This is a genomic window from Granulicella sp. S156 (assembly GCF_009766105.1).
Classification (GTDB): domain Bacteria; phylum Acidobacteriota; class Terriglobia; order Terriglobales; family Acidobacteriaceae; genus Granulicella.
Genome location: NZ_LMUH01000026.1, coordinates 298,721 through 414,063 on the forward strand (window position 1 = coordinate 298,721; position 115,343 = coordinate 414,063).

Genomic DNA, 115,343 nt, shown 5'->3' on the forward strand with positions numbered 1-115,343 from the left:
AGAACTCGTAGAGGGAACCGGCACATCAACAGACTCCGAGGCGTAGTTGCGAGTACTAGCCATTAGACGATGCCGGTCATGAGCAAGTTCCTTCTGCTTCTTGTGACTATTCCGCCCGCCCTCTGATAGGTAACTAAATCAACACAAATGGAACGTAGAGACTCAAACACAAAATGGAGCGCAGAAGCTAAATGGAGCGTAGAGGCGCAAACGGCCTCGAGTACAAGCCTCGAAGGGGCGGCATATCTCGCTTGCACGATATGCCGCCCCTTCTCTTTTGCCGTTTTCCGGGTAATTACTTTGCCCCTTGTTGCGCCATCGCTTTGATCGATTCCCCAAAGGGTGCGCGCAACACGCCGCGTTCGGTGATGATGGCCGCGATGTACTTCGCTGGCGTTACGTCAAAGGCCGGGTTCTCGATGCCCACCCCATCCGGGGTCATCTGCTTGCCGTTGGAGTGCGTTACCTCGCGTGCGTCGCGCTGTTCGATGGGAATATCATCGCCGTGCGCCGTCGCGAGATCGATGGTGTTGAAAGGGGCGGCAACATAGAACGGAATGCCATGCTCCTTGGCGAGGATTGAGACGCCGTATGTGCCGATCTTGTTGGCGGTATCGCCGTTTGCTGCGATGCGGTCCGCCCCGACGATGACTGCCTGGACGCGGCCTTTGCCCATGAGGTACGCGCTCATGTTGTCGCATAAAACCGTGGTGGGGATGTTGTCCTTCATCAACTCCCACGCGGTGAGACGGGCGCCTTGCAGGAACGGGCGAGTCTCATCGGCGAGCACGTCGATCTTGTGTCCGGCCTCGATGGCGCCGCGGATAACACCCAGCGCCGTTCCATAGCCGCAGGTTGCGAGCGCGCCGGCGTTGCAGTGCGTCAATACGGTGCCCTCTTTCGGCAGAAGCGCGGCTCCATACGCTCCCATCTGCTTGCAGGCGGCGATATCTTCGTCGTACAGGCGTTGGCTCAGCGCGACAACAGCGGCTTTGATCTCCGGGATGGGGGTGTTCTTCGCGGCGAGTGCGTTGTAGAGATCGCGAACCTGCGCGATGCCCCAGAAGAGATTGACTGCCGTGGGGCGGGTCTTTGCGAGCGTCTCGCAGATGACGGCGACCTCTTCATTCAGCGCCGTCAGCGTCGTCGCGGTGCTGCGGTCGATTCCGATGGCGACGCCCATGGCGGCGGAGACGCCGATGGCCGGTGCGCCGCGCACGATCATGTCGCGGATCACGGTGGCGACTTGCTTGTAGTCAGTGGCGAGAACGTAGGTCTCTTCGAGGGGAAGCTTGGTCTGGTCTAGGAAGTTGACGCCTTCAGGCGTCCATTCGAGGGTAGGAATCATGTCAATTCCAGTTTATCGCGGACAGGGCAGCAGGGAAGAATGTGTCAGAACTTATGCATCTTCGGGGCTGGCTCGATGCCGCTTTGAGGTTCTTGCGCAAGCCCTATGAGTATGCAATCACAACTCTGCCGGGACGGCATAGAGGTCGTCAGGCTGGCCGTAGTTACTGAATTGCCCGCTGGCTCGTCTTGGATTTTATAAAGGAAAAGAAGCGGTGCTGGCAGTCGGAACAGCGGTAAGGCTTGAACATAAAGAGTAGATGTTCGATGGGCTTCCTATGGGAGCGCACCGCCGACCTTGATCCGCAACGGGGGCACTTTCGCAAAACACTCATGCGTGGCACCTCAAACTTGATGTACGGGATTGCTAGCCACAGTATAGGCCCTCGTGCGAGGCCTGTAATTGACGGGGCTATGAATTTAGCCGTTCGAGGTGGCGATAGCCCCCGCTGGCGAAGAAAGCCACAGCAAATACGGTCAGATTGTAGGTGGCGTGCATCAGTGTCGAGCAGGCCACAGAGTGCGTCCGAATGCGCACGTACGAAAGCACAAGGCTGACGAGGTAGAGCACTCCGACGAAACCCCAGGCGTGTGAAAGCTGTCCGGCGTGCAGCAAGGCAAAGGGGAGGCTGGAGAAGATAGCTGCGAAGATGACCGCAGAGCGTGAGTGCCCTGCGCTGTTCTGCCAGCGCTGCAGACCGGCGGGTGTCCGCTCTAATGCCAGCCAGTCATAGGCCGTAGCGAGTGCAGGCAGTAGAAATCCGCGAAAGGCGATCTCTTCCGTCAGTGGCGCGATCAAGACGCCAAAGATAGTAATGAGCCATGCGCCATGGGGAGTGCGCATCAACGTGTCGATGGCGTTATCCGGTGGGGTGGGCAGGAAGCGCTCGCTGAACTGAGCCGCAAAACTCAAAGCAATGGCGCCGGGCACAACCCAGAACCAGCGCCGATGCGCCGCGAGCACGTTCCACTGAATACCCTGAAGAAATGAACGTGCCCAAAGCCGAGGGAACAGCCATACTGCGATAAGCAGCCCAAAGATGTAACCCAGCGCCTGCGCGAAGAGGTCCAGCCCCGGATGCTCTTTGGCTGCCTGAACGGTCGTGATGTGGGCGGCAGAGCCGACCAGCGCTGCAAAAAAAGATATCGAAATGAAGAGCAGCAGGAAGAATAGAAGGGTATGGCCGAGGTGCGGAATCCGCTTCGCTGGCCCGTGGTCTTTTGCCGGGTCGGTGTCGTGCTGGATATCGAGGGCTTCGTTATGTACCGGATCGAGAATGGGAGAGTTGCTCATGGAAGACGGTGATTCTTGAATAGTACGTAGGCCGTGATACGGATGTTCAATCTAGAGAAAATTCTCTAAGCTTTGGCTTTTACTGCCTTCTTTACAACTGCCTTCTTCGTAGGTGTCGTCTTTGCAGAAAGCTTTTTCTGCGCAGCGGATTCCGGTTTTGTCTTCGAAGCAGTTGGTACGCCGGTCTTCTTCTCTGGCGCGATCCACTTCGGCTTTGGCGGTTTCTTCTCCAGATCGGGAAGTTCGATGGGCGGCAGATGCTTGCTGGCGGCCATCGTTCCTGCGCTCTCATAGTAGCGCGCTAGAAACTGTCCGGTGTAGGAGAGTGGCTCGCGAGCCACCATCTCCGGCGGCCCCTGGGCGACGATGCGGCCGCCACCCTCGCCGCCTTCGGGCCCCATGTCGATCAGGTAGTCGGCGTTGCGGATGATGTCGAGATTGTGCTCGATAATCATGACCGTATTGCCGAGGTCGGTGAGTCGATGCAGCACTTCCAGCAAACGTCGTACATCGTCGAAGTGCAGGCCCGTCGTGGGTTCGTCGAGCAGGTAAAGCGTGCGTCCGGTCTGACGCTTGCTGAGTTCGCGGGCGAGCTTCATGCGTTGAGCCTCGCCGCCGGAGAGCGTCGTCGCGGATTGCCCGAGATGGATGTACCCGAGGCCGACGTCGACCAGCGTCTGCAGCTTCTGGTTGACCGCTGGAATATCTTTGAGCACCGGTACGGCATCCTCAATAGGAAGGTCGAGGATGTCGGCGATGGAGTAGCCGTTGAACTTTACCGCGAGTGTCTCCTGGTTGTAACGGCGGCCGTTGCAGACCTCGCACAGCACATAGACATCGGGCAGGAAGTTCATCTCGATGCGGCGCTGGCCTTCGCCCTGGCAGGCTTCGCAACGTCCGCCCTGTACGTTGAAGCTGAAGCGTCCGGGTTTGTAACCACGTTCGCGAGACTCTGGCAGCATCGCGAAGAGGTCGCGGATGGCGGAGAAGACACCGGTGTAGGTGGCGGGATTCGAGCGCGGCGTACGGCCGATGGGCGACTGGTCGATCTGGATGACTTTGTCGAGTTGGGCCGCTCCATGGATGGCCTTGTGCTCGCCGGGTTCCTCGCGTGAACCGTAAAGTTCTTTCGCGAGCGAGCGATACAGGATGTCGTTGACCAGCGTGCTCTTACCCGAGCCGCTAACGCCGGTGATGACCGTCATGATGCCGAGCGGGAAGTGCGCGGTGACATTCTGCAGGTTGTGGGCGCGCGCATCCTGCACCGAAAGCCAGTTGCCGTTGATGGGACGCGGGGCCTTGTCGGGGGTAGGGCGGGTGACGATGTCGATCTTGCCGGAGAGATACTGGCCAGTGACCGAGTTTGGGTTTGCCATGATCTCGGCGGGCGTGCCGGAGGCCATGACAATGCCTCCGTTCTTGCCCGCGCCAGGGCCGAGATCGAGGATGTAGTCCGCCTTGCGCATGGTGTCTTCGTCGTGCTCGACGACAAGAACGGTATTTCCTATGTCGCGAAGGTTTTCCAGCGCCGCAATAAGGCGCTGGTTGTCGCGCTGGTGCAGGCCGATAGAGGGCTCGTCCAGCACGTAGAGCACGCCGCGAAGCCGCGAGCCGATCTGTGTCGCGAGGCGGATGCGTTGGCCTTCACCGCCGGAGAGTGTTGCCGCGGAACGATTCAGCGAGAGATAGCCCAGGCCGACGGCGTTGAGAAACTCCAGCCGCTCGATGATCTCGCGCTGCAAGCGGTCGGCGATGAGACGGTCGCGTCCGATGAACTGCATGGATCGCGCGCCCAGCAGAGCTCGTTCGAGCGAGAGCGAGGTGAAGTCCGCAATCGAAGCGTCACGGCGCGCGTTGGAGCTTTCGATAGGCTCGGTTTCATCCTTCGCGGAAGGCGGATGCGCGGCAGCGTCGGCTAGCGGGATAGTAACCGCGAGTGATTCCGGCCGGAGGCGCTTGCCGTGGCAGCGCGGGCACTCTGTAGCGGACATGAACTGCATCATGTACTCGCGATAGCCCTCGGACTTGGTGTCTTCGAGGGTGTCGCGAAGCCAGTTGAAGATGCCGTGGAAACCGGTACGCCCTACCTCGTTGCGAGGAGGGCCGTAGAGCAGCAGATCCTGGTGCTCCTTGCTCAGGTCTGAAAATGGCTGCTTCAGATTGATCTTGTACTTATCCGCAGCGAGCTTAATGAGCTTGAGCAGATATTGCGAGGCTGAGCCAGGGCCCATGGCTCCATCGAGCAGAGGCTTCGACCAGTCGGTGATGGTTTTGGCGGGGTCGAAGTCGTAGATCGAACCCAGTCCGTGGCACTCCGGGCAAGCGCCATAGGTGGAGTTGAAGGAGAAACTGCGCGGCTCAAGCTTGGGTACATTGATGCCGCAGTCGGGGCAGGCCATCGACGAAGAGAAGAGCGTCTCGTTGTACTCGCCACCCGGCGTTTGCAAGCCGATGAGCACCAGGCCATTCGCCAGCTGGAGCGCCGTGCTGACGGCGGCGGCGAGGCGACGGGTATCGAAAGTGGTCTGGCTGTTTTTATCGAGGTCTAGCTGTTTTTCTTTGTCGGCGAGGGGCTTCAGGATGATGCGGTCGACGATAGCCTCGACGGTATGGTTTTTGCGCTTTTCGAGCCGCATGCCCTCTTCGACTTCGGTGATTTCGCCGTCGATGCGAACCCGATAACCCTTCTTGTCCAGTGCCTCAAGCTCTTCGCGGAACTCACCCTTGCGTCCGCGCACCACCGGAGCGAGGATCGTAATGCGCTCGCCCGGCGAATCCGCGCGGTTGCGCTCCACGATCTGCGCGACGATCTGGTCCGCCGACTGCCTCGAGATCGGGCGATGGCAGTTGGGGCAGTGCGGTTGGCCGACCGAGGCGTACAGCAGCCGCAGGTAGTCGTAGATCTCGGTGATGGTGCCGACCGTGGAGCGCGGTGAGCGTGAGGTTGTCTTTTGTTCGATCGAAATAGCCGGCGAAAGGCCGTCGATGGAGTCGACGTCCGGGCGCTCCATCTGGTCGAGAAACTGGCGCGCGTAGGCTGAGAGCGTCTCGACGTAGCGGCGCTGGCCCTCGGCGTAGATGGTGTCGAAGGCCAGCGAGCTTTTGCCAGAACCGGACAGACCGGTCACGACCGTGAGCGTATTGCGCGGAATGGAGACGGAGACGTCCCGCAGGTTGTGTTGCCGGGCGCCGCGAACGTTGATATGCGTGAGGCTCATGGGAGATCAAATGCCGAATACGGCCAAAACTTTAGGATACAAGGTTCGGGCAGGAAAAGATTTTCAGCGTTGCAGGGGCATGTGTTCCCTGATGGTCAACAGAAACGCTAATTTTTCATCGTCGTAGGACAAAAGTTGCATCAGAATGGTTTGTGGCGGAAAAAATCCGCACTGGGCCATTCTGGTTGATTTGGTTTCGATACGCTTTTGGAGGCGGGTGTTATGGGTTCCCTGATGTTGGTGTGTGCGGTATTGGCGTCATTGGCGCTGGGGGTGCTCCTGGCGTATGGCATCTGCCAGGTGATGTTTCGTGTCTTCCGCGTCCATGCTGTAGCGGCAGCCAAGGAGCGTGTTTCGAACTCCCCGGTAAGGGTTGCAGTCGAAGGCTAAGCCACGCCCTGTAAGTAGTAAAGTGTGTCGTCAATCCCTTATTTAATCTGTGATGGAAGGCCGAGCTTCTTAAAGCTCAGCTTTATTGTGGTTGTGCATGTCTGCGCGCGATATTCGCTCTACGTGCGCGTTCAGCGACCGCGCGGTGACAAAGCAAATGGGTTGATCGCCAGCGGATTTATGTCTTTTGCACCCCATCTAGAACAACAGTCTATTGTGGAACTGCTGCTGGGGTAGTCGACGTCCCGCTCTGTTTCTGCTGTTGCAACTGTTGCAGTTGCTGATAGATCTGCTCCGGTGTCTTAGGCGCGCTTGTCGTACTACCCGCGGGCGGTGGGTTGGGGGCATCGACGATGCCGGAGGTGGGCGGCGTGGTCGATGGAGTTGGAACGGAATCCGTTGAAACAGAGTCCGTGACGGGTAGTGTCGCCGCAGTCGGCGAGGTGTTTGTAGCGCTGCCGTTCACATTATTCAGTGGCTGAGAAATGCTTTGGGGATTGCTACCCGGTTGCGCGTCTTGAGGTTGCGACGAGGCCTGAGTCGCTCCCGGTCTACCAAACCGTGATGGAAAATCGCCACGCTGCCGTGGTCCGGGGAAACCATCATGGTTCTCGCGCACTTCGGAGCCGTCGTCGAAGCCAGGAGCGTTCGGGTTTGGCGGGGTGGGACCGCCATTGCGGGGGGTAAGAATCAGCTCTGCCGGCGCGCTGTCAGCGGATTCGCGCAACAGCATGTTGCTTCCTGTTCCATCGAGCAGCGTTGCCAGAATGGTGGATGGCTCTGCGGGACCGTAGTTGCCGAAGACACGTTCATCGGTCACACCGCCGGTAATCTTCATTCCCGTGAGATTCCCAATCGCGCGAAGAATCTGGTTCAGGCTGGAGTTGTCCGCACGCACGTCAAGCAGGCCTGCAGCGTAGGTCACCGTCGCCCGATGAGCAGGCGTGCTGGGAGCGGATGGGGCCCCGACGGCTGCGATCGGCGCTGGTTGCGCATTGGGCGTAGGCAATGAGGTGGGTGAGGTCGCTGGGAGGGTGGAGGCGTGTGGGTCCACCGCCATCTGCGCGCTCATGCCGCCTGTGGCAAAACCGATGGCGGCCAACGCAAGCGTTGCCATCGGCCAAATCCGCGAGTTGGAAATTGCTGTCATCTTTATGTTGGGACGTGCGGCCTTGCAGGAAGGTAGCCTTGCAGATCAAGAATACGCTGAGAGATCATTCGTTTGACAGCAGACTAGGAACATAAGCAAGGTTGGGCGACTGAGCGATTGGACTTGGGACGGCCACCTTCGTATGCTGTGCGGGGAGCGCCATTCAGACGATGGCGTTGCGAGGTCGATTTGAAACGGATCGGAAACAGCATCGGAACCTTTGTTGGGTTGGATAGGAAGCGCGCGCTGCCGGTTGCGATTGCACTCGCCTTGCTGCCGGTCGTCGCAGTACCAGTTTGCGCCCAAACCTGCACTACTCAGGCGGCGCTACAACCCTCATTGCGCGACACGCTTGCAGGCGCCGCGCAGACGTTGGGGTCGGCGGTCAAGGCGGGCGATACGGCTTCCCTCAAGGCGGCGACCATCGCGGAGGTTGCCAACAACTTCGCACCAACGGAGTACCTCGTCCGGACAACGAGTGCGAAGCTTATTGGCGACACCCTGAGCGTGACTCAGATCTATGCGCTCGATGCGACTGCGCGCAAGTCAGGTGATACGAGCGACGCTGACTTCAGTTGCCCGCTAAAAGGGACCACCTCCGAAACCGATTTCTCCATCGCCGCCCTGCCGCCCGGACGTTACGCGTTTGCGATGGTCGAAGCTGCTGGCGGTGAGCGTCCCTGGTTGTTGTCGTTTCTGTTACAAGATGCGGGAGGGTGGAAGATGGCAGGGTTTTATCCTCATCCGCGTTCCGCTGCTGGACACGACGGCCTCTGGTACTGGGCCGCCGCGCGCGACCACGTAAAGGCGAAGCAGCCTTGGCTGGCCTGGCTGTATTTCAGTCAGGCGGACGAGCTTCTGCGTCCAGCGAGCTTTGTCACCAGTACTCAGCTGGATAGACTGCGTTCAGAACAGCGAACCGCCGCTCCTTCTGAATTCGCCGAATTTGCCGATGGTCCCAGCTCGCGCACACCGCTTGTTGTGAAAACAGCAGATGGTGCCGAACTCCGCTTCACCTCGATTGGCAGCGAGAGTGCCACTGACGATAAGAGTCTTCACCTGGTGCTGCACTATGCGGCGGACACTAGCGCCAATGGCGAGGTTCTCCGCGTTCGCAGTGAGTCCGCCGTCAAGAGCCTGATCGACGCGCATCCGGAACTACGACAGGGATACAGCGCTGTGCTTGTCTTCGGAGATATTCCGCAGCAGAATCCCTCTATTCTCTCTCTGGACATGGACAAGATCCCCTAAGCTGTAAGGGGGAATCGATTCGAAGGTACAGATTAGTGAAAGATCAAGATTCAATTGCATTTGGAGACGATGATGCCAAAAACACAGAAGTCGCTGGCCCAGGCAATCCGCGACCGGCGAGCTACCCCAAGTTTCGATGGCGAGCCGATCCCTGCCAGTGATCTGCGGCAGATTCTGGATGCAGGGCTGCACGCGCCCAGCGGGTACAACATGCAGCCGTGGCGTTTTATCGTGGTGCAGCACCCGGAACAGCGCAAGCGGCTGCGCGCCGCAAGCTATAACCAGGCGAAGGTTGAAGAGGCATCGGCGGTCATCGTTGCCTGTGGTGACCGCGATAGCTGGCGCAAGGATCTGGATGAGATGCTGCGTATGGGCCGTGCCGCAGGGATGCCGGAGAGCTATGCCGCGCAGGCTGCGACCAGCGTTCCCGCATTTATGTCGAGCTTTAGTGACGACCAGATGCGGGGCTGGCTGAACAAGCAGGTCATGATGGCTTTTACATCGATGCTGCTGATGGCCGAAGTGATGGGTTACGATACCGCGCCGATGGAAGGTTTTGAGCAGGCCAAAGTCTGTGAGACATTGAGGTTACCTATGAGCTACTGGGTTGTCGGACTACTGGCTATTGGACACCTCCGGGGAACGGATAAGTATGACGGCGGACGCTTCGATATGTCGCATACGGTCTTCGGCGAAGAGTACGGCAAGCCTCTCAAATAACAGCCCCCTAGTACAGTGAATAGCAGAACATTGGTTGTGAAACGAGGATCTGCGATGAGAACGCTGTTGCGTCTGCTGCTGGTGGTGATTGTGGTCGGCTTACTGGGCGGTCTCGCCTTTTACGAGCGGCCTCTCTGGGTTCTACGTCAGACCACGCATCTGAAGCTGTTTTTGGCACACGTCCACAGCAACTACGTCATGACTCCCGAGGGTCGTGTGCATTATTACGAGGCGGAGCCGGCAATCTCGGGTGGCGGAATTCCATTGGTGCTGGTGCACGGCCTTGGCGACAGTTCGGAGAGCTGGGCGCCGATGCTTATACGGCTCAAAAAAGCCGGTTTCCACGTGTATGCACCGGATCTCCTCGGCTATGGGCGGTCACCGAAGCCCGCCGATAGCGATTACTCCATTGCAACGCAGTCGAAGTTCGTTGCGGATTTCATCCAATCGCTCGGTTTACAGAAGACTGATATTGGCGGATGGTCGATGGGCGGCTGGGTTGTGCTGAAGGTTGCACTAGATCACCCGGAGACCGTGGACCGTGTGGTCCTGTACGACAGCGCAGGACTGTCTTATCAGCCGCAGGACATCGCAACGCTCTTTCATCCAGCCGATGGAGCCGCACTGCAGCGGCTCGCCGATCTACTGGAACCTCATGGAGGGACGGTGCCCCGGTTCGTAAGGCGGGATGCATTGAGAACCTTTGCGGCGAATCAGTGGGTTGTCGACCGCGGTATGCAATCCATGCTGTCCGGTAAAGATGTGCTGGATACGCGTCTCAATACGCTTAGCCAACCGCTGCTGATTGTGTGGGGTAGCGACGATGAGCTGTTGCCGTTGTCGGTGGGACGGAAGTTCCACGATCTCGATCCACGATCCGAACTGGATATCGTGGAGGGTTGCGGACATCTGGCTCCCAAGACGTGCCCCGCTAAAGTGGCATCGGCCACAGCGGATTTCCTGAAGTCTGATCCTGCTCCCTCAGGTGGCACGCGCACGCTCGCCCACATGCACTGATTCAGGGAGTTGCTGCAGCCTCGGGATTCCACTGGAACGCGCCGGGCTGCGGCAATCCCATATGCTGCAGCACCCGGTGAACGTAGTTGCGCGCGATGTCCTCGACTGTCTGGGGATGGTTGTAGAACGCGGGAATCACTGGAAAGATTGTGGCTCCAGCTTCGGTTGCCGCAGCCATATTGCGGATATGGATGAGGTTCAGCGGCGTTTCCCGTACGCACAGCACCAGCGGACGCCGTTCTTTCAGGCAGACATCGGCAGCGCGTTCGATCAGGTTGCCAGCCAGGCCATGGGCGATGCCGGCAAGTGTTCCCATGGAGCAGGGGAGAACGATCATTCCATTGCTGGGATAGGAGCCGCTGGCGATCGGTGCGCCAATGTCTTCGTGCGCGAGCTGTACGATCTTCGCGGAGCTTCGGCCAAGGAGCTTTTCTGCCAGAGTGTTGCGTCCGTTGATGCCGGACTCCTCTGCCAGCACGCGCAGAGCACTGGAGGAGATGACCAGATGGACGCGTGTCACGCGTTCGTCTGCATCTAATGCGTGGAGCATCTCACGCGCGAAGAGGGAACCGCTTGCTCCGGTAATCGCCAGCGTCAGATTTCGGTTGCCTGGGTTTGCAAAAAGCATCGAAGTTGATTATCGCTCAAAGATTCGGCGCCTTTGTGCGCGACATTTTCCGGGAAGACGACGTTTAATGGAATAAGTAGTGGTGCGCTCCAGCAAAAACGGGGTGTTTCCGGAGTTATACGTGTACGGTAGCTACGCTCAGGGGGACATCGATGAGAGCACAGGAAAGGCATTGGCGGCAGTCAGACGCCAGGGCATTTGGCCCAATGAGCGGCTGTGGCCAAATTGTAGCCTCAGTGTGTCTCCTTTTGCTTCTGAGCGTGTCCGCGAGGGCCTCGGTTGCGGTCCTGGTGGAGCAGCCCTATGGAGGGCTGTCCAGAATCAACCCGGCCGGTCATTCTGCTGTCTATCTGGATCATGTGTGCGCTGAGTCTCCCGTGAAACTGCGGGCCTGCCGTGAGGGCGAAGTGGGTGTGGTTATTAGCCGCTACGATGGCATCGACAAATACGATTGGCTCGCCATGCCTCTAGTCACTTACCTGTACGCAGTGGATTCTCCCGACCAGATTCCCGAAACGATGGACCGTGCAGGGGAGATTCAGATACGGGATAGGTATCGCCGCGCACATCTCGAAGAGATTGCGCCCGACCTCCCTGATGGGAAAGCTCCTTCAGGGAACTGGTATGAGTTGGTGGGGTCGGCATATGACCGCACTATCTATGGCTTCAGTGTGAAGACAACTCCTGACCAGGACGCGGAGTTGATTGCAGTATTCAATGACCGCAAAAATGTCGAGCGCTACAACGGAGCGTTTATCAACTGCGCTGACTTTGCTCGCGTAACGATCAATCGCTTCTATCCCCACGCGATTCGCCGCAATTTTATTGGTGACTTCGGCATTACATCCCCGAAGTCGGTGGCGCGTGGGCTGGCGCACTATGCCGCGAAACATCCGGAGGCTGGTCTTCAGGTGTTTGTGATTCCGCAGGTGAAGGGGGAGCTTCCGCGAAGCCATCCCATCGAAGGCGTGTCCGAGAGCCTGTTGAAGAAGTACGGTCTGCCGCTGGTAGTGCTTTCGCCAACGACAACGGCGGCGATCCTTGTCGCCTATATCAGTCATGATCGTTTCGCCATGCCGAAGGATGCGCCCCAGCTGGACCTGCATGAGGCCGAGATTAAGAGCGTACAGGTCCCCACGCCGATCGCGCCTTCTGGAAGGGTCCCATTACCGCCAGCAAATGTGTCCGCTACGACTCCGTCGGGTGGTGTTCCAGAGTAGCGGCGGCTGACTGCGGCTAAAGTGCGAAAGCAATGATGGTAGGCCCGCGAAGACCAGTTCTTTGTTCGGCTTCAGCGATTAGTTTCTCCTCCAGCGGACGCCATCTTTGATCCATTTCGGAGCGGAGAACTTCGCTTTCGGGCGCGCCTACGAAACATAGTTCACAGACTCCGAGCCCGTTGTCCTCATTGCGTACGGGAGGGCCGAAGGTTCGACACTGCACCGGGCGGGAGGCATAGAGGTCGCAGGTTCCCGTGACGGGGTCGAGCACAGGGCAGGGCTCGTCATTGGCGAAGTCGTCAAAGGCGTCCTCGTGATGCGGCTGGGTGAAGAGGAGACCGGTAGCGGGGTCTCCGGGGAAGTCACGGCTGAGTCTCTCCCGCGCTGCCGCAGCGCGCATTCGTATGCGATCGGCTGTGACCGTATCGGCGGCTGCCAGTCCCGCCCGCAGGGCTTCGGCGTCTAGCTGTGAGATGGGGAAGACGCCAACGCAGCACTGATGACAACCGGGCTTACAGGCGAGCCATGCGCCGGAGCGGGCTGTGGTGTCGGCGAGAGCCGCGTCGAGGATAGGGAAAAGTTCGTGAATGAGTGGCTGCCCCTTCTTCATGGCTGGATTTCGCTGGTACGTCTAGCTGGAAGAACCCAGCGATTCCAGACGATCAGCCCTATGCAAGGTGCGACGAACGCTGTTAGTTCGCTAAAGATGCGAATCTCGACGACGACGCCGACGACCAACATCGCCAGCCCCCATAGCGGCAGCAGAATGGCAACGGAGCGCGCGAGCGCGTGGTCGCTGATCCAGTGATATCTGTGAATCAAGAGCGGCAGGGTAAAGCCAAAGAGCCCGAGAAGCAGGGGCCACTGGAATGGGTTCAGCAGCGATTTGAGATTGTGCACAAGCTGGAAGTCGAAGAAGCCGCTGTGATGCCCCGGATCGAGAGGATTATGCAGGAAGAGATGGTGTAGCCAGAGACGGAGAGCGAACCACGCAATGGCTTGGAGCGCGACATGAGGAGCGATGCGGCGTAGCGCAGCGGAGCGCGACTCGCCGGGTTCTGTACGGAACCAGGTGTAGAGCACGAGAAAGATCGTGACGAAGCAAAAAGTCTCGCGGTTGAGCGTGCCGACGATAAAGATCGGCAGCAGCAGCCAGTAGCGGCGCGTGAAAACCAGCCAGACGCCGAGGCTGAAGAGCGCTAGAGAGGGCACGTCGTACGGCAGAGAGTAGGCCAGGCCATAGACGGCGACCAGGTTGAAGTACGCCATATAGATGGTCAGAAGGGAAGCCCATGAGGCAAACCTGCGGTCGCCTGTGATGTGAAGAAGACTGGCTCGTGCGGCGAGAATGGCGACGAACATCGCGAGGAAGGTCGCGATTAGAAGGACGACGGCATAGGGGTTGTGAAACTCCTTGGGCAGCGGAGACGAGAGTCGCAGCAGCAGCGGAGCGAGATGGCTGTTGCCTGCCGTACCGCCGAGTAGCCATGCCATCAGGGCTCGGGTCTGGTAGGGCAGCCGCTCGCCTCCGTGGGAGTAGAGCGTCAGGTTCAGAAACTGCGGGCTCCTCCAGAGGTAGAGCACGGTGAAGTGCCCGCAGGCCAGCAAAACAAATGCCAGCCAGCCCAGGCGAGCCCTGGAGCTGGGCGCGGAAGAGGAGGAGAGCGCGTCCATGCCGCCATCGTCTCATGATGCGGTATCGCAAGGAAGCGAAGATGTCGTTCTTAGAGGTGCAGACTGTTGGGAAGTGCAGTAAATCGTTGCGATTGGCGGGAGGGTTTGTCCTTTACTTTAGCGCTATCGTGCGAATATCGGACGTTTAAAGTGTGAAATCTCTAAGGAAGTGAGTGGTTTATGGGCGCGGGTGGTGTTTGCCTAAGGCTTCTGCGATGGGCGATACTAGCGGGGCCGCTACAAGGAAATATTTCCCAACGACGGACAATTTCGTACGGAAGGTAACACCCATTCATGCCAACACCCGGCACCGCCAGCCCCCAAGCGGCGGATATTACACCTGCCAAAGGAAAATTAGGAATCATGATCCCCGGAATGGGAGCGGTTGCGACCACTCTCATCGCCGGCGTGGAAGCGGTTCGACGGGGTTTTGCCAAGCCCATTGGATCGATGTCGCAGATGGGCACCATCCGTCTGGGCAAGCGAACGGACGACAACACCCCGCTCATTAAAGACTGGGCCCCTATCGCGGACCTGAATGACATTGTCTTTACGGGCTGGGATATCTTCGGCGGCAATCTGTATGACGCTGCCAAGACAGCCAATGTGCTGGATCGCGACCAGCTCGAGAGCATGCGGCCTTTCCTCGAGTCCATCGAGCCGATGCCTGCGGTGTTCGATCAGCGCTGGGTAAAGCGCCTCAGTCCGAAGTTCCAGAAGGTCGGCAAGAACAAGTGCGACCTCGCGAACCAGATTCGCAACGACATCGCGGAGTTCAAGTCGAAGACCGACCGCCAGGTGATGATCTGGTGCGGGTCTACCGAAATCTACATCGAGCCCAAGCCTGTGCACATGACGCTTGAAGCCTTCGAGAAGGGCCTCGTCGAGGACGATCCAGATATCGCGCCGTCGATGCTCTATGCGTGGGCTTGCCTGAAGGAGGGTATTCCCTTCGCGAACGGCGCTCCCAATCTCACGGTCGACATTCCTGCCCTGCAGGAGCTGTCGAAGAAGATGAACGCGCCCATCTGCGGCAAGGACTTCAAGACCGGCCAGACATTTATCAAGACGGTGCTTGCACCGGCCTTCAAGACGCGTCAGCTTGGCGTCAGCGGCTGGTACTCGACCAACATCCTCGGCAACCGCGATGGCGAGGTTCTCGACGATCCGGACAACTTCAAGACCAAGGAAGTCTCCAAGCTCGGAGTTCTCGAGCACATCTTCCAGCCGGAGAAGAACCCTGACCTCTATGGCGATATCTTCCACAAGGTTCGCATCAACTATTACCCGCCACGTGGTGATAACAAAGAGGGTTGGGACAATATCGATATCTTCGGATGGCTTGGCTATCCGATGCAGATCAAGGTGGATTTCCTCTGCCGTGACTCGATCCTTGCCGCTCCGCTGGCGCTCGATCTTTGCCTCTTCATGGATCTCGCGTCCCGCACCCCGGCGCTGCGTGGACTGGGCATTCAGGAGTGGTTGAGCTTCTACTTCAAGGATCCGGATACTGCGCCGGGTGTTTATCCTGAGCATGATTTGTTCATCCAGTCCATGAAGTTAAAGAACACGCTGCGGCACATCATGGGTGAGGATCTTATTACGCATCTTGGGTTGGAGTACTACGGGGAGTAGTGCAGCTGCCAGAACCACGAAGGCCCTGCGTTGATTTACGCAGGGCCTTTTTTGCTGGTGTAAGAGGGCTGGGGTGGTGCTGGCGAAAAACGGGAGACAGCAGGTTCGCTCGCTGCGCTCGGAATGACAACCAGAAAAGCAAAGGCAAAGGCAGAAGCAGATTCCCTGCGGGAATGACAAGCCAGAAAGGCAAGCGCAAAAGCTTATGGGCTCACGAGTGGCTTACCTAGTCCTGGATCAGGTTGGTGATCTCTGGCCACAGAGCCTTTACGCCTGCTTCGGACTTTGAGGACACGGGGAGGATGCGATCGACACCGTGTGCCTTTTTCAGTGCGGTGAGCGATTTGGTTAGCTGATTGCCGCCCAGTCGGTCGGACTTTGTGGCGACTACCAGGTAGGGGCGCTGCATCTGCTGCAGGGCGGTGATCAGCATGGTGTCGCTTTCCTGCGGAGGGATGTTGGAGTCGACGAGGCAGATGCAGAGAGAGAGCTGTTCGCGCTCGTTCAGGTAGGGTTCGATGAACGTGGGCCATTCCGCGGAGATCGACTTCGAGATCTTGGCGTAGCCGTAGCCGGGCAGGTCGGCGAAGATGAGCGAGGGGCGGGCGGCGGACTTCTGGGGGGTGCCCTCGTGCAGGGCGAAGAAGTTGATCGCGCGCGTGCGGCCGGGGGTGGAGGAGACCTTCGCTTCTTTGGAGCCGAGCAGCTTGTTGATGAGCGATGACTTGCCGACGTTGGAGCGGCCGAGGAAGGCGACCTCAGGGGCGTCGCCGGTGCGGGTGCTGTCGGGGAAGTGGTCGGGGCTCATCGCGGAGAGAAGGAACTTCGGAACGAAATACATAGGTTTGAGCTTACCTGTTTTAGGGGTTGTTTCGCAGGTTGGGGGACCGTGGTTGGTCTGTGCAGGCATTATCGCGGGTACCAGCAAAATACAGGGGTCTTGACGCGAAGCGCGACACTAACCTTTTTGCCCCGCTTGTCAAAAACTGCAGGTCTCTCCACTATGGCGCAAACAGCGCGCGTTCGGTCGAGATGACAGGGTATAGGGGAACTGGCCAGCGGAGCACCTTCCGGCTGGAAGGACGCATCTATGGAGGTGCAGTGCAGATATCATGTGCTACATTCATCAAACGGTTTATCGCCCTAACTTTAAATAAGATGAGGACAAATGGAACGCACATTGTTGCCGGGAAAGCCCTATCCGCTGGGCGCGACGTCCAGCGCTCAGGGAACGAATTTTGCTCTGTACTCGGAGAATGCTACCGCGGTAAAGGTCTGCTTCTTCGATGAGTCCGGCAAACAGGTTGACTGTATTGGTCTAAAGGAGCGAACTGCTTTCGTCTGGCATGGTTTGGTTCGCCACATCAAGCCTGGGCAGCGGTATGGCTTTCGCGTCGATGGACCCTGGGAGCCGGAGAAGGGGCTGCGCTTCAATTCCTCCAAACTGCTGGTCGACCCCTATGCCAAGGCGATTGCGGGCGAGGTTGACTGGAAGGCGTCGATCTTTCCTTACGACGTAGCGTCTGGCGACGATCTGAAGAAGTGCGATCAGGACAGCGCGAAGGGCGTGCCGAAGAGCATCGTGATCGAGAGCACCTTCGACTGGGGGGATGACGCTCCTCCCGAGACGCCGATTGCCGACTCAATCATCTACGAGATGCACGTCCGGGGTTTTTCCAAGCTCAATCCCGATATCCCAGAGAACCTGCGGGGCACCTTTGCGGGGTTGGTGCATGACTCGAGCATTGCCTATCTGAAGAAGCTGGGGATTACTGCGGTCGAGCTGCTGCCCGTCCATCACTTCATCGATGAAGGGCACCTGGTCGATAAAGGGTTGCGAGATTACTGGGGCTACAACACGCTGGGTTACTTTGCCCCGATGTCGCGCTACAGCTCCAGCGGCGACGATGGAGAGCAGGTCATCGAGTTCAAGCAGATGGTGAAGCGGCTGCACCAGGAGGGCATCGAAGTCATTCTCGATGTGGTCTACAACCACACCTGCGAGGGTAACGAGAAGGGACCGATGCTCTCGTTGAAGGGCGTCGACAACACGACGTACTACCGCACGATGCAGGACAATCCGCGCTTTTACATGGACTATACCGGCACGGGCAACACGCTCAACGCCTACCACCCGCAGGTGCTGAAGCTGATCATGGACAGCCTGCGCTACTGGGTGACGGAGATGCACGTCGACGGCTTCCGCTTCGATCTTGCGTCCACTCTGGCGCGCGAGCTGCACGATGTGAACAAGCTGGGCGCGTTCTTCGATACGATCCACCAGGATCCGACGCTGGCCGATGTGAAGCTGATCGCCGAGCCGTGGGACGTTGGCGACGGCGGCTACCAGGTGGGCAACTTCCCGGTGTTGTGGGGCGAGTGGAACGGGAAGTATCGCGACACGGTACGGCGATTCTGGAAGGGCGACAGCGGGCAGCTATCCGAGTTCGCGTATCGGCTTACGGGTTCCAGCGATCTTTACCAAGGAGACGGACGTACGCCGGCGGCGTCGATCAACTTCATTACGGCGCACGATGGCTTCACGCTGTGCGATCTGGTCAGCTACAACGGGAAGCACAACGAAGCCAACGACGATGACAATAAAGACGGCGCGGATAATAACGACAGTTGGAACATGGGAGTAGAAGGGCCTACCGACGATGAGGCGATCAACAATCTTCGCGAGCGGCAGACACGAAATTTCCTGACGACCCTGATGTTCAGCCAGGGTGTGCCAATGATTGCGGGGGGCGATGAGTTTTCGCGCTCGCAGCGGGGTAATAACAACTGCTACTGCCAGGACAATGAACTGACGTGGTACGACTGGAAGCTCGATGAGCCGCGGAAGCGTCTGCTCGAGTTCACGGCAAAACTGATCGAGATACGCAAGGAACATCCCAATCTTCACCGGCGCAGATTCTTTCAGGATCGCAAGATACGAGGCTCGGTGGTGCGCGATGTCGCCTGGTATGGGACGGATGGGAATGAGCTTTCAGACGAGGTGTGGGGTGAGGGTTGGAACAAATCGCTCACGTTGATGCTCAACGGCAAGACGCTGGGTGTGATGGATGAGGATGGCCAGCAGGTGTACGACGACAGCTTTCTGATTATCGTCAATGCGTCGGATCAGGGAGTGGAGTACACGCTGCCTAAGGTGCCGGATGGGTTGCCGTGGCGGCAGGTGCTGGATACGGAGAATATCGACGATCCGTTCAGCGAGGCTGATGTGGAAGAGAAGATTATCGTTGGTGGGCGGGCGGTACGGGTCTATAGCGATTGTGGGAAGCCGGAACAGAGGACGGAGAAGCATAAGCCGGCGAAGACGTTGTAGGGGATTCGCGTAATGTTGTGGCGGAACTAACGAAAAACGGGAGACAGCAGGTTCGCTCGCTGCGCTCGGAATGACAAACAGAAAAGCAACGGCAACGGCAAAAGCAAAAGCAAAAGCAAAAGCAGATTCCCTTCGGGAATGACAACCAGAAAAGCAAAAGCCTCACATTAATTAGAGGTGAAGCCGGTTCTATCGAACCGGCTCTAGCTTCTCGTAGGCTGCGATCTGGTTGAGGGTGAAGCGGTGCATGTCTTCGCCGGACTGCCAGGCCTTGTACCAGTCGACCAGCCAGTGCAGTGTGGTTTCGAGGCGCAGGCGGGGGTGCCAGGTTAGTTCGGCGCGGGCGCGGCTGGCGTCCAGCTTTAGGTAGCCGGCTTCGTGGACGCCGGGGTCTTCGTCGAGTACCCAGCTGGCTTTGCCGCCCCAGAACTGCGTCATACGTTCGACGATCCAGCCGACCTCCTGCGCGTCGTCGTCGGAGGGGCCGAAGTTGAAGGCGGTGGCGTAGCGAGGGTCGAGCGTCAGCAGATGTTCGGCGAGCAGGATGTAGCCGAGCAGCGGCTCCAGCACATGCTGCCAGGGACGAATCGAGTGTGGACGGCGGATGTGTACCGGCTCGCCGGCGAGGAAGCCGCGCACGAGATCGGGGATCAAGCGGTCGAGCGACCAGTCGCCGCCGCCAATAACATTGCCCGCACGGCCGGTGGCGAGGGCGCACTTGTGTTCGGCAAGCTTTGCGACAGGGAAGTAGCTCTGGCGATAGGCTGCCGAGACGATCTCGGCGCAGGCCTTGGAGCTGGAGTAGGGGTCGTAGCCGCCGAGGGGATCGGTCTCGCGATAGCCCCAGAGCCACTCCTTGTTCTCGTAGCACTTATCGGTGGTCACGCTGACGACAGCGCGGACGCTGGGCGTGCGGCGCACGGCGTCAAGGACGCGTGCGGTGCCGATAACGTTGGTCTCGTAGGTGCCGATGGGGTCTTCGTAGCTGTAGCGCACGAGCGGCTGCGCAGCCAGGTGGAAGACGACCTCAGGAGCGAAGTCGCGCAGAGCAGGTTCGAGTTTGGCCGAGTCGCGGATGTCGCCGCGGATGTCTTCGATGACGCTGCCGACCTTGGCCGCAGTGAAGAGGTTGGGTTCGGTGCAGGGGTCGAGTGCGTAGCCGCGAACGATGGCTCCCCTGGAGGCCAGCCAAAGCGCGAGCCAACCGCCTTTGAAGCCGGTGTGACCGGTGAGGAAGACCCGCTTGCCCTGCCAGGAGAAGGAAGACGTTTCAGACATGGATTCAGGATACTTGGTTCTCGCCAGAGGGAGAATCGTTTAGCTTGAAGAGGTTGCAAAAGCCTTGACGCAACGGTTCGCAAGGGAACGCGACGGCATTTGCATTTGAGAAACGCTTATTCGAAGGACTAGAGGTCTTGACCTGCGGCCGCAGGTCAAGATGACAAGGTAGAGGCGGGCTCAAAAAGAACTACACCACGTTCGCGGTGAACCCGCTCTAGGTCTGCACTACCAGGTCTTCCAGGGGGCTTTGCCTTTGGTCCAGAGATCTTCCAGCTGGTGTTTGTCGCGTAGTGTGTCCATGGCCTGCCAGAAGCCGTGATGGAAGAAGGCGTGGACTTCGCCCTGGGCGACGAGTTTCTCGATGGGTTCGCGCTCGAACATCTGCGCGTCGTCGGTGACGGCGTCGATGGCTTTGGGTGAGAGTACGAAGAAGCCACCGTTGATCCAGCCGCCTTCGTCCTGCGGCTTCTCCTGAAAGGAGTAGATCTGCGTGTCCTTGAGGCCCAGAGCGCCGAAGCGTGCTACCGGCTGCACGCTGGTGAGCGTGACCTGCCTGCCGTGTTTCTTGTGGAAGGCGATGGAGGCGGGGATATCCACATTGGCCACGCCGTCGCCGTAGGTCATGCAGAAGGCCTCTTCGCCTTCGAGGTACTTGGCGACGCGGCGCAGACGGCCGCCTGTGCCGGTGCTGTCGCCGGTGTCGACCAGCGTCACGCGCCAGGGCTCGGCGTCGGAGTTGTGCACGATCATCTTGTTCTCCTTCATGTCGAAGGTGACGTCGGAGGTGTGCAGAAAGTAGTTCGCGAAGAACTCTTTGATGATGTAGCCCTTGTAGCCGCAGCAGATGATGAAGTCGTTGATGCCTTGCTGCGAATAGATCTTGAGGATGTGCCAGAGGATGGGGCGGCCGCCGATTTCTACCATTGGCTTGGGGCGGAGGCTGGTCTCCTCCGAGATGCGTGTGCCGAGTCCGCCGGCGAGAATCACTGCTTTCATGTGTTCGTGTCCTTATGAAGCTCTCTCCATGGTATCGCGCTGTAGGAGGAGCTTTGGTATCTATTGCTATGAGTGTGTTTTGTGGGGTTTCGGTTGTCAGTCGCGTTTGAATCGATCTATTGGAGGCAGTGGCTGCACGACAGAATTTATTGTGGCTATTTCGTTTGGGTGAGGTTGTAATCTGTCGTTCTGATCAGGAGCAGAGCATGTCAGTTACCGTAACGCGGCAGGACCCTCGGTACAAAGCACTGATGAAAGGCCATAATCTTCGCTTCCCAGCCAATCCGGCGGAGGGGGTGGATCGCATTGTTCTATGCGAGTCGGCGGACGATGCAGCCATGTCGCTGCAAGCGATCGTCGCTTCCGGCTTGCGTCCGACGGTACGCTCGGGTGGCCATTGTTATGAGGACTTTGTCGCGAACAATCCAGGGGGTGCCATTCTCGATCTGTCCCTCCTGAACACCGTTGGGGCCGACTCCAGGACGGGCGAATACCTGATTGCTTCTGGAGCTTCGCTGGGCGAAGTTTACACAGAGCTATACAAGCGCTATGCGCTCACGCTGCCCGCGGGGTCGTGCGGTACGGTTGGCGCAGGCGGCCATATCTCCGGGGGTGGCTACGGCTTGCTATCACGGCTTTTCGGACTTTCCTGTGACTGGGTTACAGCGATCGACGTACTCACCGTCGATGCGAATGGCAAGGTGGTGGCACGACGTGTAGACCGGGCGAACGATCCCGGGCTCTTCCGCGCTTTGCGGGGCTCCGGTGGAGGCAGCTTCGGTATCGTCACCGCGTTCCGGTTTGCGAGCCTGCCAAAAGCTCCACTTGAAGTAGCAGAGGCCATGCTCGAGTTCCCCTTCGACAGCATGTCGGAGGAGCAGTTTGTCGCGCTGATGACAGCCTACGGCGACTACTGGGAGACGCGCGGCCGCGATCCCGATACCTGGGGATTGTTTGCCGTTTTCGAGGTAGGCGCGCGTAGTCGAGATAGACCGCTCGGCCTCTACGTGCAGTTCTGCCAGCCCGACGGCACGGCGAACGACCTCTCCGTACTCCACGAGTTCTTTGATCGGTTTCGCGCCTTCAGTCCCAGCATTACATCGCCGTCGCATCACGCTCCGGCCAAAACGCAGAAGTCTCCTGCTGGCACAAAGAACCCACCTGCTCCCTATACCGTCAATGTTCGTCCGTGGTTCGAGGCGACGATTGCCATTGGAGGCGGCGGTGGTGGGGGCAGCCGGGGGAAGTACAAATCTGCCTATATGAAACGTACCTTTACTCCAGCGGAGTCGAAGACCATCTACCGCTTCTTTTCAGGGAGTAGTAAGGCCGCGCAATCTTCCGTGATCTCCATCGATTCCTACGGTGGCGCGATCAATCGACCGCAACTCGCGAGCGAAACCTCTATTGCGCAGCGCGGTTCCGTGATGAAACTGCAGTGGCAGTGCTACTGGCGCGATCCCGCAGAGGACGCCGAACATCTGCGCGAATTGGATGAGTTTTTTACGGCGATCTACACGGGCGAGCATGTCGAGGCACACCACCAGGGAACACCGTGGGGGGACCGGTATGAAGGTTGCTACATGAACTATCCCGATGCCGATATGCTGCGCTATCCGTTCTGGCCGCAACTGTTTTACGGTCAAGGCGAGTTGTATCCGTTTCTGCAACAGGTTAAGAACACCTATGACCCCAACAACATCTTCCACAGCGCGATGAGTATCAGGGCAAAGTAGAACAACGATACGGAAGAACAAGCAACAGCAAAAGCCTTAACGCAGAGGACGCGGAGGTTTCGCAAAGGTCGCAGAGGTGTCGTGGCGGCCTTTGCGTTTTCCTCTGCGCCCTCTGCGTTCGCTTTTTGGGCTGTCCGCCACGAATTTGCCGCAACAAGATGCGTTTGCCTTGCTGAGAGAGGGCGTTTTGCTCTCCGTGGTATCTATGCTTTGTTATCCTTGATCTATATATGAGTGAGCGCTCCGAGCAGCTACGTCAACAGATTCTCCAACTTACTGCAGAGTTTCATGCAGAGGCCTTTGCCAAGCGTGACTTTGTGCCGGGCAGCTCGGTGGTTCCGGTTTCAGGCAAGGTGATCGATGCAGCCGATATGAGCGCGGTGGTGGACTCCGCGCTTGATGGATGGTTCACGACGGGCCGCTGGGCGAAGGACTTTGAGCGCAAGCTGGCGCGGTTCTTTGGGCTGCGTTCGGCGTCGCTGGTGAACTCGGGCTCGTCGGCCAACCTGGTGGCGCTGTCGGCATTAACTTCGCCGAAGCTCGGCGACCGGCAGTTGAAGCCGGGAGATGAAGTGATTACGGTTGCGGCGGGCTTCCCGACGACCGTGAACCCGATCTTTCAGAACCGGCTTGTGCCTGTGTTTATCGACGTGACGCTGCCGACGTACGAGATCGATGTGACGAAGCTTGAAGCTGCGCGGAGCGAGAAGACCAAAGCGGTGATGGTCGCGCATACGCTGGGCAATGTGTTCGACCTGGGGGCCGTTACTGCCTTCTGCAAGAAGTACAACCTGTGGCTCATCGAAGACTGCTGCGATGCGCTGGGTTCGACCTACAACGGCCAGAAGGTGGGCACGTTCGGCGATATCGCGACGGTGAGCTTCTATCCTGCGCACCACATCACAATGGGTGAGGGTGGGGCTGTGCTGACCGATAAGCCCGCGTTGCAGGTGCTGATCGATAGCTTCCGCGACTGGGGCCGCGATTGCTGGTGCGAGCCGGGTGTGGATAACACCTGCGGGAAGCGATTCGACTGGCAACTGGGCACGCTGCCCTGCGGTTACGACCACAAGTACACGTACTCGCATGTGGGCTACAACCTGAAGGCTACCGACATGCAGGCTGCGCTGGGTGTGAGCCAGATTGATAAGCTGCCGGAGTTCATTGAACGGCGCAAGGCGAACTTTGCGTATCTGAAAAACGTGTTGAAGCCGCTGGAGCAGTACCTGGTGCTGCCGGAGGCGACTCCCAAGAGCGACCCGAGCTGGTTTGGATTTCCTATCGGCGTGAAGGAAGATGCGCCGTTCAAACGCGATCAACTGACCAAGGCGCTCGAGGCTCAGAAGATCGGGACGCGTCTGCTGTTCGCCGGGAATCTGCTGCGGCAGCCTGCGTATGAAGGGTGGGAGTATCGCGTGGTTGGCGAGATGACCAATACCGATTATGTGATGAACAATGTGTTCTGGATTGGGGTGTTTCCGGGGCTGACGAACGAGATGCTCGACTTTATCGCGAAGACGGCAATTGAGTTTGTGGAGCAGGTCAAGAGTGGGCTGGTTGTTGTTTAGTCGGCGAGACCGGTGACAAATGCAAACGCGGAGTGCGCAGAGTACGCGGAGTTGACGCAGAGTGTCTTTGCGCAAACTTAGCGGACTCTGCGCACTTTGCGTTTGCATTTCAGGGTGCCGTATATCCGTGCCAGGCGGCGGTGCGGCGGAGGGCTTCGTTGAGTGGGATGGTGACGCTCAGGCCTAGCTCGTCATGGGCGCGGTCGATGCTGGGGACGTAGCTGTTCAGCGGTGCGGCGGGGTTGGGTGTGCCGTCGATCTGGATGGGCAGGCCGGGGCGCAGGGTGGTGGCGGTGAGGTGTGCGGCTTCGGCGATGGTGTGGCCTTTGTTGGAGCCTACGTTGTAGGCGCGGTTGGCTTGGCCGCGCACGAGCATTGTCCAGAGCCAGATGGCGAGGTCGGCCATGTAGAGCCAGGAGCGGCGGGGTGTGCCGTCGCCCTTGATGTGGATGGGCTTGCCGGCGATGGCTGCGCCGAGGAAGTTGCCGATGGCGAAGTGCTGGTCGAGCGGCAGGTGCGGGCCTACGAAGGCGAAGCAGCGGGCGATGACAGGCTCGAGCGGTGTGCTATGCGCGTAGGCGATGCAGAGATGCTCGGCCATGCGCTTGGCTTCGTCGTAGGAGCTTTGCAGCAGTAGAGGATCGGGGGCGCCGGTATAGGTTTCTGGGGTGTGCTGCAGTGTTGTCGAGCGGCCGTAGACGGCTCCCGTGCTCGTATAGAGCAGGCGTGTGGCCCCGGTTTCGCGGGCGAAGAGCAGCACGCGGCGTGTGCCTTCGAGGATGGATTCGGCGAGTTCGTAGGCGGGACGATTGGCCTGCTGGCCGCCGGAGTCGGTGGCTGCGTGCAGGACGTGAGTGTGGGGTTCGGCAGGGAAGGTGAAGGTGCGGATTTCGCCTTCGAGCAGTGTGATGGCGGGGTCGTTTGCGATGTGCGGGGCTTTGTTCTGGAAGGAGGCTGCGCTACGTGTGAGGACCGTCGCGCGGATGTTTAAGGAGAGCTCGCGATTGGCGTAGAGCAGCGATTCGAGCAGCCAGTGGCCGAAGAAACCTGTGCCTCCGGTGACGAAGAGGCGTGCGCCTTTTAGCGCGACAAAGGATTCGTGCGCGTGCGTGAGGACGTGGACGAGGTCTTCGGCGGATAGTGGTTTCGATGCCATCGCTTTCAGTATGCCTCTTTGGCGAGAACGTTTTTGTTGGTTATAGGTTTACGGTGAATTGCGGAATAGCTCTAAGGTCGCAGGGTAGCAATGCGGGGATCCGACAGGTAGATCGCGTCGCACAATGAAAACGTGATCCCACGAAGCTCGCCATTGAGAACTTGTTCGCGGGTAACGGCTTTCCCAGCTAATGAATTTTTCCCAACGGTGCGATCATTTGCATCAATCACCATGAATGATGGGCCGGTTTCGAGGCACCGATATGCGACGGCTATAGCCTGTCGGTCCTTGGCCGAGGTTTCGTCGCCCCATCGTCCGTAAATAAAGTCGAAATTTGCTTCTCGATGCGGATGGCCTTCTGTCCATTCAACGAAATACGCTGCAATGGGGAAGCCGTTTTGCCAGATATAGCCCCACACACGGGAAGTCATGTTGCCGCAACACTCGCATGGGCCGAATTGCCGTTGGCTATCGGGTGGTATTTCGAGCGAGAGCGCTGACGCTTGATTCATCGACTAGTGAATCTCCATTACTACGGGATGCGTTTGGTAACCTTCCTGCTATACAGCCATAACGATTAAGCTACTACTCGCAAAGTTGACCGCTCTTGGCTTGTAGCAGCAACTGTGCCTGGATGGAGAAGTACGGTCGTTTGCTACCACAAACGATACCCCACCCTGCCGCGCAAAGAACGTGCGTCGAGGATGGGGCACCTGGCTTGGTGGTTCTTTATGCGCTGTGCTCCCGGAGGAGCTCGATGAAGGCGGTGTGGCCCTTTTGTGTGGCGATGCTGAGTGGGGTATCGCCTTTGCCGTTGAGAGCGACAAGGTTTGCACCTTTTTCGATGAGAAGCTGGCCTAGAGGAACGGAGCCCTCTACTGCGGCGAGCATGAGGAGTGACCAGCCTTTGTGGTTGGCGAGGTTGGCGTCGAGCCCTTGATCGAGCGCGGTGCGGAGGGCGGGTTCGTCGCCGCGCTTGATCAGGGTTTGGGCACCACGATAGGAAAGGGACATAGTTATTCTGCCAATTCTTGGGGCTTTTTGCCGAAGTCTGCGCCGAAGTAGTAGCGCTCCACCACCATACAGTAGATGTGCTCGAGCGCGAGGTGGGACTCCTGAATGTTCATCGTTACATCTGAGGGAATGATGACGTTGATGTCAGCCAGCTCGGCCATTGCACCGCCTTTATTGCCGGTGTATGCGATGGTGAGGATGCCGAGTTTCTTGGCGAGTTTCAGGGCCTTGACGCAGTTTTTGGAGTTGCCGCTGGTGGAGATCGCGAGCAGCACGTCGCCTTCGAGGCCTAGGGCTTCGACCTGGCGCTCGAAGACGTTGTCGTAGCTGTAGTCGTTGCCGATAGCGGTGAGGATGCTGGAGTCGGTGGTGAGAGCGACGGCGCGCAGTGCGGGGCGGTCGACGGTGAGACGGGAGACGAACTCGGCGACTAGATGCTGCGAGTCCGCCGCGGAGCCACCGTTGCCGCAGACCATCAGCTTCTTGCCGGCCTTCATGGCTGCGGCGGTGAGGTGACCGGCTTCGACGACGGCTGTGTGGATGGCTTCGTCGTTCAGGACCTTGGTCATGGTTTCGATGGACTGGGCGAGTTGCTTGCGAACGAGGTCTTGCATGGGACTCCTGTGGTGGTGCGAACGAGAAACGGGAGGAAGCAGGTTCCTCGCTTCGCTCGGAATGACAACTAGAAAAGCAAAGGCAATGACAACAGCAAAGGCAAAGGCTAGGACATCGAAGGATTAGATGCTGTTGTGGTGGTGAGGGGGTTGCCGGAGCTGATGCCGTTGAGGGTGACGGGGCTGGGTTTCGGGTAGCCAAAGCCTGAATCGAAGTTCAGGCGTTCGAGCTCTACGGCGTAGGGGCGGTGCTGCAGTTGTGTGTAGATGGCTCCGACGTACTCGCCCATGATGCCGAGGAAGACTAGCATCAGCGACTGGATGAAGAAGAGTCCGATGATCATGGGAGCGACGCCGACAGTGAAGGTCGACCAGAAGAGGAGCTTGGCGAGCAGGTATCCGAAGGCGATGACGAAGCTGAGTCCTGCACCGAGGAAGCCGGCAAAGGTAGCCAGGCGCAGAGGCACCTTGGAGTGGTTGATGATGCCCAGCATGCCGATGTCGTAGAGCGTGTACCAGTTGTTTTTGGTAATGCCGAACTTGCGGGCGGGTTGGTCGTAGAGCAGCTTGACGGTGGGCAGGCCGATCTCGGCGATCATGCCGCGGAAGTAGGGATAGGGATCGTCGAAGGAACGTACGAGTTCGACAACCTTGCGGTCGTAGAGGCCGAAGCCGGTGTAGTTCTGGATGGTCTCGATGGAGCTGAGACGCTCGGCGAGTTTGTAGTACTGCTTGCGCAGCCAGAACATCAGCGAGTTTTCCTCGCTGGTGCGCTTGATGCCGAGTACGCAGTAGGCGCCGTTCTCCCACTCGCGGATCATGTCGGCGATCATCGGCGGCGGATCCTGCAGGTCGGCGACGATGGAGATCACGCAGTCTCCTCGGGACTGAAAGAGCGCGTGGATGGGCGAACGGATGTGGCCGAAGTTGCGCGAGTTGACGATGATTTTGACGTTGGGGTCATCGGCGGCGATCATCTTCAGGATCGCGACGGTGTTGTCGCGCGACGAGTTGTCGATGAAGAGGTGCTCGTACTCGTACTTGCCGATGCCGACCATGACCTCTCGAACCTGGTTGTAGACGTTGAGGACGTTTTCCTCTTCGTTGTAGCAGGGCGTCATGATGGTGATTTTCTTTTGGCTCACTGCGAGAGGACTCCTGGAAAGGTGGGTCAAGTTTATCTGATGCAGAAAGGAACGCCCGCGCTGGCTGCCCTCTAAACCGTGGGTTTGACCTTGAAGGTCACATTCTTGTGGCCGATGAAGCTGTAGATGGTGGAGAAGCCCATGACGACCGCGATCGCGATATAGCCAGCCATCGCCTTGCCCGTGGCAACGTGCTGCAGCAATGCCAGAGGCTTGCCGCTGAGATGGTTTTCGACGGTCGCCAAGAAGACGTGGAGCGAGACGGCGCGGCGATGGATGACTGACTGCAAGAGTCGGGTGATCGCAGCCAGTGCAATCAGGCCGGGAATCATGCTGGTGCCGTAGACGGCAAAGCACTTGAGCCACTCTCTGAGGTAGTTGCCCTGCGTGCGGAAGACGAAGAACTTGTATCCGAAGTATGCGACGGTGATGTTGAACGGGGTCGAAATGATCGAGGCGAGTACGGTCTTCAAAGAAAGAAGCTGCTCGGGACGAATGGTGTTCAGCAGGGTCAGCGCTATGACGGAGGTGCAGTACCCGAAGAGTGTGTTGAATACTCCAACGCAGAGATAGCGAACGAACTGTCCGCCGGGAAAGAGGCTGGCAAAACCACGCTTCTGCGGGATGGCGTCCTCCGGAATCCCGACGACGGGCAAGTGTTCGTGCGACTGCGTGGTTTCGGGCGGCATGGGGAGCTCCTAGGTTTTGGGGGCCTGCCCCGGGGACGAGTTACAGGACGCTGCGGCCGCCGTCGACGATGAGATTCTGGCCGGTCATGTAGGAGCTGGCGTCGGAACAGAGGAAGAGGATTGCGCCCTGGTACTCGTCCTTATGCGCCATGCGGCCCATGGGGATGAGTTGGTGGAGCTTGGCTGTGAACTCGTCGGGCTGGCCGGCAAAGACGCCGCCGGGTGAGATCGCGTTGACGCGAATGTTGTGCGCGGTCCAGTAGGTGGAGAGATAGCGTGTGAGGCCGATCAGCGCGGTCTTTACGACCGAGTATGTGACCGGCTTTACGGGCTGCTGATCTTCGGGGAGGCCTTCTTTGCGGTAGAGGCGCTGATCCGGGGCGATGACGCCGAGATCGCTGGCGACGTTGAGAATGACGCCGGCGTTGCGCTTTACCATCTCCTGTCCGAAGATGCGCGAGCAGAGGAAGGCGCCGGTGAGGCCGACCGCGATGTCGTCGTTCCAAACTTGAAGCGGGAAGTTTTCCAGGCGTGACCACTGTTTGGGTGCGCCGTTTGGATCGGCTTCGACCTTCGGGTTGTTGGCAGCGTTATTGATGAGGATATCGATGCGGCCGAACTTGGCGAGGATGGCGTCGCGAGCCTGTTCCAGGGAGCTTTCTGCGGTGATGTCCGCGGCCAGGCCGAGGCACTCGGGGCCATGGGCCAGGGTGAGCTGCTCGGCGCGCAGCCCCGGATTTGCAACGGCGAGGTCAAGCAGGACTACGTGGGCCCCTGCGGCGGCGAGGATCGCTCCGTGGTGATAGCCCAGGAGGCCCGCTCCGCCGGTGACGATGGCGACGCGGCCGGTGAGATCGAAGAGGGCTTGTGCGCGGTTGGGTTCGGTAGACATAGTAATGTTCCTAGTATCGCAGAGGGCGTAACCATGAAGCGATTCAGGATTATCGGTGCTGTTCTTTGGATGTCACTTACGTTCTGCGGTCGGTTTGTCGTTGCTCAGCAGCAGGTGACAGCAACCCCAGAACAAGTCGAGTCTTTGAAGCACTTTCTCGACCACTATATAGCGGATGGAAGTACCGAGACGAAGAGCGAACAGCAACCGTATCGGTATGCTTTCGTTCACTTAAGTGGGGACGGTAGATTGCAGGCCATAGCTTACCTAACAGGGCACGAGTGGTGTGGAAGTGGTGGCTGTACGACATTAGTAGTTATGCAAAAGGCGCTCAGCTATGTGGTTGTTGGAGATATCTCTATCTCTCAGCTACCGATCCGCATCCTGCCAACAAAAACTAACGGATGGCGTGATCTTGGTGTAGAGGTATGGGGCGGTGGCATTTTGAATCCCTACGAAGCGAGACTGCCGTTCAATGGTCGTCGATACGCGAGCAACCCAACGGTTGTCCCGGCTCAGCGTCTTCATAAGGAATTTGGCGAGATCCTCATTCCGAAAGAGCAGTGAGTGTCAGAAACTATCCAGAAAGTCGCGGTTGTACCTGTCTTCAACTGTTGACGCAGGTTGTTTTTCGTCGTCATCCTGAAGCAGAGCTGAAGGCCCCCCGTATTGGCAGCACCACAAAGGCAAAGCGCGATACAAAGAATGCTTGTGGAGCGTTTTGCGTCCGTGCCACAGCCAATGCGGGGGTCCTTCGCCTACGGCTCAGGATGACGACGAAAAACAAACAACGCAGCCGCAAGTTTTTGAACAGGTTCTTTTAGAGGCTGCGGGTTTGGCCGCCGTCCATGACGTAGCAGGATCCGGTAGCGAAGGCTGCCTGCGGGGAGCAGAGGTAAACCGCCAGCGAGGCTATCTCTTCCGGCGTGCCGAAGCGCTGTTGTGGGACTTCGGTTTGCAGCATGGCTTCGACGGATTCGCGGCGGTTGTTCAGATGGCGTTCCCAGGAGCCGCCGGGGAAGAAGATGTTGCCGGGGGCGATGGTGTTGACCCGGACCTTCTTCGATCCAAGCTGGCGGGCAAGGTTCTTGGAGTAGTTCACCAGCGCGGCCTTGGCGGCAGAGTAGGGCAGAGGAGCGGGGGTGGTTTCGATGGCGACGATGGAGGAGATGTAGAGAATGGAGCCGCCGTTGGGGTTGGACAGCAGGTCCGGGAGAACGGCCTGCGTCAGGCGCACCGAGGCGAAGAAGTTCATCTCGAAGAGCCGCTCCCACTCTTCGTCGGGCTGGTCCCATCCCGGCTTTCCGCTGCCGGTGCCGAGGTTGGCGATGAGGTGGTCGATGCGGCCGAAGTGGTGGACGGTGCGCTCCAATGCGCGGGAGATTGTGGCGGCATCGGCGAAGTCGCCGCGAATGGCGAGGATGCGGTCCTGGTTGATGGGGGTGGTGAGCTCGAGGTGCGTGCGGCGCAGTGAGGTTTCGTCGCGCCCCGTGAGCACGACACGCGCGCCCTCGTCGAGCAGTGCTGCAACGATGGCACGGCCGATTCCCCGTGAGGAGCCGGCGACGAAGACGACCTGGTTGTCGAGACGAAGGTCCATGCGGGTAGTGTAGACGCTAGACGTGGGATAGAGATTTCACGTTCGCTAAACACATCCTCGGGTATCTAGACCGGTAAGGCTATAGCGCCGTGAGCGATAGTGCCAGCAGGAGCAAACTGCAGGTCTTGACGCAAAGCGCGCCACAAACAGTTGCATCGCGCTCTGCAACCTGCAGGTCTCTCCGCTACGGCGCAAAAGCGCGCCTTCGGTCGAGATGACAAATTTGAGGTGGGTCTAGCGAAGCGAGAGCTCTAAACGGCGGTCCAGCCGCCGTCGATGTTGAGGTTCTGTCCGGTGACGTAGGTGCTGGCATCGGAGGCGAGGAAGAGCAGGGCGCCGCAGAGTTCAATCGGACGGCCGATGCGATTGAGCACGGTGTAGCCCTTGAGGCGCTGCACGAAGGGTGAGTCTTCAGCGACGGAGTTCTGTCCTTCGGTGTCTTCGGTGTTCGAGAAGGGGCCGGGGGAGATGCAGTTGGCGCGGACGCCCTCGCGTCCCCAGAAGCTGGCTGTGTAGCGCGTGAAGGCGGCAAGCGCGGCCTTTGATGCAGAGTAGCCCGGCGGGTTGAGCGAGGTGGTGCCCTCGTAAAGCTGCGGGCGCGGTGCTACCGAGGCGTACATGGTCGCGATATTGATGATGGAGCCGCGGTGCTGCTCCTTCATCTTGATGCCGAGCCGCTGGGTGGTCTGCACGGCCCAGTAGACGCCGCCCTGCAGATTGCGCTGCCATTGGTCGAACGTCGAGTTTTCGAGTGAGCCCTCGGGGACGTTGAACCCGGTTGCCGAGCCCAGTTCGTGGGCGTTGTTGATGAGGATGTCGATGGTCTTTTCTTCGGCGGCGATCTTGTCGCAGAGCTCGTTCAGTGCGGCGACGTCGTACATATCGATCTGCGCGACGGAGATCTTGTCCGCACCAAACTGATTGGCCCAGGTCTTCGCTTCGCTCTGGAGGCGTTCGCTGCGGCCTAACGCGACTACTCGTGCTCCGTTAGCTAGTAGAGCGAGAGCGAAGGTGCGGCCGAGGAAGCCGGAGGCGCCGGTGAGGACGGCGGTTTTGCCTTCGAGGTTGAAGAGGGCGTTGAGCTTGAGGTCGGCGGCGGTGATGGGCATGGTGACTCCTGGGCGGGTGCTGACGAAAAACGGGAGACGGCAGGTTCCTCCCCTTCGGCTACGCTCAGGGTCGGAATGACAACCAGAAAAGCAAGAACAAAAGCAGAAGCAGATTCCCTGCGGGAATGACAACTAGAAAGACAAAGGCGAAGACAACAGCAAAGGCAACAGCAAAGGCAACAGCAAAGGCAGAAACGATTACCAGTATTTTTTGACGAAGGCTAGTTGATCCTTGATGAAGTTGACCTCGTCGTTGTCTGCGCCGCGGGCTACCTGGAGGGTTACGCCACCTTTATAGTCGATGCTACGAATCGCTTGGAACACATCGTCGAAGTTGGCCGAACCGGTGCCGAGGAGGCGTGTTTCTACACCGCCCTCAGGTTTCTTGTAACGGTCCTTGATGTGGACCGAACCGATGCGGTCTCCGTAGGCGGCGAACTCTTCGGTGGCGATGTAGCCCAGGCCGGAGCTGTTGCCCGAGTCCCAGTTGACCTTGAGCATTGGGTGTTGGATGCGGCTCAGGAAGTCGGCGAATTCGGTGGGGTTGAAGTCGGCCTCGAGATGGAGTTCCACGCCGTTCTTTTCGGCGACTGGAAGGGCGCGCTTGAGAATCTCGATGACGGTGTTCTTTTCGTACTCGCCGTTGATCTTGGAGTTGTCGACAAAGGGCAGAACGATGCGCGTGGCGCCGATACGTTTGGCGATAGGGATGAGGTCATGCAGGTGGCGTTCACGGCGTTCGCGCTCAGCGGGAGAGCAGCGGATGAGTGGCACGTCCATGAACCAGTCGCCGCAGAGGGCTGGGGTGGCGATGTTGTGTTCGTGCTTGAGAGCGTCGAACTCGGCCAGTCCGGCTTCCGAAAAGATGGGGTTCGCGATACGGCCGGTGGAGTCCTTGCCTTCGCCGTAGGCATCGTGGATCCACTCGATGTAGTCCAGCCCGGCTGCTTTGGCGCGGGGGAACTCTTCGCGCCAGGCGGCGCGGGGGAAGGATTGAAAGCGGCCGTCTTCCGGGGGGGAGAGGCGGCCCTGCATGATGCCGTAGGTGTGGGACATGGGACTCCTGGGGCGGGCTAGCGAAAAACGGGAGACAGCAGGTTCCTCGACTGCGCCTCGGAATGACAACCAGAAAAGCAAAGACAAAAGCAGAAGCAGATTCCCTGCGGGAATGACAACCAGAAAGGCAAAGGCAGAGGCTGAGCCGAGGGCACGCTGCGTCTACAGAGGCAAAAACTATTCGGGTAGCGGCTTCACGATCATGTTGGCGAGGAACTCTTCGCGCGGGAGGAACGGGAAGAGATCTTCCAGAGGCTTCGAGACGAAGCTGCCGTCGGGCTTCTGGTAGCTCTGCAGGCGAGGCGCGCGGACTTCATCGGGCAAGACGTTCACGTCGCAGAGCACAGGGCCCTTCATGTCGAGGACCTTGCGGACTTCGGCGCGGAGATCGGTCTGGTCTTTGATGACGTGTGTTCCGAGGCCGTAGCTTGCGCCCACCTTCGAGAGGTCTGGAATCGTGAGGCCGGTGTTTTTGTCGGCGCCGATATTGGGCTTGCCGAAGTAGGCGGTCTGCGAGGCGCGGATGGAGCTGTAGCCGTCGTTGTTCAGGACGAAGAACTTGATTGGAAGCTGGAGGCGATGGATGGTCTCGAGCTCCTGGATGTTGAACATGAAGCCACCGTCGCCATCTACCGCGATGACCTCGCGGCCTGGGTTGGCGATGGAGACCGCGATGGCCATTGGAATGGCATAGCCCATCGAGCCGAGCCCTGCGGTGTGATACAGGCGCTGCGAGTGCAGTGTAGGACAGGCAAGCAGGTAGATCTCGATGCCGGAGCCGCTATTGCCTACGACGAGACGGTCGTTGGGACTGGCTTCGGTTCCGAGCACCTCGGCGAGGTTGAAGATGGAGACGAGGCCCTCGGGCTTGCGGTGATCGTCGGTGACGACGGGGTAGCGGGTCTTCCAGTCGGCGCAGCGAGCCAGCCAGGCGTCGATATTGCGCGGCTTGAGCTTGTCCTTGTGCTTGAGCAGTTCGGTGAGAAAGGCCTTGGCATCGGCGCATACAGGTTGTTGCAGATAGGGATGCAGCTTGCCGAGTTCGGCGGCATCGATGTCGACGGCGATCTTGTGTGCTTCGCGGGCGAGGTTGTGCGGGGCATAGCCGGTGATGGCAAAGTCCAGGCGCACGCCGATGGCCAGCAGGAAGTCGGAGTTCTGGAGCGCGAAGTTGGCGCCGCGAGCCGCGACCGAACCCGGGCGGCCTACATAGGTAGCGTCGTCGGAGGGCACGAGGTCCGCAGCGCACCAGGTGGCGACGGTGGGCACGCCAAGATACTTGCGAAGCTCTTCGAACTCCTTCTCGGCGCGAGCGAGGCGAATGCCGTTGCCGGCGAAGAGCAGGGGACGCTCGCAGGCGTTGAAGGCCTCAATGGCGCGGGCGACCTCGGCGGGAACATTGGATGTTCCGTGAATGAAATCCGCATGGGCGAACTCATTGGGGTCGAAGCTGCGCAGGGTGGTTTCGTCGATGGGTGAGGCCTGTACATCGAGAGGGATATCGATCCAGACAGGGCCGGGGCGGCCGTTCATGGCGAGATAGACAGCCTTCTCGAGGTGATAGCGAATGTCTTTGGGTTCGAGGATGGTCTCGGCGTACTTAGTGATCGGCCCCACGATGGAGCAGATGTCGACCTCCTGCACACCAAGCTGGCGCATGCCGAGCGGCTTGCCGGTGACGGCGTCGAACATACGGTCGGGACGCTTGACCTGGCCGGAGATGAAGAGTGTCGGGGTGGAGTCGAGCCACGCACCGGCAACGCCAGTGACGGCGTTGGTGCCTCCGGGGCCGGTCGTGACCATGCAGACGCCGAGGCCGTTGGAAGCCTTTGCATAGCCTTCGGCGCAGATGGCAGAGGCCTGTTCATGCGAGTTGCAGATCGAGGTGATGCGGGATTCCGCGCCCAGCGACTGGTTGAGGTGCATGGCGCCGCCGCCGGTGACGAGAAAGACATTGGTAATGCCGAGATCCGCGACGAACTTCAGAACATAATCGGAGAGCTTCATTGGTATCTATCGTAAACCGTTGATGGGTTGAACTTTCAAACGTTGCGATCGCATAACTAACGGACGATCAAATCGGAATGTGCTGAAGGTGCCAAGAGCGAGCAGATCGCGATCACCGGTTATGAAACATGTCCCTTTGGCTTCTTCGGTAATATAAGCATCCGCGAAATACAGGGGTTTCTAGACGCAAAGCGCGCCACAAACATTTGCATCACGCTCTGCATCAAGGGGTTTCTCCGCTCCCGTTGGTCGGTCGAAATGACAGGCTTTAGGGATAGGTTAGTAAGTGTAACTGTAGCTTGCTCCCCTTCAAACTACTCTGGCGGCCGGATCAGGAAGACGTCACGAGCGCGCAGGTTGCGGGCCGCGAGGATAGCGTCGGAGAACGAGCGGACGGCACCCTGGCCGCCGGGTTGCGTTGAGACGAAGCCATGTTCTGCGACATGGGCGCGAACCTCTTCCGCGGCATTCGATGGGCAGGCGCAGAGGCCGGCGATCTCCATGGCGAAGAGGTCGTTGACGTCATCGCCGAAGAAGCAGGTGCGCTCCAGGGGGATGTCGAACTTCGCGGAGAACTCGCGCAGGGCGGTGGCCTTATCGCGGGTGCCCTTCAGGACGAAAGGAATGTGCATCTTCTTGGCGTAGAGATCGACCAGAGGCGACGGTTCGCCGGAGATCAGCGCCATCCTGATGCCCAGACGACGCAGCAGGGAGACACCCATGATGTCGGCGAAGGAGAAGCTCTTGGACTCTTCGCCGGATGGGGACCAGGTGAGGGTGCCGTCGGTGAGGACGCCGTCGACATCAAAGGCGATGGCCTGCAGCGTCTGCAGGCCATCGGTGAGTTGTTGGGGGGAAAGAGACATCGCTTAGACTGCAGCTCCGACGCGACGCAGCTTCTTCATGACGGGAATCTCTTCCTCGTAGACGCGCTTGATGCCGTCGCCGTAGGACTGCTCGCAGAGACGGATGTCGCGCACCAGCCGGGAGATGCCGTTAGGTTCGAGCGAGGCGGCCTGGTCGGAGCCCCACATGGCGCGGTCCATGGTGATGTGGCGCTCCACGCAGCTGGCGCCGAGCGCGGCAGCTGCGATTGACGTTGGGATGCCGGTTTCATGGCCGGAGTAGCCGACGGGAACGCCGTAGCGCTCGATCATGTTCGGGATGGCGCGCAGGTTGAGCTGCTCGTACTTGGCGGGATAGGTCGAGGTGGTGTGCATGAGAATCAGATTCTCTTTGCCCAGCACGCTGACGGCGTGGTCGATCTCGGCATAGGTGCTCATGCCGGTGGAGGCGATGACGGGCTTGCCGGTCTTGCGGATGTGCTTGAGGAGGTTGTCATCGGTCAGCGAGGCCGAGGCTACCTTGTAGACCGGGGTATCGAACTGCTCGATGAAGTCGACGGAGGGTTCGTCCCACGGAGAGACAAACCAGTCGATTTTGACCTGTTTGCAGAAGTCCGAGATCTCTTCGTAGTCTTCCTGACCGAATTCGAGGCCACGCTTGAGGTCGCCGTTGGTTTCGCCGAAGGGATTGGGGCGGGGGGTTGCGAGTTCCTTCTCGGTGTAAACGATCTCGACGGTGCGCTTCTGGAACTTGACTGCATCGCAACCAGCGGCGACGGCGACCGAGATGAGACGTTTCGCGAGGTCGATGTCGCCGTTGTGATTGATGCCGATCTCGGCGATGACATAGCAGGGTTGACCGGTTCCAAGCTGCTTATTTCCGATTTTTACGGTGCTCATTCATGCTCCAGGGGTACCCCAGTATCAGGGGCGGGTTAAAGGCCAAAAAGTGTCTGAGGAACTGCTTGCATTCTTACAGGAACACACAGAGGGCGTCCAGACGGCGAAAACATTGAAATTTAGATGCATGGTTTGGGGTGATTAGTCACCCCTGAGCCCGATCCATTCTTCTCTTGGTGGCGCAAAGATGTCGAAGATAACCGTATCTTCTATGGCTTCGGCCGTGTGGGGGAGATTGCCGGGGATGACAAGCACATCGCCGGCGCGGACAATCCTTTCTTCAGCTGAACCTTCTTCGCCGAGGGAAAAACGCATCGCTCCTACGGCTAAATAAGAGATCTGCTCGTTAGGATGCGTGTGACGGGGTCCCGTGCTGCCTTTCTTAAGTTCAAGACGGGCCAACATGGCCTGTGAGCCTGTGACAAATTGACGTGTAAGCAGGGAATCGAGCCGTTCTACAGGTAATTCGGTCCAGGAGGTGTGATGGGCGGCGGAGATGGACATAAGAGTAAGACTAAAGGACTGAAGGGTTTTGGGGGTAAAGGCTCAGGGCAAATGCACCTAAATTTCAGCCAGGACACACGAAGAACACGCAACAGCAAAAGCTTTAACGCGGAGGACGCCGAGGTTTCGCAAAGGTCGCAGAGGGTGTCGTGGCGGCCTTTGCGTTTTTCCTCTGCGCCCTCTGCGTTAAGGCTTTTGGGCTGTCCGCCACGAATTTGCTGAGAAAGAAGATGCCTTTGTCCTGGGTAAAGGATTCCGCCTGGGGAGGTGAACGGCGACATGATGTAAAGTAAACGGAACTGGTAAAAAGCATGTCGTCTCCCGGGCCCAAACAGGTCGTGGAGAACGTGTATCCGATGGCCGCGCCGATGGAGGATATAGATGCATACGGGTTTCCTCCACAGGTGTTCTCTTGATTTGCGAAAAGGGTGATCGTTCCATGTGTTGGGTGGCAAAACTGTATTTGAAAAGCAGAATGAAAGCTCTGTGTGCACTGGCGGTTGTAGTTTTCGGGCTTATGGTTGCAGGGGTTGCTGTGGCACAGACCCCGGTAACAGCAGATCGCATTGCGGCGCTGGAGAAGACGGCTTCCGACAATGCGAAGGCGATTGCGGCGGCTCAAAGCGCAGGCGACAACGCCTGGATGCTGACCAGCGCTGCACTGGTACTCATGATGAGCGGCCCAGGCCTGGCGCTGTTCTACGGCGGGCTGGTACGCAAAAAGAACATCCTCGGAACGATGATGCAGACTTTCGCGATGATGGCTGTGATTACCGTGCTTTGGGCGCTAGTGATCTACTCACTGGCGTTTGGCACAGGTAACGCCTTTATCGGCGGTCTGCACAATGTCTTTCTCCATGGCGTCGGTACGGCACCGATCAATGACTATGCGCCGACGATTCCGGGCCAGACGTTTATGGTCTACCAATTGATGTTCGCGATCATCACGCCGGCGCTGATTACCGGGGCGTTCGCCGAACGCATGAAGTTTTCCGCGATGCTGGTGTTCATGGTGCTGTGGGCATTTATTGTTTACAGCCCGATGGCGCATATGGTCTGGGGTGTCGGCGGGTTCCTGAGCGCTGCCAGCGGTAAGTTCCCCTGCCTGGACTTTGCGGGTGGCACGGTGGTACATCTGACCTCCGGCGTGAGCGCGTTGGTGACAGCGATATACCTCGGAAAGCGGCTGGGCTATCCGAAGAAGGCGATGCCTCCGCATTCTGTCGTACTGAGTTTTGTCGGGGCTTGTCTGCTGTGGGTGGGTTGGTTCGGCTTCAATGCCGGATCGGCGCTGGCTGCGAGCGGTCTGGCGACATCGGCTTTTGTGGCGACGCACTTTGCCGCCGCGGCTGCGGCAATCGGATGGTTGGCGGCTGAGTGGATTCGCAGCGGCAAGCCTTCGGCCCTGGGTGGCATCTCCGGCGCGGTTGCCGGGTTGGTTGCCATTACCCCGGCGTCAGGTTTCGTGACCCCTATGAGCGCCCTCTGGATTGGCCTGATTGCCGGCGTGTTCTGCTTCTTTATGGTGATCAAGGTCAAGAACATCTTTGGCTACGACGACTCGCTCGATGCTTTCGGCGTTCACGGAGCGGGCGGGACGCTGGGAGCCGTTCTGACGGGTTTGTTTGCCAATTCGGTGATCAATCCGATCTTTGGCTCGGGCAAAGCGACCGGATTTTTTGAGGGTAATCATCGCCAGGTGGTGAACCAATTGGTGGGTGTTGTCATCGCATGGACGATTTCCATCGTTGGTACGCTGATAATTCTGTTTGTAGTTGATAAGCTGATGGGTCTGCGCGTGAGCGAAGACGAAGAACGCGAAGGTTTGGATCTCTCGCAGCATGGCGAAGAGGGCTATGACTGGGAAGCAGCTTAATTGCAGGAAACAGGAATAGGAAAAGCGAGAAGGATATGCAGAAGATTGAGGCGGTTATTCAGCCTTCAAAGCTGGATGCAGTAAAAGATGCGCTGGTTGAGCTGGGGGTTTCGGGGATCACAATCTTCGAAGCACGTGGTCACGGGCGGCAAAAGGGGCACACGGAGTTCTATCGCGGTCGGGAGTACGCGGTTGATCTACTGCCCAAGGTGAAGCTCGAACTCGTCGTGACGGACGATATCGCGGAGAAGGCGATTCAGGCCATTATCACAGCGGCCCGAACAGGACGCATTGGAGATGGCAAGATCTTTGTTTCGAAGATCGACGAAGCGATTCGGATACGCAACGACGAACGTGGGGAGATTGCGCTCTAGCCGGCGCGTCGAGTTTGTAGTGACAAGGGCCGGAAAGACATGGCTTAGCCATGCTGTATAGGACGCTTCAACTCTCTTCCGCTGTTGCGACGCGAATGTGTCGTGAGAGCGGGTGAGGAAACAAAGGAGTCGCTTTACGGCATGGCTGAAGCTATGTCGTTCCGGCCTACGCCATTTTTGGATACAGGCAGTGTGGGAAGGGATTGGCAGAAAGAAAATTGAATAGCTTGGGGGTGAGGGCGACGATCGACGAAACTATGCGCGCGGAGTATGAGAGGCGGCTGGGGCAGATTCGCCGCGACTTCGAGATTGGCGGCAACGGTCTTTCCTTAGCCTCGTCTCGTTCTGAATTGGTGGATGAACTCATTGGCCGTCTGTGGGCCGTTGAGCTGGTTGCAGAGCCCAAGCTTGCGAAGGGGATCACTCTTGCGGCCATCGGCGGATATGGTCGAGCGCAGTTGTTTCCTTATTCGGATATCGATCTGCTGTTCTGTGCGGAAAAGGGAGAAGCTGTCCGCGCTAAGGATGCCATCCGGCGCGTGTCGCAGGCGTTGTGGGATTGCGGCATGCGCGTCTCTCCGATGACGCGAACACTGGCAGAGTGCGAGCGCTTTGCTCCGGAGAATGCAGAATTTGGCCTGTCTTTGCTGGATCGAAGGTTCCTCACTGGAGATACCGCGATCTTCGCCAAGCTGGATGACAAGATTCGCAACAAGATGATGGCGCGCGATGCGAAGGCGATTCGTGCAGAGGTGGCCTCGCTTACTCGCGAACGCCACGCCAAGTATGGCGATACGCTCTTTCATTTGGAGCCGAATATCAAGGACTGCCCCGGCGGTTTGCGCGACGCGAATGTCTGCGGCTGGCTGCGGATGTTGCAGGATCCTTTGTCTACCACCGTTAGCGAAGGCAGCGAGTTCGAAGATGCGTTGGCCTTCCTGGCCGCTGCGCGATGTTTTTTGCACTACCGGCATGAGCGTGACGACAACACACTCGACTGGCTGGCGCAGGATGCGGCGGCAGAGCTGCGCATCGGACTGGGACGGCGAGTTGGGGCTGGAAGCGGAAAGGTCGACGCAGCCTACTGGATGCGGGCCTATTTCCGTTATGCGCGGATTGTCGAGCGGCGATTGGATCGCGAGCTGGAAGTCAACGGACTGGTGCAGGACAGCGAACTTCGTCGCGTGAAACTCGCGCCGACCTCTGGCTTCCGACTGAAAGATGGGCGTATTGTGCTCGATCCCGCAGGTGCTGTCGATCCGGCAGCGGAGCCGGATGCCGTATTGGCTGCGTTTGCGGCTATGGCGAAGACCGGGGCTGCACTCTCCGCCGAGAGCGAAGAACGGATCGCGGCTGCTCTTCCACGGCTGTCCTCGCATCTGGAGGAAGGGCCGGCGCTGTGGAGCAAGCTGTCCGCGATTCTTACCGGAGAACGTGCGGGAAAAGCATTGCGGGCTATGCATGCGCTTGGTCTGCTGGAGTTGATTCTCCCCGAGTTTCACGGCATCGACGCCCTGGTGATTCGAGACGCTTACCATCGCTACACGGTGGACGAGCACACCTTTGTGGTGATCGATACGCTGCATGGGCTTGGCGCCGACCCGGGGCCGGATGCGCCGGAGTGGCGCATCAAGTTCCGGTCGATGGTGCGCGAACTCCAAAATCCAGGGCTGCTTTATCTGGCGGCGTTACTCCATGACACAGGCAAGGGCCGTGCCGGTGAGAATCATGCTATTGAGAGCGCCCGGATGGCAACGGGTGTGCTGGCCAGACTGGAGATGGATGCGTACGATACGTCGCTGGTGATGCGGCTTATTGAGATGCATCTTGAGATGTCCGCTGCGCTGCGACGGGACATCTTCGACGCGGAGACGGTGCGGGCGTTTGCGGGCAAGGTGCAGACGCACGAGTTGCTGCGTATGTTGACGCTGTTTACCTACTCAGACATCCAGGCCGTGCATCCTGACGCGCTTACGCCATGGAAGGCGGAGAACCTCTGGCGACTGTCGATGAATGCGGCTAATCAGCTGGACCGCAATGTCGATGAAGAGCGCGTCAACATTCGTGGCCGGGACGAACGCATTGCGCGCGTGCTGGCGTTGCTGCCGAAACGCGAGGCTGAGGTGGAGCAGTTCCTGGAGGGCTTCCCTGAGCGCTATCTGAAGACACGTTCTCCTGAGGAGATTCGGCGCCATTTCGAGATGACGACGCACTTTGAGGAAGAGCCGTTCCAAGTCTCCTGCAGCTACGGTACGACGATGAGCGAGATCGCTCTGGTCACGCGCGACCGGCCGAGATTGTTTGCGGGCATGGCTGCTGCGTTGGCTGCCTGGGGAATGAACGTCGTTACGGCCGATGGATTTGCCAATGAGGCGGGTGTCGTCGTCGACAGTTTCCGGTTTACCGATACGTTTCGCACGCTTGAACTGAATGTGAGTGAGCGGGAACGATTTGTGGAAAGTGTTCGGGAGCTGGTAGCGGGGCGTGCGTCTGTAGAAAAGATGCTGAGCGGGCGCCGGAGAGCACGCCGTCGCGCTCCACGCATTACGGTGGAAACGAAGATTGACTTCGACGAAACGGCCTCGAGCCATAGCACGCTGCTGCAGATCATCGCCCAGGATGTTCCGGGATTGCTGCGCGCCGTCAGCCTTACCTTGAGCACATTAGGGCACAACGTCGAAGTGGCCCTGGTCGATACCGAGGGCGAGACGGCAATCGACGTGTTTTACCTTACGCATGGGGGCGAACGGTTGAACCCGGAGCAGGAGCGAGATCTTCAGGCCGCGCTGCTGGAGGCGATCGATGAGAATGCGAGTTAGTTCGCCAAGCGTAGATTGATCGACTAGAAGGATGAAAAGGCAGGTTTGTTATCAGACATTGCCAGCCCTTTGACGCACAGTTGCACGCACGATATGACAAGGCGAACAAAATAGATGCGATGCCGACGGCAACGTATTGAAATAATTTAGCATCGCATCGTTATACTGAATTTTATGAGTATAGATCCTAATCAGACCTCGACCAGCGGGCGGCCTACAGAGGTTCCGCAGCGTAACGACCGGTACATCTTTGGCACGCTTGATAGTTTTGGCAAGAACCGGGACAAGGTTGAGGAGGTCAGCTGGGGCGATGCGCAGCCCGAGGGTGTGGTTCTGGCGTCGCTGGATGCCGCGATCAACTGGGTTCGTAAGAACTCGGTGTGGCCTATGACATTCGGTCTGGCCTGCTGTGCTATCGAGATGATGTCGATGGGCGGGTCACGCTACGATATCGCACGTTTCGGAGCGGAGGTGTTTCGTCCGTCTCCTCGGCAGAGCGACCTCATGATTATTGCGGGTCGTGTGTCGCAAAAGATGGCGCCGGTGATTCGTCGGCTTTACGAGCAGATGCCGGAGCCGAAGTGGGTGATTTCGATGGGAGCTTGCGCAACGTCGGGCGGTGTTTTCAATAACTATGCTCTGTTGCAAGGCGTTAATCAGGTAATTCCGGTGGATGTATATGTTCCTGGGTGCCCTCCGCGGCCGGAACAGTTGTTGTATGCCATTACGCTGCTGCAGGAAAAGATTCAGGCCAGCCGCGGAACAGTAAGGCAGACATTGAATTTGTCGTAACGGAAGCAAGGGTTGGTTTACTTAGCTTGGCGTTGAGGCAGGGGAACGGATTGTCGTAACTTTTATGAGGTTCGCAGACCGTTCTAGCGCTAATTGCCGATGAGTTTGCTCATTGGTAAATGGCTAAATTGATGCAGTGAAAAGAATTTTCTTGTAGACATAGAGAACATCTGCGTTACACTTTTCAGGAATCCCATAGGTAAGCGGACCACGGCTCCAAGCCTAAGTCCGCAGCGGTAGAACTTGTAAGCACGTTTCATTCAGTGGAGGATTGTCGAATGTCTTATCGCCCGTTTCGCAGTATCGGCCGGTGCCTGCTGGCAGCCAGTGCGGTCAGCTTTGGAATAGTGAGCCTGAGCGCGCAGACCGCGCCCAGCACAACCGCCCCCAGTGGGCCGAATCCTTCGCGCGTTGACATATTCGTGGGGTACTCGTACTTCGGAGCTCACGGCGAGGTGAAGCCGTTTGACCTTCCGTACTCGTCAATCAACGTAGGTGAAGCTGCTTCTGCCGCTTACTACTTCAATAAATATGTTGGTGGCGAGGCCGTTATCATTAGCCACCATGGCACTGGAAACGGTGGAGAGGCTAACGACGGATTTGATTCCGTGTCGTTTGGTCCTGTCTTCCGCGCTCCGATGCAGAATTTCACGCTCTTCGCGCATGGTCTCGTGGGCTTGGGCCGTCTTGTTGGACCCAACAACGACAATCCTGCTCTTTTTGAGCATGAGCCCTGGACATACGGCCCGGCCCTGACGGTCGGCGGTGGTATGGACTATGACACCCCGTTCTTCCATCACCACCTCGGCATCCGCCTGTTTGAGGCGGACTTCCGTTACGTTCATGCCGACTTCGGCCCTGTCGCTACGACCGTTACTCCCCCCTACACCACTGTTCCTCCTGTTTATGGAACACCCTGGCTGGGTGGCCGTGCGAACCTGAACGGTGTTGATCTCAGCACCGGTATCCTGTGGCACATCGGCAGTGTTCTCCCGCCGCCGGCTGTTACCTATGCATGCGCTGTGACGGCTCCGACCGGCACGATCTACCCTGGCGACGTAGTTACGGTTACCGGAACGGCGACCAACCTGTCCCCGAAGGGCAACACGAACTACACCTGGAACTCGGATGGAGGTCCTGTATCCGGAACCTCGAACGTAGCGAGCATCGACACCAAGTCGCTTGCGCCCGGCAACTATACGGTGAAGGGCAAGATTTCGCAGGGCAACAAGATCTACCAGAATGCTGAGTGCTCGGCGCAGTTCACGGTGACACCGTTTGCTCCTCCGACAGTCGGCTGCTCGGCGAACCCCTCAACAGTGAACCCGGGTGATCCTTCGACGATTACGGCTAGCGGCGTAAGCCCGCAAAACCGTCCTCTGACCTACAGCTATAGCGCTACGGCTGGTTCGATCAGCGGCAACACCTCGACGGCTACCCTGACAACGACCGGCGTTGCTCCTGGCACGATTAGTGTGACTTGCAACGTGGTTGACGACAAGGGTCAGACTGCTTCGCAGCAGACAACAGTTACGGTTACGGCGCCTGCGCCGCCACCGGCTGTCACGACGACCAGCCTCTGCACCATCGCATTCGATCGCGATGTGCGTCGCCCGACACGCGTGGACAATGAAGCCAAGGCTTGCCTTGACGACATCGCCCTCAGCGCGCAGCGCGATCCTCAGTCCAAGCTTGCTGTTATCGGCAACGCTCCGGCAGAAGAGAAGCAGGCTGAGCATAAGGCTGCTGAACGCGCGGTCAACGAGAAGGCTTACCTGGTAACCGAGAAGGGTGTGGATGCTTCGCGCATCACGGTCTACACCGGCACGGCAGGCAACAAGACCTCCGCGACGACCATCATCCCGGTAGGTGCGACGCTGGATACGACTGGACTCACCCCCGTGGATGAGGCAGCCGTCAAGGTTCAGCCTCGTACCCCACTCGGAGCCAAACGGCACCACCACAAGAAGGCATCCGCTCAGTAAGTAATAAGCGGAAGCTGACACAACAACGGCTGGCTGGGGATATCCCCAGCCAGCCGTTTTTAATGTAGCTAGTCCGATTTGGATCACACCGGAGCAGTCCATCTCAGCGAGCAGCTTCATCCGAATCCACCTAAAGCACCGCCTGCCCACGGAAAATCTAGCTATTTTGCCAACGGGATAGGCATCTTGTGGCGATCGTCCGTGAATCATACGAGGTAAGCGATACATCGTGTAGCCGCTTACCTAACTTTCATCTTCAACTTGTAGGGGGCCCCTTTCCCATGTTCAATCAATCGTTACGCAGTATCAGCCGATGCCTGTTGGTTGCCAGTATGGCCAGCCTAGGTGTGGCAAACCTCAAGGCGCAAAGCGCGCCCAACGTAGCCACTCCTCCAGCGGCGGTGAATTTTCCGCGCTACGACATATTCCTGGGCTACTCATACTTCAATGCCCATGCCCAGCTACAGCCGTTCAATATTCCCTACGACTCGATTACCGTAGGCGGTATTGCGTCGGGCGCCCTGTTCTTCACCAGGCATCTAGGTGTGGAGGTTTCGTTTGTCGATCATAATGGCACGAAAAACAACGGCAGCGATAACGATGGTTTTAACTCGGCGATGGCGGGTCTTATCTATCGTTTCCCGGTGGGGAACTTCACGCCCTTTGTGCATGCATTGGGTGGCGAAGGACGTATCGTCGGCCCAAACAACGATTCTCCTGCGCTGTTTGAGCACGAGCCCGCGACATGGGGGGCAACAATGGCGGCTGGCGGCGGTCTGGACTACAACACGCCTCTTTGGGGTCACCGTATTAGCTTTCGCCTGATTCAGGCGGATTTCCGTTATGCCCATGCGGACTTTGGAACGCCGTATGCGGGAGGCGTTCCTGTTTATGGCCCCCCCTTCCTGGGTGGTAACACCGACCTTAAGGGTATCGATCTCAGTGCCGGTATTGTCCTGCATCCTGGGGAGAAGCGATGGGCGGAACCTGTCACCTACGCTTGTTCGGTCACGGCTCCAACCGGCACGATCTATCCCGGGGATGTTGTTACGATCAGCGGAACCCCCAGCGGTCTGAACCCGAAGAGGACCACGAACTATACCTGGGCAGCGGAGGGCATTCCTGTCTCCGGTACCTCGAATGTGGTGAGCGTGGATACAAAGTCACTCGCCCCTGGCAACTACACGGTACACGGCCATGTAGCACAAGGAGCCAAGCCTCTTGAGATCGCCGACTGCACGGCGCAGTTTACGGTCAGCCCATTCGCACCTCCCACTGTTAGCTGCTCGGCGAATCCCTCGACGGTGAACCCGGGCGATCCCTCTACGATTACGGCCACTGGTGTAAGCCCGCAGAACCGTCCTCTGACCTACAGCTATAGCACTACAGCTGGCACGATCAGCGGCAATACATCAACGGCGCAGTTGTCGACAAGTGGAGCTGCCGCTGGCGCAACGATTACTGTGAGCTGCGATGTGGTCGACGATAAGGGACAGACTGCTTCGTCAACGGCGACCGTCATGGTAGCCGCGCCACCCCCGCCCCCGCAAGTTACAGCGAGCAGCCTCTGCACCATCGCATTCGATCGCGATGTGCGTCGCCCGACGCGTGTGGACAATGAAGCCAAGGCTTGCCTTGACGACATCGCCCTCAGCGCCCAGCGAGATTCTCAGGCTAAGCTGGCTGTCGTTGGCAGCGCTGCAGCCGACGAGAAGATGGCCGATCACAAAGCTGCAGAACGTGCAGTGAATGAGAAGGCCTACCTGGTAACCGAGAAGGGTGTGGATGCCTCGCGCATCACGGTGTACACCGCCGCGGCCGGCACCAAGAGCGCGGCGACAACCATCATCCCGGCTGGTGCGACCTTCGATACGACTGGACTCACCCCTGTGGATGAGACAGCCGTCAAGGTCCAGCCTCGTACGCCGCTCGGAGCCCCGAGGCATCACCACAAAACAGCGGCTACCAACTAATAGGCGGAAGCTGACATAAGAACGGCTGGCTGAGAGATTCTCAGCCAGCCGTTTCTTTTGGCGAGTGCTTATTTTGAATGGCGGACTCACCTTTGAGTCCGCACCTCAACGTGCAGCTTATCGCTGGGCAAGACGAGGTGTATTGTTGTGGGTAATAAGAAGCTGATCACCCTTAAGCATTTTTACTAGAGATTGTAAGCAACGGGAGTACACTTTCGTGGAATACCCTTTATCCGTGGCTTTTTGATTCGAATACTTTTCAATCAAATGGAGAATTCCAGCAGATGGTGTTCTTTGAATGTAAACTTATTGTAATCAATGGCTTGCAGGTGCAAGGAAATACGGTCATAATACTCCAGGGCCTTTGCTCAAGGCTTTCCTCGAAGGAATAGCTCTTAGTAAAGCTGAACTATGCAATACGCGAAATTACGCGTAGGGCCAAATTTCGGCGGATATGCCAGGTATCTGGGCGCGAAGTTTTGCGAATCAACAAAGTACACAAGTTTCGCAGACTATAATCCGCTGGACCTATTATTTTGTTTCTGACTGTGGGGAGGCTACGTCTTATGTCTTATCATTCGTTCCGCAATATTGGCCGATGCCTGCTGGTTGCCGGTATGGCTAGCGTTGGAGTAGCAGGTCTAAATGCACAAAGTGCGGCCAAAGTAGCTGCTCCCGTTTCGGAGGATAACCTTCCGAGCTATAACATCTTCCTGGGATACTCGTATTTCAATTCCCATGCCCAGCTACAGCCGTTCAATATCCCCTATGCGTCGATTACGACAGGCGGAACCGTAGCCGGCTCCTTGTTTTTTACCAGGCATCTAGGTGTTGAAGTTTCGTTTGTCGATCACAATGGCACGGCAGACAATGGCAGCGATAACGATGGTTTCAACTCCATATCGGCAGGCGGCATTTATCGCTTCCCGATTTCGAATTTCACGCCCTTTGCGCATGTATTGTTTGGCGGGGCACGTATCGTGGGGCCGAACAACGATGCTCCAGCGTTGTTTGAGCACGAGCCCCCGACGTGGGGTCCAGCCCTCACGGCTGGCGGCGGCCTGGACTACAACACAGGGCTTTGGGGACACCGTGTCAGCTTTCGCCTGATTCAGGTGGATTTTCGTTACGCCCATGCAGACTTTGGCACGCCCTATGCGGGAGGTATTCCCGTTTATGGAACTCCCTGGCTGGGGGGAAATACCGACCTTAAGGGGATCGATCTAAGTGCCGGCATTGTGCTGCATCCGGGCCACAAGCAGTGGACTGAACCTGTCAGCTACGCCTGCTCTGTGACGGTGCCGACCGGCACGATCTATCCTGGGGATATTGTTACGATCAGCGGAACTCCCGCCGGGTTGAACCCCAAGAAGGCTGCGAGCTATACCTGGGCAGCGGAGGGCATTCCTGTCTCCGGCACCTCGGATGTAGTGAGTGTGAACACGAAGTCACTCGCGCCTGGTAGCTACACGGTACATGGCCACGTAGCGCAGGGATCCAGGCCTTATGAGGTCGCCGACTGCTCGACGCAGTTTACTGTGGCCGCCTTCCAGCCGCCGACAGTGAGCTGCTCGGCAAATCCATCGACGGTCAATCCTGGCGACCCATCGACGATTACGGCTAGCGGTGTAAGCCCGCAGAACCGTCCTCTGACCTACAGCTACAGCGCCACGGCCGGTACGATCAGCGGCAATACGTCAACAACTACAATGTCGACGAGTGGAGCTGCCCCCGGTTCAACGATTACTGTAAGTTGCGATGTGGTCGACGACAGATCCCAGACTGCTTCGTCAACGGCGGCTGTCCTGGTATCCGCTCCTCCGCCACCCCCGCCAGCCGCTAAGGCGAGCAGCCTCTGCACAATCGGATTCGATCGTGATCCGAAGCGCCCGACACGCGTGGACAATGAAGCCAAGGCTTGCCTTGATGACATTGCCCTCAGTGCCCAACGCGATTCGCAAGCCAAGTTGGCGATTATCGGCAACGCTACGGATGGCGAAGTAACGGCCGACCACAAAGCTGCAGAACGTGCCGTGAATGCGAAGGACTACCTGGTGAGCGAAAAGGGGCTGAATCCCGCGCGTATCGCGGTTTACACCGGTACGGCCGATGCCAGGAACGCAACCACGACCATCATCCCGGAGGGAGCCATCTTTGATACCGCCGGACTTAGCCCTGTGGATGAGGCTGCTGTCAGGCCGACTCCAAGACAACCGCTGCCAACCGGGAGACGCCGTCGCAAGTAAGGCAGTCGACAAGGAATATAGAAGCCTATCAACCACGGCTGGCTGGGAATCTCCCGCCAGCCGTGTCTTTTGCCCGCGACTCTGACGAAGGCAGCTTTGGTGCAGGTATCTCTTTTGAGGCAAGGTTCAGGGGGGAAGTGCTTTAAGGAGGGTGCAATTCGTGGCAGAACGGGTTAACTTTAATAGATAAGCAAGAGGTCACAAGAAAAGAATGATTTGGCGTATGTTACGCAAGCTTGGTATGTCGGTTTTATTTTGTGCAATTGTGCCGACCGCGATGCACGCGGTGACTTGGTTTCCTTTGGGTCCCTATGGTGGCGATGCCCGTTCTTTTGCGGCGGATCCTGGTAACTCCAAGCACCTCTATATGGGGACGGCCATCGGTTGGCTGTATGAATCCAATGATGGTGGCTCGACGTGGGCACGGTTGTCGCGCATCGACAAGCGCGACGATCTGGTGCTCCGCCACATCCTGATTGATCCCAGGAACCCGAAGCACATGGTTGTCGGGGCGTACGCGGTCGGCAGCCCCGACGGCGGGGTATACATCAGTGATGACGCGGGCAGGAACTGGTATGCACAGGCTGAGATGCGCCGGCAGTCAGTCCGTTCGATGGCTCAATCCTTGTCTAACCCGGATGAGCTGGTTGCGGGCACTCTTAAAGGTATCTATCGCAGCATGGACGACGGCAAACACTGGCAGCTCATCAGCCCGGAGGGAAGCAAGGAGATTCACGAGGTTGAATCCCTGGCCATTGATCCCGTCGATCCTAAGATTATTTATGCGGGGACGTGGCACCTGCCCTGGAAGACCGTAGACGGTGGCGAGAAGTGGGACCCCATCAAACAGGGTCTCATCGACGATTCGGATGTATTTTCGATCATCATCGATCCGGCGAAGCCTTCCATTGTCTATGCAAGTGCTTGCTCGGGTATCTACAAGAGCGTGGATGCCGCGGCGCAGTTCAAAAAGATACAGGGTATTCCGTCTACCGCGCGCAGGACGCGCAGGCTGCTGCAAGACCCTGTCCATCCCGAGACGGTTTATGCAGGCACCACGGAGGGACTCTATCGCACGCAGGATGGCGGTAAGACCTTTATACGGATGACCGGGCCGGAAATTATTGTGAACGATGTCTACGTCGATCCGAAGAACCCGGATCACGTTCTGCTCGCGACCGATCGGGGTGGGGTTCTGCGCAGCGAGGACACGGGCTTCAGCTTCCAGGCCTCGAATACAGGTTTTTCGGCGCAGCAGGTAACGGCTTTTGCATCGGACTCTCAGAACCATGCCACTATCTATGCGGGAGTGGCGAATGCCAAAGAGTCCGGAGGCGTGTTTCGGAGCGTCGACGGAGGAGTGCGATGGGAGCAGCAGAGTTCCGGTCTCGGCGGCCGTGATGTCTTCAGCCTGGCGTCGACGCCTACGGGGACGCTGCTTGCAGGAACGGAGCACGGTATTTTTCGTCTCGGTGAATCAGGCTGGTCTGATTCTGGCGCTCTACCTCCTGCTACGCCCCCAGCGAGTGCGCCTAAAAAGTCAAAGCCTGGAGCCAAGCCGAAGGCCGGAGTCAGGCTTAAAGCGACGCCTGTATCGTATGTTTTCCAACAGGGGACAGAAACAGCCAAGAAGAAACCAGGAGCCGGATCGAAGCGGCGGCCCGCTGCACCGCCACCGATATTTTCGAACCTTGGTGCGGCCGTCTATTCGCTCGTTGCGGATGGCGGTACGGTGTATGCAGCTACCTCAGAGGGCCTGCTCCGCGGAGACAATGACGGGCACTTTTGGACTCCTGTGAGCTCCTTCTCTATGTCCGATCCGCATTTTGTCGCGGCAGATAAGACTACAGTGATGGTCGCCGGACTAAAGCGCATTGATCTGTCGCTGGACGCGGGGACTACATGGAACACGGTCAATCTTCCGGAGGATTTGAAGCAGGTTGCAGCTATCGCGGTAGATGAGCAGGACAATTTGTGGGTTGGCGGACACCCAGGCGTATTTCGTTCCACGGATCACGGGCAATCGTGGACGATGCTGCCCAATCTCTTCGTGACGGATGTGGACGGCATCTTCTTCGATGCGGCGGGCCATCGCGTATTGGTGGCATCCGCAAGTTCTACGATTACGTTTGCGGTGAGTTTGCCGGACTACAAGGTGAGCTACTGGGAAACGGGCTGGAATCTGCGGTTTGTCCGGTCTATTGGCAACCACCTGATCGGCGCAACCATGTTTGACGGGATGGTTATCCAGCCGGAGATGGTTGTCTCCCCAATTTCGGCGGCAAAGTGAGAATGCGATTCACAAGAGCCTCGGAGGTCTAGAATATAAAGTGATGAACTCCGAGGCTATCAACAAGCGTCCACGGCACTCCTTTCAAACCGACGATCCGCAACTGGAGCCGATTGCGGACAAGGTTCAGCGCGGTGAGCGATTGAGCTTTGACGATGGTGTTGCGCTCTATCGGAGCGGTGACATCCTGGCCGTTGGCTGGATGGCCAATCTCGTCCGCGAACGGCTGCATGGCGATCTCGCATACTTCAATGTGAATCGCCATATCAACCCCACGAACGTGTGTGTTGCCTCCTGCCGGTTGTGTGCCTTCGGCCGCAAGAAAGGCGCAGCCGATACGTATACGATGGCGCTCGAGGAAGCCTGGGAGACTGCCGGCAAGGGGTTGACCGAGGCCGTCACGGAGTTCCATATCGTGGGTGGTTTGCACCCTGATCTTCCGTTTGAATATTTCATGGATCTGGTGCGCGGACTAAAAGATCGCTATCCGCAGGTCCACATCAAAGCCTTCACAATGGTCGAGATCGCATTTCTTGCCAAACGCGGCAAGATGACGATCGAAGAGGCGCTGGAGCGCATGAAGGCTGCGGGTGTGGATTCGTGCCCGGGCGGCGGTGCAGAGATCTTTGCGGACCGCGTGCGACACATCATCTGCGACCATAAGATCGATGGCGGCGAATGGCTGGACACGGCGCGGCTCACGCATAAGGCTGGGCTGCGGTCGAACGCCACAATGCTCTATGGGCACATTGAGAACGATGAAGATCGCGTCGATCATCTGCTGAAACTGCGTGCCGTGCAGGATGAGACCGGCGGCTTCCAGACATTCATTCCTCTGAGCTTTCATCCGGAAAATACAGCGTTGGGGCACCTTCCGAAGTCGAGCGGCATGACGGACATTAAGCAGATTGCTGTGAGCCGTCTGCTGCTGGATAACTTTGCGCACATCAAGAGCTACTGGCAGATGGTGACGCCGAAGATGGCGCAGATTTCACTGCGTTTTGGTGCGGATGATATCGATGGCACGGTGATTGAAGAGAAGATCTACCACGATGCCGGAGCGAAGACGCCACAGGGACTGCGCCGTCAGGATCTTGTGCGGCTCATCGTCGAAGCTGGCCGGGTGCCGTTTGAGCGCGACACGATGTATCGTGCCGTGACGCGCACTGAGGACAGTTTTACGGTCGCAGTCTGATCTAAATCGTCTTGGCGAGGCGCACGGTGGAACTTGTCGAGGATACGACTCGCGGCGCAGGCAGCAAAACTCCTACTCGATGGAGTGCTGTCATCTTTGCGATCAAAGTCCGGGGGCTACGCGCGCAACGCTGGGTGCATGACCTTGATCGCACGGCCCGCAGTTGGCCGATCGAAAGACATCCCAAAAACGAATGGAAGCTTCGATACGAGTTGCGTTCGCGTCTGTGGTCCGATGTGGACAAACGGGAGCGCGAGTTTGAACTTGGCAAGGTGGAGAATCTGCGTCGCGCTTGTTCTCGCCTGAACGGCATCGTTATTGATGCAGGCGGTACTTTCAGTTTCTGGCGACAGATCGGCAGAGCGAGTAGGCAACGTGGCTTTGTTGTAGGCCGGATGTTGCAGCAGGGATGTGTCGTTCCAGCCGTAGGTGGCGGGCTGTGCCAACTTTCCAACGCGCTCTATGGCCTCGCGCTGAAGAGTGGGTGTGAGATCGTTGAGCGCCATGCGCACTCCATAAAAATGCCCGACGCGCCGGCGCACGATGCGACAGTGGCCTGGAACTATGTCGACCTCCGTTTTCGTGTGCAGGAACAAACGCGAATCAAAGCCTGGATGAGTGGAGAAGAACTGATCGTAGAGTGGCAGACCGGTGGTTCGAGTGTGTTTCCGTCGCCAGGATACGTAAGGTTGGAACAGATCGTAGAGCCACGTGCGCTACAGGAATTACAAAGCTGTGCGAGTTGCGGTGTCACAGATTGCTTCCGCCACGAAGCACCGCGGGCTGCGGCGGAGTATAGAGAGCGTACGGCCTATCTGGTAGATTCCGACTTGCCGGAGTTTGAGGAATATGTTCAACGTGTTCGCAGGCCGGGCGACGTGTTGGTGTCGAAAGACATAGCGCGATCGCATTCGGCGGAGCGCATGGCGGTGAAGTTCGCACAGTCTCTGCGTCTTGATGTGACGCATCTCTGCGTGAGTCAAAGTCTGCTGCCCTGGCTGTGGCGTATGGGTGCGATGGGTGGCCGCACGTTCGATGTATTCATGACATCCCCACCTACACGGGTACCGGAGGCTGTGTCAGACCCGTGGCTGGTTCGCGATGAGGAAGAGGCGTTGACGTTTGCTCGCCGCTTAATCTTTCAGGTAGAGACGGGTGCTGTTTCAGCTATCCAGATGCAACCCGAGACGATAGGCGCGTGAACGACTACATGTTGCGAGGGTATCGCAAGACTGATCTCGATGCGCTGGTTCGGCTCGACGATATATGCTTTGCGCCGCAGTTTCGGTTTACGCGTGCCATGATGCGGCGCTTTGCCGAGGATGAGAAGGCGCGCGTTGTGATCGTGGAACAGGATGAAGAATTTGTGGGTTTCTGCATCGCGCATGTAGAGCCAGAGAATGCCGGATATGTTGTGACACTCGATGTCGATCCAGCGCATTGGAGAAACGGTATTGCAAGCCGGCTGATGCGGCGCGTGGAGGAGGAATGCCACGTCGCCGGATGTGTGTCGATGGCATTGCATGTGTTTACAGGGAACACGGCTGCCATTCGTTTTTACGAACGAAGCGGGTATGTGAACGCCGGTGCCGTAGAGGATTTCTACGGCACCGGCGTTCATGCACTGGCGTATTTCAAATCGCTGCTATCTATTACGAGATAACACGACCTAGAATTTAAAGCGATAGCGGAACTCTCCATAGATCTGCCGCGGGTCGTTATAGTGAAATCCGCCGAAGGTAAGGCTGTTATCGAGCAGCACTCGCGTGTTGCCGACGTTTAGCATGTTCACAGAGACCGTGTACTTCTGGCCAAAGTCTTTTCCCAGTGCAAGGTCTGCCGTTGTATGTGACGGCAGATAAGGGCCGGTGTGCGGAGAGGGCGCTTGCTGGTCGCCGTTCGAGAAACCAGAACCGTAGTACACATTGAACGAACCGAAGATGCGATACGGCAGGTTGCCATTGAAGCCAACGTTGAGCGTGTTGCGTTGATCGTGGTCGAGCGCTGAGTAACCTGGCGCGACATAGCAAGGATCTCCTGGAGCTTGCGACGCGCCGACGCAGGTTAGGCCACCGGTGATGCCGCCAATCTGCTGGGCGATTTGATTCGAGTACGAGAGGTGGGCCTGCCCAAAGCGCCATAGGTGCGGAGAACGTATCGTCAATTCCCACGCCTGAATCAATGCACCCTGCACGGTGATCGGGATAAAGACGCTCGACTCGCCGATATTGTTGTGATCTAGGAAGTTCTTTGCCTGGGTCTGGAAGGTGTCGGCATCCAACACCCAGCCGCGGAAGGGAATCTGCACGCCGAACTGGTGTTCTTCATTGCGCTCTCCCTTGAGTGGAACATAGCCGTCCTGGTTGCTCAGGGCGTAGTTCAGCAAAGGGCCACTGATACTAGTCAGCGGTGGCGGCTGGTAGAAGTGTCCATAGAAGCCACGGAAGACCCAGTTGAGCTTTGGAATCTGCACGGCGATACCGAGGCGCGGATAGATTGCGTTCTCGGTGATGGTCCCTTGAAAGTGTGTCTGACGCTCGCCTGCGATCAACGTTAGCCAGGAGGTTGGTTTGTAGTTGTCTTCAAGGTAGGCTTCTTGAACGCCGGCAAGAATTACAGGATTTACCGGCGGGAAGTTGGGGTAGGTGCCATCGTTGATGGTCAGCCCGAATAGATCGTTCTCGTGCTGCGCATAGCCATAGATGCCCGCCGAGATTGAATTTTTTGCGATCACTGTTGAGATCGATGCCTGTCCTCCGGCGTAGAGTCCGGTCTCATTGACGGTTGTTGCAACCGGCATATCGTTGGGGCTCGACTGATAGTTGACGCTGTTGTAGTGAAAGAACGGCGATACCTGCGATAGAGTCGTTGCACTGAATGTATGCAGCCAGGTAAAGGCAGCATAGCTATCCGTCTCGTGCTCTCCGTCGTTCAGCTGGCTTGAGTTGTAGAAGGAGCTCTCCCAGTCATTGGGATCGGGGTCCTTCGGAATCTGGTAGTAGTCAGTCCGCAGTTGAGTGGTCAACCGCAGTTGGTTGGCTGAATCGTGGTTGTAGACCAGAGACGCAAACCCGCCGTATCCGTTTTCTGCATCGTGCACGGGCTGTGAGACAGCGGGTTGCAGTCCGTAGTCGCTGCGATTGCCGTTGAGGCTCGCATACCAGGCGAACCTCTCCGTATGGTCACCCAGGCTGATCTGATCGTTTGTCTGGAAGAAGTTGCCCGCCGTTATCACAAGCTCGCCGTCACGATTGCGCTCGAAGCCACTGCGCGGCACTACGTTGAACATGCCATAGGTGCGGTCACCAAGGTCAGCACTATAGCTGCCGCGGTCTACTTCCAGGGTGTCGATATCTTTTGGATCGATCTGCGGTCCGATGTTGCTGGCGATGTTTGTATTTGGAATGAAGACACCATCGATCAGCCAACTGAGTTCATGGCCGCCGCGCATGTGCAGCATGTCGTGTGTCATGTAGGTGCCAGGAACGAAGTCGGTAATCATCGCCAGGCTATTGGTGCGGTCGGCCCCTGGGGTTCTGGCAATGTCGATACGGTCGATCTGCGTCTCAGGTGTCACCGAATCGATGTTCGTAGCGTTCTCCGTGCCCTGCACCGTGACGGACTGGTTGACTGTCTCTAGCGTCAACTGAAAGTGAAGCGCAATGGTGGACTGGCTATTGACCGTAACTGTTTGTTGAAAGTCAGAGAATCCCGCATCGCTGATCGTGACGACATAGTCGCCGAGGGGAACTGCAGCTATCTCAAAGGCTCCATCGCGATTCGATACCGCGGAGAAAGTGAGATAGGAGTGTGCCGCGCGAAGCGTAATCTTTGCCCCACCGATTGGCCTGTGTTGTGGATCATGCACTACTCCACGCACCTGCCCAAACTCATTGGCGCGCGCCTGCGCTGTGCCCATCAAGACCACTACGAACAAGAAAAACAACCATGCGACTCTGCGCATATAGACCTCCTCGCCACAACTGCGACGAAAGCAAAGGCCGATTGCGGAGCTTTAAAACTGTTCGCAACCAGCAGCTAAAAAATTACGTTTGCTCTTAGAGGAAAACCGAAGGAGGGCCGCGTTTTTGATGGGAGCGATCGCGTGAGATGCGACGCTCGGTTTCGGCGCGCTGGGTAACTGTGAAGGTCGAGATGTTCGCGAGAACGGCCAGCGATGGCGCAGCAACAGCCATGAACGTGCCTGTCGGTGCAGTCATGGCGGGCCGCGGAAATTCCGGGCAGCGTGCGCTGAATGCTGGTGCGTCCGACGGCTGGCCCGCGTCCATCATGCAATGGTGCGCGCCGTTGCGGCGGCAGCAGGCAGGGAGGTGCGCCTCGATGTTCTGTCCAATTGCAAGCAGCGGTACAACGGTTGGAAGACCAAAGACAGCCAGCAGCAATAATGTAAGAACGCGACGCATGTGCGAGGAGTTTAGCAGGAATGACTCTGCTATCCGCAGATCTGTATCCGATTTGCGGTGCCCAAACTTAGTACGGCTTGTCCTAAAGAAGTGCATCGAATTAGAAGCTCAATCGAGCGCCAAGTTGAATGCTTCTTGGATCGCCTACTGCCGTTGCCTGACCAAAGGTTGAGTTCGGTGCGTTGGGATAGCTGCCGTTGCCAAATGTACCGTTCGGAATCATGTCGTTGCGATGGTTGAGTGCGTTGAAGGCTTCGGCCATGCCTTCCAGCTTGACTCGCTCTGTCAGCGAAAATGTGCGGCTAAGGCGCGAGTTCAGGCTGAAGAAGTCAAACCCGGTACCAGAGTTTCGGCCGATGACCGCTCCCGGGAGAGCCTCTGTGCAAGGGTTCAAGCCGCCATTGGCTGTCAGGCTGAAGCCTGATGCGCATGGTCTTTGTGCGGTCGCCTGTTTTGTGTTTGCACCCGTGGTGATGTTGAAAGGCAGTCGCGAGTAGTACTGCAGAACTCCTCCGAGCCTCCATCCGTGCGTCAGATGATCGACCCAGCCGTTGGCGGGCTTGATAGAGGAGGTAAGGCTTGCATCGAAGACAACGCGATGACGCTGGTCGTCGTCGGAACGACTCTGGTCTTCACGCAGGTTGAAGTTATTGATTGGAGCACTGAAGAAGAATTCGCTGATGTTATCGATGGCCTTGGAGTAGGTGTAAGAGAGTCGAGCAGAGCCCCATGGTAATGGACGTTGCTGCAATGAAACTTCCAGGGCGTCGAAGTAGGAGTCGAAGGCCGAACTGTAGGGCTTGATGTTGCCACGGGTGGGATCAGGTCGCGTTCCATCGAGATTGATGTTGGTGTTGATCGACCCGATGAGATGCTCTCCTCGCACATGTTGGTAGTTGATCCCAAGGGTGTTGGTCTTTGAGAGCTGCTGCTCAATTTCCAGACTCGCTTGCTGGGAGTAAGGGTTCTGAATATTGGGGTTCATCGTGGAGAAGTTTTCTACGGCCCCTGCTGGTGGGGCGATAGCCACATTAGGGAATGTGGGAGCTCCGGCTTGTCCAGGTGAGAAGGTGTAACTCAGCAGCGCTGCCTGGGCCGGGTCGATGGTATTGTGCGCCGAGAGAAGTGCATTGGCGAGTGGACGCAGCGGAATGCGGTCGTAGAAGAGACCGTAGCTGCCACGCACCACGGTTCCTCGATTCGCATAGGGTGACCATGAGAAGCCGATGCGGGGCGAGACATTATCGGTATCGGTGTTGATAGTGTGTAGAAATTCGAGGTCGTACCGCACTCCGATATTCAGCGTGAAAGACTGCGAGACCTTCCACTCATCCTGCGCATAGAACCCTATGCTGGGATTATTCTGCTGCACGATTGGTGTTCCGAAGTTTTGGGTATAGCCCTGCGAGTTATAGGTGCCATTGAGGAAGGTGGAGAGGGATGAGAACGAGTAAGAGCCGCGCAACGACTGGGGAAACGTGATCGTGTCGTCGTTGTAGAGGAAGTCTGTGCCCACCTTGAAGGTGTGTGCTCCACGCTCCATAACGAGGTTGTCGACTACCTCGCCCAGATAGTTTAGACGAGCCGTCGGTGAGGAGGTGGATCGCCCAAAGGTTGCCACACCGGAGATGCTGACAACGGGGCCGATCTGATCGTTCGGAGGGGCATTCAGACTGTCATAGATGAACTGGCCACGCGTCTCATTGAAGGTTCGCGGTGACAGCGTGGCAATATTGCTGAGGGCCACGGTGTGGTTGGTGTCGAATACAGAGGTTCCATTGCTAACTGCGTTGAGGCTGCCTGTGCCCCGCGCGTTGAGGCTGTTGAGTTGGTAGTAGCTGTATCGCACGCTGAACTGATCGTTGCGGCTGAAGCTGTGATCGGCGCGAAGGAAGGCTGTGTCCGTATGCAATGTGGTGGGATAGAGGGTGGTGGGACCTGTTCCAACCGTGAGCAACGGGGCCTGATACCCGACAGCCTTCAACTTTGAATTGATCGTGGCTGCGTTCGCCGGGGTGATGGTGATGATGCCATCGGTTCGCAGACGCTCCTCTTCAAAGTTGCCGAAGAGGAAGGTGCGATCTTTCTGGAGAGGTCCTGACAGGCTTGCACCGTACTGTCCTTGAGTAATTGGCAGGTTGCTGCCAGAGAGAGCGTTGTCCGCGTTCAGCCGTTGATTGCGGAGAAAGCCATAGGCGGTTCCATGGAGTTGGTTGGTTCCGCTCTTTGTGGCGATGTTGAAGTAACCACCGAGGGCGCGTCCGAACTCCGCCTGTCCTCCCGATGTCACGACCTGGAACTCACGCACTACGTCCATGCTGAAGACATTTCCAGCTACGTCAGCAGCATCGTCGTTGTCCGAAAGGCCATCGACAACGAAGCTATTGGAGAAGTTGCGCTGGCTGTTGATGGAATACCCCTGGCCTACGACCTCGGATGTCTCTGCTAACGTCTGTGTGCTCGCGGTGTTGGTGGGAGAGACGCCCGGCAGAAGAAGTGAAAGATCCAGATAGTTGCGTCCTTCAAACGGCAGATTGGCAACTTCATTCTGCGAGATGGTTGCAGCGATTTGGCTGCGGCTTGTTTCAAGGACGGGAGACACGGCGTTTACGGTGACGGCTTGTGTAGCGCCAGCGGTGAGAGTGATGGGAAGATTGAAGTCCGCGCCGATTGTTAGAGTGAGGGAGATTCCGGCATCCGAGAATCCGTCATGATGGATCGTCACTTGATATTGGCCGACCTGCAGATAAGGAAATCGGAAGCGTCCTGCAGCGTCGGTTTCTGTTTTGCTCTCGACATTTGTAACCGTTGCTCGTGCCGTTACGGTCGTGTCGCGAAGAATGGCTCCGGTGGGATCGGTGACACGTCCGGAGAGCGAGGCGTTGTTGATGGTCTCCTGCGCAGTAAGGCAGGGCACTACAAGGGACAGCAGAAAGATTGATAAAAGGCGATACACGTACGTCCTCCAGGGGACAGCAAAGCACACGACAAGACGTGGCTGCGGAAGTTCTTCTTGGGGATGGAAAGGAAGAGCTAGGAGAGACGAACGGCAGGAGGGCCACGTTTGTGGCGAGAGCGCTCGCGCGAGATGCGGCGCTGGGTTTCGGCGCGCTGGGGAGCGGCGAGGATTGAGATGTCAGTGAAAGCCAGCAGCGAAGGTGTCGCAATCGCTGCGAACGTGCCTGCAGGCGCGGTCATGGTGGGCCGTGGAAAGTTAGGGCAGCGGGCGCTGAACGCAGGAGTGTTCGACTGCTGGTCCGTGTTCATCATGCAATGGTGCGCGCCGTTGCGGCGGCAGCACGCAGGCAGATGCGCGTCGATGTCCTGCCCCATTGCAAGCAGCGGTGCGACGGTCGGAAGACCGAAGACAGCCAGCAGCAGCAATGCAAGAATGCGACGCATGTGCGACGAGTGTAGCAGGAATGGTGGAGCGATCTGCAGATCAGTGTCCGATTTGCGGCGCGCTAGTTGCAATCTGAGGTAGCTGCAGCAGGGCCTCATAGCTGCGCGAAAACCTAATAACGGCGGCCCATTCGCCGTCGCGATTGTCCTGCCAGACGATCTTGCCGCCGAGGATAGACGCTATCTCTGTAGGCGCTAAATCGCGCTCGGTGGCGAATTCGTGTCCGCGCCGAGAGTCCGGATGTTGGAGTAGATAGCTGCGAAGGCCGGGTGTCGTATACCGCGTGGTTATCACAAGAGCGGTGTCGAAGAGCTCAGGTTCCTGCTTGGCTTTCAGGACTTCGACAGCTGTGAAGTTTTCAATGGGCGCGACCTTGATTGAGCGTTGTGCATAGCCAAGGTCGGGACGTGAGAGTTCTGCTGCTGCGGGCCATGCGGTGAGGACGCGGGCATCGGGGAAGTGTTGGGTTATGTAATCGATGGCTTCCTGATGGACAACGATCATGTCGCGGTAGGTGAGGCTGTCTTCCGGAGCATAGGACGTCGGTGGACTGAACCAGAGCGCTGCAAAAAACGATACTCCGGTGAGAGCGACAAGCCAGGGCCAGCGGCGTGTGCGAGCGCGCCAGATAGCAACGCAGGTGAACAGTATCAGCGGATAGATGGGCAGCAGATAGCGCGTGAGAAGCGCTCCCCCAAGTATGGAGAAGGCTAGCCAGTTGGCAGCCACTAGAACTGCGATTGTACGGAGTGTTTCTGATGGTAGTGGCTGTGCTCCCTTTGCAGAGCGCCGTGGAAGAAACAGGCAGGCGAGCGTGAGGACGATTGCGACCCATATATTGCGCTGCCAAACCAGGTGCAGAAAGCGGTAGTACAGCGAGATAAAGATATGCGCTGCGCTGAGGTTCGCGGTCGCGTTGTAGCGCAGGTACTCGGGATTGCCGAAGGTGAAGCCTGTGCGGTGATGATGGTACCCGTACCACGCGAGCAGTGGCAGAAGCGGCAGCGAAAGTGTGATGAGCCAGGTTGCGTGAATGCGTCGTGCGATGAGGGAATGACGGTCGCGGATCAGCAGCACAAGGTGCATCGCAGCCAGAGCGGCGGGTTCGACGATGGTCGTCTCTTTGGAGAGTGCTGCAAGCGAGAAGAGCAAGGCAATCCATAGTTGCGTGCGCTTTACATGGCTATCTATTGCAGCGGTCGATTGTGTTGTTGTGAAGTACAGGGCGAAGGCCCAAAGCGTGAACGCTGCGGCGAAGATGTCGGCGTGTGCTAGCGTGCTCTGAACAAACCAGATCGGGTAGGTCGCTGTGAGAAGCGTTACCGCGATTGCTGCGGCTGGGCTAACGAGGCGCTGCGTCATCCGGAACACGGCCAGCAATGCGGCGGCGGAGAAGACGCAGACCATGAGGCGTGTTGCCAGGATGCGATAGCCGGTAATGTGCCAGAGCGTGCCGAGGACGATGTTCGGCAGTGGCGGATGAGCGTTGGTGAATTCGGGGATCAGGGTGAAGCGGTGGTAGAAGTCGAGGGCGGCTGGGATGTAATAGCCGCCCTCATCCCAGAAGTAGGGAAGGCGCAGGAGTGTGGTGTGTGCCAGTGCGATCGCGATGAAGAAGATCGCGAAGAGCATACGTCCAGGCAGGGACGCCAGTTTAGCGGCGGCCCTGCGGAGAGCTTGCGGAAGAGAGTCCACTGTTTAGTGGACGGGACCGTTGCCAGGGACGAAACGCGGGCCGCCCGGCTGGTTTCCCGATTGGGTGCTGTCCAGCGAGATGGTGCCGAAGGTTTGCTCGTACTGTGCGAGGTTGTGGGTCAACAAATTGTTGAGCGCCTTGGCCTGTTGCGGACTAAGATAAATCCCCTGAAAGTTGTCGATGCCCACCTGCTCGGCAGTTTGCTGCTCGAGCGTGCCAAAGACCAGGAAGAAGTCCCAGATGGAGAGGCGGACCTGGACGCTGTTGGCATAGGAGTCGCGGTAGTCGGCTGACTTGGTCAGGGTGATTTTGGTGTTGTCGGGTTGGGTAATGGTCTGGCTCATCGTCATCCTGAAGTCGGGCTTTGTTGGAAAGTGCCGTAACGGGGGTGTTTCCCGGGGGCGTTATGGATTTTGGTGCGGGAGGAGGGACTCGAACCCTCACGCCGAAGCACAGGCTTCTAAGACCTGCGTGTCTGCCATTTCACCACTCCCGCAGTGGAGTTAAGGGTAACGGGAATATAGAGGAGATGCAATCGGATGAGCAAAATGAACCTTTTACCCAATATTTGCGTTTTTCCTATAGGGGCGGTCGCGGAGGGCGCCTTTTACGTCTCAAGGAGTGGAGATCTGTGGGAAATCTGGTGTTTGGGAGACAGATTTGCGACCGACGAGGATGATAGTGCATCCTATTCATGAAAGTTGATAGAGGAACACTCAAGATGCCAAGCGAATTTGTTAGCGTGATCAAGCCGTCGGAAGTCAGGGTTGGGGAGGACAAGGGCCGTTCTTACCCTGTTTTGCCCGTTCGGGACACCGTTCTGTTTCCCCATGCGGTTCTGCCCCTGACTGTAGGGCGTGAGAGTTCCATTCAGTTGATCCAGTCCCTGGGCGAGGAAAAGACCATCCTTGTGGTGGCTCAGAAGGATGCCCGGCAGGACCAGCCGGATGGGTCGGACCTGCATACTATCGGTACCCGTGCGACCGTTCACAAGGTCGTGAAGATGCCGAACCAAAGCCTCTTTGTCTTTACTGAGGGTACGGAGCGAGTGAAGCTGGGGGCCTTTACCCAGTCGCAGCCGTTCCTGATGGCGGAGTGCGAAGTGCTGCCCGAGACTGAGCCGGAGGTGTCTCCGGAGGCAGAGGCGATGCAGCGGAATGTGGTGGGGCAGTTCCAGGAGATCGTAACGTCCTCGTCGACGCTGTCGGACGACCTGCAGACGATCGCGATCAACATCGAGGAGCCGAGTAGACTGTCGGACTTTATCGCGTCGAGTCTGCCGTTCCTTTCTACCGGCGACAAGCAGGAACTGCTTGAGACGACGGATGTGAAGACGCGACTGGAGAAGATCAATAGCCACCTGGCTAAAGAAATCGAGGTGCAGCAGCTTCGCAACAAGATCCAGACCGAGGTACAGGACTCCGTTCAGCAATCGCAGCGCGACTACTATCTGCGCGAGCAGATGAAGGCTATCCAGAAGGAGTTGGGCGACCAGGACGACACGCAGAAGGATATCGCCGACCTGAAGGAGAAGATCGAAGCGGCGGGCATGCCCGAAGACGTGAAGAAGGACGCGCTCAAGGAGCTGGGCCGGTTGGGCCGGATGAATCCTGCGGCTGCAGACTACTCGCTGACGCGGAACTATGTGGAGTGGCTGGCGGTATTGCCGTGGTCGAAGGGTTCGGCCGGCGAAGTGGACATTGTGAAGGCACAGGATGTGCTCGACGAGGACCACTATGGGCTGAAGAAGGTGAAGGATCGCATTCTCGACTATCTGAGTGTGCGGCGCCTGAAGCCGGATATGAAGGGGCCGATCCTGTGCTTCGTCGGACCTCCGGGTGTGGGAAAGACCTCACTGGGACGTTCGATTGCTCGCTCGCTGGGACGCAAGTTCTCGCGCATCTCGCTGGGTGGTATGCATGATGAGGCGGAGATCCGCGGGCATCGGCGCACCTATATCGGCGCGCTGCCGGGGCAGATTATTCAGCATTTGAAGAGGGTTGAGGTCAACGATCCGGTCTTTATGCTGGATGAGATCGACAAGCTGGGCCGCGATTTCCGCGGAGACCCATCGAGCGCGTTGCTGGAGACGCTTGATCCGGAGCAGAACAATACGTTCCGGGACAACTATCTCGACCAGCCGTTCGACCTGAGCAAGGTCTTGTTCATCTGCACAGCGAACCAGCTTGACCCGATTCCTGCGCCGTTGCTGGACCGCATGGAGATCATCGAGCTGACCGGCTATACGGAAGAGGAGAAGGTCAACATCGCGGAAAAGTACCTGATTCCGCGGCAGATCAAGGAGAACGGCATCTCGCCGGAGCTGATCGAGTTTCCGACAGCCAGCGTTGGGCTGATTGCGCGGCACTATACGCGTGAGGCCGGCGTGCGCAGGCTGGAGCAGCTCATCGGAACGGTGTGCCGCAAGCTGGCTCGCAAGGTCGCCGAAGGGCGGACGGAGAAGCTGGTGATTACGCCTGAGATCATCCACGAGTTCCTGGGTGGGATCAAGGTTCGTGTGGACACAGAGATTGCCGAGCGCACCAAGCGTGCAGGCGTGGCTGTGGGCCTGGCATGGACACCGGCGGGTGGCGACGTGCTCTTTATCGAAGCCAACAAGATGAAGGGCAAGGGAGGTTTCAGCATCACAGGCCAGATCGGCGATGTGATGAAGGAGTCGATGCAGGCGGCGTTGACGTGGGTGCGGTCGAATGCGACCTCACTAGGGTTGGACGAAGATGTGCTGAAGGACATCGACCTGCACATTCACGTTCCGGCGGGAGCGATCCCCAAGGACGGCCCGAGCGCAGGTGTCACGATGGCGACGGCGCTGGTATCTCTGCTGACCGATAAGCCTGTGCGTCCGCTGCTGGCGATGACCGGCGAGATTACGCTGAGCGGCAATGTGCTGCCGGTCGGCGGCATCAAGGAGAAGTTCCTTGCGGCCAAGCGGGCGGGTGTTCGCGACGTGATTCTTCCGATAGATGTGAAGTCTAATGTGGAAGAGGACCTTACAGCGGATCAGGTCGAGGGCGTGACGATTCACTATGCTTCGCGGATCGAGGATGTGCTGGCTGTGGCTTTGCCGAAGACGGTGAAGGAAGCGGTGCATTACGACGAGGTGCGGGAAGAAGTGCTTGCTGGCGCTGCGGAGTAGTTGAGCGAAGGAATACAAGGGCGATTCGCGAAGAGCGGATCGCCCTTTTTTCTGATCTGTACGCTTTCGGGGAGGTGCGAACGAAAAACGGGAGACAGCAGGTTCGCTCGCTCCGCTCGGAATGACAAACCAGAAAAGCAAAAGCAAAATACAGGGGTCTCTCCACTACGCGTCACGATAAAGCCATGACGCTTCGGTCGAGATGACAATATTGGTGGGGTGCAATATTGGTGGGTTGCAATTGATGGGTTGCACCTGAAGCGTGAACCTCTTGTTGCAGGAGAGTCCTATGATGACGATCGGACATTCGACGCTGAGGATCGAAGCGTTTCTGCGAGCGCTTGGGGAGAGTGGTGTTGAGTTGCTGGTCGATGTGCGGAGCCGTCCTGGGTCGCGGAGGCATCCGCAGTTTGGGCAGGAGACGCTGTTTGCGTCGTTGCGGGAGGCGGGAATCGAGCCGGTGTGGCGCAAGGGGTTGGGAGGGTGGCGGGAGGCGCGTAAAGACAGCATCAACACCGGCTGGCGAGTGAACAGCTTTCGCGGCTATGCGGACTATATGGAGACCGCTGCGTTCCAGAGCGAGATTGAGTGGCTGTTGGCCCAGAAGAAGCCTCTGGCGGTGATGTGCGCCGAGGCGGTTCCGTGGGGGTGTCATCGTTCGCTGATTGCCGACGCTATGCTCGCTCGCGGTGTTGAGGTTGAAGATATATTGGTTACTCCCGAAGGCGGGAGTTCGCGGAAGCCTCATGAGATGACGCGCTTTGCGCGCGTGGAGGGGGACCGGGTCTGGTATCCGGCCGAGAATGGCGAGCTCTTTGGCGGTATGCTCGGAGCGGGTGATAAAGGGGAGGACGAGTGAGGCTTTTGCTGATCGACACCTGCGGTGAAGTGGGAAGTGTGGCGTTGAGCGAGGGCGAGACGATTGCCGCCAGCGAGATGCTGCCGGAGCGTGGGTCGTCGTCCGCTCTTTTGCCTGCCGTAACGCGACTGCTGCAATCAAAGGGATGGGCGTTATCGAAGCTTGATGGGATTGGCGTTGTGGCTGGGCCAGGGTCCTTTACGGGCGTGCGTGTGGGGCTGGCAGCGGCCAAGGGATTGTGCGAGGCTGCGAGCCTGCCGCTGGCTGCGGTATCGCGGCTGGCTGTGCTGGCAGAGGCTGCGGCGCTTGTGGATGGATACGCTGTGCTCGACGCTGGGCGGGGTGAGTATTATGTCCGCATCGTGCGGTCTGGCGAGGAGGCACAGGATGCGCTTTGCCATCGCGACGATTTGCTGACCAAGGCGTATGCGAAGCGAGTTGTGGTCGCTGAATCAAAGTTAGTGGAGCAGATTGCGGTGCTGCGGCCTGAACTTCATCTTCTGAGGGCTGAACATGCTTTGCCAGCCGTGTTGCGAGGGTTGCAAGAGGGTGGGAGTGATGTTGCGACGATAGATGCGAATTATGTTCGGGGGGAGAGGGATATCTATGCGAAGGTGGCGGTGAGGTGACAAAGTAGCTTTGAGTTGCTCGCTTTTTGTGAGCTGCGAACGAAAAACGGGAGACAGCAGGTTCGCTCGCTCCGCTCGGAATGACAAACAGAAAAGCAAAAGCAAGGGCAAAGGCAGAGGCGCGGTTTCAATAGATCCCTATGAGTATCTTCTCGAAGTCGCTCGAAATCCGACGTGCGCAGCCCGAAGACCTGGCCGAGGTGTTGCGTATTGAGAGGGCTGTGCCGGAGGCGCCGCACTGGGGGGAGCCGGTTTATCGCGACATTCTTTTGCAGGAGCCTGGGGAGATAAAGCTGAATCGAGCGCTGTTTGTCGCTGGGGACGGCAAGCGGATTGTGGGGTTTGCGGTTGCGGCGGTTGTTGCCGATCAGGCGGAGTTGGAGAGTATCGCGGTCGATCCGGAGCGGCGCAGGCTTGGGGTGGGAGGGGCGTTGTCGGGCGCGGTCATACTTTGGGGGCGTCAGGCAGGTGCGCGGGAGATGCTGCTTGAAGTAAGATCGGCGAACGCGGAAGCTCGTGCGTTGTATGATCGCCTGGGTTTTAAGGAAACCGGTCTTCGCCGCGGGTATTATTCCGACCCTCCCGATGACGCGGTGTTGATGTCTGTAAGTCTTTCTAACGCAGCAGATTTATAATCGGTGACTATGGTTCGCGACGGAATTTTTTATGGGCTCGCCCTGTTGGTTGTGGCGGCGATTGTCTGGCACTTCACGGAAATTGGGAGCCTGACGGCCATCCCAGTGGTGCTGGCGATGTTCTTTGTCTGGTTCTTTCGCGATCCCTCGCGCAAAGTGCCTGCTGGTGCTGGGCTTATCGTCTCACCGGCTGACGGCAAGGTGGAAGAGGCAGAATGGATAGAGACGACTGCCGGCGGACGCCTGCGTGTGACGATCTTCCTCAACGTCTTCGATGTCCACGTGAATCGTGTGCCGGTGGGCGGCACGGTGGAGCTGGTGGAGTTTCGTGAAGGTCAGTTTCTGAACGCGATGCGGCCAGAGTCTTCCGTCCATAACGAGCAGACGCTGGTCACGATCAATACTGGGAGCTATCTGGTCAGTTTCAAGCAGATCGCCGGTCTTCTGGCGCGGCGCATCGTCTGCAACCTTAAGGTGGGTGACCGTGTGGAACGCGGCCAGCGCATGGGGTTGATCAAGTTCGGTTCGCGAGTGGATGTGCTGCTTCCCCCTGAGGCCAAGTTGAGCGTGAAGGTCGGAGATCGGGTCAAGGGTGGGAGCTCCGTACTCGCTGCCATGCCGGATGGGGCCGTCTGATGGCAATGCCAGTTTTAGAGGACGCGCCGAAACGCCTGCCGCAGCGTCGTGGCATGTATGTGCTGCCGTCTCTGTTTACAGCAGGCAATATCGCGGCGGGTTACTACGCACTGACGGAGAGTATCCGCGGGGTTGGGGGCGATCCCCGGGCCTTCGATCACGCTGCGCTGGCGATTGGCTTTGCGGTGATGTTCGATGGGCTGGACGGACGTGTCGCCCGCATGACCAATACCTCCAGCGATTTCGGTAAAGAGTTCGACTCGCTGGCCGACGTCATTACCTTCGGTGTTGCGCCGAGCCTGCTTGCTTACCTTTGGGGAGTGCATGCTGTGCTGCCATCAGCGTATCCCGTGGTGGATGATCGGCTGCACGGCCTGGGAATCGTCATCTGCTTTCTGTTCCTCATCTGCGGCGCGTGCCGGTTGGCGAGGTTCAACATCAGTGTGAATCCGCAGCCACGTAACCCCGGGCGGCCGGGCAGGAAGTACTTCGTCGGTATGCCGATTCCGGCTGGGGCTGGCGTGATTGCGGCGGTCGTTCACTTTGAGCAGGGGTCGCCGATTCATGACCTGTGGCTTTCCGCGGTCTGGCTGGCGTTGCTGGCGTTCACCGGTTTTTTGATGGTGAGCAGTTGGCGATTCTGGAGCGGCAAGGAGATGAACCTGGCGGAGAAGCAGCCCGTGCGCGGGGTTCTCCTGCTGGTGGTTGCGCTGGCGCTGGTTATCGTGTTTTCACGATATGCGTTGATCATTATTGCGATGGTCTATCTGCTGTCGGGTGTTCTGGCGCGGCTGGCCTACTCGTGGGGACGTCGTAACGCATCGAATTAAACGCGAGCTGCTGAACTGCGACGTAGCCGAAGGAGAAATAGCTTGGCCGGAAGACTTATAAAGGCGGCGATCGTTGGAGCGTCCAGCATTTTGGGAAAAGAGCTCGCGGACGAGTTGAACGCGTCATTGGTTGCGACCTGGGATATTGCACTGTTCGACACGGGTGACGTCACTGGACAGGTGACGGCTGCGGGCGATGAGCCCATGGTGATTCAGGAGATCGGACCTGTCTCCTTTGTGGGGATCGATGTGGTGTTTTTTGCCGGCGATGCCGCAACGACGCGCAAACACTGGAAGGACGCGCTGACTGCAGGAGCGAGCGTCATCGATTTGAGCTTCGCGCTCGAGAACGAGAAGGGTGTTCTGGTACGGTGTCCGTTGATCGAGACCACTGAAGCAGGGACGACGCCCGCTCCCGATCTGACGACAAAGGTCATCGTGCCGGCGCATCCTGCGGCGGTGATGCTGGCGATGCTGGCGGCTCGGCTGCGGGGGAAGTGGAAGACGGCGCGCCTGGTGGCAACGGTTCTGGAACCGGCTTCGCAGCAGGGCAGAGAGGGGCTTGAAGAACTGCACCAGCAGACGGTAGGGACACTATCGTTTCAGTCGCTGCCCAAGGATGTGTACGACACGCAGGTTTCGTTCAATCTGAATGCGGCGCTGGGTGCTGCGGCGAAGCTGGATCTCAGCAAGCTGACCGCGCAGGTGCGGCTGCACTTTGGGGACATCGCGGGCGGGGAAGCCCTATCGGCGCTGGCGCTCCAGTTGCTGCAGGCTCCGGTATTCAATGGCTATACAGCCTCAGTTTTTGCAGAGTTCGGGGAAAAACAGAAGCTGGCGGATGTGGTGAAGGCCCTGCAGGGCGGGATGGTCAGCGTGGTTGGGCCGGATGAGCCGGAGCCCAGCAATATGAGCGTGATTGAACAGGCACAGATGCTGGTCAGCGTTCGTACGGAGCCTTCTGCAGAGAATGGGTTCTGGCTATGGATGGCGGTCGACAATCTTCGTCTTGCTGCGCGGAATGCTTCCGCGTGTGCGATGGAGCTGGTGGCGTTGCGGCCTGCGGGTAAGGTGCAATAGCGCGCAGGGTGTTGGCTTGCGTATGCGAGAACAAACAACGGCAAAAGCCTTGATGCAAAGGTCGCGAAGGAAAAACGCAAAGGTTCGCTACGGCTGTCGTGGCGAACCTTTTCTCCCTTAGCGCACTTTGCGGCAAATTTTTAGGGTGTATGTCGAAGGATTGCAGTCCGTGCCCAGAGTTTAATGGGCTGGTGCCGAGGATCGTAGATTTCTGATAGCTTATTGGGGAAACGTTTTCTCAAACTCGCGAGCGAGCTCCTTATGACCCCAGGTATCCGTTTTCAGTCTCTCTGCTTTGTCGCACTCTTGTTTCTCTGCGGCTCCAGTCTTGCTGCACAAGGACAGAGTGCCCCAGCTGCTTCAGCGCAACTCACGGTAGATGCGGCGAAGATTGTCAGCCCTGTCAGTCCGACGCTCTATGGCCTGATGACCGAGGAGATCAACCATTCCTATGACGGCGGCCTCTATGCGGAACTCGTGCGTAACCCCACGTTTCGCAATATCTGGTCGGGTATACAGGGTTGGGAGCTAGTGCGTAACGGAGATGCTGGCGCTGCTATGAGTCTGGATAAGACCACGGGTCCAAGTGCTGCCCTCTCCTCCAGTCTTAAGCTCGAGGTTGCTTCCGCATCGTCTGGCAATGAGGCAGGCGTGAGCAACTCCGGTTACTGGGGTATCGCCTTGCGGGCGCACACCGCATACCGCGGATCACTGTATGCCAAGGTGGATGGCGCAAGTCCTGGCCCGCTTACCGTGCGTTTGATCAGCGACGATAGCGGTGCGGTGCTGGCAGAAGCCCAGGTTGCGCTGCATGCAGGCGGATGGTCGCAGTACAACCTCTCACTGACTACGGGAGCGATTGCGGCGTCGTCGAAGAATCATCTGCAGCTTACTGTGGCGCATCCCGAGACCTTGTGGCTGCAGCTGGTGTCGCTCTTTCCTCCGACGTTCAACGATAGACCCGACGGCCTTCGTCCCGATCTTATGGCGCTGATGGCCGCGATGCATCCGCACTTTCTTCGGCTGCCGGGAGGGAACTATCTTGAAGGCGATACTCTGGCGGATTGGTACGACTGGAAGAAGACGATTGGGCCGCGTGTGAATCGTCCTGGACACCAGGCGCCGTGGAGTTATTGGTCGACTGACGGACTGGGGCTGCTGGAGTTTTTGGAGTGGTGCGAGGACTTGCACGTTGAGCCTGTGCTTGCGGTCTATGCGGGCTATGCTTTGAAGGGAGAGCATGTTGCGACTGGCCATGATCTCGAACCCTATGTGCAGTCTGCCGTGGATGAAGTGGAATATGTAACTGGCGATGTTTCGACCAAGTGGGGAGCCGAGCGTGCTCGTGATGGCCATCCGGCGCCCTTCCCTTTGCACTACATTGAGATTGGCAATGAAGATGAATTCGACAAGTCGCATAGCTATGATGCGAGGTTTGCGCAGTTCGCCCAGGCATTGCGCCAGCACTATCCACAGTACAAACTGATTGCGACGACTCGCGTAAAAGAAGCGAATGCAGGCGAGCAGCCTGACCTGATCGACGATCACTTCTATAAATCTCCTGCTGCGATGTTCGATCTGGTACACCACTATGACAATGAGCCACGCACCGGGCCGAAGATCTTTGTCGGAGAGTGGGCGACGCGTTCCGGCTCACCAACGCCAAACTTCGGCGATGCTCTTGGCGACGCTGCCTGGATGACCGCGATGGAGCGGAACAGCGATTTAATCCTGATGGCGAGCTACGCACCACTGCTGACCAACGTGAACCCAGAGGCGATGCAGTGGCCGACTGACTTGATCGGCTATGACGAGTCCAACAGCTACGGGTCGCCGAGTTACTACGCGCAGTGCCTCTTTGCTACGCATCTCGGTGATGGTGCGGCACAGACAACGATTACAGGTGCGGGTGCGAGGTTCTTTTATTCTGCAACGGTTTCTTCGAAGGACCACGTACTGCACTTGAAGCTGGTCAACGCGTCGGATGTAGACCAGGCGCTGAGGATTCGTCTCACGGGTATCTCGGTGGGAGACTCTGTGGCGCAGATCGATTCACTGCATGCCGCCAGCTTCGAGGCTACGAACTCGATTACTTTGCCGAAGGCGATCCAACCTGTTGTATCGACCCTGCATTTCAAGGGGCACGAGTTCAACCAGGTTGTGCCGCAATTCACGATCCAGGTAATCGACATACCGTTGAGATAACGGATTTAAATTCGTTTGCTATCTGCCATAGGGAGTAACAGCAGAGACGCTGGGGCTGGGCGGTAGTTCCCAATCGGCAAACGCGTCTGGGTGGGATGCATCGAAAGGTGGTATTGGTAGACGAAGATAGCGTGCCAGTGGAAGCTTCTGGTCGCGAATATTCTGCACGATGGCGCGGGCTAGCTCGTAGGCTCCGTAGGAGTTGAAATGTGTGTTGTCCTTCAGCTCTTCGGTCTGTCCGGGGAAAGTATTGGCGGGATAGTGGACAAAGGCGTGCAACGTTCCGGTCTCGCCCATGGTTTCAAATAGAGTTTTGCTCATGGCATTCAGGTCGATGAGCGCGAGCTTCTGTTGTTCGGCGACCTCGCGCATCGCGGCTGGATAATCACCGAGTGTCTGAACGATCTTTCCGTCGGCGTCGAAGTTACGGCGGTTCATCGGTGTCACCAGAATCGGAGTGGCGCCGTGGGCGCGGGCCTCGGTGATGTATTGCAGAAGATAGGTCTTGAAATCTGTGGCTGCTGGAACGTAACCGTTACCTGGTTTTTGATCGTTGTGACCAAACTGAATCATGAGATAGTCGCCGGGGCGAATGGTGGACAGAATCTTTGCAAGGCGGTGCTCCCCTACGAAACTGCGAATGGTTTCACCAGACTCTGCCTCATTGGCGATAGAGAGGCGCGGGCCGAAGAAGACGGGCAACATCTGGCCCCATGCGGCCCATGGTTCTTTGTCCTGATCGACGACCGTTGAGTCGCTGGCAAGGTAAAGCGTAGGAACATGGTCGATTGGTTGGATGGAGATGGAGCGTACGCTGGGATGATCGCCATTGAACTCAAGCGTGAGCTTTTCGTCCCAGTCCAGTGCGCCAATTTCGCGTAGCTTCAGTGCCACCTTTGACGGTGGTGCTGATCCCAGCGCAGAGATGGCTGCAGAGCGGACGTTGACGTTGAAGGTGACGCGTCTGGATTTTTCCGCGGCGACTTCCATTTGATTGATAAAGAGGCGGCGTGATTCGGCGCGTACCGTGGTTGTCGACGCAGCGGGGCCGCCAAGAGTGAGCGTTACCTGATAGTTTCCATCCGGAACTGCGATCGAGAAGAAGAAGGGTTGAACGCTGCTGCAGGAGCTGCTTGCAAAGCTCGTGGGTGAGGTGCCAAGGTCGAATCCGAATGCTGGAAAGGTGTCGGAGGCAGATACCGGACGGGAGGGGCTCTTGTAGATGGTTGCCGCAGATAATGGCTTCTCTTGAGCAGCAGATTGTTTCCCCGCGCAGTCGAAGTGCCAGACGGGTTGGGCCGTCGTCACGCTGCATAAAGCGAGGGTAATTGAGCTAAACACCGCGATGTTGCGGAAGAGTGTTTTTGAGTTTTTATAGGCGCGACGCCAGTATAGAAACATGCGGTTCCTCGATGAATCAGACGCAGCGATGATATACAACTCTATTATATAAAATTATTTTCCTATTGACATTAGCTTATTGCGCTACATAGAGTTTGCAGTTGGAAGGTAAAGCATGGTCGTCAGATGTTCTCGCGTGCGGCAGACCCTCAGCAAGTTTCGGTGTCCCGTTGGAAGGACGGCCTTTGCCGCGGCAGTGCTTGCCGGTTTGCTCTGCTTTGTTTTTGGCGAGAGCTCGAACGCTTTGGCACAGGTACAGAAGAGCGCCGAAAGCGGATCAGGCTTTGCGGTCGTGGGAGATCATTTCGAACTCGATGGGAAGCCTGTCCAGTTACTCTCGGGCGAGATGCACTACGAGCGCATACCGCATCAGTACTGGCAAGCGCGCATGGAGATGGCCAAAGCGATGGGCCTGAACACGATCGCTACTTATGTTTTCTGGAATGTGCATGAGCCCACGCCAGGTGTTTATGATTTCTCGGGCGACCTGGATCTGGCGGCGTTCGTGAGACTGGCGCAGAAGGAACATCTGAACGTGCTGCTGCGGGCTGGTCCGTACTCCTGCGCGGAGTGGGAGTACGGCGGATTTCCTGCGTGGCTGCTGGCCGATCCAAAGATGAGTAAGGCACTGCGCAGCAACGACGATGCCTTCATGATCCCGGTGGAACGCTGGATCAAACGGCTGGCGCAGGAGGTTGCGCCGCTGCAGGTTGGACTTGGTGGGCCGATTATTGCGGTGCAAGTGGAGAATGAGTACGGCAACTTTTCCAACGATCACAGCTACATGGAGCATATGAAGGAGATCTTCGTGCGTGCGGGATTTACTCGATCGATGCTCTATACCGTCGATCCGTCGAAGAGCCTTGCTTCAGGTGAGTTGGACGGCGTGTATTCGGGAGTGAACTTCGGCACTGGAGGTTCGGTGCAGGGGCTGACAGCGCTCGCGAAAGAGCGGCCGGGGCAGCCGTTGTTTGCGACGGAGTACTGGCCGGGGTGGTTCGATCATTGGGGGCATCCGCATGAGACGCGGCCTATCGATAAGCAGGTCGAAGACCTGAACTACATTCTCAGCCATAAAGCGTCGCTCAATATCTACATGTTTCATGGTGGGACGAGTTTTGGATTCATGAGCGGGGCGAGTTGGACAGGCGGGAACTATCTGCCGGACGTTACCAGCTATGACTACGATGCTCCACTGGATGAAGCAGGGCATCCAACGCCGAAGTTCTATGCGTATCGTGAAGTTCTCGCGAAGTATTCGAGTAGTCCATTGCCGCCTGTACCTGCTTCGCCGCCGGTAGTCACATTGGGCCCATTCCCCGTTAACCATGCAAGCTCTCTCTGGGGGCATCTGCCTAAGTCCGTCAAGTCCGAGAATCCAGAGACGATGGAAGCGCTTGGGCAATCGTATGGCTACATCCTTTACCGGAAGAGACTCGATGCTGCAGCGGATGGGCCGCTGGTTCTAGACGAAGTGCATGACTATGCGCTCGTCTATGTGGATGGCCAATTGATTGGAACGGTCGATCGGAGACTCAAGCAGGATCGCGTTGAATTGAAGGCTTCAAAAGGGGCGCGCCTCGATATTCTGGTGGAGAACTCTGGGCGCATCAACTCAACGAAGATGATGCGCGGAGAAGTGAAGGGCATAACGCGCTCTGTTCACTTGGCAGGAGCGCCGCTGATGGGCTGGGAGAACTATTCACTCCCCATGGAAGATGCCGGCAAGATGCGTCCCGTCAAGAGCGGCGGCGCTGAAGAAAAGATTGCAACTGCCGGCCCCCATTTCTTCTTTGCAAGCTTCAAGACAAGTAAACCGGGCGATGTCTTTCTCGATGTAAGCGCACTCGGCAAGGGGGCGCTCTGGATCAATGGACATGCGATGGGCCGATACTGGAATGAGGGGCCGCAGAAGACGCTCTATGTTCCCGCTCCGTGGTTGCATTCTGGAAGTAATGAGGTGGTGATCTTTGATCTGTTCCGAGCCACGAACGGCAAGCCGATGTTGGCAGGCCTTGCCCAACCGATATTGAACGCGAAGACCCCGGAGATTGCGCAGCCCTCGAAGGTGGCAGCGTCTCCAAAGATTGATTAAGAAACAGTTGCGAGGTTGAGTCCAGATGGGCGTAAATCAGGAGATGGAAAGCATGCTCCTCGGAAGAATGTGGAACGGTCGTAAGAGACGTTGCGCTCTTGTGACGGCGTTGTCGCTGGCGTTGGTTTCAACCGCGGCGTTGTCGCAGGAAGAGACGACTGTTGGCAGGGAAAAGATTGCTGCGGTGCAACGAGATTTTGTACATCCTCCGGACGATGCGCGTGTGCTGATGCGATGGTGGTGGTTTGGACCGGCCGTCACGAAGCCCGAGCTTCAGCGCGAGATCCTGGCGATGAAGTCGGGTGGAATAGGCGGCTTCGAGATTCAGCCGGTGTACGCTCTGGCGCTTGATGACCCGCAGAAGAATATTCGCAATCTTCCTTATCTTTCAAAGGACTTTCTTGATGCGGTGAGCTTTGCGTCGAAGACGGCGCACGAGAATGGCATGAGGGTCGATATGACCCTGGCGAGTGGGTGGCCGTATGGCGGCAAGCATGTGCCGGTGGAGGAAGCTTCTGCCCGTCTGCGTGTTGTTGCAAGCGATGTTGCTTCTGGAGATGCGTCGTCGCCCGTGCCTGTGATGAAGGATGGCGAGAGTCTGGTCGCCGTGTTTGCGGGACCTGGCAGCGCAAAGCAGTACGATGCTGGGAACCTGAAGATGCTCTCCAGTAAGGCGAATGATGGACGCATCGAGTTAGCCGCCGGGGCTGGGCCACGCGTGGTTGTGTTCTATATCGCGAGCCGTACCGGCCAGCAGGTAAAGCGCGCGGCGGTGGACGCCAACGGTTTTGTGCTCGATCACTTCAACCGCGCTGCTGTAGAGGATCATCTGCACACCGTTGGTGAGCCCCTGATGCAGGCCTTTGGCGACACACCGCCCTATTCGGTCTTTAGCGATAGCCTTGAGGTCTATGGCGCCGATTGGACTGGCGATCTTTTGCCGGAGTTTCAACGCCGCCGCGGTTACGATCTCACGCCGCATCTGCCGGAACTTGTGAGTGGCACGGACGAAGTTAGCTCGGAACTGCGTCATGATTGGGGGCTCACGCTCACGGAGCTTATCGACGAGCGGTATCTCACCCCAGTTAATGATTGGGCTATCGCTCACCACACGCGTTTTCGCTCGCAGACGTATGGTGATCCAGCGGTCTCGCTTTCGAGCAACAGTCTGGTCACTCTGCCTGAAGGTGAGGGGCCGCAGTGGAACCGCTTCTCCTATACGCGATGGGCCACTTCGGCGAGTCACCTGTATGGCCGTCCTGTTACATCGACGGAGACGTGGACGTGGTTGCATTCGCCAGTCTTTCGCGCTACTCCGCTGGATATGAAGGCGGAGGCCGACTGCTTTTTCCTCGAAGGTTCCAATCAACTCATAGGCCATGGTTGGCCCTACAGTCCTCCTGGCGTAGCAGAGCCGGGATGGGCGTTCTATGCAGCTGCTGTCTTTAATGACCACAATCCGTGGTGGATTGTGATGCCAGATGTAACTGGATATCTCCAGCGCGTAAGTTATCTGCTGCGCCAGGGCAAGCCGGCGAATGATATCGCCGTCCTTCTGCCTAATGACGATGCCTATTCTGAGTTCAAGCTCGGCAAGGTCAGCCTCTCCGACAATATGCCGAAGTACGTTACGCCAGAGTTGATGCAGCAGATTCTTGGAGCTGGGTACAACGTCGATTACATCGATGCGGAGGCCATCAAGAGCGTCGGTATTACCTACCCCGTGCTCATTCTGCCGCACGTCGAGCGTCTATCTCCTGAAACGCTCAAGGCCATCGCGGCGTATAGCCGGCATGGAGGCAAAGTGATCGCTGTGGGGTCCGTCCCCAGCCGCGCTCCTGGTTTTGCGAATGCTGCCGCAATTACGGATGAAGTGAAACAGCTTTCACAAGCCCTGTTTGCGAAGAATCCAAACGCGCGTGTTGTGTCCAGCGAGAGCGATCTTGGTGCTGCTTTGCATGAGGCACTCACGCCCGATCTGCAACTCTCCGGCGGGGCAAGTGTCGTCGGCTTCCTGCATCGCAAGCTCAGCGATGCAGATGTTTACTTTCTTGCGAATACCAGCAATCAGGAGATACATGCGACCGCTAGCTTTCGCGCATCACGGAAAGCAGTTTCTTCCTGGGATCCTTTCTCAGGCTCCGTGTATGCGGTCGACATGAAACCGATGGAACTCAACCTGGCGCCTTATGAGTCACGCGTGATCGTGTTCAGCGATGTTCCGGCTGACCACGAGCAACTCGTGCACCAATCTGCGGCAACCCTTGTCGCCAACTGGAGCCATGACTGGAAGGTCAGCTTCGAAGGCCGCGATCAAACCGTATTTCCTGAACGCACGCTGCACGAGCCTTCCTCCTGGACGGAAGATCCGGCTCTGCGTTTCTTCTCTGGCGTTGCCGTCTATACGAAGACTGTGACCCTGAGCGCGTCTGATCTGGCAGGTGCGAAATCTCTTGTACTCGATTTCGGAAAGGGAACTGCTACTGCTCCCACTCCAGATATCAGGAGCAATGGGACACGCGCGCTATTGGAAAGCCCTATCCGCGAGGCGGCAGTGATCGTCATCAACGGTCAACGGGTCGGCTCGGTGTGGCGGCCACCCTATCGCCTTGATGTTATGGGCGCCCTCAAGCCTGGGGAAAATCGCATCGAGATTAGTGTGGCGAACACTGGCACCAACGCTCTTGCGGGCCTGGCTCCGGCTGACTACAGTGCGCTCAACGCCCAATATGGTGTGCGCTTCACACCGCAAAATATGGACCACCTCGAGCCTCTTCCGTCCGGGATACTCAGCGGAGTTCAACTCCTGGAGGCCAAATGATGCGAAGAAAAGGCGCGGGACCCATGACCTTCAGATGAACTGCCGACATGCTGGTTCTCGACTAGCCTCAGTCCAACGCCCTATGCGATACTGATAAGGCTTTGAACGAAAGTGCGACCGGGTCGTAACGTCATTACAGTGATATTTTGGCCTCAACGTAAGTAGTTCAATACCTTGCACTTAGAGTGCAGCGCCGGGATGGCGGAACTGGCAGACGCAGCGGACTCAAAATCCGCCGAGGGCAACCTCATGGGGGTTCGATTCCCCCTCCCGGCACCAAAAGATAATAAAAGACTTATAGGTAATTGGCTCCTCGATTTCTGAGGAGCCAAAATCGTCTGGTGGCTGTTTTGGTGGCTGTTGATTTTTCGCAGATCGTCATTGCGTGAACTGTGCCCCTAAATTAGGGGATAATTGGTCTCCTATGAATTCACTTGCAATCCGCGGCTCGGTCCATTGGGTATCCAACTACGAGATCACTGAAGCTGCTCAACCGATTGCCCCTATTTGGGGAATCTTGAGAACTTTGCGCTCTAACCAATGGCTTGTCTTGGCCCAAGCTGCCGCAGAGGAAAAGACAGAGTTCTTCCCGTTTCGAAAGCGCGAGTTGATTGAACGTTTCGGTGACGCGAAGCCGTTTTCCATTGCATCAGACGTTCTCCATTTGCGAGAACACGGAGCAACAGCAGTAAAGAAACGTGTTTGGCGTACAGCGTGGAATGAGGATGAGCCTGTTGAGTCATCTCGAATGGTCCTCGTGGATGACCAAGGATCTCTTCTCGGTATTGGTGTGCCTCGAGGGCAGAGGCAAGATCAGGGTGTAATCACCAGCTATTTAAAGAGCCGCGAGGAGTTCTCATCCGATGCCACATCAATTGAAGAGATCGCACTGACTGGATTCTTGAGGAATGAAGGTCCCGAGGACAGAGAAGAAGAACCCAGGGGACAGAAACAGGACGCGGAGCCACCGTCACTGATCGTACCGGTGTTTTATGGGACAGACCGACAGCGGGATCCCCAGTCACCTCCGGAGAATATTAGATTCACAAATGAGCGGGCATCAGAGGAAACAGTCTCTCTTGGCGTTTGCAGTGTAAGCATTCCCAAGAGTCACGAGATCGGCAAATTGGAGCGACCGCCTAAGTGGAAGATTTGGGCACGACCCAGAAGAAACGATCACGTCATGCTTCTTAGTACGATTGAATTATCTGAGGGCGAATTTAGGGAACAGCTCAGTGCCTCGGTAGTTGAAAGTGCTAAGAGAGATGTCTTCATCTTCGTCCATGGATATAACGTCTCATTTGCCGACGCAGCGCTGCGAACTGCACAGTTGGCCACCGATCTGTCATTCCACGGCGGTCCAATCATGTTTAGTTGGCCATCCAAAGGCAAACTAGCAGACTACTTGTCCGACGAAGGAGCTATCCAATGGAGCCGACCGCACCTTAAAACTTTTATAGAAGATGTTTGCAAATCATCAAATGCAAATGCGGTGCATCTGATAGCTCACAGTATGGGATCTCGTGCTCTCGTAGAAGTAGTTCAAGCGCTGAGCACCTCATTATTGCCCGCAGGTTCTCTAAAGCAGTTGATCTTTGCAGCTCCTGATGTAGATTCGGGAGTTTTTCAGCAGGCAGCGAAAGCTCTTCGCGGTGTATGTTCAAGGGTTACTCTGTATGCTTCTGACCAAGATAAGGCATTGAAGACGTCAAGGAAGATGCACGGATATGCTCGTGCGGGGGAAGCGGGAGCAGGCCTCGTGGTCGTTGCTGGAGTCGACACCGTAGACGCGTCCCTAGTGGATACTGATTTTTTGGGACATTCTGGATTCGCAACGGATGTACCTCTGATGCAAGATGTCTACTATCTGGTTCAACACGGGCATGCCCCGGGCCAGCGTTTTGGCTTAGAAGAGCGTTCCGGCGCCCTCGGCACATACTGGTGTTTTAAATCCTAATGATTGATTCGCGGTGTTGCACAAGCCGACGTGTCTTGCCGGACGCTTGAGCTATTGAGCTCTTTCCGACGAGATCCGATCGATGACTGACAATCGATGCTCTGGCGAGAGATGGCTGTACCGAGCTGACATCGTGATGGTCTTGTGTCCAGCGAGTTCTTGAATCTCTTTGATCGATGCACCCGCCATCGCCAGCCATGAGCAGAACGTGTGGCGGTTGCAGTGCCAGACATAGCCTTCGATCTCCGCGTCCTGTAAGCAGGGAACGAACCATGAACGTGTGTCGAAGCGAGGGCCTTGCCGAAAAAAGACCGGATCGGCAGGTCTGTGCAATTTATGTTTGAGAGTTTGGAATGCAGCGACCGAGTCGGCGTTGAGGTGGACCGTTCGTGCGGAGCCGTTCTTCGTCTTTGTGAGGTCAATGGTGCGACGGTCGAGGTGAACCTGTGCCCAGGTGAGGGAGTATTGCTCCGATAGGCGCATCCCTGTGCTGACGGAGATGATGAACTCGGCCAGATGCTCAGGGAACCGGCGTTCGATGACCTTGTAGAGCCGGTCGTATTCTTCGCGAGTCAGGAAGCGCAGGCGGCCAACGCCCTCGCGTCGGTGTCGAACCTGCCGTGCGGGATTGATGGTCGTCTTGTTGTTGTGGACGCCTTCGCGGTAGCAGAGGGAGATGAATGCCTTGTATCGGTTCGCGGTGGCGGGTGTCTTGCAGTGGGAGCGGAGCCAACGCTCAAGCTCTTGCGGCGTAATCTCAGCGGCGGGAGTCGATCCGAAGGCTTTGCGGACGATCTCGGCTTTGCTGACATAGCTGCGGCGATCCTTGTGGTCGATTACGAACTCTAGTGCGTCATCGATCAACTCAGAGAAGCGAACCACCTTACTGTCGCGCAGCTCAGGAAGTTTTCGACCGGCAGTCGCATCGGCCTTACGGCTCTGGTAAAGCTTGATCGCATCGGACTTGCGACCTACCTTCTCACGATGGCGTTTCCCAGCAGCGTAGTAATGAATCCACCAGATTCCGCTGCCTTCAGGCTTTTCGTAGACTCCGCGCATCATTCCCTCCCAGGTGGCTCTTCCATCGGACGCATGCTACCAAGGTGTCCGACAAAACAGCCACGGTGATTAGACATCACCAGGTAAATCTGCCAAGCATCGGCAGATTTACAGGCTAAGGATTATCGTCCTACCAGTCTACATTTTAAGCAGTAGAGCAACCTACTGCATTTTTTGTTGACAGCTAGGCTTGCGGTGTTGCACTCTGTAGATCGCACTACAGAGAAAACTTTATGCAGCTTCCTTCAGTATGCACCATCTCGACTGGGTACACGGCACGCGGGCGTCTTGAGCCGACGCAAAGTGGAGGCGTCCTTGTGATCCAGTTGAGAGACATTTCCGCAAACGGCGATATCGCTGCTGACCGACTCACGCGCGTCGCCATCGATGGTGCGTTAGACAGGTATCTTGTTCGTGCCGGAGACGTGGTGTTTCGCTCCCGTGGTGATCGCAATACGGCGTCAGTCCTCGATGGCCGCTTCATTGAGCCTGTTCTTGCCGTGTTGCCGCTGATGATTCTTCGTCCGAAGTCACATGTCATCACGCCTCAGTACCTTGCCTGGGCTATCAACCAAGCGCCAGCGCAACGCTTTTTCGACAGCATTGCCTGTGGGACCAACATGCGGATGTTGCCGAAGGCTGGTCTTGCGGCTCTTGAAATTGAGGTCCCGGCCATCGAAACACAGCGAAAGATAGTCGAGATCCACGCGTTGGCAGAACTAGAACAAAGGCTTGCGATCCTCTCGGCTGAAAAACGTAAGACTCTCACAACCCTGATTCTTAACGGCCAAGCAAAAGATTTGAGCGTGGCCGTGGCTACCGGAAGGAAGAAAAAATGACAGATCAACTCACGCAGCACCAGGTCAACCAAACCGCATGGGCAGCTTGCGATACATTTCGGGGCGTCGTGGACGCTGGTCAGTACAAGGACTACATCCTCGTGATGCTGTTCCTGAAGTACATCTCCGACCTGTGGAACGATCATGCCGACAAATACCGCAAGCAATACGGAAGCGATCAAGCCCGCATTCGCCGGCGCTTGGAGCGTGAGCGCTTCGTGCTCCCTGAAGGAGCCAGCTTCTACGACCTCTACGAGCGGAGGAAGGAAGCGAACATCGGCGAGCTGATCAACATCGCCTTGGAGAAGATCGAGGACACAAACCGCAGCAAGCTCGAAGGCGTGTTCCGAAACATCGATTTCAACTCAGAGTCGAATCTCGGAAGGGTCAAGGACCGAAATCGCAGGCTGAATAACCTTCTGGAAGACTTTGCCAAGCCTGCACTTGATCTACGCCCATCGCGCGTTACCGGCGACATCATCGGTGAATGCTACATCTACCTAATCTCGCGGTTTGCATCGGACGCGGGTAAAAAGGCTGGTGAATTCTATACGCCAGCTGCTGTGTCCAAGCTCCTCGCAAAGTTGGCAGCTCCTAAGTCCGGCGACACGATTTGCGATCCGGCTTGCGGTTCGGGTTCGTTGCTGATCCGCGCCGCTGAAGAGGTCGGTTCCGACAACTTCGCTCTCTACGGGCAGGAGGTCAATGGCTCAACCTGGGCCCTGGCAAGGATGAACATGTTCTTGCACTCAAAGGATGCTGCCCGCGTTGAGTGGTGCGACACCCTCAATAGTCCTGCATTGATCGAGAGCGACCACCTTATGAAATTTGATGTGGTGGTGGCAAATCCTCCGTTCTCTCTCGATAAATGGGGAGCCGAGAACGCCGCAAAGGATCAGTACAACCGCTTTTGGCGAGGTGTTCCACCCAAGTCAAAGGGGGACTATGGCTTCATTACCCACATGATCGAGATCGCTAAACGACAGAGTGGGCGTGTCGCGGTCATCGTCCCCCATGGAGTTCTCTTCCGTGCTGGCGCTGAGGGAGTCATACGTACGAAGTTGATCGAGGAGAACCTTCTTGATGCAGTAGTCGGACTTCCAGCGAATCTTTTCACAACGACAGGAATCCCAGTCGCGATATTAGTCTTTGATCGTTCCCGCGAGGAAGGTGGTGCGAACGGAGCCCGCAAAGATGTGTTGTTCATCGATGCCAGCAACGAATTCACGCTCAGCAAAACGCAGAACGTCATGGACGAGACACACATTGGCAAAGTGCTCGAAACCTACAAGACACGTGCCGAGGTTAGCAAATACTCCCACCTGGCTGCGCCGGAAGAAATCAAAGCAAACGACTATAACCTGAACATTCCGCGATACGTGGATACCTTCGTCCCAGAGGAGGAGATCGATGTCGCCATGCTCCAGAGGGAGATTATTCAAATCGAGAAAGAACTTGCCGAGGTCCGTGGGCGGATGGCGGGCTACCTGAAAGAGTTAGGCGTGTGAAGGTAGCAGCAAGGCAGGGACGCGTCGGGGAAACCTTGAACAGGCTGAGGAAGAATCGAGATGACAATGATTGAAGGCTGGCGAAGTAAAGAGTTGTCGGATTTGGCTACCTTTTATTCCGGAGGAACGCCGAGCAAGGCTAACTCTGAGTTTTGGGGAGGGGAAATACCATGGATTACGGTCAAGGATATGAAATCTATGCGCTTTTCGGGGTCATCATTTTCCCTTACGGCGGATGGAGCGTCTTGCCTGCGAGTCATGCCACCAAATACCATATTTGTTCTTGTCAGAGGTATGGGTCTTTTCAAAGACCTCCCAATACTGTTGTCGGATCGGCCCGCGACATTCAATCAAGATATTAAAGCCCTCGTTGTATCGAAAGGTGTTGATTCGGAGTTTCTTGCATACTGTTTGCTGGCCCGAAAAGCAGAGATTCTTCGTCACGTTGATCATGCGGGCCACGGTACTGGTCGTCTTAGCACAGATCTTTTGGCCGCTATTCCACTCCCCTTACCCCCATTTCCCGAACAGCTCAAGATTGCCGCGATTCTGCGGACGTGGGATGAGGCAATAGATAAAACAGACGCTCTCATTAGGAAGCGGCAGCAGCAAAATACCGCCATTACCTATTCGCTCGTTTTTGGAGAGCACCGTCTTTCGCGCTTTAAGGAATCGGATAGGAACGTTCGGCACGAGTGGTTTGCTCTGCCGTCTCAATGGAGTTGCCTCCCAATCGGAAGAATCGCCGAGGAGGTTTCAGAGCGAAACGGAAACAATGCCGATTTTGAGGTGTTGTCTTGCTCGAAGCACGTAGGGTTTGTGAAATCACTTGATTACTTCAAAAAGCAGGTCTTTAGCTCCGATCTGGCCGCGTATAAGAAGATCAGGCGAGGCGAATTCGGCTTTCCGAGCAACCATGTCGAGGAAGGTTCAATAGGACTCCAGAATCTCGTAGACGTCGGACTCGTAAGTCCAATTTATACCGTGTTTCGGTTCGCTCCCCAGAAGATCATCGGTTCCTACGCGTTCAGTGTCCTAAAGTCTAGTCTGTACCGCCATATCTTTGAGGTAAGCACCAGCGCTTCTGTTGATCGGCGTGGAAGTCTGCGTTGGAGTGAGTTTTCCAAAATACCGTTTCCTGTTCCGCCCCTCAGAGAACAAGAGGCTATCTCAGAGGTACTTGCAACGCAGGCAGACGGACTCGCTCGACTTCGCGCTCAGCGAGCCGCAATGGAATGCCAGAAACGTGGCCTTATGCAGAAGCTCCTAATGGGGCAATGGCGAGTGAAGGTCTAGAGGAGAAAGAATGTCTAGGAAGCACGTCCCAATGGCAATTGCGTACGATTTCGACGGAACCCTCGCGCCCGGAAACATGCAGGAACACCAGTTCCTTCCAGATATTGGGATGACGCCAAGAGAATTTTGGGCCGAGGTCAAGAAGTTGACCCACGAGCACCAGGCCGACGAGGTTCTTATCTACATGAACCTCATGCTTCGGAAGGCTGCTGCAACCAATGTTCCCGTTCGACGCGATGACTTCAAGGCACGAGGGAGCGCCATAGAGCTCTTCGAGGGAGCGGTCGAGTGGTTTGACCGCATCACTGAGTACGGCAGAACCAAGGGGATCCATGTGGACCATTACCTTATCTCTTCTGGTAACGCCGAGCTCTTTGCGGGTACTCCCATCGCTTCGAAGTTCGCCAAAGTCTACGCATCCAAGTTCTTCTTCGATCAAAACGGCGTTGCAGCATGGCCGGCACTTGCTGTCAATTACACAACGAAGACTCAATATCTCTTCCGTATCAACAAGGATGCCCACGATCTCAGCGACAGCAGCAAAGTAAATAAATACGTCGAGAAAAACGAGCGGCCTGTACCTTTTGAGAACATGGTGTTCATCGGAGACGGATCAACTGATATCCCATGTTTTCGCCTAATCAAGGAAGAGGGTGGCCTCTCGGTGGCGGTATATAAGCCGCATACAAAAGGTGCGCGTACCAAGGCCGATCAGTATCTCAAGGATGGTCGAGTGCACTGCGTTGTGCCAGCTAATTACACGGATGGAAGCGAAATCGACCGTGTCATCAAAGCCAATATCGACGCGGTAGCCGCTAGAGGAGCACTCACAGGGCTTCTCACGGAGGGCGGGGCATGATCTTCGACGCCGCCGAGAAGCATCAGTCTCAGATCCCGGCGCTACAGCTTTTGGTGGCATTGGGATTCAAGCCGCTCAGTCAGGCAGAGGCGATCACGCTGCGGGGTGGACGACTGCGCAACGTCGTTCTTGATGACGTGCTCACTGAGCAGCTCCTCATAATCAACCGCTTCACGTACCGTGGGCGCGAGTATGCCTTCGACCTTGAGGACGCTCATGAGGCAATGCGTCGACTGAAGCCGACTCCGGACCGTCTGAAGGGACTGCGTGGAACCAATCAGGACATCTACGACACTCTCGTGCTCGGTACGACCATCACGAAGACCATCGATGGCGATAGCAAAAGCTATTCCTTCCGCTTTATCGATTGGGGCCACCCTGAGAACAACGTCTTTCACGTTACAGCCGAGTTGTCTGTTGAGCGGACCGCCACGACCCAGACCAAGCGTTGCGACATCGTCGCCTATGTGAACGGCATTCCATTCGTTGTCATCGAGAACAAGCGACCCACGGAGAGTCTTAAGAAAGCCGGAAGCCAGCTGATCGGCTATCAGAGCGAAGACAACATTCCGCAGTTGTTCCACTTTGCTCAGTTGCTGTTGACCATGAACCGGCAGGAAGCGAGATTCGCAACGGTCGGAACCCCTCAGAAATTCTGGCAGACCTGGAAGGACGAGGAGGATAACGACGCGTCGATAGCGGTGAGTGCCAACCGACCGCTTACCGTCGACGAGAAGGAGGCTATCTTCAGCGGCGACTTCGCGGCGGCGCGGTCACACTTTGATGCCATGCTCTCGGAGGGAGACCGCGCCATCACGGCTCAGGACCGAACGATCTACGCGTTGTGCCGTCCTGAGCGACTGCTCGATCTGGTTCGTCGCTTCACTGTGTTTGATGGTGGCAATCGGAAGATCGCCCGCCACCCGCAGTTCTTCGGTATCCGGAAAGCCGTTGCGCGACTTAAGCAGTTCGACCTCAAGGGAGTTCGCAAGGGCGGTGTCATTTGGCACACGCAGGGGTCAGGCAAGTCGTTGACGATGGTAATGCTCGGTCGGTCCTTGGCTCTGGATAAGGAAATTTTGAACCCACGAATCATCATCGTGACTGATCGGGATGACCTCGATAAACAGATCAAAGATACTTTCAAGTCTTGTGAGCTGACACCGATCCGCGCTACGAGTGGCGCGCATCTGTTCGAACTCGTTCGCGACAAGAAGCCGTTGGTCACCACGATCATCAACAAGTTCGATTCGGCGGCTCGCGGGAATCAAGACGCCGACATGGATGCCAACATCGTTGTACTTGTGGATGAAAGCCATCGTACACAGACAGGGCGCTATGGTGGTCATAGCCAATTTGCGGTGAAGATGCGCCGATTCCTCCCAAAAGCCTGCTATATCGGTTTTACTGGGACGCCGCTGCTCAAGGACGAGAAGAATACTCTTTCCACCTTCGGTGGCCTCATCCACCGCTATGCAATCGATGAGGCTGTTGCAGACGAGGCTGTTGTGCCTCTGCTCTATGAAGGTCGACTTGTCGAGCAACAGATCAGCGGCCAGGTTATCGATCAATGGTTCGACAAGATCAGTGCGGGACTTACCGAAGAGCAAAAAGCTGATCTGAAGCGAAAATTCTCTCGCATGGAAGCCCTGGCTACAACCGGTCAGGCGATCAGAGCTAAAGCATTCGATATCTCCGAGCACTTTCGCCAGTACTGGCAAGGAACAGGTTTCAAGGCCCAACTCGTCGCCCCGTCGAAGTCAGCTGCAATACGTTTCAAAGACGTGCTTGATGAGATCGGGCATGTCACGAGCGAAGTCGTAATATCCGCTCCCGACGACAATGAGGGTAATGAAGAGGTAGACAAAGACTCGAAAGACCTCGTTCGCATTTTCTGGGACAAGATGATGGCTCGTTTCAAGACAGAGGACGAGTACAACCGGCAGATCATCGACGCATTCAAAGGGTCAGGAGATCCAGAGATTCTCATTGTCGTATCCAAGCTGCTAACCGGCTTCGACGCACCACGGAATGCTGTCCTGTATGTGTGCAAGTCACTCCGCGAACACAATCTCCTTCAGGCCATTGCGCGGGTGAATCGTCTCTATGAAGAAGACGGAACTGAGAAACAGTTCGGATTCATCATCGATTACGAGGGCTTGCTCGGAGAACTCGACAGGGCGCTGACGACATATAGCGCGTTTGATGGCTATGATGCGTCAGACCTGGCTGGTACGGTTCACGACGTGAGGGAGGAAATTCGGAAGCTTCCGCAATTGCATGACCAGCTTTGGGACCTTTTCAAGCCCGTGAAGAACAAACGGGACATGGAGCAGTTCGAGCAGTTCCTAGCTGATGATTCAATCCGTCAAGAATTCTACGAGCGGCTCCGTGCCTTTAGTCGGTGTCTGCATATTTCTATGTCCTCAGACAAGCTGCTTGATGTCTTCAACGAAGCAAAGGTCGACAGCATGAAGCGCGACTGGAAGCAGTTCTCGGAACTCAAGCGGTCAGTTCAGCTGCGCTACCAAGAGACTGTGGACCTCAAGGAGTTCGAGCCAAAAATACAAAAGCTCCTTGACGATCACGTCGTCGCCATGCCCGCAGAGACGATCATCCAGCTTGTAAATATCAACGATCCCGATGCGCTTGAGGCCGTCGTGCAGGAAAACGATGTTTCCGATGCGTCGAAGGCAGACCGCATAGCGAGCGCTACGCGCAAGACCATCACGGAGAAGATGGATGAAGATCCGACCTTCTACCGTCGCTTTTCGGAACTGCTTGCCAAAACGATCCAGGACTATCGGGCTAAGCGGATATCGGAACGGGACTATCTCAAGAACGTGATTGACCTCGCTAGCAAGGTGGCCAGGAAAGATCGTGGGCTCGACGTTCCAAAGCCAATCAGAAATGACCAAGATGGTCAGGCGTTCTTCGGTGTCCTAGACGGTTCGTTGGTCAACGCTGATGGCGCTGTGATCGCGCAGGACGAAGTTGCTAACATTGCGCTCGCCATCATCGAAATCATCAAAACTCATCACATCGTCGATGTGTGGTCGAATCCGATTGCACAAAACAACATGCGCAACGCAATTGATGACTATTTCTTCGATGTATTGAGGGACGAGAGAGGCATCACAGTCTCTGTCAAGCTAATGGACGAAATTGACCAGAAGATCATGGACCTTGCTCGTGCGAGGTTCCCCGGATGACCAGGGAACAGTATTACGTTCAGTATGGAGCTGGATCCATTGACTTTGCAGTGGTCCGTCGCGATAGAAAGACACTAGAGATTGCAGTCGAACCTGATGCTCGGGTTATGATTTCTGCGCCATTCGATACGCCTTTAGACCGCATCCTCGAAAGGGTTCGTCGGCGCGCGGCTTGGATTCAGAGACAACAACGCTTCTTCGCGCAATATGCTCCGAGGACGCCAGAAAGACAATTCATCTCTGGAGAAACCCATCTTTATCTTGGTCGACAATACCGTCTGAAGGTCGTTCCGAACGGTGTCGGCACGGTGAAGCTCATCCGTGGATTCATCGTTGTTGAGAGCCAAAAACCGGATTGTTCGGAGATCACGCGCGACCTTGTCGAACAATGGTACAAAAGGCGTGCATTCGTGAAGTTTTCTGAACGGTTGGAACTCAACCTGCTACGCTTCCCAGACTCAGAGAGCTTTCGGCCCCATAAAATAATGATCCGTTCCCTTCGCCAACGCTGGGGGTCGATGTCTCCGTCAACTGGCCTGCTATTGAACCGTAGGCTTATTCAGGCACCGCTTGATGCAATCGACTACGTGATTACACACGAACTGTGCCATATCGCTGAACCACAACACAATTCGACATTCTTTCAGCTTCTGAGTCGAATACTTCCAGATTGGCAAAGGCGAAAGGAACGACTGGAGAGGGTGATGGCATAGCCCGCCATCGGACGAAATTTTGGGCACAAGCAATTCGCAGATTGTGCATCAGCATTTGTGCCTTTCCAAGGTAGGACGAGACGGAGTGAGGCTCGTTGTCTCTGCTCTTGTGATATTTGTCCTAGACTTAGCAGAAACCGCCAAACTTCAATTCAAATAGAGAAAACCGACTATGCCTATTCCCGATTACCAATCCATCATGCTTCCTCTTTTGCAATTTGCCTCCGACGGTGGAGAGCACCGCTCGCGCGACGGCATCACGGCTCTTGCTCAGCACTTCAATCTGACACCGGAAGAAGTCGCCACGCTCCTTCCGAGCGGCCAGGATTACTTGTTCGGAAACCGTTGGGGATGGGCGCGAACCTATCTCAAAAAGGCTGGCTTGATTGCCTATCCGAGCCGGGGAAAGTTCCAGATCACGAGTGAAGGCCGGAGTCTCCTCTCTGAGCAGCCTGCCAAGATCAATGTGGCCTTGCTAAAGCGGTACCCAAGCTTTTTAGAGTTTTGGAACGGAGCTGAGAAGGAAGGAGTCGCTCAAACCCCAATCTCCGCAGTGGAGTCACAGGTTGCCGAACAGACGCCTGAAGAGCTTATCGCTTCAGCTCACGAAAAGCTTCGAAAGCAAATCCAGTCTGAACTGTTGTCTAAAGTGATGTCCTGTACGCCGGCATATTTTGAGAGGCTGGTCGTGAGGCTGCTCACGGCGATGGGGTACGGCGGGTCACTGACGGATGCGGGTTCTGCATTGGGACGCACTGGAGACGGCGGCATCGATGGAGAAATTAAAGAAGACAAACTGGGCCTCGACCGAATCTACATTCAAGCCAAGAGATGGGGAGCGAACAACGTAGGCTCTCCGGAGGTTCGAGACTTCATTGGCGCATTGGCCGGGAAGAGAGCCCGGAAAGGCGTCCTCATCACAACATCGAAGTTCTCCAAAGATGCAATCGCCTGCGCCGCGAATCTCGAGAAAAACGTGATCTTGGTGGACGGAGACCGACTGAGCGAGCTGATGTTCGAATACGGGTTAGGCGTGACGACGGAAAGCACCTACCATGTGAAGCGCATAGAGAATGACTTCTTTGATGAGGATGAAGTCTAACTTTCAACCAGATGCCGTGTGCGAACTACGGCGCGCTTGTAGTGCCAAACCAAGCGTTTGCATGCTGTAGCAATCTTCTCGATATATTCAAGGTTAGGGAGGTTGGATGGCCTATACCGCAAGATTCATTGAGAACGTGGTACTGGAAGAGAAAGCACCGGCTGATTACTACGCCGAGTGTTGCGAATTCCTCGATGAATTCATCACAAAACGTCCGCGGATCGTCGGAACCGAAGTCCATGCGGCACTCAAGTCGTTCTTGGTCATGCTTCTTTCCGCGCCGGAAGACCGCGCCCTCGGGTCGCTGGAGTCGGTCGATCGAGTTGTCAAACCTTTTGATGCTGATGATCATTCGTCTTCGGAGCCTGGCACCACCGAGGCGTCGGCTTTGCTGCTGTTCGGCATGGCGGGCAAGGCGCTCTATTTCCTGTCCAAGCAGACTCAGAATTCGCAATTTGAAACGGAGCTCGCGCGGCTCTTCCGAGATGTCGCCGATCTTCGATCCAATCTCTGGTTATTTCATATGTCGGCGCGAATGGCGCAGGCGGGATTCCAAATCCACTTCATTCCCGAACAGGAGGAGCCGACTCCAGATTATGTTGCTACGCGAGAGAACACACGAATCCATGTCGAAGCCAACACCCGGAACCCGTCGGTCAAAACAATCGCCGGAATTCGAGATGCTCTGTGGAATGTCATGCATGGGTCGGCAAAGTCCGGTGGCAAGCAGATCAAGTTTAAGGACGCCGCCTATAGTCCTGGTCTGATCGTGGTGGACATCTCGAATTGCGACGTCGATTCGAACGAGACAGGATTGCTTCCGCATATAAAGCTTCGTGCTGACCTGTGCAAGCGTACGAGTTCTGGTTGGACGTATGACCTTTCGGGCGACCCGGAGTTTTTTGAGCATCCGGAGAACACCGGAAACCTCGTGGAGTACGCGATTCGTTATTTCCATCAGATGGCGGAATACAACCGGTACAGCGTCGGAGCGCTGCTCATCGGAATATCGATGGGAGTGAGGACGATCAACGAGGGAGTTCTCGGCGCTCCAAAGGGTGCGATCATGATCGTCGATTCAAGATACCCTCAACTCGCTCTGCCCGAGCTTGCGCCACAGATTTATCTGGTCGACACGCAAAACCCATTGCCCGAAGGCACTCGATAGCAGTGAGGCTTCCGAATAGGATGCAGCATGACTCTGACCACGAAGTTTCTACGCCGCTACAGCAATCTGCCGTCGCTTATTCACCTGCTTACGACGAAGTCGCTGACGTTCCTCGATCCAGAATCCTGGGACGACAAAAATGATTCGCTCTTCATGCGCCTATACAAAGAAAAGAAAGAGCTCGATACGTTGCTTGCGGTCTGCTTCTCTCAAGAGACGGAGACATATCACCATTGGAGTGTGTTTGCATCGGGATCAAGCGGGGTATGCATTAGCTTCAGAAAACAAGAACTTTTGCAGGAATTGGGCCAATATGAAGGGATCAGGGGTCGGAAAGTCTCCTACATCCCGCTGAACGACTTGGGGGAAACGCCGAAAAAGGTGAGCAATCTTCCCTTCATGAAGAGAGCTCCCTTCGAACCGGAATCGGAATTTCGAGTGATCTTTGAGGAGCAGGGGAAACAGCGGTCCTATCTGAATATCGACATTCCGGTCTCCTGTATTGATCGCGTCTACCTCAGTCCCTGGATGCCGCGAGCGGTCGCGGACTCGGTAAAATCCGCACTCAAGGGACTCGACGAAGAAGGCGATATCGAGATCATTCGATCGACGCTGATTGAGAATGACCGGTGGGCTAACTTCGGGAAATCTGTCGTTGGCGAGGTCGAGGATGAAGCCCATTCGCATCGACTGATGAAATCGAAGAAATGATGACGAGCCGTAACAGCGAGGCACTGTCGTGGCCCGCTCGTCAACGCCATCGAGTTCCTTCCCGCACGATGAGGGAAGCGATCTGTTCTTCCGGTAAGCCCAAGTCCAGGAGAAGAACACCGCGAAGCAGTGCCCGTAGCTTTTGATTCAAGAAAAAGATTGCCGCCCCTTCCACAGGTGTCCGGCGGCGACGAGGGGAAACTTTGTTTCCTGCGTGAGTCAGGAAATTCCTCGTTGCGGCGACCTCTGCAGCAAACGCAGGAGGGTCTATCGTTAGCTGCATCAGGATGAAATCGGACAGTCTCGAACAGAGTGCTATAAGCCGTGAAGCAAAGGTCGGATCATTTGCATGCGCCATCGACTCACAAAGGCGGGAGGCTAGTGCTTGATCGACTTGTTCCTGGGCTAGCAATTGCGCATAGGCCCGTCGAATTCGTCTCAGTGTGGTCTTGGAGAGTGACGGATCTTCAAAGCTGACGCGATGAAAACCTTCCAGCGCTTGTGTCAGCGAAAGGAATTCTGTCTCGTAAAACAGATCTCCCTTGCGAAGAACGCCGAGTGCGAGGTTCTCGACAGAGCGAAATTCCTCGGGGTGAGAGAGCCATGTGGCCATTCCATGCGCAAGTTGACTGGTGGTGCAACGCACACAATCGAAAAGACCGAGCTTTTCGACGACTCGTTTTCTCTTGGCCACCACGTGTCCGGATTCTTCGCCTTTGTAAACGAACATAGTCTCCATAGCGACAGACGAGCCAAGCAGGAGAGAGAAGAAATTCTCTACACGGTTGCCGACATTGAGATACCAATTCAATGATTCCGGTTCCCCACTCTCGATCTCGACAAATGCGACGGGACGAGTGATACGGCCTCCGTCGTCTTCCGTTGAGAGAATCTCGGAGTGAACGAGCAAACTCGCGTGCACCCGAGTCTGGAAAACGCCAAGCTTGAAGACAACCCGCTCTTCGAGCGGAATCTTGAGCAGGATATGATCGGTTTCCCAAGTTTCATTGAGTGGGCCCGGCAGCCACTCTCCCAATCCTGTGTACGTGAACCGCGCCGACGTGAGCACCTTATCGTCCAGGCCGCCCAGATGCATTCCACCTACGAGCAAGGAAGCGCGGTACGAGTTGGCCTCGATCCAGTGACCGGAACTCGTATCGCGCAGACCGGGATGCGCAATTTCCAGCAATTGGCACAGCGTGCAGATCCCATCAGCGGAGAATCCATGCATCACCGCGATCCGAGGGACCGCCCCACTCTCCGAGAGCCTCATGAGCGAGGCAAGCGAGGCCACACGAATGCGGTAGCCGTATTGCGGCGATGTAGTAAACGTCAGCCCGTTATCGTCATTGCTTAATGTGCCGGTCAGTACGACTTCTGGAGAATGCGGCTCCCAAAAGGCGGATACCAAGCTGAACTGGGAATCGAGACGGTTGTGCTTGTCGGACATGATAGGTGTGCCTCAAGCCATCATCTTACGGTTCCACGGATAATGCTTGCGCCAGCATCGACCCATCGGCGGACACCTTGGCCCTTCCGAGTTGAGGAGGGCCATGCGAGTTTAGTGAGAACTTCCTTGCTGCTTGCGGACAGCAAGCGCAGGAGGGTCTATCGCCAGTTGCATGAGGGCCTGCTTAACCCTCACGGGCCCGAGGCAGCATTGAGATAGTGCGCGCACCGCTTGCCCTGTGTGGATGGCTACTCGGAAGTCGGCTTCTAAAGAAGCAATCCATCGACGGTTGGAGGCGGGGGCCACGAGTATCGTAACAGTCTTGTTCCTGCCCTCAACTCTGACCCTCAAATCATGCGCTCTGACGAGCGCGAATGAGGAAACCAAACCTTCCTAAGGGGCTGCCCTCGCGCGGCGCAAGGGCTTCCCCAATCTTCCGCGCTTCGCTTGTGCAGACCTCCGCTGCGCTCCGCCCTTTCCGTTCCGCCTTTGGCTCCCTCTCCAAGGGTGGGGAGACCCCTCCCTTGCGCCTTGCTACCCCGCCTTCGCCAGGTGGCGTTCGGCATGTAGGTACATGTCACGCATGGCATGAAAAGCAACGGCAACTGCCCAAGGAGAGAACACCCATGAACACCGCCACAATCGCCACCCCGTCCAATGTCACCTCCTTCACCCAGAACCTCAAGATTCCGCAGCCAAAGCAGCAGACAACGAAAGAAGCAATCGCCGCCAATGTCCAAGCCCTCATCGAGCACCTGGAGCAGGGCCACTCCGAAGGACTGACCGCTTACCTTACCGCTATGGGCCGGTTTCACACCTACTCATTCGGCAACATCCTTGAGATCGCCCGGCAACGGCCAAACGCGACTCGCGTCGCTGGACTGTATGCGTGGAACCAGCTTGGTCGCAAAGTGAAGAAGGGAGAGCGCGGCATCCGCATCCTTGCCCCTGTGATCGGTGTTCGCCGGAAGAAGGATGCCGAGGCAGAAAAGGACATCCGCACCCAGAATCAAGCCGTGCTGGTTGGGTTCCGTTCCGCGTACGTCTTCGATGTCTCCCAGACCGAGGGCAAAGACCTTCCGGAGTTGTCGGAGCGCGTGACCGGCAATGTCGGGGAGTACAGCGAGCGGTTGCTAGACTTCATCTCCGCCCAGGGCATCCAGCTTGAGTTCAATGAGAGCATAGCGCCCGCACTAGGGATGAGCTACGGCAGCAGAATCGCCGTTCTTCCTGGACAGGAAGCAGCCGAGGAGTTCAGCACGCTTGTTCATGAACTCGCCCACGAGATGTTGCACAAGGCGGAGCGGCGCACCGCGACCACCAAAACAAGGCGGGAAACAGAGGCCGAGGCCATCGCGTTTGTGGTGGGCACGACCATCGGACTCAGTACGGGCAGGGCGTCCGCTGACTACATCCACCTGTATCACGGCAACGCGGCACTCCTCACCGAGAGCCTTGAGGTCATCCAGAAGACATCGGCAGTCATACTGTCCGCGCTGGAATCGAACACGGCGGTGGCGTCCTCTGAGTCTTCATTGGCGGAGGCCAGTTGATTCAGGGGCCGCCGAGTCCGCCTTTGGCGGCCTCGGCGCTTTTCAAAGACGCCCGTCTTCCCACCTGAAAGCTACTGAGAGAGCCGCAATTTCCTATGCACCGGACGGGCTGAACGAACAGCATACGCAACAATATTCCCGAACGGGAATGAATTCGCTGATTGCGGGTTAATCCCGCCACAATATTCCCGTTCGGGATATTTCTGTCTACAAACCGTTCCCAGCTCTGATAATATTCCCGTACGGTAACTATAGAGGTCGCCATGCGAACGACGGTTGAGCAAATTGGGAAGCTAATTCGAGCGACCCGGAAAGGTCTCGGAGTTACTCAGAGAGAGCTGGCGCTGACCTCGGGTACAGGATTGCGTTTCGTTGTAGACCTCGAACGAGGCAAGGAGACGTGCGAGATCGGGAAGGCACTGACCATCCTCCAGACTCTGGGAATCAAGTTGACGCTTGTTCCGCCTTCAGCGGCAGGGAAAGGAGAATAGCGCATGGCCAAGACTCTGGATGTTTACCTGCACAGCGAGCCGGTTGGCTACCTGATTCAGGACCATGGCGGTCAGATGATCTTCCAGTATGCGGAGAGTTGGTTGGAAAGGGTGGGTGCGTCCCCCCTGTCCCAGTCTTTGCCGCTGCGCAAAGAGCGCTTCTCACGGAACGAGTGTCGAGGATACTTCGGCGGGATTCTGCCGGAAGAGAGCAAGCGCGAGATCATTGCCCGCAATCTTGGCATTAGCGCCCGCAATGACTATGCCATGCTGGAGCAGATCGGCGGTGAGTGCGCCGGAGCCGTCACCTTCGTTCCGACGGGCGAACCGCTACCGGAGAGCGAGTATCGCTACCGGACGCTTTCCAGCAAAGAACTCGCCGCCGTCCTAAGAGAGCTTCCCAGGCGTCCGCTGCTCGCCGGCGATGCGGGAATCCGCCTCTCGCTTGCCGGGGCGCAAGACAAGGTTGCAGTGCGCGTCGATGGCGATGAGATCTCGCTTCCCTTGGGCGGAGCGCCAAGCACACATATCCTGAAGCCAGGGGTGGAACGTTTTGAGGGAGTTGTCGCCAATGAAGCGCTCTGTATGCGGCTTGCTGCCGCCATCGGCATTCCGACCGCGAAGGTGGAGACACGTTCTGTCGAAGGGATGCACTATCTGCTGGTGGAGCGGTACGACCGCATCTACCGCGCAGACCCTGGACGAGAGTCCGTCCTTGACCGACTTCATCAGGAGGACTTCTGCCAAGCGATGGGGATCGTCTCTGAGAGGAAGTATCAGAAAGAAGGTGGCCCGTCGCTCAAGCAATGCTTTGCCTTGCTGCGCGAGGTGTCTAGTACACCCGTGATCGACCTCTCTCGTTTGCTTGACGCGGTGATCTTCAACTATCTCGTCGGAAACAACGATGCCCACGGCAAGAACTTCTCCCTGCTCTACCGGGGCATCGCAACGGACGATATGCAGGTCAGTTTGTCGCCACTGTATGACATCGTCAGTACCGTCTACTATCCCGAGATCAGCCGGACCATGGCGATGAAACTCGGCGGCGAATATTCATCCGAGAAGGTGATGCCCCGCAACTTCGAGCAGTTTGCCGAGGAAGCGGGACTTGCCAAGCCGATGGTGCGGCGTCGCGTCATAGAAGTCGTCGAAGAGATACTCTCCGCGCTTCCTGCAATGGAACCAGTGGATGGCACCACAGAGGCGATATCGCGTCTCATAGGAGCACGGTGCGATCTGGCCAAGCGATTGTTACGAGGCTAAAGCGCAGAATCATTCGTCAAGATAGACCATGAAGTACTCCGAGAGACGAACAAAACTTAAAATCAGAGGAACCAGGGTTCCTGCATAAACATCATCATGGCTGACACTTGGTTTACGTCCGACTTTCATCTCGGGCACTTCAACATCATTCGCTACTGCAACCGTCCGTTCGCGGACACGCAGGAGATGAACGCGGCTATCGTGGAGCGCATGAATGCGTCGGTGAAGTCGGATGACGTGCTCTATTTCCTCGGGGACTTCTGCATGGGAGGACCAAAGGCAGTTGCCCTCTATCGCAATCAGATTGCCTGCAAGACGATCCACTTCATCGACGGAAATCACGACGGGACGACGCGGAAGGTACCGCACCTGTTCACCTCTTGGAGTTCTCTCTCCGAAATTCGTGTGGGCAAGCAAGGGATCGTTCTCTGCCACTATGCCATGAAGGTCTGGCCGCACCACTCGCGCGGGACGTGGCAGCTCTATGGCCATTCACATGGCAACCTGCCGGATGATCCGCTGTCGCTCTCGATGGACGTTGGAGTGGACAGCCACGACTTTCGCCCTTGGCACTTCGATGAGATTCAGGCTGTCATGAAGGTCAAGGCAGAAGCGAAGGCGAAGCATATCGAGATGAGGGAGTTGATGGCAGGAAAGGGCGAATCGTAGGAGGTAATGACAATGGCAAAAGTGCGAATCATCTGTATCAGCGACACGCACGGACAACACGCCGGTCTCCGTGTTCCCGATGGAGACATTCTGATCCATGCGGGCGATTTCATGACCTATGGAAACACGCCGCGCGAGATCATCGACTTCAACACATGGCTTGGTCGTCAGCCTCATGCACACAAGATTGTCATCGCCGGAAACCATGATCGGTTGTTCGAGTCACACCCCATACCAGCTCGTGCCCTCATCACAAACGCCATCTACCTGGAGGACTCGGGCGTCGAAGTGGAAGGTCTAAAGTTCTGGGGATCACCAGTGCAGCCGCCTTTCAACAACTGGGCATTCAACGTACAGCGAGGCCAGCCGATACGCCGGCATTGGGACAAAATCCCGATGGGGACAGATGTCCTGGTGACTCACGGACCGCCTTTCGGGATTCTCGATCAATCCCGTCCGATGACCGACCATTTAGGTTGCGAAGAGTTGGCAGAAGTTGTGGAGAAGATCGCACCCAGGCTCCACCTGTTCGGGCACATACATGGCGGTCAGGGGCGTGTGCATGGTAGCAATGGATGTGAATTCGTGAATGCTTCTGTGCTGAATGAACATTACATCCTGGTGCATGAGCCGCAGATCGTTGACTTGGAGATCTGATTCAGATCAGGCACTCAGGGAGATTACTTGCAACAACAGATTGGAGCCACTGATGGACAATTTTGAGGGCATCATTGCGACTTTGCTTGAGGCCGACCACTACTGGGTGCGCAGGTCTTTCAAGATCGACGTAACACTGGAAGAAAAGCGGGAAGTCGGCAAGCACTCGATACCGCGCCCTGAGATCGATCTGCTTGCTCTCAGCTACTCCAAGAATGAAGTCGTCGCCTTTGAGGTAAAGTCGTTCCTCAATTCTCCGGGCGTCAGACTGGCAGACCTGCAAAAGGAACACGACCTCCAGGAGGGACGGTACAAGCTTTTCACTTCGCGTGGATATCGGAAAGTTGTTCTGGCTAGGCTAAAGCTAGACCTGATAAGTCATGGCATGGCGAACTCAGATACGACGGTGAAACTGGGGCTCGCGGCAGGAAAGGTGTACCAAAAGAAAAATGAGCCTCCGATGACTCAAAGCAACCTGATGAGGGAGTTCCTAGAGAAGAACGATTTCATCTTTTGGTCGCCGGAGGACATTAGGCAAAGGGTCAAGGCACTGGCGCAGCGGGCATACGAGAATGACCCGGTCATCATTGCGGCCAAGATTCTCTTTCCCGAACTCACAAAGTGAGTCTCGCCGACGATACGTAAGCCCCAGTGCAGCTAATGCACAAGCGTTACGCTGCTTTGCAGCGGGTGTTTAGGCTGACACGTCATCCCCAATTGGGAACTGCAGAGCTGCCCAAAGTTCACGATTGATAACGTGTTTGCTTTCAACTATTTGCTTTTTCGCGTCTCCGACTGTAAACGCCGGGGTGGGGGACAACATTTCTTCTTAGCGGCGGCGTTTTCAGAAACCGATAGAGCGGTGGAAGCATCCAAACGCTTCAAGGTACACCTGTTCCAGCAGAGCATCTCGAATGGCCTCCTCAAACGACAAGCCGCACGAAACGATCATGCCGTCGTCCTCTACCGGGCCGTCAAATGAGACCTCCCGTGCGAGATCCATTGCCACGCGCCTCACCGAAACCGAGTTCGGCGAGGTGGAGGCAGCAGCCGCGAACGCCGGTAAGAAGGTGGCGGAATGGCTCCGCGAGGCGGCACTCGCTCATGCTCGTGCTGGCCAGGAGGAACAAACCGATCCGATTCTACTGGCGGAGATCATGGGGATGCGTGCCCTGATGCTGAATCTGTTTGCCAGAGCGTCGGAAGGGCCACTGACCACTGAAGACCTACGCAAGATGTCGGCCTATTCGGACTCTATCAAGGAGCAGAAGGCCAAAGAGTTCATGGCCCAGAGGCTTCGCCGGAACAGTATCAAAACCACGGTCAAGCCGGAATGAAACTCTCCCGCATTCGATTTGCATTTCCGTGGCGCATCGCCGTGATTCTGGCCCTTGTTCCATGCCTGCCGGTACTCGCGTTCTGGGCATGGTTCAGGTGGGAAGTACCGCCGTTGCAGCGGTATTATCTCGCCGCCTATTGGGACAGTTCCGAAGGTGCAAAGCAGCCTGGTGCGCAGACTCAAATCCGATGGCTCATGGCGACGGCTCCCGGACGCAAGAGACGATGGTGCATCGGCTCCGATGTCACGGATGGAAGCCAGAATGATCTGTCGCTGAAACTCTCGCCCGCAGCTCTTGAACAAGGATGGGTGGGCATAGAGAGGACCTCCGTAGAAAGCATGGGTTCCGCCGAGCTGGAAGCCGTCCTACAGGAATATTTCTATGACGGCGTAAGTTTCCGTCAACTCGTAAATGAACCGTTGCTCTATGGTATTGCGGCCTGGGTGATCGTCGCGTATCTGGCGTTCATGATGAGGGAGGATATTGGGGAAGAATGCAGACAACTTCGACGAGCGGTTACGGAGCCGAAATGGTCATCGAATTCTGAAGCAGATTGGCCCGAGAATCGAGAGGGGATTGTCGCTCGAATTCGGTCGCGAATTGCCCACTGGATTAGTGAGAAGGAAGTACAGCTTAAGCGGGCGAAGTTCGGGACTCAAAGCAGCCGCCGATCCATCCTTAAGCAGTTCCCGAATCCAGAGAGTCTTCGTGGGAGTTGCCCACCAGCATCGACTGAAGTTCAACACGAAGTTTCTACCGCACAGCAACTCGCCAATCCACTCCCTTCTCACTCTCCAAAGCTACCGCCCCAGCGACGTACGATCTTCCCCAGATCGTCGCCATCGGATTCGGCACATTCGCAGCCAGAACCGTGGGACGAGTCGGAATGGATTGATTGAGGGAGAGACCTCCGATGTCTCGAAGTCTACCAAGTCAGATCGCGTATTAACTCCGCATCTCTTCGCTCAACGGTAAGCAGCAGACAAAGCCTTCAAGTTAATCTCCTTCAACTTATCTCAAAGGGCTGCCTGACAAGAGCTATTTGAGAGCGAGAGAGACCTCGTTTGAGTATGGAAATACATCGGTCAGAACTCAAGAGAAAGAATTGTCACGGATGACTTTCTAGCAGCGTGTTGAGTCTTGCATTCTGCCATCTATAACTACTTGCTATGGGCTAGTAATTGCCACTGTAATCTCTGGTCTTTCACTCTAGTAATTGCTTTGCAAAAGACAGAAATAGCCAATAACCATAGGGGTCTAAGCGACTATGACCCGAAAAAATATTCTGTAATAACGACCCACTTATCCACAATTATGGGCTACGATGTGAACCAAGACAGTAACGAGATGCTGTCTTGCGAGCCCAAGCATATGTTGACCATCTCTAAATCGTTGTCTGCTGGACAAGCACGGACGTATCATGCGCGCGAGTTCACTTCCGAACGACAGAACTACTGGAGTCGCGACCAGCAAGGGCATAGCGAGTGGCAGGGGAGCCTTGCGAAGGAGTGGGGCCTATACGGCAACGTAGGCGCTGAAGAGTTTGCTCGTCTGAGCGAAGGTCGGCATCCGGAGAGCGATGCGCAGCTCGTCAAGCACCAGCCCGCTAGGACCTACGACAATCGCTATGGCAAGCAGATCACCAGTTCAGAGCATCGCGCAGGATGGGACGCTACGTTCTCCGCCCCGAAGTCTGTCTCACTTACGGCCCTTGTGGGTGGCGATGATCGTGTGCGAGAGGCACACCGCGAAAGCGTTCGCGTGGCATTGCAAGAATTGGAGCGGTATACACAGGCGAGGATCGGTAATGTTCATGCGCCGGAGACAACGGGCAAGTTCGTTGCCGCTACCTTCGAGCATGACACCGCTCGTCCCGTAGACGGCTATGCTGCACCGCAGCTTCACACTCACGCTGTGGTTTTCAATGTGACCGAGCGGGAGAATGGGCAGACACGTGCGTTGCAAGAGCGCAGCTTGTTTCAGTCGCAACAGTATGCGACAACCGTTTACCGCTCCGAGCTTGCGATGAGGCTCCAGGGACTCGGCTATGAGATCGAACGTGGCAAGCATGGGCAGCCTGAGATCAAGGGTTATTCGCAGGAGTATCTGGAGGCATCGAGCCCGCGTCGTGTGCAGATCAAAGAACACCTGCAGGAGATCGGCAGAGAGGGTGCGGGCGCGGCGCAGGTTGCCGCGCATCGCACCCGAGACAGCAAGGAGCTTCATTCGCCCGAAGAAGTGCTGCAGCAGCACCGTGAGCTGGCCGCGCGGTTCGGCCATCAGGCTGATCATGTAGTAGCAAAGGCACACGAACAGCACCATGAAGCGCAGCCGGAGAGGACGGCGCAACAGTCAGTGACGTATTCACGCAACCACGTCTTTGAACGCTCTGCTGTTCAGGACGAACGCGCAATCCTGCAAGCGGCGATCGACCGCAGCATGGGACAGGCTTCTTATAGCAAGGTACGCGATGAGTTTGAGCAGCGGGTGATGAGAGGGGAGTTCCGAGCTGTAGCACGGACAGATGGCCGAGCAGCACCACAGTACACAACCGCTGAGATGATGCGGATGGAGCGTGAGATCGTCGGTCACATGCAGCGCGGCAATCAGCGCGGCTACGACGACCCAATGCTGGTGTCGCCACAGTTGCGAATCTGGACAGAAGATCGTCACCCTGAGTTGAATCGTTCGCAACGCAAGGCGGTCGATGAGGTATTCCTGAGTCGCGAGAAGATTGTGGGCTTGGATGGTGTCGCCGGTGCAGGTAAGACAACGACGCTCGCTGTCGTCCGTGAGGGGGTAGAAGCGCAGGGGTACAAGGTCGAAGGGTTTGCGCCGACATCTCGCGCGGCACACAAGCTCGCTGAGGCCGGCATGGAGACCTCGACTATCCAGCGTCATCTTGCCAAAGGGACGCAACCCGACACCGGAGAGAAGCGCTTGTATGTGCTCGATGAATCCTCGCTTGCATCCACGCGCCAGATGCACGACTTCATCGAACGTCTCCATCGGAATGATCGGGTGCTCTTGGTGGGAGATAGTCGCCAGCATGAGGCCGTCGAAGCGGGGCGTCCGTTTGCGCAACTACAGGAAGCAGGGATGCGGACGGCGACGCTGAATGACATCGTTCGCCAGCGCGATCCAGAGTTGAAGCAGGTCGTTGAGCAGTTGGCACGCGGCCAAGTGGGAGCCGCCGTCGAGAGTCTTGACCAGCAAGGCCGTGTGCATCAGGTAAGGGGACACGATGAACGTATTGCGGCGATTGCGCGGGAGTACGCCAGGTCTCCCGGCGGCACACTCGTTGTTTCGCCAGACAACCGTTCGCGCAGCGAGATCAATCGGCGGATACATGATGAGCTGCAATCGCGTGGACTTGTGAGCAGGCAAGAGCATTCCGTGCGGACGCTTGTGCCACGTCAGGAGATGACCGGCGCGGATCGCAGTTGGGCTCAGCAGTACAAGGCCGATGATATTTTGCGTTACTCGCGATCATCGAAGGAAACCGGCATCGAGAAAGGCGAATATACCCGCGTCCTGACTGTGAACGCCCAAGCGAACACCCTGACTGTGGTCCGGGGAAATGGGGAGCAGACCACCTATGACCCGCGTCGCCAGGTTGGAGTTTCGGTCTACCGAGAGCAGGAGAAGAGATTCTCCGTGGGTGATCGCATACAATTCACCGCGCCTAGTCAGGACTTGAAGATCGCGAATCGTGACTTGGGGACGGTGGAGAGCATTGGGCGGGACGGAGCGATGCGGTTGAAGTTGGACGATGAACGCGGCGTCGACTTCAATCCGCAACGCCATCCTCATCTTGACCACGGATACGCCGTAACCAGCTACTCCAGCCAGGGCCAGACTGCGGAGCGCGTGTTGGTCCACGTAGATACAGAGCTTGCCGCAAAGGATCTGCTCAACAGCCGAATGGCATATGTCTCGATCTCGCGCGGTCAATGGGACGCGCAAATTTTCACGGACAATCTGGAAAAGCTGCCACAGGCCTTAGGTCATGATGTTTCGCACCAGAGCGCATATAGGCCGGAGCAAGCTATCGGCTTAGCTCAGCAGAAGGTCGTGCCTCCGCCAGCGCATGACAAGGACTTGAGTATGGGGTTCGGGTTGAGTCTCTGAGGAACGGTGGAACATTGCACCGCGAGAGAACAGGGTTGCGGCAACAAGGAAGCTTAGTTGAGTGCAGCAAAGCTTTAGAAGCGAGTACGGAAATCTGCAATAGGGGATGGGGATATGTCGGCACAGCAAATCATCGACTTCGATAAAGTCGGCTTGAAGTCGTCCCAGCGGGAGCATACAGGGACAGAGTTCAAGACTGGTCGCAGGAAACCGCCACAACGGGTCACCGTCGCACCCGAAAACAAGATCCTGGTGAGTCGCGAAGAGGCGTCCCAGATGCTTTCCATCAGTCAGCGCGCGCTTGATTACCTCGTGGCGACGAAGCGATTGGCCGCCAGAAGAATTGGTGGCAGGGTTCTGATCCCGGTCTCAGACCTGCGTCAATATGCGCGCTTTGACCATCCCGAACGGATTGCAGGCTAATCTCTGGCTTGAGTGCTTGTGTTCATAATTATGGACACAAAGGGCGACTGCGTTCATAATTCAGAACGTAGCCCCGCCATGGACAGTCTTCCCATCCCAGTCAAGAACGCCCTTCGGAAACTCGGAAGCGACATCCGAGATGCGAGACGGAGACGACGCATCCCAGCGGCGGTCATGGCTGACCGCGCGTTCATTTCGCGCACCACCCTTGTGAAACTTGAAAAGGGTGATCCCGGCGTTGCTATGGGAACCTACGCCGCTGTTCTATTCGTACTCGGAATGATCGACAGGCTCCGCGAACTCGCGGAAGCCAGATCGGATGAGACCGGGTTAGCGCTTGAAGAGGCGCGTCTCCCAAAACGTATTTCAATCCGCCGAGCACAGAGAAAACTGAGGTGAGACTTCAAGTCTGATGGGATTTGCACTTAAAAGATGAAATCTAGAAGCTCCACTCTATGAACAACTTGCGGACAACAACGGCCACCAAACAGCCACCAAGGGTTGCCTTAGAAACACGGCAATCAGCCCATCACAAAAACAGCCACCGAACGATTAGCAAAGGCTACCAGCGGTCTTGGTGGCTGTTAAAGTCCGCAAGTGAATCCGCCGATACCGCTTGGTGGCTGTTTTGGTGGCTGTTGCTTTCCAACTTTTCTGCTTTTGGATGCGACTCCGTGCAAGCGAGATAGTGACTATATCTATTGCAATGACTAAATTTATGCGACTTTCTGCGATCCAGTGCAAGAGCCTGCAAAAACGCAAAATACTGACTCAAAATCCGCCGAGGGCAACCTCGTGGGGGTTCGACCCCCCCTCCCGGCACCAAATGTTAATCAGATTCAATCCATTCAAAATAAATGGTTTAAGCGAGAATCGAGCCGGTAGGCGCACGGCTTACCAGGTTCGTTTTGAACTGTACCGGAAGGTCTTCGGTACAACGCCGTCGGATGGGAGTCTAGGTGGGATCAACCAACCAAGCCAGCATCGGACGCGACGGGTGCGGGTTAGGGCCAGCCTCAGCGAAGCACCACTGCCGCCCTCCAAGCCGATGCCAATATCGTTTAGTGATCCAGGCAGAGGTCTTGTTGGGGTGGCGATACTTCACCCATCGCCAGAGTGAGTGCCAGAGGACCATCCCCGTTTTCCGGTATGCCGAAGACGCCCTGGCCATCAGCGCACACGGCCACTGACATGACCAGCCATGCCCTGGAACGCAGTCTGTGGAAGAGGTCCTGTTTTTGTCGCTCGCCTGCCGATCGACATCTCGCTATGCACTTTTGCCCGTCACTGATATGCGTCCATCGACTCACTGCCTGAGCGATGCGATGACCTAACCGGCCTCACGCTCTTTTGCGTTGTCGCGGTTTTTGAGGACTCGGCTGGCATTCTTGTGTACGAAGCTCAGCAGTGACTGCACATGCTTGCCCAGTTCACAGCCGAGTGGCGTCAAGCTGTACTCGACCTTCGGGGGCTTAGTAGCATGCACCTCCCGTCTGACGAAGCCGTCTACCTCGAGCCTGCGCAATGTTTGCGACAGCATCTTTTCGCTCACGCCACCGATGAGATACGCCAGTTCACTAAAGCGATAGCTACGCTCGAGTAGGAGCACGAGCACGAGGGAACCCCATCGGGACATCACATCGTCGAGGATGAGGCGGGTCGGACAGTTAGCGGAATGGAGGTTCGCTTTCGGAACCCGGACAGCTTTTGTGGATTTGGGCCAAGGCATGGATAGAGCTTACCTTCAGGTACGTACTTACTTCAAGTAAGCCATGCCGTTACTCTGGTGATTGTAGGCCAGAGGCCAACGGGAGAAGAACCATGATCGTTGTAACGGGAGCAACAGGACAGTTGGGCCGCCTTGTTATTGATGAGCTGCTGAAAACGACCGAGGCGAAAAACATCATTGCTGCTGTTCGTACGCCTGTAAAGGCAAACGATCTTGCAGATCGGGGCGTTCAGGTGAGGGAAGCGGATTACTCACGGCCGGAGACGCTGGCAACCGCCTTCGAGGGGGCTTCCAAGCTACTGCTGATTTCAGGAATCGATCTGGGCAAGCGGGAAGAGCAGCACAAAGCCGTCATCGATGCGGCGAAATCCGCTGGTGTCAGCTTCCTCGCGTACACAAGCATTCTGCATTGCGATACCTCTCCACTGCTGCTGGCGGCGGAGCATCTGGCGACCGAGCGGTACCTCCAGTCGAGTGGGTTGAACTACTCTCTCCTGCGGAACGGCTGGTACTACGAGAATCAGACCGCAGCCATCCCGCAAGCTATTAAGAATGGAGCCTTCATCGGTGCGTCGGGTGACGGAAGATTCGCTGCCGCGTCGCGTTCCGACTATGCCGCCGCCGCTGCCGCGGTACTGATCGGGGAGGGGCATGAAAACAGCGTTCTTGAGTTGGGCGGCGATCAACCCTACACCCGCGCTGAACTGGCTACAGAGGTAAGTAAGCAGACCGGTGAGGTGGTTCAGTACAAAAACCTCTCCGAGTCGGAGTACCAGAAAATTCTAAGCAGCTTCCTGCCGCTCATTCTGGCTGAGTCCGTCGCGGATGCTGAGGCGCATGCAGCAGAAGGGGAGCTCGATGACAATTCACGAACGCTGAGCCGCTTGCTCGGACGACCGACGGCCACTCTTGCGGAGGCGGTTACGTACGCGCTCAGGACACCTCCAGCCGCTCACTAGGCGTAAGCGCTCATCAAGTGAGGTCAGCAAGCCCGAGCCTCACTTGCCTCGGGCCGGGTGTCCCCGGCCTCGCCAAAATGTCGATTGGAGGAGAACCTATGGAAAAGATACTCACTGTTCAGGTCTGGTCCGACGTGATCTGCCCGTGGTGTTGGATTGCGGAGCACCGCTTTCAGCAAGCGCTCGCGAAGTTTGCCCATCGATCGCAGGCCGACGTCGTCCACCGCGCGTATCGTCTCAAGCTTGGTGAGGCTCGACACCCTGTAGAAGAGATGCTCATGAAGAAATTTGGTCCGCGCGTCAATCCTCTGCAGTTTCTCTCCCAGATGGAAGGTGCCGCTGCTCAGGACGGCCTGGACTACCACTTGGCCGGTACATGGGTTGGTGACACCACAGACGCACACCGGGTGGTGAAGCTCGCCCGGAAGTATGGCCTTCAGAGTTCTTTGCTCGAAATCTTCTACAAGGGTTACCTTTCCGAACACGAAGACCTCCTGGACAGGGGAACGCTCGTGCGGCTTGCGCAGACCGCAGGGCTTGAGGCTTCAACACTTGAGGCGCTCTTCGCAGGAGATGACTTCCTGGCTGAGGTCGAGAGCGATCAGAGAGAAGCAATGCAGCGCAGGATTTCAGGCGTTCCATACTTTCTCTTCGGAGAGAAAACATCTCTCAGTGGTGCGCAACCGGAAAACATCCTGGCGTCCACGCTCGCCCACGCCTGGAAAACGGAAAGCGTTCTGCCAGAGCAATCTACGGATGCACAGGTCTGTGGGCTAGAGGGCTGCACCATTCCCTAGAGGGCCACCCCTAACCATTGTTCACGAGGAGCATTTAATGCAAAGCAAGCGCATGACCTGGACCGGCAGGGTTATCTCCGGAGTCGCGTCATTCCCATTCATCTTCGGCACTCTTGCCACGTTCTTCCCGGCGATCCCGTCGCCAACCCATCAAGAGATGATTCACATGGGGATGCCTCCGCATATCGAGGCGATCCTTGCTTGCCTCACCATTCTCTGTCTCGGTGCCTACTGGTATCCCGCGACCGCGATTCTTGGAGCGATCTTGTTCACGGGCCACATGGGAGGAGCGATCCTTGCACACCTGCGGGTCGGCGACCCACTCGTGCTTCAGATTGTGACTCCCAGCCTCCTCTGGTTGGGCGTGTGGCTGCGCGATTCACGCTTACGCGCACTCATTCCTCTTCGCAAGATTGCTCCCGCAGTCTAAACAGGTTGCGGTGTCCTGTTGTGCTGGTTTATGACGGCAACCTGAATGATTTGCCCATGATGCCGAGATTGCGCCAGCTATCGACGACTTGAGCACAGCGCTGACGCCTACGGTATTAGGGGCATAGAGTCGGTGTGCGGCGAGTCGACAGAATTCAGTAGGACTCATTCCATGAAGACCGTGAAATCTTCTTCGCCACGGGCCTGGTTATCTGTTGCCACGGTCGCGCTCGCATCCTTCATCCTGATAACCACGGAATTTCTCCCTATAGGCTTTCTGGAGCGGCTCGGACTTGCGTTCCACGTCGAGCAGGGCACGGCGGGGCTGATGGTTACAAATCCCGGCATGGTTACTGCTTTCGACGCACCGCTAGCTACGTTGCTGGCTGGACGTGTGGATCGGCGATTTGTGCTCGGTGCCTCGCCAATAGTGTCTCAGCGCCGCTCCTTATGGCGGCCTACGTGCAACTCAAGGTGTATGAAGGACGAACAAATTGAAAAGTGCAGAGTGGACGGTTAGCATGATTCAGTAAATATGTTGAGCCGAAACAATGTGTGACGAGGTTCGAAGAACTTCAACCTTACACAATTACGAACTTACTTATAGGAGTGGTGGAAAATGTCCACAGCGCCACGCACTTTCGGCCTGGTTGCCGGACTCGGTGTCGGTTCAGGAATCTTCTACTATAAAGCACTTGTCGATGCACATCTCGCTTTGGGTCTCTCGGCTCGCCTTGTTATGGTCCATGCTGACGTTCGCAGAGTGTTGGCTCACGTCGCGGCACAAGAGGCAGATGAGTTGGCTGAGTATTTAGCCGGACTTCTCCATCAGTTGGCCGCTGCCGGAGCGGAAATCGCTTCCATCCCTGCTTTTTCTCCTCAACTATGCGCCTCCCAGCTTGCTGCTATAACACCTCTGCCGCTGGTCAATCTCGTTGACGTGATATCCGCGGAAGTTGAACGTCGGAAGCTCCGCAGCGTTAGTCTATTTGGCGCTTCAGCCACGATGCAGACGAAGCTATTCGGAGCCCTTCAGCATGTCGAAGTGATCACGCCGACGCCTCACGAAGTCGATATCATCGGAAAGATCTACACGCAAATCGTCGAGAAGGCAGGTGCTTCCGAAGAGGAGTACAGCCAGTTACGCGCTCTCGCACACACAATCATCGATCGAGAGAAAGTGGAAACGATCATCCTTGCCGGAACCGATCTTGCACTGGTTTTCAATCCGGTGAACACCGACTTTCCTCACATTGACGGAGCCCGGCTTCATGTAGGAGCGATCATGCGAGCCATCACGTCTTAGAGCAGAATCCCTATTACTATCCCCCGGAAAGAGCTTAGAAGTGGCACTCTTCTTGGGGAAAAGTGCCCATCAAATGATCGCCACTGGGTACATCTATAGGGATTCTGCTCTAGCTCCTGCATAATGCCGGAGAGAAGCCGTGGAAACTTCCTCTATAGCGGGCACCCTCATTCTTTCTTTTGAAATGTGACCTTCACCAGTTGGATCGCCTGCTGAAGAAATCCTGTGGTCTGCACGTAGGTGACATATTCTGTCAGTCCGCTGTCTTCTTCGAACTCAGGATGCGCGAGTGCCGCGTAGTTTGCCGTTCCGCTCTCTCCCTGTTGTCCTACAAATAGTAGGGTCTCAGCTGACCAGGGGCCCCAGGGATGATTAGCCGCCCGGTAGTACACGTTGTTGTTATAGATGCCGCTGTAGATAGCGATGTATTGGTGGAGAGCCTTGTCGTAGAAGATTGAGTTGCCTGCAGCACCACCTTGAAAGACTGTTATGGCCGCGTTTGGGTCGGAACTCCACGTATCTCCGCCAGCATAGTAGCGCCATGCATTCGCGATGAGCACCTGCAGGATGGGCACGCGAGCGATCCGGCAGTTCTCGACGAGAAATCCTCCCTGGCACCCAACGGCATATAGCAATCCATCTTCCACCAGCCATCCGCCCCCATAGGCAACCTGGTCTCCCTGCCACATGAGCGTGGGCTCCGGTGTTCCGGGTGATTCAACGGGACGAGTAATTTTGCCTCCCAGTTCAATCGCTATGCCGGTTCCCACGACCTGAAATCCCTGGATATCTCCGCCACGGAATACCTTGCCGTAAAACTGGTATGCCGCCGATGTGCCTGGTATGGGGACAATTGGGCCGGGCCATATGGCGTAGTCTTCGCCACAGGTGCTCGCCGGCGTGGCCGTGCAGTGATTGGGGTCGTGGGTGTAGTTGAACTGTTCTTCTGCCGGCAGGAATGGCATGTACTCGATCGGAACCCCGGTCTTATCGAGATGATCGTGGTTTAGGTAGATTCCATTCGAGGCATTGAGGGAGTCTGTCCATGCCAGGGTGTTGCTAATGAAGTTGTGGCCATCTACGTTATCGGCCCGCATCGACGTATCGTTGAACGCCCAGTAAGACTCTCCGTCGATCACCGCGCTGTAAGTTCCGTCGCGCCCATAAATAAGCGGATTCTGTTTCACGGCGCCCATGGGCACAACGGCAGAGAGATTCGGGACAGTTGGAGCCGAGGGCGTCTGTGCCTGCAGATGCGATCCGACGGAAAAGCATGTTGAGAGGCAAACTGCCAGGGACGGGAAGAGAGGTTTACTGCCGCGTATAACGAGTTTCATTGGGGGTTCTCCGCTTACACTATTGGATATGGTACCGATTCCAGAAAGCGGGACCACACTATCCGAAATTCGTGGCCACTGTCAACGGGCCCCTCTGCCTGCTTTTGAGGGAACACTCGATGACTCGCTAGACACAAACGAAGATGGGCCGATGGGTAGGGAGGAAACCAGTTACAGAAAGTCCGGGGAGAAGGCACGGCGGCCGCTGCAATTGGACGGCAAACTTCGCCGACAAAAGAGTGGGCCGTCCAGGAAGACTATTAAGCGAGGATCAAGAGCATCCGCAAGAGTGCCTGCAGATAAATTCGGTCTCGACGGTCAGATGGTGCGGGACATTTGACGAACGTTCTATTTGTTCGAAGATGAGGCGTGTCGCTGCCCACCCGATCTCTGAAACTGGCTGCCGGACGACAGAGACGGTCGGAGTAACGATCGAAGAGAGAGGAAAATCGTCGAAGCCTATCAGGGCCACTTCTTCGGGGATTTTGCGACCTAGCTTCGACAGCTCCTCGTAGACCGAGACGGCTGCGGCATTCAACAGGCCAAAGATCGCGTCAGGGCGGCGTTTTATGGGGCGCTGGAGGGCAGCTATCAAACCTTTCGTTACTTCAGATGGAGTGGCGGAAGATATGATCTCTGTGCTGAGGGAAGCTTGCTGGAGCGCGTCCTTGTAGCCCCGCTGGCGCTCCTGAATCGTATAGAGATCGGGGTCGCCGCCAAGGCAGAGAATCTTTTTACGCCCATGAGAGATCAGGTGTTGCGTAGCCTTGAACGCTGCATCGTAGTTGTCGCAGGTGACCGAAGACGTGCGGGCGAGAAGAGGCCGGTCAACGGCGACGACAGGGACATTCAAGGCCTGTACGGCATTGAGAAAAGCCTGCGTCTGAATACGCGGTGGAACTACGATCAGGCCGTCGACCCGGTGGCTCTGGAAAACGGCGATCTCTCTGGTCTCCTGTGCGGCATCGTCGGCGGATGCGAGGACAATAAGTACATAATCTTTTTGCCGGGCCAATGTTTGGACAGTATCCGCCAGGTTTGCAAAGAACTCGTCTTTGAGCGATGGAACAATCAAGCCGAGAGTGTGAGTATGCTCTCCCTTAAGAGCACGTGCGGCGTGATTCGGCTGGTACCCCAGCTTTTTCATCACAGCCTGAACTCGAGCCATGGTGCCTGCTTCCACGTAGTGCCCGCCATTGATGATGCGAGATACCGTGGTAGTGCCTACCCCTGCCTCCCGCGCGACATCAACGAGCGTCGGTCGTTTGCGGGTCGCTGCTCGACGCAATGGTCGTCCTTCTTGTGCTCCTCCGGAAGTCATTCGGTGGGATCCTCACGTCTACCGTATCTTTGCCCTTCGATGCCAAAGGGGGCAGCCAATGAGACAGCGCTTTTCCATGTGACAACACCTTTACGTGTTTCATGGCGCCACAGGGACGATGGCTGGGAACGGTTCCACGCCATCGCTCTCAACGTAGCAGAGTCCATCGCCAACCGCAATCGATCTGATTCCTGATGGTAAGCAGCTCGGGTGCGCCCGGCAAACAATCGTTTAACTACGACTAGAGTTGTCTTCACTGTCTTTTGATCCTACATTTCGCCGCTTGCCTGGGGCTTGCGATGAAACAGATTCGTGACCTGCTCCAGGGTAAGCCCACGCGTTTCCGGCAGGAATAGCCAAACGACTATCAGTTGAATCGCCATCATGGAGGAGAAGGCTGCAAATGGAACCCATATGCCGCGAATCGCGAGAACCGGGAATGCGCCGGCGATTAGAGCATTCATGATCCAGTGCGTCGTAGTTCCCACACTCTGTCCACGAGCCCTGGTTGCGTTGGGAAATATCTCGCTGATGTAGACCCAGATGACAGCCCCTTGCGAGATATCGAAAAAGATCATGTAGGCGGCCAGCAGCCAGACGAGGGCACCTATGTGTTCTTTGCTGTAAAACGTCCAGGCGATGAGGCTGAGAGAAAGAGCTGTGCCGACGGACCCAATCAACAGCAGCGGCCGTCTTCCTACCCTGTCAATGATAGAGATCGCACCGATGGTGGCGACGAGGTTCATCACGCCGACCGTGACTGAGAGCGAGGAAGCGGAAAGCCGGCTGTACCCTGCGGCGGCGAAGAGATCGTTGAGGTAGTAGAGGATGGCATTGATGCCGGAAAGTTGGTTCAAGGCTCCTAAAGCAATGGCCAGCAGCAGCGGCCGAAGAAGAGCGCGGGTGAAGAGGGGTGTTCGATGCTGCTCCTGCTCTTCTGCGAAGCTCCTGCGGATGTCCGTAAGCTCGGTGTTTGCGGATGGAATCGCGAGCAGGTTGAGCGACTCGAGTGCTTCGGCGTCACGGCCACGGGTGACCAGCCAGCGAGGGCTCTCGGGAATACGAATAAGGAGCAGGAGCAGGACAGCCGCCGGAACGAAAGCCACGCCGAGCTGCCAGCGCCATAGTGCGAACGGAAGATGTGTTCTCTCGAGACAGTAATTGGAGAAATAGGCGAGAAGTACGCCAAGCACGATGTTGACCTGAAACATGCCAACCATGCGTCCTCGCCAGCGGGCCGGTGCGAGTTCGGCTACATACACCGGGCCGACAACCGATGAACCACCGATGCCGAGTCCGCCGATGAACCTGGAGAAGAGAAGCCATCCCCAGGAGGGGGACAGCGCACAGCCCAGAGCGGAAACAAGATAGAGTACAGCGAGCAAACGCAGAGAGAACCGGCCGCCGAACTGCTGAGCGAGTTTCCCTGCCAGAAGCGAGCCCAGCACCGTACCCCACAGCGCAATCGACACAGTAAATCCGAGAGCATGCTGGCTGAGATGGAATTGCTGCGTCAGCAGCGCGGTGCTGCCGGCGATGACCGCGGTATCGAAACCGAAAAGCAGGCCGGTCGCGGCTCCAGTCAGGGCGCCATGGAGAAGAGCTGGGGGAAACTTAGGGATGCTGCTCATCGCGTGGCTTCTCGATCCTCGCTTC

Annotated in this window: 93 protein-coding genes and 2 tRNA genes; 57 read left to right on the forward strand and 38 right to left on the reverse strand. The window is 56.9% G+C overall.

Features of this window, described 5'->3' with window-relative positions:
* Positions 1–295: 295 nt before the first annotated feature.
* From mtnA to uvrA, 3 genes are all read right to left on the reverse strand, one after another.
* Complete coding sequence (mtnA, locus tag GSQ91_RS22800; protein WP_158824055.1) at positions 296–1,348, reverse strand: S-methyl-5-thioribose-1-phosphate isomerase; 1,053 nt, start codon at positions 1,346–1,348, stop codon at positions 296–298.
* A gap of 411 nt (positions 1,349–1,759) precedes the next feature.
* The gene (locus GSQ91_RS22805; RefSeq protein WP_158824056.1) at positions 1,760–2,641 is read right to left on the reverse strand and encodes a CPBP family intramembrane glutamic endopeptidase; all 882 of its coding nucleotides are present in this window, start codon (positions 2,639–2,641) and stop codon (positions 1,760–1,762) included.
* Between the two features lie 65 nt (positions 2,642–2,706).
* Positions 2,707–5,859, reverse strand: a complete 3,153-nt coding sequence (uvrA, locus tag GSQ91_RS22810; protein ID WP_158824057.1) for an excinuclease ABC subunit UvrA — start codon at positions 5,857–5,859, stop codon at positions 2,707–2,709.
* A gap of 222 nt (positions 5,860–6,081) precedes the next feature.
* Between uvrA and GSQ91_RS22815 the strand changes: the two genes are divergently transcribed.
* Positions 6,082–6,249 carry a hypothetical protein gene (locus GSQ91_RS22815; protein WP_158824058.1) on the forward strand — a complete coding sequence of 56 codons (168 nt, stop codon included), beginning with the start codon at positions 6,082–6,084 and terminating at the stop codon, positions 6,247–6,249.
* Positions 6,250–6,460: 211 nt separating this feature from the next.
* On the opposite strand, the gene GSQ91_RS22820 is transcribed toward GSQ91_RS22815, so the two are convergent.
* Positions 6,461–7,366 (reverse strand): hypothetical protein, encoded by a 906-nt coding sequence (locus GSQ91_RS22820; RefSeq protein ID WP_158824059.1) that lies wholly within the window; start codon positions 7,364–7,366, stop codon positions 6,461–6,463.
* 222 nt (positions 7,367–7,588) lie between these two features.
* On the opposite strand from GSQ91_RS22820, the gene GSQ91_RS22825 reads away from it, so the two are divergent.
* From GSQ91_RS22825 to GSQ91_RS22835, 3 genes are all read left to right on the forward strand, one after another.
* Positions 7,589–8,650, forward strand: coding sequence for a hypothetical protein (locus GSQ91_RS22825; protein WP_158824060.1), 1,062 nt, complete (start codon positions 7,589–7,591; stop codon positions 8,648–8,650).
* Between the two features lie 72 nt (positions 8,651–8,722).
* Complete coding sequence (locus tag GSQ91_RS22830) at positions 8,723–9,370, forward strand: nitroreductase family protein (protein ID WP_158824569.1); 648 nt, start codon at positions 8,723–8,725, stop codon at positions 9,368–9,370.
* A gap of 54 nt (positions 9,371–9,424) precedes the next feature.
* Positions 9,425–10,387, forward strand: coding sequence for an alpha/beta fold hydrolase (locus GSQ91_RS22835; RefSeq protein ID WP_158824061.1), 963 nt, complete (start codon positions 9,425–9,427; stop codon positions 10,385–10,387).
* 1 nt (position 10,388) lies between these two features.
* Here the strand turns inward: GSQ91_RS22835 and GSQ91_RS22840 are convergent, their stop codons facing one another.
* Positions 10,389–11,015: a UbiX family flavin prenyltransferase gene (locus tag GSQ91_RS22840; RefSeq protein ID WP_158824062.1), complete on the reverse strand. Its 627-nt coding sequence runs from the start codon at positions 11,013–11,015 to the stop codon at positions 10,389–10,391.
* Positions 11,016–11,251: 236 nt separating this feature from the next.
* Here GSQ91_RS22840 and GSQ91_RS22845 point away from each other — a divergent pair, with 236 nt between their 5' ends.
* Complete coding sequence (locus GSQ91_RS22845; RefSeq protein WP_254064838.1) at positions 11,252–12,235, forward strand: hypothetical protein; 984 nt, start codon at positions 11,252–11,254, stop codon at positions 12,233–12,235.
* A gap of 16 nt (positions 12,236–12,251) precedes the next feature.
* Here GSQ91_RS22845 and GSQ91_RS22850 read toward each other — a convergent pair whose 3' ends face one another.
* Positions 12,252–12,845 carry a YkgJ family cysteine cluster protein gene (locus GSQ91_RS22850; protein WP_174240723.1) on the reverse strand — a complete coding sequence of 198 codons (594 nt, stop codon included), beginning with the start codon at positions 12,843–12,845 and terminating at the stop codon, positions 12,252–12,254.
* Complete coding sequence (locus GSQ91_RS22855) at positions 12,842–13,909, reverse strand: hypothetical protein (RefSeq protein WP_158824064.1); 1,068 nt, start codon at positions 13,907–13,909, stop codon at positions 12,842–12,844. Before GSQ91_RS22855 ends, GSQ91_RS22850 begins: the two co-directional genes overlap by 4 nt.
* A gap of 294 nt (positions 13,910–14,203) precedes the next feature.
* Here GSQ91_RS22855 and GSQ91_RS22860 point away from each other — a divergent pair, with 294 nt between their 5' ends.
* Entirely contained in the window at positions 14,204–15,544 is a 1,341-nt protein-coding gene (locus GSQ91_RS22860) for an inositol-3-phosphate synthase (RefSeq protein ID WP_158824065.1), read from the forward strand.
* 226 nt (positions 15,545–15,770) lie between these two features.
* Here GSQ91_RS22860 and yihA read toward each other — a convergent pair whose 3' ends face one another.
* Entirely contained in the window at positions 15,771–16,385 is a 615-nt protein-coding gene (gene yihA, locus GSQ91_RS22865; protein WP_158824066.1) for a ribosome biogenesis GTP-binding protein YihA/YsxC, read from the reverse strand.
* Between the two features lie 327 nt (positions 16,386–16,712).
* On the opposite strand from yihA, the gene glgX reads away from it, so the two are divergent.
* Entirely contained in the window at positions 16,713–18,875 is a 2,163-nt protein-coding gene (gene glgX, locus GSQ91_RS22870) for a glycogen debranching protein GlgX (protein WP_158824067.1), read from the forward strand.
* 189 nt (positions 18,876–19,064) lie between these two features.
* Here glgX and rfbG read toward each other — a convergent pair whose 3' ends face one another.
* The gene (rfbG, locus tag GSQ91_RS22875) at positions 19,065–20,153 is read right to left on the reverse strand and encodes a CDP-glucose 4,6-dehydratase (RefSeq protein ID WP_158824068.1); all 1,089 of its coding nucleotides are present in this window, start codon (positions 20,151–20,153) and stop codon (positions 19,065–19,067) included.
* Between the two features lie 228 nt (positions 20,154–20,381).
* On the reverse strand, positions 20,382–21,152 hold the full coding sequence (gene rfbF / locus GSQ91_RS22880) for a glucose-1-phosphate cytidylyltransferase (protein ID WP_158824069.1): 771 nt from the start codon (positions 21,150–21,152) through the stop codon (positions 20,382–20,384).
* 206 nt (positions 21,153–21,358) lie between these two features.
* Here rfbF and GSQ91_RS22885 point away from each other — a divergent pair, with 206 nt between their 5' ends.
* Positions 21,359–22,888, forward strand: a complete 1,530-nt coding sequence (locus tag GSQ91_RS22885) for an FAD-binding oxidoreductase (RefSeq protein ID WP_158824070.1) — start codon at positions 21,359–21,361, stop codon at positions 22,886–22,888.
* Positions 22,889–23,118: 230 nt separating this feature from the next.
* On the forward strand, positions 23,119–24,456 hold the full coding sequence (gene rfbH / locus GSQ91_RS22890; RefSeq protein WP_158824071.1) for a lipopolysaccharide biosynthesis protein RfbH: 1,338 nt from the start codon (positions 23,119–23,121) through the stop codon (positions 24,454–24,456).
* 109 nt (positions 24,457–24,565) lie between these two features.
* On the opposite strand, the gene GSQ91_RS22895 is transcribed toward rfbH, so the two are convergent.
* The 7 genes from GSQ91_RS22895 to GSQ91_RS22925 all read right to left on the reverse strand — a co-directional run bounded on the left by GSQ91_RS22895 (position 24,566) and on the right by GSQ91_RS22925 (position 29,966).
* Complete coding sequence (locus GSQ91_RS22895) at positions 24,566–25,612, reverse strand: NAD(P)-dependent oxidoreductase (protein WP_158824072.1); 1,047 nt, start codon at positions 25,610–25,612, stop codon at positions 24,566–24,568.
* A gap of 71 nt (positions 25,613–25,683) precedes the next feature.
* Positions 25,684–26,124, reverse strand: coding sequence for a hypothetical protein (locus GSQ91_RS22900; protein WP_158824073.1), 441 nt, complete (start codon positions 26,122–26,124; stop codon positions 25,684–25,686).
* 217 nt (positions 26,125–26,341) lie between these two features.
* Positions 26,342–26,626 (reverse strand): ankyrin repeat domain-containing protein, encoded by a 285-nt coding sequence (locus tag GSQ91_RS22905; RefSeq protein ID WP_158824074.1) that lies wholly within the window; start codon positions 26,624–26,626, stop codon positions 26,342–26,344.
* A 2-nt stretch (positions 26,627–26,628) separates the two neighbouring features.
* Positions 26,629–27,240, reverse strand: a complete 612-nt coding sequence (locus GSQ91_RS22910) for a D-sedoheptulose 7-phosphate isomerase (protein WP_158824075.1) — start codon at positions 27,238–27,240, stop codon at positions 26,629–26,631.
* A gap of 107 nt (positions 27,241–27,347) precedes the next feature.
* Entirely contained in the window at positions 27,348–28,385 is a 1,038-nt protein-coding gene (locus tag GSQ91_RS22915) for a glycosyltransferase family 2 protein (RefSeq protein ID WP_158824076.1), read from the reverse strand.
* A gap of 71 nt (positions 28,386–28,456) precedes the next feature.
* Complete coding sequence (locus GSQ91_RS22920) at positions 28,457–29,074, reverse strand: GtrA family protein (protein ID WP_158824077.1); 618 nt, start codon at positions 29,072–29,074, stop codon at positions 28,457–28,459.
* Positions 29,075–29,114: 40 nt separating this feature from the next.
* A complete protein-coding gene (locus tag GSQ91_RS22925; protein WP_158824078.1) occupies positions 29,115–29,966 on the reverse strand; it encodes an SDR family oxidoreductase in 852 nt (283 codons plus the stop codon).
* A gap of 33 nt (positions 29,967–29,999) precedes the next feature.
* Here GSQ91_RS22925 and GSQ91_RS22930 point away from each other — a divergent pair, with 33 nt between their 5' ends.
* Complete coding sequence (locus GSQ91_RS22930; protein ID WP_158824079.1) at positions 30,000–30,533, forward strand: hypothetical protein; 534 nt, start codon at positions 30,000–30,002, stop codon at positions 30,531–30,533.
* Positions 30,534–30,786: 253 nt separating this feature from the next.
* Here the strand turns inward: GSQ91_RS22930 and GSQ91_RS22935 are convergent, their stop codons facing one another.
* The 7 genes from GSQ91_RS22935 to GSQ91_RS22965 form a co-directional block, all read right to left on the reverse strand.
* Positions 30,787–31,566, reverse strand: a complete 780-nt coding sequence (locus tag GSQ91_RS22935; RefSeq protein ID WP_158824080.1) for an SDR family NAD(P)-dependent oxidoreductase — start codon at positions 31,564–31,566, stop codon at positions 30,787–30,789.
* 251 nt (positions 31,567–31,817) lie between these two features.
* Entirely contained in the window at positions 31,818–32,675 is an 858-nt protein-coding gene (locus GSQ91_RS22940; RefSeq protein WP_158824081.1) for an SDR family oxidoreductase, read from the reverse strand.
* Between the two features lie 198 nt (positions 32,676–32,873).
* The gene (locus GSQ91_RS22945; protein ID WP_158824082.1) at positions 32,874–33,731 is read right to left on the reverse strand and encodes a sugar phosphate isomerase/epimerase; all 858 of its coding nucleotides are present in this window, start codon (positions 33,729–33,731) and stop codon (positions 32,874–32,876) included.
* Positions 33,732–33,908: 177 nt separating this feature from the next.
* Positions 33,909–35,738, reverse strand: coding sequence for a thiamine pyrophosphate-binding protein (locus GSQ91_RS22950; RefSeq protein WP_158824083.1), 1,830 nt, complete (start codon positions 35,736–35,738; stop codon positions 33,909–33,911).
* Positions 35,739–36,052: 314 nt separating this feature from the next.
* Positions 36,053–36,604, reverse strand: a complete 552-nt coding sequence (locus GSQ91_RS22955; protein ID WP_254064839.1) for an HAD family hydrolase — start codon at positions 36,602–36,604, stop codon at positions 36,053–36,055.
* 3 nt (positions 36,605–36,607) lie between these two features.
* Positions 36,608–37,483, reverse strand: coding sequence for an N-acetylneuraminate synthase family protein (locus GSQ91_RS22960; protein WP_158824084.1), 876 nt, complete (start codon positions 37,481–37,483; stop codon positions 36,608–36,610).
* Positions 37,484–37,624: 141 nt separating this feature from the next.
* Complete coding sequence (locus GSQ91_RS22965) at positions 37,625–37,987, reverse strand: cupin domain-containing protein (RefSeq protein ID WP_158824085.1); 363 nt, start codon at positions 37,985–37,987, stop codon at positions 37,625–37,627.
* Positions 37,988–38,462: 475 nt separating this feature from the next.
* Here GSQ91_RS22965 and GSQ91_RS22970 point away from each other — a divergent pair, with 475 nt between their 5' ends.
* The 11 genes from GSQ91_RS22970 to GSQ91_RS23020 all read left to right on the forward strand — a co-directional run bounded on the left by GSQ91_RS22970 (position 38,463) and on the right by GSQ91_RS23020 (position 55,200).
* Complete coding sequence (locus GSQ91_RS22970; RefSeq protein WP_158824086.1) at positions 38,463–39,863, forward strand: ammonium transporter; 1,401 nt, start codon at positions 38,463–38,465, stop codon at positions 39,861–39,863.
* A 35-nt stretch (positions 39,864–39,898) separates the two neighbouring features.
* Positions 39,899–40,237, forward strand: coding sequence for a P-II family nitrogen regulator (locus GSQ91_RS22975; RefSeq protein WP_158824087.1), 339 nt, complete (start codon positions 39,899–39,901; stop codon positions 40,235–40,237).
* Positions 40,238–40,440: 203 nt separating this feature from the next.
* Entirely contained in the window at positions 40,441–43,056 is a 2,616-nt protein-coding gene (gene glnD, locus GSQ91_RS22980; protein ID WP_254064840.1) for a [protein-PII] uridylyltransferase, read from the forward strand.
* 174 nt (positions 43,057–43,230) lie between these two features.
* Positions 43,231–43,848 (forward strand): NADH-quinone oxidoreductase subunit B, encoded by a 618-nt coding sequence (locus GSQ91_RS22985; protein WP_158824088.1) that lies wholly within the window; start codon positions 43,231–43,233, stop codon positions 43,846–43,848.
* A 278-nt stretch (positions 43,849–44,126) separates the two neighbouring features.
* The gene (locus GSQ91_RS22990) at positions 44,127–45,833 is read left to right on the forward strand and encodes a hypothetical protein (RefSeq protein WP_158824089.1); all 1,707 of its coding nucleotides are present in this window, start codon (positions 44,127–44,129) and stop codon (positions 45,831–45,833) included.
* A gap of 332 nt (positions 45,834–46,165) precedes the next feature.
* A complete protein-coding gene (locus GSQ91_RS22995; protein ID WP_254064841.1) occupies positions 46,166–47,806 on the forward strand; it encodes a hypothetical protein in 1,641 nt (546 codons plus the stop codon).
* 566 nt (positions 47,807–48,372) lie between these two features.
* Positions 48,373–50,052: a hypothetical protein gene (locus tag GSQ91_RS23000; protein ID WP_158824091.1), complete on the forward strand. Its 1,680-nt coding sequence runs from the start codon at positions 48,373–48,375 to the stop codon at positions 50,050–50,052.
* A gap of 223 nt (positions 50,053–50,275) precedes the next feature.
* Positions 50,276–52,342 carry a hypothetical protein gene (locus GSQ91_RS23005; RefSeq protein ID WP_254064842.1) on the forward strand — a complete coding sequence of 689 codons (2,067 nt, stop codon included), beginning with the start codon at positions 50,276–50,278 and terminating at the stop codon, positions 52,340–52,342.
* Between the two features lie 43 nt (positions 52,343–52,385).
* Positions 52,386–53,537: an aminofutalosine synthase MqnE gene (gene mqnE, locus GSQ91_RS23010; RefSeq protein WP_158824093.1), complete on the forward strand. Its 1,152-nt coding sequence runs from the start codon at positions 52,386–52,388 to the stop codon at positions 53,535–53,537.
* 26 nt (positions 53,538–53,563) lie between these two features.
* Entirely contained in the window at positions 53,564–54,739 is a 1,176-nt protein-coding gene (locus tag GSQ91_RS23015) for a VanW family protein (RefSeq protein ID WP_158824094.1), read from the forward strand.
* A complete protein-coding gene (locus GSQ91_RS23020) occupies positions 54,736–55,200 on the forward strand; it encodes an N-acetyltransferase (RefSeq protein WP_158824095.1) in 465 nt (154 codons plus the stop codon). The genes GSQ91_RS23015 and GSQ91_RS23020 overlap by 4 nt, the downstream gene beginning before the upstream one ends.
* Positions 55,201–55,206: 6 nt before the next feature.
* Here the strand turns inward: GSQ91_RS23020 and GSQ91_RS23025 are convergent, their stop codons facing one another.
* The 7 genes from GSQ91_RS23025 to GSQ91_RS23055 form a co-directional block, all read right to left on the reverse strand.
* Entirely contained in the window at positions 55,207–57,501 is a 2,295-nt protein-coding gene (locus tag GSQ91_RS23025; RefSeq protein ID WP_158824096.1) for a TonB-dependent receptor, read from the reverse strand.
* Between the two features lie 94 nt (positions 57,502–57,595).
* On the reverse strand, positions 57,596–57,961 hold the full coding sequence (locus tag GSQ91_RS23030; RefSeq protein ID WP_158824097.1) for a hypothetical protein: 366 nt from the start codon (positions 57,959–57,961) through the stop codon (positions 57,596–57,598).
* 100 nt (positions 57,962–58,061) lie between these two features.
* Positions 58,062–60,917: a carboxypeptidase regulatory-like domain-containing protein gene (locus GSQ91_RS23035; RefSeq protein ID WP_158824098.1), complete on the reverse strand. Its 2,856-nt coding sequence runs from the start codon at positions 60,915–60,917 to the stop codon at positions 58,062–58,064.
* Between the two features lie 77 nt (positions 60,918–60,994).
* On the reverse strand, positions 60,995–61,363 hold the full coding sequence (locus GSQ91_RS23040; RefSeq protein ID WP_158824099.1) for a hypothetical protein: 369 nt from the start codon (positions 61,361–61,363) through the stop codon (positions 60,995–60,997).
* Positions 61,364–61,403: 40 nt separating this feature from the next.
* Positions 61,404–62,996, reverse strand: coding sequence for a glycosyltransferase family 39 protein (locus tag GSQ91_RS23045; protein ID WP_254064843.1), 1,593 nt, complete (start codon positions 62,994–62,996; stop codon positions 61,404–61,406).
* Between the two features lie 66 nt (positions 62,997–63,062).
* Positions 63,063–63,404 carry a DUF3467 domain-containing protein gene (locus tag GSQ91_RS23050; RefSeq protein WP_158824101.1) on the reverse strand — a complete coding sequence of 114 codons (342 nt, stop codon included), beginning with the start codon at positions 63,402–63,404 and terminating at the stop codon, positions 63,063–63,065.
* 70 nt (positions 63,405–63,474) lie between these two features.
* A tRNA-Leu gene (locus GSQ91_RS23055) sits at positions 63,475–63,556 on the reverse strand.
* A 225-nt stretch (positions 63,557–63,781) separates the two neighbouring features.
* On the opposite strand from GSQ91_RS23055, the gene lon reads away from it, so the two are divergent.
* From lon to GSQ91_RS23095, 8 genes are all read left to right on the forward strand, one after another.
* Positions 63,782–66,217, forward strand: coding sequence for an endopeptidase La (lon, locus tag GSQ91_RS23060; RefSeq protein ID WP_158824102.1), 2,436 nt, complete (start codon positions 63,782–63,784; stop codon positions 66,215–66,217).
* 289 nt (positions 66,218–66,506) lie between these two features.
* Positions 66,507–67,076 (forward strand): DUF488 family protein, encoded by a 570-nt coding sequence (locus tag GSQ91_RS23065; RefSeq protein WP_158824103.1) that lies wholly within the window; start codon positions 66,507–66,509, stop codon positions 67,074–67,076.
* Positions 67,073–67,705 (forward strand): tRNA (adenosine(37)-N6)-threonylcarbamoyltransferase complex dimerization subunit type 1 TsaB, encoded by a 633-nt coding sequence (gene tsaB, locus GSQ91_RS23070; RefSeq protein ID WP_158824104.1) that lies wholly within the window; start codon positions 67,073–67,075, stop codon positions 67,703–67,705. The genes GSQ91_RS23065 and tsaB overlap by 4 nt, the downstream gene beginning before the upstream one ends.
* A 140-nt stretch (positions 67,706–67,845) precedes the next feature.
* Positions 67,846–68,340 (forward strand): ribosomal protein S18-alanine N-acetyltransferase, encoded by a 495-nt coding sequence (gene rimI, locus GSQ91_RS23075; protein WP_158824105.1) that lies wholly within the window; start codon positions 67,846–67,848, stop codon positions 68,338–68,340.
* 9 nt (positions 68,341–68,349) lie between these two features.
* Positions 68,350–68,976 (forward strand): phosphatidylserine decarboxylase family protein, encoded by a 627-nt coding sequence (locus GSQ91_RS23080; protein ID WP_158824573.1) that lies wholly within the window; start codon positions 68,350–68,352, stop codon positions 68,974–68,976.
* Positions 68,976–69,806 (forward strand): CDP-diacylglycerol--serine O-phosphatidyltransferase, encoded by an 831-nt coding sequence (pssA, locus tag GSQ91_RS23085; protein ID WP_371417138.1) that lies wholly within the window; start codon positions 68,976–68,978, stop codon positions 69,804–69,806. Before GSQ91_RS23080 ends, pssA begins: the two co-directional genes overlap by 1 nt.
* Positions 69,807–69,848: 42 nt before the next feature.
* Positions 69,849–70,886, forward strand: a complete 1,038-nt coding sequence (locus GSQ91_RS23090) for an Asd/ArgC dimerization domain-containing protein (protein WP_158824107.1) — start codon at positions 69,849–69,851, stop codon at positions 70,884–70,886.
* Between the two features lie 261 nt (positions 70,887–71,147).
* Complete coding sequence (locus GSQ91_RS23095) at positions 71,148–73,091, forward strand: alpha-L-arabinofuranosidase C-terminal domain-containing protein (RefSeq protein WP_158824108.1); 1,944 nt, start codon at positions 71,148–71,150, stop codon at positions 73,089–73,091.
* A gap of 18 nt (positions 73,092–73,109) precedes the next feature.
* On the opposite strand, the gene GSQ91_RS23100 is transcribed toward GSQ91_RS23095, so the two are convergent.
* Positions 73,110–74,492 (reverse strand): rhamnogalacturonan acetylesterase, encoded by a 1,383-nt coding sequence (locus GSQ91_RS23100; protein WP_158824109.1) that lies wholly within the window; start codon positions 74,490–74,492, stop codon positions 73,110–73,112.
* Positions 74,493–74,607: 115 nt separating this feature from the next.
* Here GSQ91_RS23100 and GSQ91_RS23105 point away from each other — a divergent pair, with 115 nt between their 5' ends.
* The 4 genes from GSQ91_RS23105 to GSQ91_RS23120 all read left to right on the forward strand — a co-directional run bounded on the left by GSQ91_RS23105 (position 74,608) and on the right by GSQ91_RS23120 (position 81,365).
* The gene (locus GSQ91_RS23105) at positions 74,608–76,587 is read left to right on the forward strand and encodes a beta-galactosidase family protein (RefSeq protein ID WP_158824110.1); all 1,980 of its coding nucleotides are present in this window, start codon (positions 74,608–74,610) and stop codon (positions 76,585–76,587) included.
* A 52-nt stretch (positions 76,588–76,639) separates the two neighbouring features.
* A complete protein-coding gene (locus GSQ91_RS23110; protein ID WP_254064844.1) occupies positions 76,640–79,408 on the forward strand; it encodes a glycosyl hydrolase in 2,769 nt (922 codons plus the stop codon).
* 192 nt (positions 79,409–79,600) lie between these two features.
* Positions 79,601–79,687: transfer RNA gene (locus GSQ91_RS23115), tRNA-Leu, on the forward strand.
* Positions 79,688–79,832: 145 nt separating this feature from the next.
* Positions 79,833–81,365: an alpha/beta hydrolase gene (locus GSQ91_RS23120; protein ID WP_158824111.1), complete on the forward strand. Its 1,533-nt coding sequence runs from the start codon at positions 79,833–79,835 to the stop codon at positions 81,363–81,365.
* 51 nt (positions 81,366–81,416) lie between these two features.
* Here the strand turns inward: GSQ91_RS23120 and GSQ91_RS23125 are convergent, their stop codons facing one another.
* Positions 81,417–82,427 (reverse strand): site-specific integrase, encoded by a 1,011-nt coding sequence (locus GSQ91_RS23125; RefSeq protein ID WP_158824112.1) that lies wholly within the window; start codon positions 82,425–82,427, stop codon positions 81,417–81,419.
* Between the two features lie 314 nt (positions 82,428–82,741).
* Between GSQ91_RS23125 and GSQ91_RS23130 the strand changes: the two genes are divergently transcribed.
* The 9 genes from GSQ91_RS23130 (at position 82,742) to GSQ91_RS23170 (ending at position 93,832) form a co-directional block, all read left to right on the forward strand.
* Positions 82,742–83,263: a hypothetical protein gene (locus tag GSQ91_RS23130; protein ID WP_216845382.1), complete on the forward strand. Its 522-nt coding sequence runs from the start codon at positions 82,742–82,744 to the stop codon at positions 83,261–83,263.
* Positions 83,260–84,771 carry a type I restriction-modification system subunit M gene (locus GSQ91_RS23135; RefSeq protein ID WP_158824114.1) on the forward strand — a complete coding sequence of 504 codons (1,512 nt, stop codon included), beginning with the start codon at positions 83,260–83,262 and terminating at the stop codon, positions 84,769–84,771. The genes GSQ91_RS23130 and GSQ91_RS23135 overlap by 4 nt, the downstream gene beginning before the upstream one ends.
* Before the next feature lie 60 nt (positions 84,772–84,831).
* Positions 84,832–86,067, forward strand: coding sequence for a restriction endonuclease subunit S (locus GSQ91_RS23140; RefSeq protein ID WP_158824115.1), 1,236 nt, complete (start codon positions 84,832–84,834; stop codon positions 86,065–86,067).
* A 10-nt stretch (positions 86,068–86,077) separates the two neighbouring features.
* Complete coding sequence (locus GSQ91_RS23145) at positions 86,078–86,926, forward strand: HAD family hydrolase (protein WP_158824116.1); 849 nt, start codon at positions 86,078–86,080, stop codon at positions 86,924–86,926.
* Positions 86,923–90,138, forward strand: coding sequence for a type I restriction endonuclease subunit R (locus tag GSQ91_RS23150; RefSeq protein ID WP_158824117.1), 3,216 nt, complete (start codon positions 86,923–86,925; stop codon positions 90,136–90,138). The genes GSQ91_RS23145 and GSQ91_RS23150 overlap by 4 nt, the downstream gene beginning before the upstream one ends.
* Positions 90,135–90,851 (forward strand): M48 family metallopeptidase, encoded by a 717-nt coding sequence (locus GSQ91_RS23155; protein ID WP_158824118.1) that lies wholly within the window; start codon positions 90,135–90,137, stop codon positions 90,849–90,851. Before GSQ91_RS23150 ends, GSQ91_RS23155 begins: the two co-directional genes overlap by 4 nt.
* A 172-nt stretch (positions 90,852–91,023) precedes the next feature.
* Complete coding sequence (locus tag GSQ91_RS23160; RefSeq protein ID WP_158824119.1) at positions 91,024–91,953, forward strand: restriction endonuclease; 930 nt, start codon at positions 91,024–91,026, stop codon at positions 91,951–91,953.
* 106 nt (positions 91,954–92,059) lie between these two features.
* Entirely contained in the window at positions 92,060–93,121 is a 1,062-nt protein-coding gene (locus GSQ91_RS23165; RefSeq protein ID WP_158824120.1) for a hypothetical protein, read from the forward strand.
* A 27-nt stretch (positions 93,122–93,148) separates the two neighbouring features.
* On the forward strand, positions 93,149–93,832 hold the full coding sequence (locus tag GSQ91_RS23170; RefSeq protein WP_158824121.1) for a DUF2971 domain-containing protein: 684 nt from the start codon (positions 93,149–93,151) through the stop codon (positions 93,830–93,832).
* A 40-nt stretch (positions 93,833–93,872) separates the two neighbouring features.
* Here GSQ91_RS23170 and GSQ91_RS23175 read toward each other — a convergent pair whose 3' ends face one another.
* On the reverse strand, positions 93,873–95,282 hold the full coding sequence (locus GSQ91_RS23175) for a HEPN domain-containing protein (RefSeq protein ID WP_158824122.1): 1,410 nt from the start codon (positions 95,280–95,282) through the stop codon (positions 93,873–93,875).
* Positions 95,283–95,908: 626 nt separating this feature from the next.
* On the opposite strand from GSQ91_RS23175, the gene GSQ91_RS23180 reads away from it, so the two are divergent.
* The 10 genes from GSQ91_RS23180 (at position 95,909) to GSQ91_RS23225 (ending at position 105,809) form a co-directional block, all read left to right on the forward strand.
* A complete protein-coding gene (locus tag GSQ91_RS23180) occupies positions 95,909–96,835 on the forward strand; it encodes an ArdC family protein (protein WP_174240724.1) in 927 nt (308 codons plus the stop codon).
* A 263-nt stretch (positions 96,836–97,098) separates the two neighbouring features.
* On the forward strand, positions 97,099–97,326 hold the full coding sequence (locus GSQ91_RS23185; RefSeq protein ID WP_158824123.1) for a helix-turn-helix domain-containing protein: 228 nt from the start codon (positions 97,099–97,101) through the stop codon (positions 97,324–97,326).
* Between the two features lie 3 nt (positions 97,327–97,329).
* Positions 97,330–98,589: a type II toxin-antitoxin system HipA family toxin gene (locus GSQ91_RS23190; protein WP_158824124.1), complete on the forward strand. Its 1,260-nt coding sequence runs from the start codon at positions 97,330–97,332 to the stop codon at positions 98,587–98,589.
* Positions 98,590–98,685: 96 nt separating this feature from the next.
* Complete coding sequence (locus GSQ91_RS23195; protein ID WP_158824125.1) at positions 98,686–99,258, forward strand: metallophosphoesterase; 573 nt, start codon at positions 98,686–98,688, stop codon at positions 99,256–99,258.
* 12 nt (positions 99,259–99,270) lie between these two features.
* The gene (locus GSQ91_RS23200) at positions 99,271–99,915 is read left to right on the forward strand and encodes a metallophosphatase domain-containing protein (RefSeq protein ID WP_216845385.1); all 645 of its coding nucleotides are present in this window, start codon (positions 99,271–99,273) and stop codon (positions 99,913–99,915) included.
* Between the two features lie 52 nt (positions 99,916–99,967).
* Positions 99,968–100,540 carry a hypothetical protein gene (locus GSQ91_RS23205; RefSeq protein WP_158824127.1) on the forward strand — a complete coding sequence of 191 codons (573 nt, stop codon included), beginning with the start codon at positions 99,968–99,970 and terminating at the stop codon, positions 100,538–100,540.
* Positions 100,541–100,829: 289 nt separating this feature from the next.
* On the forward strand, positions 100,830–101,252 hold the full coding sequence (locus tag GSQ91_RS23210) for a hypothetical protein (protein WP_158824128.1): 423 nt from the start codon (positions 100,830–100,832) through the stop codon (positions 101,250–101,252).
* The gene (locus GSQ91_RS23215) at positions 101,249–102,154 is read left to right on the forward strand and encodes a hypothetical protein (RefSeq protein ID WP_158824129.1); all 906 of its coding nucleotides are present in this window, start codon (positions 101,249–101,251) and stop codon (positions 102,152–102,154) included. The genes GSQ91_RS23210 and GSQ91_RS23215 overlap by 4 nt, the downstream gene beginning before the upstream one ends.
* A gap of 472 nt (positions 102,155–102,626) precedes the next feature.
* Positions 102,627–105,386, forward strand: coding sequence for a MobF family relaxase (gene mobF, locus GSQ91_RS23220; RefSeq protein WP_158824130.1), 2,760 nt, complete (start codon positions 102,627–102,629; stop codon positions 105,384–105,386).
* 114 nt (positions 105,387–105,500) lie between these two features.
* Positions 105,501–105,809: a helix-turn-helix domain-containing protein gene (locus tag GSQ91_RS23225; RefSeq protein WP_158824131.1), complete on the forward strand. Its 309-nt coding sequence runs from the start codon at positions 105,501–105,503 to the stop codon at positions 105,807–105,809.
* A gap of 1,330 nt (positions 105,810–107,139) precedes the next feature.
* Here GSQ91_RS23225 and GSQ91_RS23235 read toward each other — a convergent pair.
* Complete coding sequence (locus tag GSQ91_RS23235; RefSeq protein ID WP_158824132.1) at positions 107,140–107,538, reverse strand: helix-turn-helix domain-containing protein; 399 nt, start codon at positions 107,536–107,538, stop codon at positions 107,140–107,142.
* A gap of 92 nt (positions 107,539–107,630) precedes the next feature.
* Here GSQ91_RS23235 and GSQ91_RS23240 point away from each other — a divergent pair, with 92 nt between their 5' ends.
* From GSQ91_RS23240 to GSQ91_RS23260, 5 genes are all read left to right on the forward strand, one after another.
* A complete protein-coding gene (locus GSQ91_RS23240) occupies positions 107,631–108,497 on the forward strand; it encodes an SDR family oxidoreductase (protein ID WP_158824133.1) in 867 nt (288 codons plus the stop codon).
* A 98-nt stretch (positions 108,498–108,595) separates the two neighbouring features.
* Positions 108,596–109,294, forward strand: coding sequence for a DsbA family oxidoreductase (locus GSQ91_RS23245; protein ID WP_158824134.1), 699 nt, complete (start codon positions 108,596–108,598; stop codon positions 109,292–109,294).
* A 37-nt stretch (positions 109,295–109,331) separates the two neighbouring features.
* Positions 109,332–109,724 carry a DoxX family protein gene (locus GSQ91_RS23250; protein WP_158824135.1) on the forward strand — a complete coding sequence of 131 codons (393 nt, stop codon included), beginning with the start codon at positions 109,332–109,334 and terminating at the stop codon, positions 109,722–109,724.
* A gap of 171 nt (positions 109,725–109,895) precedes the next feature.
* The gene (locus GSQ91_RS23255; RefSeq protein WP_158824136.1) at positions 109,896–110,243 is read left to right on the forward strand and encodes a hypothetical protein; all 348 of its coding nucleotides are present in this window, start codon (positions 109,896–109,898) and stop codon (positions 110,241–110,243) included.
* Positions 110,244–110,342: 99 nt separating this feature from the next.
* The gene (locus GSQ91_RS23260; protein ID WP_158824137.1) at positions 110,343–111,029 is read left to right on the forward strand and encodes an aspartate/glutamate racemase family protein; all 687 of its coding nucleotides are present in this window, start codon (positions 110,343–110,345) and stop codon (positions 111,027–111,029) included.
* A gap of 167 nt (positions 111,030–111,196) precedes the next feature.
* On the opposite strand, the gene GSQ91_RS23265 is transcribed toward GSQ91_RS23260, so the two are convergent.
* From GSQ91_RS23265 to GSQ91_RS23275, 3 genes are all read right to left on the reverse strand, one after another.
* Positions 111,197–112,366 carry a DUF4185 domain-containing protein gene (locus GSQ91_RS23265; RefSeq protein WP_158824138.1) on the reverse strand — a complete coding sequence of 390 codons (1,170 nt, stop codon included), beginning with the start codon at positions 112,364–112,366 and terminating at the stop codon, positions 111,197–111,199.
* Between the two features lie 271 nt (positions 112,367–112,637).
* Entirely contained in the window at positions 112,638–113,654 is a 1,017-nt protein-coding gene (locus GSQ91_RS23270; RefSeq protein ID WP_158824139.1) for a LacI family DNA-binding transcriptional regulator, read from the reverse strand.
* Between the two features lie 302 nt (positions 113,655–113,956).
* Positions 113,957–115,318 (reverse strand): sugar porter family MFS transporter, encoded by a 1,362-nt coding sequence (locus GSQ91_RS23275; protein WP_158824140.1) that lies wholly within the window; start codon positions 115,316–115,318, stop codon positions 113,957–113,959.
* Positions 115,319–115,343 lie beyond the last annotated feature (25 nt).

Coding starts and splice junctions, on each gene's coding strand:
- mtnA (WP_158824055.1), bottom strand. CDS start 1,348: ATGATTCCTACCCTCGAATGGACGCCTGAAGGCGTCAACTTCCTAGAC.
- GSQ91_RS22805 (WP_158824056.1), bottom strand. CDS start 2,641: ATGAGCAACTCTCCCATTCTCGATCCGGTACATAACGAAGCCCTCGAT.
- uvrA (WP_158824057.1), bottom strand. CDS start 5,859: ATGAGCCTCACGCATATCAACGTTCGCGGCGCCCGGCAACACAACCTG.
- GSQ91_RS22815 (WP_158824058.1), top strand. CDS start 6,082: ATGGGTTCCCTGATGTTGGTGTGTGCGGTATTGGCGTCATTGGCGCTG.
- GSQ91_RS22820 (WP_158824059.1), bottom strand. CDS start 7,366: ATGGCAACGCTTGCGTTGGCCGCCATCGGTTTTGCCACAGGCGGCATG.
- GSQ91_RS22830 (WP_158824569.1), top strand. CDS start 8,723: ATGCCAAAAACACAGAAGTCGCTGGCCCAGGCAATCCGCGACCGGCGA.
- GSQ91_RS22835 (WP_158824061.1), top strand. CDS start 9,425: ATGAGAACGCTGTTGCGTCTGCTGCTGGTGGTGATTGTGGTCGGCTTA.
- GSQ91_RS22840 (WP_158824062.1), bottom strand. CDS start 11,015: ATGCTTTTTGCAAACCCAGGCAACCGAAATCTGACGCTGGCGATTACC.
- GSQ91_RS22850 (WP_174240723.1), bottom strand. CDS start 12,845: ATGAAGAAGGGGCAGCCACTCATTCACGAACTTTTCCCTATCCTCGAC.
- GSQ91_RS22855 (WP_158824064.1), bottom strand. CDS start 13,909: ATGGACGCGCTCTCCTCCTCTTCCGCGCCCAGCTCCAGGGCTCGCCTG.
- GSQ91_RS22860 (WP_158824065.1), top strand. CDS start 14,204: ATGCCAACACCCGGCACCGCCAGCCCCCAAGCGGCGGATATTACACCT.
- yihA (WP_158824066.1), bottom strand. CDS start 16,385: ATGTATTTCGTTCCGAAGTTCCTTCTCTCCGCGATGAGCCCCGACCAC.
- glgX (WP_158824067.1), top strand. CDS start 16,713: ATGGAACGCACATTGTTGCCGGGAAAGCCCTATCCGCTGGGCGCGACG.
- rfbG (WP_158824068.1), bottom strand. CDS start 20,153: ATGTCTGAAACGTCTTCCTTCTCCTGGCAGGGCAAGCGGGTCTTCCTC.
- rfbF (WP_158824069.1), bottom strand. CDS start 21,152: ATGAAAGCAGTGATTCTCGCCGGCGGACTCGGCACACGCATCTCGGAG.
- GSQ91_RS22885 (WP_158824070.1), top strand. CDS start 21,359: ATGTCAGTTACCGTAACGCGGCAGGACCCTCGGTACAAAGCACTGATG.
- rfbH (WP_158824071.1), top strand. CDS start 23,119: ATGAGTGAGCGCTCCGAGCAGCTACGTCAACAGATTCTCCAACTTACT.
- GSQ91_RS22895 (WP_158824072.1), bottom strand. CDS start 25,612: ATGGCATCGAAACCACTATCCGCCGAAGACCTCGTCCACGTCCTCACG.
- GSQ91_RS22900 (WP_158824073.1), bottom strand. CDS start 26,124: ATGAATCAAGCGTCAGCGCTCTCGCTCGAAATACCACCCGATAGCCAA.
- GSQ91_RS22905 (WP_158824074.1), bottom strand. CDS start 26,626: ATGTCCCTTTCCTATCGTGGTGCCCAAACCCTGATCAAGCGCGGCGAC.
- GSQ91_RS22910 (WP_158824075.1), bottom strand. CDS start 27,240: ATGCAAGACCTCGTTCGCAAGCAACTCGCCCAGTCCATCGAAACCATG.
- GSQ91_RS22920 (WP_158824077.1), bottom strand. CDS start 29,074: ATGCCGCCCGAAACCACGCAGTCGCACGAACACTTGCCCGTCGTCGGG.
- GSQ91_RS22925 (WP_158824078.1), bottom strand. CDS start 29,966: ATGTCTACCGAACCCAACCGCGCACAAGCCCTCTTCGATCTCACCGGC.
- GSQ91_RS22930 (WP_158824079.1), top strand. CDS start 30,000: ATGAAGCGATTCAGGATTATCGGTGCTGTTCTTTGGATGTCACTTACG.
- GSQ91_RS22935 (WP_158824080.1), bottom strand. CDS start 31,566: ATGGACCTTCGTCTCGACAACCAGGTCGTCTTCGTCGCCGGCTCCTCA.
- GSQ91_RS22940 (WP_158824081.1), bottom strand. CDS start 32,675: ATGCCCATCACCGCCGCCGACCTCAAGCTCAACGCCCTCTTCAACCTC.
- GSQ91_RS22945 (WP_158824082.1), bottom strand. CDS start 33,731: ATGTCCCACACCTACGGCATCATGCAGGGCCGCCTCTCCCCCCCGGAA.
- GSQ91_RS22950 (WP_158824083.1), bottom strand. CDS start 35,738: ATGAAGCTCTCCGATTATGTTCTGAAGTTCGTCGCGGATCTCGGCATT.
- GSQ91_RS22955 (WP_254064839.1), bottom strand. CDS start 36,604: ATGTCTCTTTCCCCCCAACAACTCACCGATGGCCTGCAGACGCTGCAG.
- GSQ91_RS22960 (WP_158824084.1), bottom strand. CDS start 37,483: ATGAGCACCGTAAAAATCGGAAATAAGCAGCTTGGAACCGGTCAACCC.
- GSQ91_RS22965 (WP_158824085.1), bottom strand. CDS start 37,987: ATGTCCATCTCCGCCGCCCATCACACCTCCTGGACCGAATTACCTGTA.
- GSQ91_RS22970 (WP_158824086.1), top strand. CDS start 38,463: ATGAAAGCTCTGTGTGCACTGGCGGTTGTAGTTTTCGGGCTTATGGTT.
- GSQ91_RS22975 (WP_158824087.1), top strand. CDS start 39,899: ATGCAGAAGATTGAGGCGGTTATTCAGCCTTCAAAGCTGGATGCAGTA.
- GSQ91_RS22985 (WP_158824088.1), top strand. CDS start 43,231: ATGAGTATAGATCCTAATCAGACCTCGACCAGCGGGCGGCCTACAGAG.
- GSQ91_RS22990 (WP_158824089.1), top strand. CDS start 44,127: ATGTCTTATCGCCCGTTTCGCAGTATCGGCCGGTGCCTGCTGGCAGCC.
- GSQ91_RS22995 (WP_254064841.1), top strand. CDS start 46,166: ATGGCCAGCCTAGGTGTGGCAAACCTCAAGGCGCAAAGCGCGCCCAAC.
- GSQ91_RS23000 (WP_158824091.1), top strand. CDS start 48,373: ATGTCTTATCATTCGTTCCGCAATATTGGCCGATGCCTGCTGGTTGCC.
- GSQ91_RS23005 (WP_254064842.1), top strand. CDS start 50,276: ATGTTACGCAAGCTTGGTATGTCGGTTTTATTTTGTGCAATTGTGCCG.
- mqnE (WP_158824093.1), top strand. CDS start 52,386: ATGAACTCCGAGGCTATCAACAAGCGTCCACGGCACTCCTTTCAAACC.
- GSQ91_RS23025 (WP_158824096.1), bottom strand. CDS start 57,501: ATGCGCAGAGTCGCATGGTTGTTTTTCTTGTTCGTAGTGGTCTTGATG.
- GSQ91_RS23030 (WP_158824097.1), bottom strand. CDS start 57,961: ATGCGTCGCGTTCTTACATTATTGCTGCTGGCTGTCTTTGGTCTTCCA.
- GSQ91_RS23040 (WP_158824099.1), bottom strand. CDS start 61,363: ATGCGTCGCATTCTTGCATTGCTGCTGCTGGCTGTCTTCGGTCTTCCG.
- GSQ91_RS23045 (WP_254064843.1), bottom strand. CDS start 62,996: ATGCTCTTCGCGATCTTCTTCATCGCGATCGCACTGGCACACACCACA.
- GSQ91_RS23050 (WP_158824101.1), bottom strand. CDS start 63,404: ATGAGCCAGACCATTACCCAACCCGACAACACCAAAATCACCCTGACC.
- lon (WP_158824102.1), top strand. CDS start 63,782: ATGCCAAGCGAATTTGTTAGCGTGATCAAGCCGTCGGAAGTCAGGGTT.
- GSQ91_RS23065 (WP_158824103.1), top strand. CDS start 66,507: ATGATGACGATCGGACATTCGACGCTGAGGATCGAAGCGTTTCTGCGA.
- rimI (WP_158824105.1), top strand. CDS start 67,846: ATGAGTATCTTCTCGAAGTCGCTCGAAATCCGACGTGCGCAGCCCGAA.
- GSQ91_RS23080 (WP_158824573.1), top strand. CDS start 68,350: ATGGTTCGCGACGGAATTTTTTATGGGCTCGCCCTGTTGGTTGTGGCG.
- pssA (WP_371417138.1), top strand. CDS start 68,976: ATGGCAATGCCAGTTTTAGAGGACGCGCCGAAACGCCTGCCGCAGCGT.
- GSQ91_RS23095 (WP_158824108.1), top strand. CDS start 71,148: ATGACCCCAGGTATCCGTTTTCAGTCTCTCTGCTTTGTCGCACTCTTG.
- GSQ91_RS23100 (WP_158824109.1), bottom strand. CDS start 74,492: ATGTTTCTATACTGGCGTCGCGCCTATAAAAACTCAAAAACACTCTTC.
- GSQ91_RS23105 (WP_158824110.1), top strand. CDS start 74,608: ATGGTCGTCAGATGTTCTCGCGTGCGGCAGACCCTCAGCAAGTTTCGG.
- GSQ91_RS23110 (WP_254064844.1), top strand. CDS start 76,640: ATGCTCCTCGGAAGAATGTGGAACGGTCGTAAGAGACGTTGCGCTCTT.
- GSQ91_RS23120 (WP_158824111.1), top strand. CDS start 79,833: ATGAATTCACTTGCAATCCGCGGCTCGGTCCATTGGGTATCCAACTAC.
- GSQ91_RS23125 (WP_158824112.1), bottom strand. CDS start 82,427: ATGATGCGCGGAGTCTACGAAAAGCCTGAAGGCAGCGGAATCTGGTGG.
- GSQ91_RS23135 (WP_158824114.1), top strand. CDS start 83,260: ATGACAGATCAACTCACGCAGCACCAGGTCAACCAAACCGCATGGGCA.
- GSQ91_RS23140 (WP_158824115.1), top strand. CDS start 84,832: ATGACAATGATTGAAGGCTGGCGAAGTAAAGAGTTGTCGGATTTGGCT.
- GSQ91_RS23145 (WP_158824116.1), top strand. CDS start 86,078: ATGTCTAGGAAGCACGTCCCAATGGCAATTGCGTACGATTTCGACGGA.
- GSQ91_RS23150 (WP_158824117.1), top strand. CDS start 86,923: ATGATCTTCGACGCCGCCGAGAAGCATCAGTCTCAGATCCCGGCGCTA.
- GSQ91_RS23155 (WP_158824118.1), top strand. CDS start 90,135: ATGACCAGGGAACAGTATTACGTTCAGTATGGAGCTGGATCCATTGAC.
- GSQ91_RS23160 (WP_158824119.1), top strand. CDS start 91,024: ATGCCTATTCCCGATTACCAATCCATCATGCTTCCTCTTTTGCAATTT.
- GSQ91_RS23165 (WP_158824120.1), top strand. CDS start 92,060: ATGGCCTATACCGCAAGATTCATTGAGAACGTGGTACTGGAAGAGAAA.
- GSQ91_RS23170 (WP_158824121.1), top strand. CDS start 93,149: ATGACTCTGACCACGAAGTTTCTACGCCGCTACAGCAATCTGCCGTCG.
- GSQ91_RS23175 (WP_158824122.1), bottom strand. CDS start 95,282: ATGTCCGACAAGCACAACCGTCTCGATTCCCAGTTCAGCTTGGTATCC.
- GSQ91_RS23180 (WP_174240724.1), top strand. CDS start 95,909: ATGAACACCGCCACAATCGCCACCCCGTCCAATGTCACCTCCTTCACC.
- GSQ91_RS23185 (WP_158824123.1), top strand. CDS start 97,099: ATGCGAACGACGGTTGAGCAAATTGGGAAGCTAATTCGAGCGACCCGG.
- GSQ91_RS23190 (WP_158824124.1), top strand. CDS start 97,330: ATGGCCAAGACTCTGGATGTTTACCTGCACAGCGAGCCGGTTGGCTAC.
- GSQ91_RS23195 (WP_158824125.1), top strand. CDS start 98,686: ATGGCTGACACTTGGTTTACGTCCGACTTTCATCTCGGGCACTTCAAC.
- GSQ91_RS23200 (WP_216845385.1), top strand. CDS start 99,271: ATGGCAAAAGTGCGAATCATCTGTATCAGCGACACGCACGGACAACAC.
- GSQ91_RS23205 (WP_158824127.1), top strand. CDS start 99,968: ATGGACAATTTTGAGGGCATCATTGCGACTTTGCTTGAGGCCGACCAC.
- GSQ91_RS23210 (WP_158824128.1), top strand. CDS start 100,830: ATGGCCTCCTCAAACGACAAGCCGCACGAAACGATCATGCCGTCGTCC.
- GSQ91_RS23215 (WP_158824129.1), top strand. CDS start 101,249: ATGAAACTCTCCCGCATTCGATTTGCATTTCCGTGGCGCATCGCCGTG.
- mobF (WP_158824130.1), top strand. CDS start 102,627: ATGTTGACCATCTCTAAATCGTTGTCTGCTGGACAAGCACGGACGTAT.
- GSQ91_RS23225 (WP_158824131.1), top strand. CDS start 105,501: ATGTCGGCACAGCAAATCATCGACTTCGATAAAGTCGGCTTGAAGTCG.
- GSQ91_RS23235 (WP_158824132.1), bottom strand. CDS start 107,538: ATGCCTTGGCCCAAATCCACAAAAGCTGTCCGGGTTCCGAAAGCGAAC.
- GSQ91_RS23240 (WP_158824133.1), top strand. CDS start 107,631: ATGATCGTTGTAACGGGAGCAACAGGACAGTTGGGCCGCCTTGTTATT.
- GSQ91_RS23245 (WP_158824134.1), top strand. CDS start 108,596: ATGGAAAAGATACTCACTGTTCAGGTCTGGTCCGACGTGATCTGCCCG.
- GSQ91_RS23250 (WP_158824135.1), top strand. CDS start 109,332: ATGCAAAGCAAGCGCATGACCTGGACCGGCAGGGTTATCTCCGGAGTC.
- GSQ91_RS23255 (WP_158824136.1), top strand. CDS start 109,896: ATGAAGACCGTGAAATCTTCTTCGCCACGGGCCTGGTTATCTGTTGCC.
- GSQ91_RS23260 (WP_158824137.1), top strand. CDS start 110,343: ATGTCCACAGCGCCACGCACTTTCGGCCTGGTTGCCGGACTCGGTGTC.
- GSQ91_RS23265 (WP_158824138.1), bottom strand. CDS start 112,366: ATGAAACTCGTTATACGCGGCAGTAAACCTCTCTTCCCGTCCCTGGCA.
- GSQ91_RS23275 (WP_158824140.1), bottom strand. CDS start 115,318: ATGAGCAGCATCCCTAAGTTTCCCCCAGCTCTTCTCCATGGCGCCCTG.